100 protein-coding genes, 2 tRNA genes and 1 pseudogene (1 of these 103 only partly in view) are annotated in these 113,074 nt (G+C 64.4%); 62 read left to right on the top strand and 41 right to left on the bottom strand.

The annotated features are described in order from the left end of the window. The first annotated feature begins 14 nt into the window (after positions 1-14). The 3 genes from AC4NN3_RS13215 to AC4NN3_RS13205 all read left to right on the top strand — a co-directional run bounded on the left by AC4NN3_RS13215 (position 15) and on the right by AC4NN3_RS13205 (position 2,101). Positions 15-731, top strand: coding sequence for a cytochrome c biogenesis CcdA family protein (locus AC4NN3_RS13215; RefSeq protein WP_491927551.1), 717 nt, complete (start codon positions 15-17; stop codon positions 729-731). A 16-nt stretch (positions 732-747) separates the two neighbouring features. After that, positions 748-1,161: a thioredoxin family protein gene (locus AC4NN3_RS13210; RefSeq protein ID WP_491927550.1), complete on the top strand. Its 414-nt coding sequence runs from the start codon at positions 748-750 to the stop codon at positions 1,159-1,161. A gap of 64 nt (positions 1,162-1,225) precedes the next feature. Further along, the gene (locus AC4NN3_RS13205) at positions 1,226-2,101 is read left to right on the top strand and encodes a c-type cytochrome (RefSeq protein ID WP_491927549.1); all 876 of its coding nucleotides are present in this window, start codon (positions 1,226-1,228) and stop codon (positions 2,099-2,101) included. Here the strand turns inward: AC4NN3_RS13205 and AC4NN3_RS13200 are convergent, their stop codons facing one another. Next, positions 2,102-3,688, bottom strand: coding sequence for an L-aspartate oxidase (locus AC4NN3_RS13200; protein ID WP_491927548.1), 1,587 nt, complete (start codon positions 3,686-3,688; stop codon positions 2,102-2,104). Between the two features lie 72 nt (positions 3,689-3,760). Here AC4NN3_RS13200 and AC4NN3_RS13195 point away from each other — a divergent pair, with 72 nt between their 5' ends. Continuing rightward, entirely contained in the window at positions 3,761-4,216 is a 456-nt protein-coding gene (locus AC4NN3_RS13195; protein ID WP_491927547.1) for a hypothetical protein, read from the top strand. Here the strand turns inward: AC4NN3_RS13195 and nadA are convergent. Next, the gene (gene nadA / locus AC4NN3_RS13190) at positions 4,213-5,280 is read right to left on the bottom strand and encodes a quinolinate synthase NadA (protein ID WP_491927546.1); all 1,068 of its coding nucleotides are present in this window, start codon (positions 5,278-5,280) and stop codon (positions 4,213-4,215) included. The two genes, AC4NN3_RS13195 and nadA, sit on opposite strands and share 4 nt — an antisense overlap. A 124-nt stretch (positions 5,281-5,404) precedes the next feature. On the opposite strand from nadA, the gene eda reads away from it, so the two are divergent. Genes eda through modB form a run of 3 tightly spaced genes read left to right on the top strand, consistent with a single transcriptional unit; the run spans position 5,405 to position 7,513 of the window. Then, positions 5,405-6,040, top strand: a complete 636-nt coding sequence (eda, locus tag AC4NN3_RS13185) for a bifunctional 4-hydroxy-2-oxoglutarate aldolase/2-dehydro-3-deoxy-phosphogluconate aldolase (RefSeq protein WP_491927545.1) — start codon at positions 5,405-5,407, stop codon at positions 6,038-6,040. Positions 6,041-6,070: 30 nt separating this feature from the next. Beyond that, positions 6,071-6,820, top strand: coding sequence for a molybdate ABC transporter substrate-binding protein (gene modA, locus AC4NN3_RS13180; RefSeq protein ID WP_491927544.1), 750 nt, complete (start codon positions 6,071-6,073; stop codon positions 6,818-6,820). A 12-nt stretch (positions 6,821-6,832) separates the two neighbouring features. Then, entirely contained in the window at positions 6,833-7,513 is a 681-nt protein-coding gene (gene modB, locus AC4NN3_RS13175) for a molybdate ABC transporter permease subunit (RefSeq protein WP_491927543.1), read from the top strand. On the opposite strand, the gene ligD is transcribed toward modB, so the two are convergent. Next, positions 7,510-10,134, bottom strand: coding sequence for a DNA ligase D (gene ligD, locus AC4NN3_RS13170; RefSeq protein WP_491927542.1), 2,625 nt, complete (start codon positions 10,132-10,134; stop codon positions 7,510-7,512). The genes modB and ligD overlap by 4 nt on opposite strands. A gap of 3 nt (positions 10,135-10,137) precedes the next feature. Next, a complete protein-coding gene (ku, locus tag AC4NN3_RS13165; RefSeq protein ID WP_491927541.1) occupies positions 10,138-10,983 on the bottom strand; it encodes a non-homologous end joining protein Ku in 846 nt (281 codons plus the stop codon). Between the two features lie 163 nt (positions 10,984-11,146). On the opposite strand from ku, the gene AC4NN3_RS13160 reads away from it, so the two are divergent. The 3 genes from AC4NN3_RS13160 to AC4NN3_RS13150 all read left to right on the top strand — a co-directional run bounded on the left by AC4NN3_RS13160 (position 11,147) and on the right by AC4NN3_RS13150 (position 13,969). Further along, entirely contained in the window at positions 11,147-12,112 is a 966-nt protein-coding gene (locus AC4NN3_RS13160; RefSeq protein ID WP_491927540.1) for an SPFH domain-containing protein, read from the top strand. Between the two features lie 9 nt (positions 12,113-12,121). Continuing rightward, on the top strand, positions 12,122-12,574 hold the full coding sequence (locus AC4NN3_RS13155) for an NfeD family protein (RefSeq protein ID WP_491927539.1): 453 nt from the start codon (positions 12,122-12,124) through the stop codon (positions 12,572-12,574). A gap of 156 nt (positions 12,575-12,730) precedes the next feature. Next, complete coding sequence (locus AC4NN3_RS13150; RefSeq protein WP_491927538.1) at positions 12,731-13,969, top strand: outer membrane beta-barrel protein; 1,239 nt, start codon at positions 12,731-12,733, stop codon at positions 13,967-13,969. 3 nt (positions 13,970-13,972) lie between these two features. Here the strand turns inward: AC4NN3_RS13150 and galU are convergent, their stop codons facing one another. Beyond that, a complete protein-coding gene (gene galU, locus AC4NN3_RS13145; RefSeq protein WP_491927537.1) occupies positions 13,973-14,857 on the bottom strand; it encodes a UTP--glucose-1-phosphate uridylyltransferase GalU in 885 nt (294 codons plus the stop codon). A gap of 97 nt (positions 14,858-14,954) precedes the next feature. On the opposite strand from galU, the gene galE reads away from it, so the two are divergent. The 3 genes from galE to AC4NN3_RS13130 all read left to right on the top strand — a co-directional run bounded on the left by galE (position 14,955) and on the right by AC4NN3_RS13130 (position 18,421). Then, positions 14,955-15,941 carry a UDP-glucose 4-epimerase GalE gene (gene galE, locus AC4NN3_RS13140; protein ID WP_491927536.1) on the top strand — a complete coding sequence of 329 codons (987 nt, stop codon included), beginning with the start codon at positions 14,955-14,957 and terminating at the stop codon, positions 15,939-15,941. A 6-nt stretch (positions 15,942-15,947) separates the two neighbouring features. Next, positions 15,948-17,168: a lytic murein transglycosylase gene (locus AC4NN3_RS13135; RefSeq protein ID WP_491927597.1), complete on the top strand. Its 1,221-nt coding sequence runs from the start codon at positions 15,948-15,950 to the stop codon at positions 17,166-17,168. 71 nt (positions 17,169-17,239) lie between these two features. After that, entirely contained in the window at positions 17,240-18,421 is a 1,182-nt protein-coding gene (locus tag AC4NN3_RS13130; RefSeq protein ID WP_491927535.1) for an SGNH/GDSL hydrolase family protein, read from the top strand. 104 nt (positions 18,422-18,525) lie between these two features. On the opposite strand, the gene hpt is transcribed toward AC4NN3_RS13130, so the two are convergent. The 5 genes from hpt to AC4NN3_RS13105 form a co-directional block, all read right to left on the bottom strand. Beyond that, the gene (gene hpt, locus AC4NN3_RS13125; protein ID WP_491927534.1) at positions 18,526-19,065 is read right to left on the bottom strand and encodes a hypoxanthine phosphoribosyltransferase; all 540 of its coding nucleotides are present in this window, start codon (positions 19,063-19,065) and stop codon (positions 18,526-18,528) included. A 242-nt stretch (positions 19,066-19,307) separates the two neighbouring features. After that, the gene (locus tag AC4NN3_RS13120) at positions 19,308-20,735 is read right to left on the bottom strand and encodes a glutamate synthase subunit beta (protein ID WP_491927533.1); all 1,428 of its coding nucleotides are present in this window, start codon (positions 20,733-20,735) and stop codon (positions 19,308-19,310) included. Between the two features lie 54 nt (positions 20,736-20,789). Continuing rightward, positions 20,790-25,538, bottom strand: coding sequence for a glutamate synthase large subunit (gene gltB / locus AC4NN3_RS13115; RefSeq protein WP_491927532.1), 4,749 nt, complete (start codon positions 25,536-25,538; stop codon positions 20,790-20,792). Positions 25,539-26,189: 651 nt separating this feature from the next. Next, a complete protein-coding gene (gene dps / locus AC4NN3_RS13110) occupies positions 26,190-26,702 on the bottom strand; it encodes a DNA starvation/stationary phase protection protein Dps (RefSeq protein WP_491927531.1) in 513 nt (170 codons plus the stop codon). Between the two features lie 89 nt (positions 26,703-26,791). Beyond that, positions 26,792-27,250, bottom strand: a complete 459-nt coding sequence (locus AC4NN3_RS13105; protein WP_491927530.1) for an Hsp20 family protein — start codon at positions 27,248-27,250, stop codon at positions 26,792-26,794. 389 nt (positions 27,251-27,639) lie between these two features. On the opposite strand from AC4NN3_RS13105, the gene AC4NN3_RS13100 reads away from it, so the two are divergent. The 4 genes from AC4NN3_RS13100 (at position 27,640) to AC4NN3_RS13085 (ending at position 31,510) form a co-directional block, all read left to right on the top strand. After that, complete coding sequence (locus tag AC4NN3_RS13100; protein ID WP_491927529.1) at positions 27,640-28,608, top strand: alpha/beta hydrolase; 969 nt, start codon at positions 27,640-27,642, stop codon at positions 28,606-28,608. A 151-nt stretch (positions 28,609-28,759) separates the two neighbouring features. After that, on the top strand, positions 28,760-29,605 hold the full coding sequence (cysT, locus tag AC4NN3_RS13095; RefSeq protein WP_491927528.1) for a sulfate ABC transporter permease subunit CysT: 846 nt from the start codon (positions 28,760-28,762) through the stop codon (positions 29,603-29,605). Next, a complete protein-coding gene (gene cysW / locus AC4NN3_RS13090; RefSeq protein ID WP_491927527.1) occupies positions 29,589-30,464 on the top strand; it encodes a sulfate ABC transporter permease subunit CysW in 876 nt (291 codons plus the stop codon). Before cysT ends, cysW begins: the two co-directional genes overlap by 17 nt. 11 nt (positions 30,465-30,475) lie before the next feature. After that, positions 30,476-31,510 carry a sulfate/molybdate ABC transporter ATP-binding protein gene (locus AC4NN3_RS13085; protein WP_491927526.1) on the top strand — a complete coding sequence of 345 codons (1,035 nt, stop codon included), beginning with the start codon at positions 30,476-30,478 and terminating at the stop codon, positions 31,508-31,510. A 6-nt stretch (positions 31,511-31,516) separates the two neighbouring features. On the opposite strand, the gene AC4NN3_RS13080 is transcribed toward AC4NN3_RS13085, so the two are convergent. The 3 genes from AC4NN3_RS13080 to AC4NN3_RS13070 all read right to left on the bottom strand — a co-directional run bounded on the left by AC4NN3_RS13080 (position 31,517) and on the right by AC4NN3_RS13070 (position 35,652). Beyond that, complete coding sequence (locus tag AC4NN3_RS13080; RefSeq protein WP_491927525.1) at positions 31,517-33,694, bottom strand: putative bifunctional diguanylate cyclase/phosphodiesterase; 2,178 nt, start codon at positions 33,692-33,694, stop codon at positions 31,517-31,519. Positions 33,695-33,789: 95 nt separating this feature from the next. Beyond that, on the bottom strand, positions 33,790-34,578 hold the full coding sequence (hisN, locus tag AC4NN3_RS13075) for a histidinol-phosphatase (RefSeq protein WP_491927524.1): 789 nt from the start codon (positions 34,576-34,578) through the stop codon (positions 33,790-33,792). 177 nt (positions 34,579-34,755) lie between these two features. Beyond that, a complete protein-coding gene (locus AC4NN3_RS13070; RefSeq protein ID WP_491927523.1) occupies positions 34,756-35,652 on the bottom strand; it encodes an N-formylglutamate amidohydrolase in 897 nt (298 codons plus the stop codon). A gap of 319 nt (positions 35,653-35,971) precedes the next feature. Between AC4NN3_RS13070 and cpdR the strand changes: the two genes are divergently transcribed. The 3 genes from cpdR (at position 35,972) to AC4NN3_RS13055 (ending at position 36,705) form a co-directional block, all read left to right on the top strand. Further along, a complete protein-coding gene (gene cpdR / locus AC4NN3_RS13065; protein WP_046105558.1) occupies positions 35,972-36,331 on the top strand; it encodes a cell cycle two-component system response regulator CpdR in 360 nt (119 codons plus the stop codon). A 196-nt stretch (positions 36,332-36,527) separates the two neighbouring features. After that, positions 36,528-36,602, top strand: a tRNA-Val gene (locus AC4NN3_RS13060). A 28-nt stretch (positions 36,603-36,630) separates the two neighbouring features. Then, positions 36,631-36,705 (top strand) — tRNA-Val (locus AC4NN3_RS13055). 221 nt (positions 36,706-36,926) lie between these two features. Here the strand turns inward: AC4NN3_RS13055 and AC4NN3_RS13050 are convergent. Further along, a complete protein-coding gene (locus tag AC4NN3_RS13050; protein ID WP_491927522.1) occupies positions 36,927-37,322 on the bottom strand; it encodes a winged helix-turn-helix transcriptional regulator in 396 nt (131 codons plus the stop codon). A gap of 125 nt (positions 37,323-37,447) precedes the next feature. On the opposite strand from AC4NN3_RS13050, the gene AC4NN3_RS13045 reads away from it, so the two are divergent. After that, positions 37,448-38,044 carry an NADPH-dependent FMN reductase gene (locus AC4NN3_RS13045; protein ID WP_491927521.1) on the top strand — a complete coding sequence of 199 codons (597 nt, stop codon included), beginning with the start codon at positions 37,448-37,450 and terminating at the stop codon, positions 38,042-38,044. A 53-nt stretch (positions 38,045-38,097) separates the two neighbouring features. Here the strand turns inward: AC4NN3_RS13045 and AC4NN3_RS13040 are convergent, their stop codons facing one another. Together AC4NN3_RS13040 and AC4NN3_RS13035 are read right to left on the bottom strand one after the other, a co-directional pair. Next, a complete protein-coding gene (locus AC4NN3_RS13040) occupies positions 38,098-38,895 on the bottom strand; it encodes a phosphodiesterase (RefSeq protein ID WP_491927520.1) in 798 nt (265 codons plus the stop codon). A gap of 67 nt (positions 38,896-38,962) precedes the next feature. Continuing rightward, complete coding sequence (locus tag AC4NN3_RS13035) at positions 38,963-39,577, bottom strand: pyridoxamine 5'-phosphate oxidase family protein (protein WP_491927519.1); 615 nt, start codon at positions 39,575-39,577, stop codon at positions 38,963-38,965. Positions 39,578-39,718: 141 nt separating this feature from the next. Here AC4NN3_RS13035 and msrB point away from each other — a divergent pair, with 141 nt between their 5' ends. Further along, positions 39,719-40,123, top strand: coding sequence for a peptide-methionine (R)-S-oxide reductase MsrB (gene msrB / locus AC4NN3_RS13030; protein ID WP_491927518.1), 405 nt, complete (start codon positions 39,719-39,721; stop codon positions 40,121-40,123). Between the two features lie 217 nt (positions 40,124-40,340). Here msrB and hrpB read toward each other — a convergent pair whose 3' ends face one another. Continuing rightward, complete coding sequence (gene hrpB / locus AC4NN3_RS13025; protein WP_491927517.1) at positions 40,341-42,797, bottom strand: ATP-dependent helicase HrpB; 2,457 nt, start codon at positions 42,795-42,797, stop codon at positions 40,341-40,343. Between the two features lie 61 nt (positions 42,798-42,858). Between hrpB and AC4NN3_RS13020 the strand changes: the two genes are divergently transcribed. Next, positions 42,859-43,722 carry an aldose 1-epimerase family protein gene (locus tag AC4NN3_RS13020; protein WP_491927516.1) on the top strand — a complete coding sequence of 288 codons (864 nt, stop codon included), beginning with the start codon at positions 42,859-42,861 and terminating at the stop codon, positions 43,720-43,722. On the opposite strand, the gene AC4NN3_RS13015 is transcribed toward AC4NN3_RS13020, so the two are convergent. Next, positions 43,723-45,237 carry a helicase HerA domain-containing protein gene (locus tag AC4NN3_RS13015; RefSeq protein WP_491927515.1) on the bottom strand — a complete coding sequence of 505 codons (1,515 nt, stop codon included), beginning with the start codon at positions 45,235-45,237 and terminating at the stop codon, positions 43,723-43,725. A 218-nt stretch (positions 45,238-45,455) separates the two neighbouring features. Here AC4NN3_RS13015 and AC4NN3_RS13010 point away from each other — a divergent pair, with 218 nt between their 5' ends. The 5 genes from AC4NN3_RS13010 to AC4NN3_RS12990 all read left to right on the top strand — a co-directional run bounded on the left by AC4NN3_RS13010 (position 45,456) and on the right by AC4NN3_RS12990 (position 53,703). Next, positions 45,456-47,078 (top strand): ABC-F family ATP-binding cassette domain-containing protein, encoded by a 1,623-nt coding sequence (locus AC4NN3_RS13010; protein WP_491927514.1) that lies wholly within the window; start codon positions 45,456-45,458, stop codon positions 47,076-47,078. 235 nt (positions 47,079-47,313) lie between these two features. Next, positions 47,314-48,615: a Gfo/Idh/MocA family protein gene (locus AC4NN3_RS13005; RefSeq protein WP_491927513.1), complete on the top strand. Its 1,302-nt coding sequence runs from the start codon at positions 47,314-47,316 to the stop codon at positions 48,613-48,615. A 103-nt stretch (positions 48,616-48,718) separates the two neighbouring features. Beyond that, complete coding sequence (locus AC4NN3_RS13000) at positions 48,719-49,396, top strand: GntR family transcriptional regulator (protein WP_491927512.1); 678 nt, start codon at positions 48,719-48,721, stop codon at positions 49,394-49,396. Positions 49,397-49,533: 137 nt separating this feature from the next. Further along, positions 49,534-50,508 (top strand): aldo/keto reductase, encoded by a 975-nt coding sequence (locus AC4NN3_RS12995; RefSeq protein WP_491927511.1) that lies wholly within the window; start codon positions 49,534-49,536, stop codon positions 50,506-50,508. Positions 50,509-50,793: 285 nt separating this feature from the next. After that, positions 50,794-53,703 carry an insulinase family protein gene (locus AC4NN3_RS12990; RefSeq protein WP_491927510.1) on the top strand — a complete coding sequence of 970 codons (2,910 nt, stop codon included), beginning with the start codon at positions 50,794-50,796 and terminating at the stop codon, positions 53,701-53,703. 89 nt (positions 53,704-53,792) lie between these two features. On the opposite strand, the gene AC4NN3_RS12985 is transcribed toward AC4NN3_RS12990, so the two are convergent. After that, positions 53,793-54,158, bottom strand: coding sequence for an SH3 domain-containing protein (locus AC4NN3_RS12985; RefSeq protein ID WP_491927509.1), 366 nt, complete (start codon positions 54,156-54,158; stop codon positions 53,793-53,795). Between the two features lie 160 nt (positions 54,159-54,318). Between AC4NN3_RS12985 and AC4NN3_RS12980 the strand changes: the two genes are divergently transcribed. The 3 genes from AC4NN3_RS12980 to AC4NN3_RS12970 all read left to right on the top strand — a co-directional run bounded on the left by AC4NN3_RS12980 (position 54,319) and on the right by AC4NN3_RS12970 (position 57,379). Next, positions 54,319-55,323, top strand: coding sequence for a ligase-associated DNA damage response exonuclease (locus AC4NN3_RS12980; protein WP_491927508.1), 1,005 nt, complete (start codon positions 54,319-54,321; stop codon positions 55,321-55,323). Beyond that, positions 55,320-56,897, top strand: a complete 1,578-nt coding sequence (locus tag AC4NN3_RS12975; protein WP_491927507.1) for a cisplatin damage response ATP-dependent DNA ligase — start codon at positions 55,320-55,322, stop codon at positions 56,895-56,897. The genes AC4NN3_RS12980 and AC4NN3_RS12975 overlap by 4 nt, the downstream gene beginning before the upstream one ends. A gap of 188 nt (positions 56,898-57,085) precedes the next feature. Continuing rightward, a complete protein-coding gene (locus tag AC4NN3_RS12970) occupies positions 57,086-57,379 on the top strand; it encodes a UvrB/UvrC motif-containing protein (RefSeq protein WP_491927506.1) in 294 nt (97 codons plus the stop codon). Here AC4NN3_RS12970 and AC4NN3_RS12965 read toward each other — a convergent pair. Both AC4NN3_RS12965 and AC4NN3_RS12960 read right to left on the bottom strand, forming a co-directional pair. Continuing rightward, a complete protein-coding gene (locus AC4NN3_RS12965; RefSeq protein ID WP_491927505.1) occupies positions 57,376-57,768 on the bottom strand; it encodes a MerR family DNA-binding protein in 393 nt (130 codons plus the stop codon). The genes AC4NN3_RS12970 and AC4NN3_RS12965 overlap by 4 nt on opposite strands. Then, positions 57,765-59,498, bottom strand: a complete 1,734-nt coding sequence (locus tag AC4NN3_RS12960; RefSeq protein WP_491927504.1) for a long-chain-fatty-acid--CoA ligase — start codon at positions 59,496-59,498, stop codon at positions 57,765-57,767. Before AC4NN3_RS12960 ends, AC4NN3_RS12965 begins: the two co-directional genes overlap by 4 nt. Before the next feature lie 334 nt (positions 59,499-59,832). On the opposite strand from AC4NN3_RS12960, the gene AC4NN3_RS12955 reads away from it, so the two are divergent. From AC4NN3_RS12955 to AC4NN3_RS12915, 9 genes are all read left to right on the top strand, one after another. Beyond that, a complete protein-coding gene (locus AC4NN3_RS12955; RefSeq protein WP_491927503.1) occupies positions 59,833-62,298 on the top strand; it encodes an acyl-CoA dehydrogenase in 2,466 nt (821 codons plus the stop codon). A 178-nt stretch (positions 62,299-62,476) separates the two neighbouring features. After that, positions 62,477-64,438, top strand: coding sequence for a 3-hydroxyacyl-CoA dehydrogenase NAD-binding domain-containing protein (locus AC4NN3_RS12950; RefSeq protein WP_491927502.1), 1,962 nt, complete (start codon positions 62,477-62,479; stop codon positions 64,436-64,438). Between the two features lie 150 nt (positions 64,439-64,588). Next, positions 64,589-65,872: an acetyl-CoA C-acetyltransferase gene (locus AC4NN3_RS12945; protein ID WP_491927501.1), complete on the top strand. Its 1,284-nt coding sequence runs from the start codon at positions 64,589-64,591 to the stop codon at positions 65,870-65,872. Next, positions 65,869-66,033, top strand: coding sequence for a hypothetical protein (locus AC4NN3_RS12940; RefSeq protein ID WP_491927500.1), 165 nt, complete (start codon positions 65,869-65,871; stop codon positions 66,031-66,033). The genes AC4NN3_RS12945 and AC4NN3_RS12940 overlap by 4 nt, the downstream gene beginning before the upstream one ends. Before the next feature lie 249 nt (positions 66,034-66,282). Further along, the gene (locus AC4NN3_RS12935) at positions 66,283-67,899 is read left to right on the top strand and encodes a peptide ABC transporter substrate-binding protein (protein WP_491927499.1); all 1,617 of its coding nucleotides are present in this window, start codon (positions 66,283-66,285) and stop codon (positions 67,897-67,899) included. Positions 67,900-68,007: 108 nt separating this feature from the next. After that, positions 68,008-68,931, top strand: coding sequence for an ABC transporter permease (locus tag AC4NN3_RS12930; RefSeq protein ID WP_491927498.1), 924 nt, complete (start codon positions 68,008-68,010; stop codon positions 68,929-68,931). Further along, complete coding sequence (locus AC4NN3_RS12925) at positions 68,931-69,851, top strand: ABC transporter permease (protein ID WP_491927497.1); 921 nt, start codon at positions 68,931-68,933, stop codon at positions 69,849-69,851. Before AC4NN3_RS12930 ends, AC4NN3_RS12925 begins: the two co-directional genes overlap by 1 nt. A 1-nt stretch (position 69,852) precedes the next feature. After that, a complete protein-coding gene (locus tag AC4NN3_RS12920) occupies positions 69,853-70,836 on the top strand; it encodes an ABC transporter ATP-binding protein (RefSeq protein ID WP_491927496.1) in 984 nt (327 codons plus the stop codon). After that, complete coding sequence (locus AC4NN3_RS12915; protein WP_491927495.1) at positions 70,833-71,855, top strand: ABC transporter ATP-binding protein; 1,023 nt, start codon at positions 70,833-70,835, stop codon at positions 71,853-71,855. Before AC4NN3_RS12920 ends, AC4NN3_RS12915 begins: the two co-directional genes overlap by 4 nt. Before the next feature lie 59 nt (positions 71,856-71,914). On the opposite strand, the gene AC4NN3_RS12910 is transcribed toward AC4NN3_RS12915, so the two are convergent. Beyond that, positions 71,915-72,412 (bottom strand): HIT family protein, encoded by a 498-nt coding sequence (locus tag AC4NN3_RS12910; protein WP_491927494.1) that lies wholly within the window; start codon positions 72,410-72,412, stop codon positions 71,915-71,917. Next, entirely contained in the window at positions 72,409-72,918 is a 510-nt protein-coding gene (locus tag AC4NN3_RS12905) for a response regulator (RefSeq protein ID WP_491927493.1), read from the bottom strand. Before AC4NN3_RS12905 ends, AC4NN3_RS12910 begins: the two co-directional genes overlap by 4 nt. A 211-nt stretch (positions 72,919-73,129) precedes the next feature. On the opposite strand from AC4NN3_RS12905, the gene ykgO reads away from it, so the two are divergent. From ykgO to AC4NN3_RS12890, 3 genes are all read left to right on the top strand, one after another. After that, positions 73,130-73,255 (top strand): type B 50S ribosomal protein L36, encoded by a 126-nt coding sequence (gene ykgO / locus AC4NN3_RS12900; RefSeq protein ID WP_046105532.1) that lies wholly within the window; start codon positions 73,130-73,132, stop codon positions 73,253-73,255. A gap of 269 nt (positions 73,256-73,524) precedes the next feature. Continuing rightward, positions 73,525-73,923 carry a hypothetical protein gene (locus AC4NN3_RS12895; protein WP_491927492.1) on the top strand — a complete coding sequence of 133 codons (399 nt, stop codon included), beginning with the start codon at positions 73,525-73,527 and terminating at the stop codon, positions 73,921-73,923. A 96-nt stretch (positions 73,924-74,019) separates the two neighbouring features. Beyond that, positions 74,020-74,328, top strand: a complete 309-nt coding sequence (locus tag AC4NN3_RS12890; RefSeq protein WP_491927491.1) for a TM2 domain-containing protein — start codon at positions 74,020-74,022, stop codon at positions 74,326-74,328. 68 nt (positions 74,329-74,396) lie between these two features. On the opposite strand, the gene AC4NN3_RS12885 is transcribed toward AC4NN3_RS12890, so the two are convergent. From AC4NN3_RS12885 to AC4NN3_RS12870, 4 genes are read right to left on the bottom strand one after another with little or no spacing between them, the layout of a single operon-like run. Continuing rightward, positions 74,397-75,533: an iron-containing alcohol dehydrogenase gene (locus tag AC4NN3_RS12885; protein ID WP_491927490.1), complete on the bottom strand. Its 1,137-nt coding sequence runs from the start codon at positions 75,531-75,533 to the stop codon at positions 74,397-74,399. Next, entirely contained in the window at positions 75,526-76,455 is a 930-nt protein-coding gene (locus AC4NN3_RS12880; RefSeq protein WP_491927489.1) for a dihydrodipicolinate synthase family protein, read from the bottom strand. The genes AC4NN3_RS12885 and AC4NN3_RS12880 overlap by 8 nt, the downstream gene beginning before the upstream one ends. Then, positions 76,452-77,402, bottom strand: a complete 951-nt coding sequence (gene pdxA / locus AC4NN3_RS12875) for a 4-hydroxythreonine-4-phosphate dehydrogenase PdxA (protein ID WP_491927488.1) — start codon at positions 77,400-77,402, stop codon at positions 76,452-76,454. Before pdxA ends, AC4NN3_RS12880 begins: the two co-directional genes overlap by 4 nt. Further along, positions 77,399-78,571 (bottom strand): sialidase family protein, encoded by a 1,173-nt coding sequence (locus tag AC4NN3_RS12870; RefSeq protein WP_491927487.1) that lies wholly within the window; start codon positions 78,569-78,571, stop codon positions 77,399-77,401. The genes pdxA and AC4NN3_RS12870 overlap by 4 nt, the downstream gene beginning before the upstream one ends. Positions 78,572-78,855: 284 nt before the next feature. On the opposite strand from AC4NN3_RS12870, the gene AC4NN3_RS12865 reads away from it, so the two are divergent. From AC4NN3_RS12865 to AC4NN3_RS12840, 6 genes are all read left to right on the top strand, one after another. Next, positions 78,856-80,385 carry an ABC transporter substrate-binding protein gene (locus AC4NN3_RS12865; RefSeq protein WP_491927486.1) on the top strand — a complete coding sequence of 510 codons (1,530 nt, stop codon included), beginning with the start codon at positions 78,856-78,858 and terminating at the stop codon, positions 80,383-80,385. Between the two features lie 75 nt (positions 80,386-80,460). Then, positions 80,461-81,375, top strand: a complete 915-nt coding sequence (locus AC4NN3_RS12860) for an ABC transporter permease (RefSeq protein ID WP_491927485.1) — start codon at positions 80,461-80,463, stop codon at positions 81,373-81,375. A gap of 81 nt (positions 81,376-81,456) precedes the next feature. Further along, the gene (locus tag AC4NN3_RS12855) at positions 81,457-82,314 is read left to right on the top strand and encodes an ABC transporter permease (protein ID WP_491927596.1); all 858 of its coding nucleotides are present in this window, start codon (positions 81,457-81,459) and stop codon (positions 82,312-82,314) included. Beyond that, positions 82,307-83,920: an ABC transporter ATP-binding protein gene (locus AC4NN3_RS12850; protein WP_491927484.1), complete on the top strand. Its 1,614-nt coding sequence runs from the start codon at positions 82,307-82,309 to the stop codon at positions 83,918-83,920. The genes AC4NN3_RS12855 and AC4NN3_RS12850 overlap by 8 nt, the downstream gene beginning before the upstream one ends. Beyond that, a complete protein-coding gene (locus tag AC4NN3_RS12845) occupies positions 83,917-84,957 on the top strand; it encodes a four-carbon acid sugar kinase family protein (RefSeq protein ID WP_491927483.1) in 1,041 nt (346 codons plus the stop codon). Before AC4NN3_RS12850 ends, AC4NN3_RS12845 begins: the two co-directional genes overlap by 4 nt. A gap of 2 nt (positions 84,958-84,959) precedes the next feature. Further along, a complete protein-coding gene (locus tag AC4NN3_RS12840; RefSeq protein WP_491927482.1) occupies positions 84,960-85,658 on the top strand; it encodes a FadR/GntR family transcriptional regulator in 699 nt (232 codons plus the stop codon). An 85-nt stretch (positions 85,659-85,743) separates the two neighbouring features. Here the strand turns inward: AC4NN3_RS12840 and pyk are convergent, their stop codons facing one another. Together pyk and AC4NN3_RS12830 are read right to left on the bottom strand one after the other, a co-directional pair. Beyond that, complete coding sequence (pyk, locus tag AC4NN3_RS12835) at positions 85,744-87,183, bottom strand: pyruvate kinase (RefSeq protein WP_491927481.1); 1,440 nt, start codon at positions 87,181-87,183, stop codon at positions 85,744-85,746. Continuing rightward, entirely contained in the window at positions 87,180-87,725 is a 546-nt protein-coding gene (locus AC4NN3_RS12830; protein ID WP_491927480.1) for a DUF1036 domain-containing protein, read from the bottom strand. Before AC4NN3_RS12830 ends, pyk begins: the two co-directional genes overlap by 4 nt. A 192-nt stretch (positions 87,726-87,917) precedes the next feature. On the opposite strand from AC4NN3_RS12830, the gene AC4NN3_RS12825 reads away from it, so the two are divergent. After that, positions 87,918-88,175 (top strand): DUF2312 domain-containing protein, encoded by a 258-nt coding sequence (locus AC4NN3_RS12825; RefSeq protein WP_193334634.1) that lies wholly within the window; start codon positions 87,918-87,920, stop codon positions 88,173-88,175. A gap of 79 nt (positions 88,176-88,254) precedes the next feature. On the opposite strand, the gene AC4NN3_RS12820 is transcribed toward AC4NN3_RS12825, so the two are convergent. From AC4NN3_RS12820 to AC4NN3_RS12805, 4 genes are all read right to left on the bottom strand, one after another. Continuing rightward, positions 88,255-88,482, bottom strand: coding sequence for a flagellar basal body rod C-terminal domain-containing protein (locus AC4NN3_RS12820; protein WP_491927479.1), 228 nt, complete (start codon positions 88,480-88,482; stop codon positions 88,255-88,257). Positions 88,483-88,605: 123 nt separating this feature from the next. After that, a complete protein-coding gene (gene dxs / locus AC4NN3_RS12815; RefSeq protein WP_491927478.1) occupies positions 88,606-90,537 on the bottom strand; it encodes a 1-deoxy-D-xylulose-5-phosphate synthase in 1,932 nt (643 codons plus the stop codon). Positions 90,538-90,674: 137 nt separating this feature from the next. After that, the gene (gene mepK, locus AC4NN3_RS12810; RefSeq protein WP_491927477.1) at positions 90,675-92,372 is read right to left on the bottom strand and encodes a peptidoglycan L,D-endopeptidase MepK; all 1,698 of its coding nucleotides are present in this window, start codon (positions 92,370-92,372) and stop codon (positions 90,675-90,677) included. Between the two features lie 220 nt (positions 92,373-92,592). Further along, complete coding sequence (locus AC4NN3_RS12805; RefSeq protein WP_491927476.1) at positions 92,593-94,287, bottom strand: L,D-transpeptidase family protein; 1,695 nt, start codon at positions 94,285-94,287, stop codon at positions 92,593-92,595. Between the two features lie 236 nt (positions 94,288-94,523). Here AC4NN3_RS12805 and AC4NN3_RS12800 point away from each other — a divergent pair, with 236 nt between their 5' ends. Continuing rightward, positions 94,524-96,062 (top strand): tryptophan halogenase family protein, encoded by a 1,539-nt coding sequence (locus AC4NN3_RS12800; RefSeq protein WP_491927475.1) that lies wholly within the window; start codon positions 94,524-94,526, stop codon positions 96,060-96,062. 299 nt (positions 96,063-96,361) lie between these two features. Here AC4NN3_RS12800 and AC4NN3_RS12795 read toward each other — a convergent pair whose 3' ends face one another. Then, positions 96,362-97,846 carry a sigma-54-dependent transcriptional regulator gene (locus AC4NN3_RS12795; RefSeq protein ID WP_491927474.1) on the bottom strand — a complete coding sequence of 495 codons (1,485 nt, stop codon included), beginning with the start codon at positions 97,844-97,846 and terminating at the stop codon, positions 96,362-96,364. Positions 97,847-98,101: 255 nt separating this feature from the next. On the opposite strand from AC4NN3_RS12795, the gene AC4NN3_RS12790 reads away from it, so the two are divergent. The 6 genes and pseudogenes from AC4NN3_RS12790 to AC4NN3_RS12765 all read left to right on the top strand — a co-directional run bounded on the left by AC4NN3_RS12790 (position 98,102) and on the right by AC4NN3_RS12765 (position 105,487). Continuing rightward, a complete protein-coding gene (locus AC4NN3_RS12790; protein ID WP_491927473.1) occupies positions 98,102-99,922 on the top strand; it encodes a M3 family oligoendopeptidase in 1,821 nt (606 codons plus the stop codon). 79 nt (positions 99,923-100,001) lie between these two features. Next, positions 100,002-100,169: an aa3-type cytochrome c oxidase subunit IV gene (locus AC4NN3_RS12785; RefSeq protein WP_491927472.1), complete on the top strand. Its 168-nt coding sequence runs from the start codon at positions 100,002-100,004 to the stop codon at positions 100,167-100,169. A 65-nt stretch (positions 100,170-100,234) separates the two neighbouring features. Beyond that, a pseudogene (locus AC4NN3_RS12780) lies at positions 100,235-101,557 on the top strand (Re/Si-specific NAD(P)(+) transhydrogenase subunit alpha); the annotation flags it as partial. 324 nt (positions 101,558-101,881) lie between these two features. Next, positions 101,882-102,184, top strand: a complete 303-nt coding sequence (locus AC4NN3_RS12775; RefSeq protein WP_491927471.1) for a proton-translocating transhydrogenase family protein — start codon at positions 101,882-101,884, stop codon at positions 102,182-102,184. Between the two features lie 4 nt (positions 102,185-102,188). Next, positions 102,189-103,619, top strand: coding sequence for an NAD(P)(+) transhydrogenase (Re/Si-specific) subunit beta (locus AC4NN3_RS12770; RefSeq protein WP_491927470.1), 1,431 nt, complete (start codon positions 102,189-102,191; stop codon positions 103,617-103,619). Between the two features lie 98 nt (positions 103,620-103,717). Beyond that, positions 103,718-105,487: a hypothetical protein gene (locus AC4NN3_RS12765; RefSeq protein WP_491927469.1), complete on the top strand. Its 1,770-nt coding sequence runs from the start codon at positions 103,718-103,720 to the stop codon at positions 105,485-105,487. 5 nt (positions 105,488-105,492) lie between these two features. Here the strand turns inward: AC4NN3_RS12765 and AC4NN3_RS12760 are convergent, their stop codons facing one another. Then, a complete protein-coding gene (locus AC4NN3_RS12760) occupies positions 105,493-105,699 on the bottom strand; it encodes a SlyX family protein (RefSeq protein ID WP_491927468.1) in 207 nt (68 codons plus the stop codon). 395 nt (positions 105,700-106,094) lie between these two features. Here AC4NN3_RS12760 and AC4NN3_RS12755 point away from each other — a divergent pair, with 395 nt between their 5' ends. The 3 genes from AC4NN3_RS12755 to AC4NN3_RS12745 all read left to right on the top strand — a co-directional run bounded on the left by AC4NN3_RS12755 (position 106,095) and on the right by AC4NN3_RS12745 (position 108,245). After that, positions 106,095-106,643, top strand: a complete 549-nt coding sequence (locus AC4NN3_RS12755; RefSeq protein WP_491927467.1) for a hypothetical protein — start codon at positions 106,095-106,097, stop codon at positions 106,641-106,643. Between the two features lie 85 nt (positions 106,644-106,728). Continuing rightward, a complete protein-coding gene (locus tag AC4NN3_RS12750) occupies positions 106,729-107,367 on the top strand; it encodes a DsbA family oxidoreductase (protein ID WP_491927466.1) in 639 nt (212 codons plus the stop codon). Between the two features lie 65 nt (positions 107,368-107,432). Beyond that, a complete protein-coding gene (locus tag AC4NN3_RS12745; RefSeq protein WP_491927465.1) occupies positions 107,433-108,245 on the top strand; it encodes an alpha/beta hydrolase in 813 nt (270 codons plus the stop codon). 68 nt (positions 108,246-108,313) lie between these two features. Here the strand turns inward: AC4NN3_RS12745 and rpsU are convergent, their stop codons facing one another. After that, a complete protein-coding gene (gene rpsU, locus AC4NN3_RS12740) occupies positions 108,314-108,583 on the bottom strand; it encodes a 30S ribosomal protein S21 (RefSeq protein ID WP_193334653.1) in 270 nt (89 codons plus the stop codon). A 231-nt stretch (positions 108,584-108,814) separates the two neighbouring features. On the opposite strand from rpsU, the gene AC4NN3_RS12735 reads away from it, so the two are divergent. After that, entirely contained in the window at positions 108,815-109,507 is a 693-nt protein-coding gene (locus AC4NN3_RS12735; protein ID WP_491927464.1) for an alpha/beta fold hydrolase, read from the top strand. A gap of 6 nt (positions 109,508-109,513) precedes the next feature. Here AC4NN3_RS12735 and AC4NN3_RS12730 read toward each other — a convergent pair whose 3' ends face one another. The 3 genes from AC4NN3_RS12730 to AC4NN3_RS12720 form a co-directional block, all read right to left on the bottom strand. Further along, complete coding sequence (locus AC4NN3_RS12730; protein ID WP_491927463.1) at positions 109,514-110,602, bottom strand: 5-(carboxyamino)imidazole ribonucleotide synthase; 1,089 nt, start codon at positions 110,600-110,602, stop codon at positions 109,514-109,516. A 3-nt stretch (positions 110,603-110,605) separates the two neighbouring features. After that, positions 110,606-111,070 carry a 5-(carboxyamino)imidazole ribonucleotide mutase gene (purE, locus tag AC4NN3_RS12725; protein WP_491927595.1) on the bottom strand — a complete coding sequence of 155 codons (465 nt, stop codon included), beginning with the start codon at positions 111,068-111,070 and terminating at the stop codon, positions 110,606-110,608. A gap of 106 nt (positions 111,071-111,176) precedes the next feature. Then, the gene (locus tag AC4NN3_RS12720; protein WP_193334655.1) at positions 111,177-111,392 is read right to left on the bottom strand and encodes a YdcH family protein; all 216 of its coding nucleotides are present in this window, start codon (positions 111,390-111,392) and stop codon (positions 111,177-111,179) included. A gap of 155 nt (positions 111,393-111,547) precedes the next feature. Between AC4NN3_RS12720 and AC4NN3_RS12715 the strand changes: the two genes are divergently transcribed. After that, positions 111,548-111,718 carry a YdcH family protein gene (locus tag AC4NN3_RS12715; RefSeq protein ID WP_491927462.1) on the top strand — a complete coding sequence of 57 codons (171 nt, stop codon included), beginning with the start codon at positions 111,548-111,550 and terminating at the stop codon, positions 111,716-111,718. A 71-nt stretch (positions 111,719-111,789) separates the two neighbouring features. On the opposite strand, the gene AC4NN3_RS12710 is transcribed toward AC4NN3_RS12715, so the two are convergent. Further along, the gene (locus AC4NN3_RS12710) at positions 111,790-112,557 is read right to left on the bottom strand and encodes a sulfite exporter TauE/SafE family protein (protein WP_491927461.1); all 768 of its coding nucleotides are present in this window, start codon (positions 112,555-112,557) and stop codon (positions 111,790-111,792) included. Positions 112,558-112,579: 22 nt separating this feature from the next. Further along, positions 112,580-113,074, bottom strand: the final stretch of a protein-coding gene (locus AC4NN3_RS12705) for a monovalent cation:proton antiporter-2 (CPA2) family protein (RefSeq protein ID WP_491927460.1). 1,356 nt of this gene lie beyond the right edge of the window; the window shows 495 of its 1,851 coding nt (coding positions 1,357-1,851); its start codon lies off the right edge, out of view — the gene reads right to left on this strand; its stop codon occupies positions 112,580-112,582.

Raw genomic sequence — 113,074 nt, 5'->3', positions numbered from 1 at the left:
TCCGGGGCCATGCTGTGCTTGATCTGATCTTTGCCTATGCGGCAGGCCTGCTGACGCTGCTAAACCCCTGCGTGCTGCCGCTCTTGCCGCTGATTGCGGCCGGCTCGGTGGCCCGTCATCCCCTGGGTCCGCTGGCCATGGCCGCGGGGCTGGCGGTGAGTTTCACCCTTGCCGGCATTTCGATATTTGCCCTCACCAGGGCCACTGGCCTGGCCCAGGAGGACATCGCCGTCGCTGCCGGCTGGATCATGGTCGCGTTCGGCGTGGTGCAGCTGGTGCCGCAGGCGCAGATGGGCTTTTCGCGTCTGGCCGGCGCGACTGCCAGCGGCGGCACCCGATTGATGGGGCAGGTCGAGGGGCGCGGGCTGGGCGGCGAGGTGCTGGCCGGCGCCCTGCTCGGGCTGGCCTGGTCGCCCTGTATCGGGCCAACCCTGGGGGGCGCCATCGGGTTGGCAGCGCAGGGCGAGAACCTGCTGTTTGCCTTCGCCATCATGGTGATGTTCTCGCTGGGCGCCGCTACGGTCATGCTGGCTTTGGCCTATGGTGCGCGTTCCCTGATTGCCAGCCGGCGGGCCGTGCTCAGCCGTGTCATGCCCCATGCCAAGACCATTCTGGGCATCGGCCTGATCGTGGTTGGCCTCGGCATCATCTTCCATGTCGACCGGATCCTGGAGGGTTGGGCTCTGGCCACCCTGCCAGGCTGGTTCACCGATATTTCCGTCCGTCTTTGAACTTCAGGAGCTTGTCATGATGAAAATCGATCGACGTGCAGCGCTGGCCCTGCTGGCTGGCCTGGCAGCCACAACGGTGAGCGGACCGGCCGCGGCGCTGGCCATTACGGACTATTCGGACGACAGCCTGCCCAAGCTCGAGGCCTGGGGCAAACCCTATCTGCTCGATTTCTACGCCAGCTGGTGCGTCACCTGTGCGGCCCAGCAGCGGGTACTCGACAGCCTGATCAAGGCTGATCCGCGCTATGCGTCGATCCTGATCGTTCGCGTTGACTGGGACAAGTACGGTCGGGGCGAGCTGGTGCAGCGGATGGCTATCCCGCGGCGTTCGACTCTGGTGATGATGCGCGGCGCTACAGAACTCGGACGTCTGGTCGCCGAGACGCGCGAGGACAAGATCGCGGCGCTGCTCGAGCTCGGGGTCTCCTGACCGCGTGCCGATTGCATCGCGCGGCCGGCTCTGTTTGTATCGTTCCGTCAGTTGAGGGATGAACATGCGGCGTTGGGTGTGGGGTGCAGCGGCTTTGGTCGTCATCGGCATTGGCGCCGCTGCCTATCTGCTCAAGCCCGTCAGCGGGCCAGTGCGCGATCTGACGCCGGTGGGGAATGTCGATCGGGGCAACTACCTGATCCGGCTGGGCGGCTGCGTGGCCTGCCATACCAATAACCAGGCTGGTACTGGCTTTCTCGCCGGCGGCTTCGGCCTTGAGACGCAGTTCGGCACCTTTGTGCCGCCCAATATTACCTCGGATCCGGATGCGGGGATCGGCCAGTGGACCCTCGCGCAATTCAGCGATGCCATGAGCAATGGCATGGGGCCGCAGGGGCATCTGTACCCGGTCTTTCCCTATGAGAACTACACGCTGATGAGCGACCAGGAGATCGCCGATCTCTATGCCGCGCTGATGGCGACCGAGCCGGTCAGTGTACCGGCAGCCGAGAGCCAGATCCCGTTTCCGTTCAATATTCGCCTGGCCATGGCGGGTTGGCAAAATCTGTTCTTCACCCCCGCCAGATTCGTGTCGGAAGAGGGACAATCGGAAAGCTACAACCGTGGCAAGTACCTGGCCTACGGGCCTGCCCATTGCGTCGCCTGTCACTCGCCGCGCAACGCGCTGGGCGCGCTGGACTGGGATCAGGCACTGACCGGTTCGCCGGGCGGCACCGGCGGGCGCGCACCGGCACTGACCCGACAGGCGCTGCTGGATGAGGGCTATGATGTGGAAACCCTGGCTCAGACTCTGGGCGATGGCTTCACGCCGGGCTTTGACGTGCTGGGCGGCGCCATGGGCGAAGTGATCAGTGACGGCACGTCGCAATGGACCGCCGAAGATCGCGCTGCGGTGGCGGAATATCTGCTGGCTGAGTGATCAAGCCTCGGCGCGGATGACGAGGGCTTCGTCAAGCGTCATGGTCGTGTGGTGTTCCCAGGTCGCGTCGTCGGTGGCCGGAAAGTCGGTGCGGAAATGGCCACCGCGGCTTTCGGTGCGCTTGAGGGCGGCTGCGGCCACCAGGGTGGCCGAGGTGGTCATATTGAGAAAGGCGCTGGTGACCTGTTCGGCAGTGGCTTCGAGGTCGGCGATCTGGCTCAGCGCCTGCTTGAGGCCGGTTGCATCGCGCTCCACGCCGACAAGGTCGGTCATCACCGCGCGCAACTGCTGAACGGCGGGCAGGTCGCGCAGGACCGCCTCGGCCTTGGCGCCTTCGGCTTCGTCCCATTCGATGCCCCTGAACGGGGCGAGACTGCGCACCGGCTCCAGCCCGCCAATATCGTCGGCAATGCGGGCGCCATAGACGGTGGCTTCGAGCAGGGAATTGGAGGCCAGGCGGTTGGCGCCGTGCAGGCCGGTGCAACTGGCCTCGCCGCAGACCCACAGGCCTGGCAGCGATGAGCGGCCGCGTTCGTCAACCTTGACCCCGCCCATGTGGAAATGGGCTGCCGGGGTCACCGGAATCATGTCGTTGACCGGATCAATGCCGGCGTCGAGGCAATATTGGGCCACAGTGGGAAAGCGCGTCAGGATGGCGGCGCCCAGGACCTGCCTGGTGTCGAGGTAGACCTTGCGGCCCGACTGGATCTGGCGAAAATTGGCACGGGCAACGATGTCGCGCGGGGCCAGTTCGGCGTCGGGGTGAATGGCGGGCATGAAGCGCTCGCCCAGATCGTTGACCAGAATAGCGCCTTCGCCGCGCAGGGCCTCGGTCGCCAGCGGGGCGGGATCGGCGCCGGTAGCGATGGCGGTGGGGTGGAATTGCACGAACTCGGCGTCGGCAATCAAGGCGCCGGCGCGGGCCGCCATGCCCATGGCGTGGCCGCGCACGCCGGGCGGATTGGTGGTGACGGCATAAAGCCCGCCCAGCCCGCCGGCGGCCAGTACGGTGGCGCGGGCGCGGATGAAGACCGGCTCGGAATAGCGGTCACCCAGCTTGCGACAGAAAACGCCGACAATGCGGCCATTGTCCCGGGCCAGGCTGAGCACGGTGATGCCCTCGACCACGCGGATGGAGGGGGTGCGGCGGACTTCGGCGATGATGGCCTGCATAATGGCCCAGCCGGCCCGGTCGCCCTCGACCTTGACGATGCGGTTGGCCGAGTGGGCGGCTTCCTTGCCCAGCGCATAATTGCCGAAGTCGTCGCGGTCAAACGGCGTGCCCCAGCGTGTCAGGTCCTCGATGCGCGCGGCGGCTTCGGCGGTGACGCTTTCGGCAATGCCGTGATCGACAATGCCGGCGCCGGCCATTTCAGTGTCAACGGCATGAGCATGGCTGCTGTCGCCCAGCCCGACCGCCGCCGCAACGCCGCCCTGGGCCCAGGCCGAGCTGGCGCCAAAGCCCAGCGGCTTGGGCGAGAGCACGGTCACCGGCCGTGGTGCCAGCTTGAGGGCAGTGAAAAGACCGGCCAGTCCTGCGCCGACGATCAGGGCGCCATCGGCATTGAGGGTGTTGTCGAGGGTCATGGACGGTTCCGCACTGTTCTCAAACTAGGTAATTGCCCGTAAGGTCTTTGCCGTAGCAAGACCGAGGCCGCAATGATGGCAGGTTCAGACGACGACAAGGGGCTGGGCGAAGAGCGCCAGACCGGGTTTTCCGCGGCACCGCCGCTCGAGGCCTATGAGGCGATCTATCGCCTGGTGCTGAGCGCCTATGGCTATCGCTGCGCTCTTACCGGCGAGCAGTTCTTGCCCGAAACGGGCCTGCTGCATCCACATCTGGTGGTGGAGGCGATCCGGCCACGCGCGGCGGGCGGGCCGCTGCAGATCAACAACTACATCGCGCTTGAAGAACATGCGGCTCAGGCCTTCCGCCGGGGGCAGGTATTGATCGAGGACGACTATAGCTTCGTCGTGCCCAATCCGGACGCGCTGGATCGCGCCGTGATGGTGCGGCTCAATAGCAGCGGGCGCCTGCTGGTGCCAGCAGAAGGGCTGTTCCAGCCCAGTCCGGCCCACCTGGCGTTTCATCGCCTCAGTATCCTGGGGTCCTAATCACCCTTGCGGCTCATCTCGATCATGCGCTCGACGGCGAGACGGGCCGCCGGGATAATCTCGGCCGGCACGGTGACCTCTTCGGTCATGGTGTGCAGGCTCCACAGCACGTTTTCCAGGTTGATGCGCTTCATGTGCGGGCAGATGTTGCAACCGCGCAGGAAGTCTACGCCGGTAGCCTCGCTGGCGACATTGTCGGACATCGAGCACTCAGTTACCATGACCACGCGGGCCGGGCGCGTGGTCTTGACCCAGTCGATCATGGCGGCGGTCGAGCCGGCAAAGTCCACTGCGTCGATCACCTCGGGCGGACACTCGGGATGGGCGATGATCTTGGCCGTGGGATAGGCATGGCGCAATTCGGCGATATCGTCCGCCGTGAAGGTCTCGTGCACCTCACAGGCACCGGCCCAGGTGATGATCTTCTTGGACGTCTTCTTGGCGGTGTTCTTGGCCAGATACTGGTCGGGGATCATGATGACGGTGTCGCCATCGACCCGGTTGACGATGTCGAGCGCATTGGAGGAGGTGCAGCACACATCGGTGACGGCCTTCACCGCCGCCGAGGTGTTGACATAGGTCACCACCGGCACGCCGGGATACATTTCGCGCATGGCCATGACGTCAGCCACGGTGATGGATTCGGCCAGCGAGCAGCCGGCGCGGCTGTCGGGAATGAGCACGGTCTTGTCGGGGTTGAGCAGCTTGGAGGTCTCGGCCATGAAGTGCACACCGCACTGCACGATCACCTGCTGACGCACCTTGGTGGCCTCGATGGCCAGCTGCAGGCTGTCGCCGACGATGTCGGCCACGCCGTGATAGATCTGCGGCGTCTGGTAATTATGCGCCAGGATGACGGCGTCCTTCTCCGCCTTGAGCCGGTTGATCTGGAAAATCAGCGGCGCATAGAAGGGCCATTCGATCTCGGGTATCTTGTTTCGCACCCGCTCGAACACCGGGGCTGTGGCGCGTTCGACAGCCCCGGAAAACTTGAGGTCGAAATGGCTGCCAAGAATGGCCCGGGCCTCATCGAGGGGCGTGATCGCGTTGATGGTCTGCACCATGGAAATTCCCTCTCGACATCGAGGGGGGAACCTAGGGATTATTCGCGAGCTTTTCAATGAACGGGGTTGCAGGAAATTGGCCAAGCTCCTAACCCTTTGACAATCCATCGCTGAAAGGCCCCCCATGCCGCAAGATACCGCCGCCCTTCGCTCCATCCTGTCGCTGGCGCCCGTCGTTCCGGTAATCATCCTCGATGACGTCAGTCAGGCGCGACCTCTGGCCGAGGCCCTGGTGGCAGGCGGACTGCCCATTCTCGAAGTGACGCTGCGCACGCCCAATGCGCTGAGGGTCATGGAAGAAATGGCCAAGGTGACCGGCGCCATTGTCGGGTCCGGCACGGTGCGTACCGCGCTGCACATGAAGCAGTCGGTCGATGCCGGCTGCCGCTTCATGGTGTCGCCGGGGATCTCCCCGCGCATCCTCGATGCTGCTGACGACATCGGCATTCCCCTGCTGCCCGGCATTGCCACGCCGAGCGAGGCGATGACAGCGTCGGAACGGGGCTATGGTTTCCTCAAGTTCTTCCCGGCCGAAGCCAATGGCGGCGTGCCGGTTCTCAAGGCCTTTGCCTCGCCGCTGTCCGACATCACCTTCTGCCCCACTGGCGGTATCGATGCGGCCAAGGCCAAGATCTATCTCGGCCTGCCCAATGTGATCTGTGTGGGCGGCAGCTGGATCATGCCGGCAGACGCGCTGGCATCGAACGACTGGGGTCGCATCGAAGCGTTGGCGCGCGAAGCCAGCCAGCTACGCGGCTGAGTTCTTGACGCCGCTGATGGCTGATCGGCGATGATCCGTGTCGGCGCCGCCCGTTGGCTGATCACCGCTGCAGCGGTGGTCGCTACTTGTGTCGGCTCCGTGCGGGCCGAAACGGTCAGCGTGGCCGTAGCGGCCAATTTCACCGCCGTGGCCGAGCAGCTGGCGCCGCTGTTCAAGGCCGAGACCGGCCATGAAGCCATCTACAGCTTTGGGGCCACCGGCCAGCTCTATACCCAGATCAGCCAAGGCGCGCCGTTCGAGGTGCTGCTGGCGGCCGATGATGAACGGCCGGCCCTTGCCGTGGCCGAGGGGCTGGCGGTCGAGGGGACGGTGTTCACCTATGCCATTGGGGCGCTGGCGCTCTACCGCCCGTCGTCGGATGTGGGGGGCGGCGAGGCCGTGCTCAAAGCCGGTGCGTTTGACAAGCTGGCAATCGCCGATCCCGAGACGGCGCCCTATGGTCGGGCCGCGTTGGAAACACTGGCGGCACTGGACCTGATAGAGGCAGTAACCCCCAAGCTGGTGACCGGCGAGAACATCTCCCAGACGCTGCAGTTCATCGAAAGCGGCAATGCGGAGCTCGGCTTTGTCGCGGCCAGCCAGGTGATCGGCAAGACCAGCGTGTGGCTAGTCCCGGCCGCGCTTTATGAACCGATCCGGCAGGATGCGGTGCTGCTGACAACGGGCGAGGCCAATCCGGCTGCGGCCGCCTTTCTGCAATTCCTGCGCAGCGATGCCGCGCTGGCCGTGATAGAATCGGCAGGTTATCGGGTCGAGTAGCGGGCAAGAGGGATGAACTTTGGTGATATCTGGACTCCCGTCAGCCTGACCTTGAGCCTGGCGGGCATCAATACGGTGATCCTGCTGCTGGCGGGGACACCCATCGCCTGGTGGCTGGCCCGCAGCCCCAGCCGCTATCGTGAACTCGTCGGCGCGCTGGTCGCCATGCCGCTGGTGCTGCCGCCCACCGTGCTGGGCTTTTATCTGCTGATCGCGCTGGGTCCGAATGGTCCGGGGGGCTGGATTGCCAGCCTATGGGGTGGACGGACGCTGGCCTTTTCGTTCACCGGGCTGGTGATCGGGTCGTTCTTCTACTCGCTGCCCTTCATGGTGCAGCCACTGCGCAATGGTTTCGGGGCGATCAGCGCCGATATGCTGGACGCTGCCTCCAGCCTGGGCGCCAGTCCCTGGCAGCGGTTTTGGCAGGTGGCGCTGCCGCTGGGGCGGCCGGCCTATATTACCGGCGCGGTGATGACATTTGCCCATACGGTGGGCGAGTTCGGCGTGGTGCTGATGATCGGCGGCAATATTCCGGGCCAGACCAAGGTCATCGCGATTGCGCTTTACGACTATGTCGAGCGACTGCAATGGGCCGAGGCCCATGTGCTGTCGCTGGGCATGGTGCTGTTCGCCTTCGTGGTCGTGGTGATAACGCTGATCATCGATCGCCGTGTCACCGTACCCATGCCCTAGACGTCGGTGACTCCAACAGCCTTGAGCATGGCTTTGGTGATGGTCTGATCGCGCTCGAAATAGTCGGTCCAGGGATCGGGTGCCTTGGCCCGCTCGGCGGCGATGGCCAGCGAGAACTGGTTGGCGGCGGTAACGCCTTCCAGTTCCTCCCAGGTCACCGGCACGGCTGCCGGGGCGCCCTCGCGCGACCGGGATGACCAGGGAGCGATGGCGGTGGAGCCCCGCTCATTGCGCAGGTAGTCGATGAACAGCTTACCCTTGCGCTTGGCCTTGCTCATGGTGGCGACGAAACGATCCGGCTGGGCCTCGGCCAGCCGTTGCGCCACCGCCTTGCAGAAGGCCTTGACCTCTGGCCACTCGGCCTTGGGCGTCAGCGGGGCGATCACGTGCACGCCCTTGCCGCCACTGACCAGGGGATAGCTCTTGAGGCCCAGGGCATCGAGGGTATCGCGGATATCGGTGGCTGCAGCCCGAACGTCGGCGAAGCCCAAGCCCTCGTCGGGGTCGATGTCGAAGATGATGCGCTCGGGCTTTTCCACGTCGTCGATACGGGCGCCCCAGAGGTGCCATTCGAGCACATTCATCTGCGTGCCGGCGATCAGGCCGGACAGGTCATCGAGATAGAAATAGTCTTCCTTGCTGCCGTCCTTTTCGGTGATCAGCAGTGATTTGAGACCCTCAGGGAAGCCGCCGGTGTCGTGCTTCTGGAAGAAGCAGTACTTCGTGCGCCCTTGCGGGCAGCGCAGCAGGCTGAGCGGCCGGTTGGCGAGGTAGGGCAACATGCGCTCGGCAACGGCGGCATAGTAAGCCACCAGTCCCGCCTTAGTGACGCCCTGGCCCGGATAAACCACGCGATCGGGACTGGTCAGTTTGATCCCGGCAGTCTCGGCAGCCGCAATGCCAGCCTTGTCGGAGAGAGCACTAGTGTTGGACTTGGCTCTGGCCTTGCGCTTAGCCCCTGCCCTGGCATCGCTGCTGTCGTCGGCTGGTTCTTCCAGCTCGACGTCTTCGGCCGGCTTGTCTTCGCGGAGGCCAAGAAAGGACGGGTGGCGCAAAATGCCGTCCGGGGTAAACTCGGCAAAACCGATCTCGGCGACCAGTTCGGGCTTAATCCAATGGGCAGTACGGGCGATCACCCTGGGCACGTCGACAAAGGGGGAGGTCTTGCGGGTGCGGGCGTCCAGCTGGCCCTGCAGGGCGTCGGCCTGGTCGACGGAGAAGCCGGTGCCGACACGGCCGCGATAGACCAGCCTGCCATCGTCCCAGGTGCCCAGCAGCAGCGAAGCAAAGGACTTCCTCCTGGCCGAGGGCGACCAGCCGGCGATGACGAATTCCTGCCGCTTGCTCGCCTTGATCTTGAGCCAGCTCCTGGTGCGCTCACCGCGATAGGGAGCATCGGCCTGTTTGGCGATGATGCCCTCATGACCCTCGCGGCTGATGGCGTCGAAGACCTTCTGGCCATTGCCGGTGACATGGGCGGAGAACTGCACCAGCGAGGAGCCGTCGATCCTGCCCAGCAGTTTTTCCAGCCTGGCCTTGCGCTCCGTCAGCTTGAGGCCGGCAAGGTCCTTGCCGTCGAGTTCGAGCAGGTCAAAGGCGAAAAAGGTCAGCTGCCCGCCATTGGAAAGGTGGTCCTTGAGGGTAGAAAAGTCCGTGCGGCCCTTGGCATCGAAAGCGCAGAGCTCGCCATCGATCAGCGCGCTACCCGTGGTGATGCGGCTCAGCGGGGGCACGATAGCAGCGAACTGCTCGGTCCAATCCTTGCCGGTGCGCGTGTAGAGGCGCACCTGGTCACCTGCAATGGCGGCCTGGCAGCGGTAGCCGTCATATTTCATCTCGAACACCCAGTCGTTGCCTTGCGGCACTTCGTTGACCAGGGTGGCCAGCTGGGGCGGTCTGAAATCGGGCAGCGCAGTTGCAGCCTTCTTGCCAGACCTGGCCTTGGGCGCGGAATTGTCGACAGCCTTGTCGGGGTCGGAATGCCAGACGGCATCCGCCTTGGTTGACGTGTTCTTCTTCGGCTTGAGCCCCTTGGCAATGCCGGCCATATCGCGGCCGGTCGAGACCGATTTGGTAAAGTGCGGGACGAGGGTTTCTGCGTCCTTGGCGTAATCATCCTTGTGCTTGATCAGCAGCCAGTTCTCACGCGCCGGACCGGATTTGCGCTGGGTGTCGCGGCCCTTCATGTGCACCAGCACCCATTCGCCCTGCATGCGCTGGCCATGCAGCCGCATCTTGAGATCGCCGCCCTCGAGACCTTCATGCGGATCGCCAATGGGTTCCCAGGTGCCCTGGTCCCACAGCATGACGGTGCCGCCGCCATATTCGTCCTTGGGAATGGTGCCCTCGAAGCTGCCATAGTCGAGGGGGTGGTCCTCGACGCGGACGGCCAACCGCTTGTCGGCGGGATTGTCCGACGGCCCCTTGGTCACCGCCCAGCTTTTGAGCACGCCGTCGAGCTCGATGCGGAAATCAAAGTGCAGGCGCGTCGCGTCGTGCTTCTGCACGACGAAGCGGTTGCCCGCCGCGGCGTGTGGCTGATGGCCCGAAGGCTCCTGCGTCTTGGTGAAGTCGCGCTTGGCGTGATAATCCTTGAGCAGGGTCTCGGCTTTGCTGGCCATGGCCTAGCTGGCCTTCTTGCGCGGGGCGGCCTTGGTCGCCGGTTTTTTGGCGGTGGCCTTCTTGGCCGGGGCGGCCTTGTTCCCACTGCTCCCCTCAAGGCTCGATTTGAGGGCAGCCATCAGGTCGACCACATTGGAGCCGCTGGGCCGGCTTTCGGCAGGGTCATCCTTGGTCGACACTTTCTTGCCCTTGGATTTAAGCTTGCGGGCGATCAGTTCGCGCAAGGCGGCCTGATAGTGATCCTTGAAGACGCTGGCGTCGAATTTGGCCGTCTTCTTTTCGATGAGTGCGGTGGCGACTTCCAGCAGGTCCGCATCGGCCTTCTTGGCCGAGATCTCGGCAAAGAACGGGTCCGACTTGCGGATTTCTTCCTCATAATGCAGCGTCTCCATCAGCAGGCCGGTCCCCGTCGGCTTGATGGCAACCAGATATTCCTTGCCGCGCAGCGCCAGTTGCCCCAGTCCGACCTTTTCGCTTTGGCGTAGCGCATCGCGGATGACCCGGAAGGCGTCTTCAGCCAGCTCATCGGCAGGAACGACGAAGTAAGGCTTGTCATAATAGATCGGATCGATCTCGCAGGCGCCGACAAACTGGGTCAGTTCCAGTGTCTTGCGGGTGTCGAGTTTGACGGCGTCGATCTCGTCTTCGGTGAGCAGGACGTAATCGCCCTTCTCGTACTCGAAGCCCTTCATGATCTCGTCCTTGTCGACCGGTCCGACACCGGCGACCACCTTTTCGTAGTTGATGGGCTTGCCCGTCGGTTCGTGGATCTGGCGGAAGCTGGGCTTGGCGCTGGATTTTGTCGCGGTGTAGAGTTCCACCGCGATGGAAACAAGGGAAAGACGCAACTGGCCTTTCCAGATGGGGCGTGACGCTGGCATGGCTGGTTCACCGGACTGGGGGACTTTTGCCGACAACGACTCCGCCAGTGCCTTTGTTCCGCCGCTGCTGGCGTTGCGCCCATCCCGATGCCCCCCTAAGGTCTGACAACCAAACAAGGGAGAGTCGTCGATGGATGGCTTCAGCATTACGCTGATCGGTTTGGGCATTCTCGCCCTGCTGGTACTGTTTGCGGGTGCCAAGACGGTGCCTCAAGGCTACAATTTTACCATTGAGCGGTTCGGCAAATATACACGGACTCTCAAGCCCGGCCTCAACCTGATCGTGCCGTTCATCGATGCCATCGGCAAGCGCATCAATGTGATGGAGCAGGTGCTCGACGTGCCGCACCAGGAGGTGATCACCCGCGACAATGCGTCCATCACCGCCAATGGCGTAACCTTCTACCAGATCCTCGATGCTGCGGCGGCCGCCTATGAAGTGTCCAACCTCGAGAATGCCATCCTCAACCTGACGATGACCAATATCCGCACGGTGATGGGTTCGATGGATCTGGACGAGCTGCTGTCCAACCGCGACGGCATCAACCAGCGGCTGCTGCATGTGGTGGATGCCGCCGTCGCGCCCTGGGGCGTCAAGATCACCCGCATCGAGATCAAGGATATCGATCCGCCCAAGGACCTGGTGGAGTCGATGGGCCGGCAGATGAAGGCCGAGCGCGAGAAACGCGCCGCCATCCTTGAGGCAGAAGGACGCCGGCAGAGTGCCATCCTGCAGGCAGAAGGCGCCAAGCAGGCGCAGGTGCTCGAGGCAGAGGGCCGCAAGGAGGCGGCATTCCGCGACGCCGAGGCGCGTGAGCGCTCGGCAGAGGCAGAGGCCATGGCGACGCAGGTAGTGAGTGCGGCGATCGCAGCCGGCAGCGTGCAGGCGATCAACTATTTTGTCGCCAACAACTACATCAAGGCGCTGGAATCGATCGCCAAATCGCCCAACCAGAAGCTGCTGATGATGCCCATGGAGGCCGCCAGCGTGATCGGTGCCATCGGCGGCATTGCCGAGATCGCGCGCGAGACCTTCGGGGGCGCCGCACCGGCAGCGCCGCGGCCAGGCAGGCCGCCGCCAGCCGGCAAACCGTAGGGGGACGCGATGCAAGTTGTCGATTTCATCGCTGCCAACGGCCCCTGGTCATGGATCGTTCTGGGGATGATCCTGCTGGCACTGGAACTCGTGGTCCCCGGCGGCTTCCTGCTGTGGATGGGGATTTCCGGGCTTGTCACCGGTGCGCTCACCATAGTTCAGCCGATGCCATGGCCGCTGCAGTGGCTGATCTTCGGCCTGCTGTCGCTACTGAGCATTTCAGCATGGGTGCAATGGAATCGGCGCCGACCCTCACAGTCGGATCGCCCTTTACTCAACCGCCGCGCCGACCATTTCATCGGTCACGAAACAGTGCTGGAGCAGGCGATAGAGCAGGGCTTTGGCCGCGTGGTACTGGGCGATACGGTCTGGCGGGTCTCCGGCCCCGATCTGCCGGCGGGTCAACGGGTGCGGATCGTGGGCAGTGATGGTGCCGTTCTCACCGTCGAGCCGATGTTCTAGGCCCATGGCAAGGCTTCATTAACGATAAGATGGAAGGATCGCCGGACCTGGGACCGGTGTGGTCGTGGGTCGGGATCGGTGTGCCGATTGTCTTGTTGGGCGGGCGGTCTGGAATTGTCCCTGCGGCTGCTTCATTGGGTTTGGCGGACGGGGGTCATGGGCAGCCTGTGCCTGGTCGCGCCTGCGCTGGGGCAATCGCTGGCGTGGAACGGCGACGGGGCGAAGGCCGACAATGACCGACTGGTGGCCGGGATGTATCCGGCAGATCCGGTATTGAGCAGTGGCGCGGGCCTGCCCGAGCCCTACGATTCGGCCTTTGACGTCGACTGGTCCGTGGCCCTGCGCGGCACCTATACAAAGTTCAGCGGCGGCGAGCGATTTGATACCCGGCTGGTTCCCTCGGTAAGCCTTGAGCATGCCGGCACGCGATCAGATCTCAAGGCAAACGGCAGCGCCGACATCGTCCGATCCAATCAGGGCGAGGTTGATGTCAGTGCCTTGCGGCTTTCCGGCAGCGTGGATTATGCGCTGGATCGTGACACCACCTTGACCGGTGGCGGCCGCTTCGCGCTGTCGCGCGAGGTTGCCGGCACACCGGGTGTAGCCAGCACAATTGCCATTGCACCCCAGACCATCAGCGGCGGCGGCGACGTGGGCGTAGTCCGGCAGTTCGGGAAATTCAACGTCGGTATCAGCGGCTCGGCGGATCGCTATGTCTATGGGGCGACAACGCTCACCAGCGGGGCCGTGGTCGACAATGCCGACCAGGACGTGTGGGCCCTTGATGCGGGGCTGCGCGTCGGCTTCCAGATCACGCCGATCTTTGAGGTGTTTGGCGCGGCCGATGTCGGGCGCGATGTGTTTGACCGTCCCTCGACATCGCTGGGTCTGAGACCGGATGCGACGACCACATCCCTTGAGGCCGGGGTCACCGGACGCTGGAGCGAGGTCCTCGAGGCTACGGCCTCGACGGGTATCACCATGCGGCGCTTTGATGCGGCCAGCCTGGGCGAGGTCACCGCCCAGACCTATGACGCACAGGTTATTTTCAGGCCGGACCCCACAATGCGCATGACCCTGGGCCTGGCCACGACGGTGGCGCCGCCCGGTCCCGATGGCGCGGGAACGACGCGCATTGGCTACGGCGCCAATGCCGAGATTGCCTATACGGTCAATTCCTGGCTGGCCCTGCGGGCGCTGGCCGACTGGAACCGCGCCAGCTTTGTCGGCAGCAGCACTACCGAGAGTGGCTATGGCTTGGGTGCGGGCGGCGACTACAAGCTCAATGCCCATACTGCGCTGACAGGCGACTACACTTACGATCAGTTCGAGAGCAGCGCCAATGGTGTGCAGGATGCACACCAGGTGACGTTTGGCGTGACGCTGTCGCGCTAGGTCCTAGAATGGCTCGCCGAGGTCGAGCAGGCGCAGCTGCTTGATAAAACCTTCGCGAATATCGTCGCGATCCAGGGCGTAGACCACATTGGCGGTCAGGAAACCGATCTTGCTGCCGCAGTCAAAGCTCTGGCCTTGATATTTGACACCGGTGAAGGACTGACTGTGCATCAGGGTCTGCATGGCATCGGTGATCTGGATTTCGCCGCCCGCGCCGCGCGGCTGGTCGGCCAAAAGGCTGAAAATCTCGGGCTGCAAGATGTAGCGTCCGGAAATGATCAAATTGGATGGTGCGTCTTCGGGCTTGGGCTTTTCGACCATCTGGGTAATGGCAAAGCCGTTATCGGGCCCCTCGCCCCGGTCGATGACGCCGTAGGACGATACCTCCTTATGCGGCACTTCCTCGACGGCAATGATATTGCCACCGGTTTCTTCATAGGCATCCATCATCTGCTTGAGCACGCCGGGCTCGCTCTTGAACAGCATGTCGGGCAGCAGCAGGGCGAACGGGCTGTCGCCGACGATATCGCGGGCGCACCATACAGCGTGTCCAAGTCCCAGTGGCTCCTGCTGGCGGGTGAAGCTGGTGCGGCCCGCCGAGGGCAGGTCCTTGCGCAGTTCTTCGAGCGCAGCCGTCTTGCCGCGCAGTTCAAGCGTGGTCTCAAGCTCAAACTGACGGTCGAAATGATCCTCGATCACGCCCTTGTTGCGCCCGGTGACGAAGACAAAGTGCTCGATCCCGGCCTCACGCGCCTCGTCCACCGCATATTGAATGAGCGGGCGGTCCACAACGGTCAGCATTTCCTTGGGGAGGGCCTTGGTCGCAGGCAGGAACCGCGTTCCAAGACCGGCTACGGGGAATACGGCTGTTCTGACGCGCTTGGACAAAGATTTAACTCCATGCTGATTTTGGCCGTAAGGCTATCGCAACCCTTGTATAATATCACGACAGAAAATTGCGTTGCAGTTGCAAAGGGCTATACGAATGGTGGTGATGGTTACTGGCGGCGCTGGCTATATTGGCAGCCACATGGTTCTCAGCCTGACCGATGCCGGCGAGACGGTCGTCGTGCTGGACAATCTGGTTACCGGCTTTGACTGGGCCATCGATGGCCGGGCAGTGTTTGAGGAAGGTGATGCAGGTGACGTGGACTTCGTCCTGGGTCTCATCAAAAAACACGCCATCACCGAGATTGTGCACTTCGCCGGCTCCATCGTTGTGCCGGAGTCGGTTACCAACCCGCTCAAATATTACGGCAATAACACAGCCACCTCGCGCAGCCTGATCGAGGCGGCCGTCAAGGGCGGCGTCAAGCATTTCATCTTTTCGTCCACCGCGGCCGTCTACGGCATGACCGGCCTGGCGCCGGTGGTGGAAACGACGCCGCTCAATCCCATGTCGCCCTATGGCCGGTCCAAGCTGATGACCGAGATGATGCTGGCCGACGTGGCCGAGGCCCATCCCATGACCTATGGGGTGCTGCGCTATTTCAATGTGGCCGGTGCCGATCCGCAGGGCCGCAGCGGGCAGTCCTCGCCCTGGGCGACCCATCTGATCAAGGTGGCCTGCCAGACGGCGCTGGGGCAGCGCGAGAAGATGGACATCTTCGGGACCGATTTCGAAACGCCCGATGGTACGGGTGTGCGCGACTATATTCACGTCACCGATCTCATTGCGGCGCATGCCCTGTTGCTCAGGCACCTGCGTGGCGGCGGGCAGAACACGACGCTCAACTGCGCCTATGGCAAGGGCTATTCCGTGCGCGACGTGGTTGAGACCGTGCGCCAGGTATCGGGCGTCAATCTGCGGGCCGACGAGGGACCGCGCCGGGCGGGCGATCCTGCCTCGATCACGGCAACCGGCGAGAAGGTGCGCAGCCTGCTCGGCTGGGTGCCCCAGCATGACGATCTTAGGGAAATCGTGACCTCTGCCTATGCCTGGGAAAAGCACCTGATGGTGCGGAACCGCTAGGTGACGATGCTCACGCCCACGGGGATTATTGCTGGATTTCTGCTGGCATGGATGGCGACGGCCGCGGCGCTGGCGCAACCGGTGGAGAGCTTTGACAGCTTCCTGGCCGGCTTTCGCGGCAAGGCTGTGGCGGCAGGCATTGACGGTCAGCTATACGACAGGGTGACGGCGGGCATGACGCCCGATCCGCGCGTGCCGCAACTGGTGACGACGCAGCCCGAATTTGCCACGCCGATCTGGGACTATATTGATGGCCGCGTCACGGCGGGCCGGGTGAGCCGTGGCAAGGCGGCGATTGCCGGCCGGCAGGCGCTGTTCGCTTCGGTCGGCGCTGCCTATGGCGTCGACCCCTATCTGCTGGGCGCCATCTGGGGCATGGAAACCGATTATGGTGCGGTGCTGGGCAATAACCAGCTTATCGGTCCCATCATCCGCCCGCTGGCCACGCTGGTGCATCAGCGGCGCAGCCGGCTGGTGGAGGATGAAGGCGACCTGATCGCCGCGTTCAAGCTGCTGCAGCAGGGAGGGCTAGAGCCGCAGGCGCTGGTGGGTTCGTGGGCGGGTGCTATCGGCCACCTGCAGGTCAATCCGGCCAATGTGGTGGCGCATGGCACCGATGGGGACGGCGACGGCCGGGTGGATCTGCACAGGTCCCTGGCCGATGCGCTGGCCACCAGTGCCCGCTATCTGCAGGGCATCGGCTATCAGCCGGGTCTCGACTGGGGCATGGAGGTGGTCGTGCCGCCCGGCTTCGACTATCTGCTGGCCAGTCGGACGCAGTTGCAGCCGGTATCGTTCTTTGCCGAGCGCGGGGTGACGCGGGTGGTCGGGCGGGCCTTCGGCGACGCCAATCTTGGGGTCTTTCTCTATGTTCCGGCGGGACAGGACGGACCCAAGTTCCTGATGACGCAGAACTATCTGGTGCTCAAGGGCTACAATTTTTCCGACAGCTACGCGCTGAGCGTGGCCCATATGACGGATCGGCTGAAGGGTGGCGGCGGCTTTGTCGATGACTGGCCGCGCGGTACGGCGTTTCCCAATCTGGCGGAGCGGGAAGCGATCCAGCGCGCCCTGCTTAGCCTAGGCCTTTACGAAGGCAGCGTGGATGGGCGATTGGGACCCATTACCCAGGAAGCCTATGCGCGCTTTCAAGCGAGCCGGGGAGAGGTTGCCGACGGGTTCATCACCAAGGCGGCGTATGCGGCGCTGGCTGCCGCCACGCGGTAACTTCGCGGTGCGGCCATGGCGTCGCCAATTCGGGTTTGGTAGGAGGATAAATTCTGGCAGGCAGGTTGAGCATGGTCCGTATTGTCCTGGCATTGCTGATGGGGTTGTTCGTCCTGGTTGACGTGGCGCCCGTGCTTGCCCAAAGCGATAGTACCATCCAGGTGGCGCAGGTGGAAAAGCGGCGCACGCTGTTCGACCTGCTGTTCGGCGAGGAACCCAGCCAGCCCGCGCCGGTGCAGCAGCCGCAGCGGGCGCCGCGCCCGCAGGCGCCGGCCGCGAGCGCGGCCCCGGCAGCGGCGGCGGTGGCGGTGGCGCCGAAGGTGGAGAAGGCGGCGGATGCGACGCGCCTGGCCGTGTTTGGGGATTCGCTGGCGATCGATCTCAGCCGGGCCCTGGAGCGACGCTATGCCGAGGACGCCAATCTGGTGGTGATCAACAAGGGGATCAGTTCGTCCGGCTTCGTGCGGTCGGACTTTTTCGACTGGAATGCGGCGTTGCGCCAGGAGATCGCCGCCGACAATTTTGACCTGGCGGTGATGATTGTCGGCATCAATGACCGGCAGGAGATGCGGGTCGACGGCACGGCGCTGCCGCCACTGAGCCCGGCCTGGACGGCGGCGTATCAGGCGCGGCTGGTGGAGGCGCTGGAGGTGCTGCGCGCCGCCCGCAAGCCGGTCATCTGGGTAGGCCTGCCGCCCATGGAAAAAGCCGAGTATTCTGCGGCGATCAGCCAGATCGCCAATATCCAGCGGCTGGCCAGCTTTGCCGGCGGGGCGGAATATCTTGATATCTATGAGAAATTCCTGGGCGAGGATGGCAAATATTCGGCCAACGGCCCCGACGTCAACGGGCAGACTGCCCGCATGCGCAAGGATGACGGCATTCACTTTGCCCCCGCTGGCTCGGACAAGCTGGCCTTCTATCTGAGTCAGACCATCCGCACGCTCTATCGTGGTGGAGCGGTGGTCAGCGCGGTGGCCGATCCGCTGCTGGGCACCGAGGCGGCGGCGATGCTGCGGCCGCCCTATCAGGGCGTGGGGCAGATGCGGCTGCTGGAAATGGCCGGCACGGTGATCCCGATCAGCCGGGCGCCGGCGCGGGCCAATGACCTGCTCGAGGCCGGCAGCACTGGGACAGGCGGTGGCGCGTTCAAGCTGGAGACGCTGTTTGATGCGCCGGTCGGCCGGGTCGACGCCTTTGGCGTCGGCGTCGATCCGGCGGCGAAAGTGCTTGAAAACGCGGGTGAACGCTAGAGCATTTCACCGTTTCCTTGAAACGGCTCAATAACTTCAGATCTTTGGTTTGTCGCGCTATCGAACCGCAAAGTGGAGCCACTTTAGCTGAAACCGCTCCAGGATCAGTCGGTGAAGCGGACCGCGCCGATATGGGGCAGGTTGCGGTTGCGCTGGGCATAGTCGATGCCATAGCCGACGACGAATTCGTCTGGAATATCAAAGCCGATCCAGCGTGCCTGGACATCGGTTTCGCGCCGGCTGGGCTTGTTGAGCAGGGCGCAGACTTCCATGCGGCGGGGATGGCGGGTGCCCAGGATTTCCAGCACGTGCTTGAGCGTATAGCCGGTATCGACAATGTCCTCGACCACCAGCACGTCGCGGCCGGCGATCTCGCCGCGCAGATCCTTGAGAATGCGCACTTCCCGGCTGGATTCGGTGGAATTTCCGTAGGACGAGGCCTCCATGAAATCGACCTCCACCGGCAGGTCCAGCTCGCGCACCAGGTCGGCGATGAAGATGAAGGAGCCGCGCAGCAGGCCGACGACGACGAGCTTGTCGGTGTCGGCATAAAACGAGGATATCTCCTTTGCCAGAGCTTCGACGCGGGCGGCAATGGCCTTGGCCGAGATCAGTTCATCGACGGTATAGGGCTTCTGGGTCATGGGAAATTTCCGTCACAGGACATTCGATGTGTAACAACCGATTGGCCGAATGCGTTAGCAGACTGCTAACCCTGAGGGTAGCCGATCAGGCGCTGGCGTGAAATGGGCGCGAGAGGTATCGATCGAAGAGGTTTTGGGGAAGGGGAGGCATCCTGACCCGGTGAACCATACCCCCACCCGACCCCTTCGGGGCCACCCTCCCCCTTTTCAGGGGGAGGGACAGGGGTGTCGTTGCGGCGCCGTCAGCGCGGCAGGCTGGTCTTGCCCATGAGGTCGAAATCGATCGAGCGGGCGGCCTGGCGGCCTTCGCGGATGGCCCAGACGACGAGGGACTGGCCGCGGCGCATGTCGCCGGCGGCATAGACCTTGGGCACAGTGGTCTTGTAGCTCAGCGTATCGGCATAGAGATTGCCGCGCTTGTCGAACTGGGCGCCCAGCTCGGTCAGCATGCCCTCGTGGATGGGCGAGGCAAAGCCGATGGCCATCAGCACCAGATCGGCCTTGATGACGAATTCGGTGCCGGGGATGGGCTGGCGGCTGCGATCGACACGGGCGCATTCGACGCCGGTGACGCGACCCTTGGCGTCGCCGATGATCTTCATGGTACCGGCGGCAAATTCACGGATGGCGCCTTCGGCCTGGGAAGACGAGGTGCGCATCTTGACCGCCCAGTTGGGCCAGTTGGTCAGCTTGTTCTCGAGCTCGGGCGGCATGGGGCGGACGTCGAGCTGGGTCACGGCGATGGCGCCCTGGCGGAAGCTGGTGCCGACGCAGTCGGATGCGGTATCGCCACCCCCAACCACGACCACATGCTTGCCGGCGGCGGTGAGCTGGACCTGGCCGGAGACGTCCTCGCCACCGAGGCGACGGTTCTGCTGCACGAGGAAAGGCATGGCATAGTGCACGCCGGCAAAATGAGTGCCCTCGGCCTCGACATCACGCGGCTTTTCCGAGCCGCCGCACATCAGGATGGCATCGTGCCTGGCCTGGAGGTCGGACAGCGGGGTGGTGACGCCGACATTGATGCCATAGTGGAAGGTGACGCCTTCGGCTGTCATCTGCTCGACGCGGAAGTCGATATGGTCCTTTTCCATCTTGAAGTCGGGAATGCCATAGCGCATCAGGCCGCCGGCCTTGGGCTCGCGTTCATAAAGATGCACATCATGGCCGGCGCGGGCGAGCTGCTGGGCAGCGGCCAGACCGGCTGGGCCCGAGCCGATGACGCCGACCGACTTGCCGGTCTTGTTCGCGTTGATCTGCGGCTTGATCCAGCCGGAACGGATGGCGCGGTCGGCAATGGCCTGTTCCACGGTCTTGATGGCGACGGGCACGTCTTCGAGATTGAGCGTGCAGGCTTCCTCGCAGGGGGCCGGGCAGATGCGGCCGGTGAATTCGGGGAAGTTGTTGGTGGAGTGCAGGTTGCGCGCCGCCTCTTCCCAGTCGCCATTATAGACCAGGTCATTCCAGTCGGGGATCTGGTTGTTGACCGGGCAGCCGGTGTCGCCATGGCAGAACGGAATGCCGCAATCCATGCAGCGCGCCGCCTGGTCGACGATGCGGCTCTCACTCATGGGAATGGTGAATTCACCGAAATGGCGGATCCGGTCGGAGGCCGGCTCATAGCGGGGCTCTTCGCGCTCGATCTCGAGAAAGCCTGTTACTTTACCCATGGCTCTGCTCCCTGGAATTGACGTCGTTGGTGCGGTGCATGATCGTGCTCATCATCATTCCGCCGCTGCTCCCATGCCCATGCCGGCGCGCTTCTTTTCCATCTCGCGGATGGCGCGGCGGTATTCGACGGGCATTACCTTGACGAATTTGGGCCGCATCTCGACCCAGTTGTCCAGGATCGCCTTGGCCTTGGTCGAGCCGGTATAGTGCAGGTGGTTACTGATGAGCTGGTGCAGGCGCTCATCGTCATGCCGGGTCATGTCGCCGGAAATGTCGACGCGGCCATGCCATTCGAGATCGCCGCCGTGATGGTGCAGATCGCGCATGAGGTTTTCTTCCTCGGGCACGGGCTCGAGGTCGACCATGGCCAGGTTGCAGCGCTCGCGGAAGGTTTCGTCCTCATCGAGCACATAGGCGACGCCGCCGCTCATGCCGGCGGCGAAGTTACGGCCGGTCTGGCCAATGACGACGACAATGCCGCCGGTCATGTATTCGCAGCCATGATCGCCGGTGCCTTCGACCACGGCGATTGCACCGGAATTGCGTACGGCAAAGCGTTCGCCGGCCACGCCGCGGAAATAGCACTCGCCGGCAATGGCGCCGTAGAGCACGGTATTGCCGACGATGATGGAGTTTTCCGGCACGAAGCTGGCCTTGTCGGAGGGGCGCACGACGATGCGGCCGCCACTCAGACCCTTGCCGACATAGTCATTGGCGTCGCCCACCATGTCGATGGAAATGCCGCGGGCGAGGAAGGCGCCAAAGGCCTGGCCGGCCGTGCCGCTGAGACGGATGGAGATGGTGTCGTCGAGCAGACCCTCGTGACCATATTTGCGGGCAACGGCGCCCGACAGCATGGCGCCGACGGAGCGGTCGCGGCTGCGGATGGGCAGGTCGATATGCACGGCGGTGCCGTTTTCCAGCGCCGGGCCGGCCAGGTCGACCAGCTGACGATCGAGCACGGCTTCCAGATGATGGTTCTGGGTTTCGGAGTGATAGATGGTGTCGTCACCCAGCGGCTCGGGCTTGTGGAACAGCTTGGTGAAATCGACGCCATCGCTCTTCCAGTGATCGACCAGCTTGCGCTGGTCGAGCAGGTCGGAGCGGCCGATGAGCTCGTTAAGGGTGCGGGCACCCATGGCGGCGAGCAGGCCGCGCAGCTCTTCGGCAATGAAGAAGAAGTAGTTGATGACGTGCTCGGGCGTGCCCTTGAAGCGCTTGCGCAGCACCGGATCCTGGGTGGCGACGCCAACCGGGCAGGTGTTGAGATGGCACTTGCGCATCATGATGCAGCCGGCCGCGATCAGCGGCGCGGTGGAGAAGCCGAACTCGTCGGCGCCGAGCAGGGCGCCGATCAGCACGTCGCGGCCGGTCTTGAGACCGCCATCGACCTGCAGGCGAACGCGGGCCCGCAGGCGGTTGAGCACCAGTGTCTGGTGGGTTTCGGCCAGGCCGATTTCCCAGGGGCCACCGGCATGCTTGAGCGAGGTCAGAGGCGAAGCGCCGGTGCCGCCATCATAGCCGGAAATGGTGATGTGATCGGCGCGCGCCTTGGCAACGCCGGCGGCGACGGTGCCGACGCCGACCTCGGACACCAGCTTGACCGAGATATCGGCCTGCTCATTGACGTTCTTGAGATCGTAGATGAGCTGGGCGAGATCTTCGATGGAATAGATGTCGTGATGCGGCGGCGGGCTGATGAGGCCCACGCCGGGCGTGGAATGGCGCGTCTTGGCGACGACCCAATCGACCTTGTGGCCGGGCAGCTGGCCGCCTTCGCCGGGCTTGGCGCCTTGGGCGACCTTGATCTGCAGCTGATCGGCATTGACCAGATATTCGGTGGTGACGCCAAAGCGGCCCGAGGCGATCTGCTTGATGGCGCTTCGCATGGGATTGGCCGAGCCATCGGGCAGGGGCTTGTAGCGATCTGGCTCCTCGCCGCCTTCGCCGGTATTGGACTTGCCGCCGATCTGGTTCATCGCCTTGGCCAAAGTGGTATGGGCCTCGCGCGAAATCGAGCCAAAGCTCATCGCGCCGGTGACGAAACGCTTGACGATGTCGACGGCCGGCTCGACCTGATCGAGGGCTACAGCCTCGCCAATCGGGCGGATCTCGAAGAGGTTGCGAATGGCCAGGTAGCCGTTTTCGCCCGAGTTCACGCGGGCGGCAAAGCTGTCATAGCGCGCCTGGGCGGTTTCAGGGCTTTCGTCATGCGTGCGGACGGCGTGCTGCAGATCGGCAACGACGTCCGGGCTCCAGGCATGCTTTTCGCCGCGGATGCGGTACATGTATTCGCCGCCCACATCGAGCGCCTTGCGCAGCACCGCCTTGTCGCCAAAGGCGTCTTCATGCCGGCGCGCGGTTTCTTCGGCGACTTCGGCCAGGCCGACACCCTCGATGGAGGTGGCGGTGCCGAAAAAGAAGCGCTGCACGAAGTCGGTGCTCAGGCCCACCGCGTCAAAAATCTGGGCGCCGCAATAGGACTGGTAGGTGGAAATGCCCATTTTGGACATGACCTTGAGCAGGCCCTTGCCGACCGACTTGATGTAGCGGTTGACCACTTCATTGGCATCGACCTCGGCGGGGAACTCGCCTTCGGCATGCAGGGCCGCCAGGGTCTCGAAAGCCAGATAGGGGTTTATGGCCTCTGCGCCGTAGCCCGCCAGCATGGCAAAGTGGTGCATTTCGCGGGCTTCGCCGGTCTCGATGACCAGGCCCGAGGAGGTGCGCAGACCCTTGCGGATCAGGTGATGATGCACGGCGGCTGTGGCCAGCAGCGCCGGAATGGCAATGCGGTCGGCCGCGACCAGGCGGTCGGAGAGCACGATGATGTTGTATTCGCCGGCAATGGCCGCCTCGGCCTGCTCGGAGATCGACTGGATAGCCGCTTCCATGCCCGGCGCGCCGGTGGCGGCAGGGTAGGTGATGTCGATCGTCCTGGTCTTGAACTGGTTGTCGGCCATGTCGCCAATGGCGCGAATCTTGGCCAGATCCTCATTGGTCAGAATGGGCTGACGCACCTCGAGCCGCTTTTCACGCGAACTGCCTTCGAGATCGAGAATATTGGGGCGCGGGCCGATGAAGCTGACCAAGCTCATCACCGATTCCTCGCGGATCGGATCGATGGGCGGGTTGGTGACCTGGGCGAAGTTCTGCTTGAAATAGGTATAGAGCAGCTTGGACTTCTGGCTGAGCGCCGAGATGGGCGTATCGGTGCCCATCGAGCCGACGGCCTCCTGGCCGGTGGTGGCCATGGGCGTCATCAGGATCTTGATGTCTTCCTGAGTATAGCCGAAGGCCTGCATGCGATCGAGCAGGCTCTCGGAGGTTACCGGCGCGGTCAGCGCGGTATTGGGCAGGTCTTCGAGCACGATCTGGCTGCGGGCCAGCCATTCGGCATAGGGGTGGCGGGTGGCCAGGGTCCGCTTGATCTCCTCGTCGGAGATGATGCGGCCTTCCTCGAGATCGATCAGCAGCATGCGGCCGGGCTGCAGGCGCCAGCGCTCGACAATGTCCTCGTCGGGAATGGTCAGCACACCCGATTCGGAGGCGAGCACGACGTGGCCCTCCTTGGTCACGAGGTAACGGGCGGGGCGCAGGCCATTGCGGTCGAGCGTGGCCACGACATAGCGGCCATCGCTCAGCGACATGGCGGCGGGGCCGTCCCAGGGCTCCATCAGGGCGGCGTGGTACTCGTAAAAGCTGCGGCGCGTTTCATCCATCAGCGGGTTGCCGGCCCAGGCTTCGGGGATCAGCATCATGGCCGCATGGGGCAGGGAATAGCCGCCGCGCACGAGGAATTCGAGCGCGTTGTCGAAGCAGGCGGTGTCGGACTGGCCCTCATAGGAGATCGGCCAGATCTTGGTGATGTCCTCGCCGAACTTGGGCGAGGAGACCGAGGCCTGGCGGGCGGCCATCCAGTTGACGTTGCCGCGAATGGTGTTGATCTCACCATTGTGGGTGGTCATGCGATAGGGATGGGCCAGCTTCCAGGAGGGGAAAGTGTTGGTGGAAAAGCGCTGATGCACCAGGGCGATGGCGCTTTCGAAGCTCTCGTCATGCAGGTCGAGATAAAAGGCGCCGAGCTGGAAGGCCAGGAACATGCCCTTGTAGACAATGGTGCGGGCCGACATGGAGACGACGTAAAAGCCGTTGTCGCCGGCCGATTCCGGGATCTGTGCATAGACGGTGTTGGAGATCACCTTGCGGGTGATCAGCAGCTTGCGCTCGAACTCGTCCAGCGTCATGCCGGCGGGACGACCGATGACCATCTGCTCAATGATGGGCTGGGTGGCGATGACGCCGGCCGAGAGATCCTTGTTGTCGACGGGTACGGTGCGCTCGCCGAGCAGGGCCAGGCCCTCGCGGACGAGGCAGTCCTGCACCACGGCGGCGACGCGGTCGCGCAGGCCGGGCGTGTTGGGATAAAACAGCATGGCGACGGCGTAGAAGTGCTTTTCGGGCAGCGCGAAGGGCATGACCTTCCTGAAGAATTCATGCGGCGTCTGCACCAGGATGCCGGCGCCATCGCCCATCAGCGGATCGGCGCCTACGGCGCCGCGATGCTCGAGGTTCTCGAGGATTTCGAGCCCCTTGAGCACCACTTCGTGGCTGGGCTTGTTCTTGATGTTGGCGATCATGCCGATGCCGCAGGCATCATGCTCATTGGCCGGATCATAAAGACCCTGCGCCGCCGGACGGCCCATGGCGAGGGGGGCGACAACGCGCTCACCATCGCGGATCAAGGTTTTGGCAGTTTTCGGGGTGACCGGAGAAATGGATCGGTTCCGCGCGTTTGCCATGGCTTTATCCTCGCTGGTTGGTCGCGCCCGTTGCCGGGCCTGTCGCTATGTCGTGTGCATCCTGGTAGTGCCGGTCGCCCGGCGGGCTGGATGCGGTCTCGTCCTCAGGTGGGCAGACTGCGCAAGCGGGTCGTACACAGTACGGCTCGAACGAGCAAATCTGTCCATGCGTGGGGAGTGGCGCTGCATCCAAATGGCCACTCAAATTCGAGCTTCGGTAGTTGTCCTTCAGTTGATGCCGGCCTGCAAGCCACGGATTTCTGCGTTTCCGGTGCTCACGTACCCTATGTACGCTCCGCTCCGGTTCTCGAAAACCGTTACTTTCGGCTCGGCCTGAACTGAAGTTCGGCCTACCTCGTTAGCTCCGCCTACCCGTTTCCGCTATCGTCTAGCGGGCCAGCCGGGCCAGCGTGCGTGCTGGCCGCGGAGAGCGGGGCGACGCGTCATATAGGACAGTTGTGCTGCCCTATCACGTCCACATTTGCATAATTCCAAACTGTGGGCAAGCGCCTTTGCCATGGAAGCGTCACAAAAAATAGGAAATCACCAACTCTTCTGTAGGAAAGAATAGGCATTTGGCGTAGCGCAGCCGCAAAAAGGGCGTCTCCCCATCGGAAAACGCCCCATCAAGCCGGAAAACCCAGCGATTGCCTATTCGAGATGGGACTTGATGAACCAGAGATCCTTGTCGAGCTCGCGCGAGAAGGCGGTGAGAATATCGGCTGCATTGGCGTCGCCGGCCTCATCGGTGGCGTCGATATCCTCGCGCACCTGATTGGCCAGGGCGGCAAAGCGGTCGGCCAGGGCCTTGAGGTGATCGGGCACCTTGCGGATGTCGGTGGGGTAGGCTTCGAGCTTGGTCGACTTGGCGACGACCTGACTGGTGCCTAGGGCAATACCGTCGAGCTGGGCGATGCGCTCGGCGATGACATCGACGTGGATATCGATGGCAGTGCGCATGGGATCGAGCATTTCGTGCACGGCGATAAACTGGATTCCCTTGAGATTCCAATGGGCTTGCTTGACGATCAGGGCCAGGTCGATGGCGTCGGCGAGGCGGGCATTGAGGATGTCGATGACGGCGGACTTGGCATTGCCTTCAAGGGCGATGGCGGGGGTTTTCATGGGGGAGTCCTTTGACGCGGAAGTATTCCACGGGGTCAACCGCCGGGGACAGACAGTGGTTCCGCGTGCAACAAAATAGGCGCAGCCCTGGTGGACTGCGCCTCCTGTCGCTCGCTCAGAAAGCCGGCTTAGTTCACCGACTTGTCCTCGAGGCTGGTCTGCTCGCCAGACTTGATCTGGATGGAGCGGGGCTTCTTGCTCTCGGGCAGCTCGCGCTTGAGCTCGAGGTGGAGCAGGCCGTTCTCGAGCGTGGCGCCGTGCACCTCGACATAGTCGGCCAGCTGGAAGCGCAGCTCAAAGGCTCGCTCGGCAATGCCGCGATGGAGGAATTCACGCGCCGTATCAGCGGTTTCGGCCGACTTGGCGCCCTTGACCACCAGGTTGTTTTCCTTGGTCTCGATGGCGATATCGCCATTGGAGAACCCGGCCACGGCAATCGAGATGCGATAGGCGTCGTCGCCGGTGCGCTCGATATTGTAGGGCGGGTAGGTCTTGGCTTCCTGGCCGACCAGATTGTCGAGCCGGTTGAAGACGCGGTCAAAGCCGACGGTGGAGCGATAGAAGGGGGAAAAATCGATGGTCTGCATAGTCACATTCTCCGTAAAGCAACGTGGATTCCCGGGGGTCTCGTGGTGTTTTCCTCTTGGCTCCCAACATTAGGCAAGCCGAGGATATCGAGGTCGGGGTTCCCGGCAGAGCCGGCGAACGATTGAGATATAGGGGGCAAAATTTGCGGTTCAAGGCCGCCAAAGGGTCACGAGTATGAACGGGTAATGAACGGGTCGGTCCGGTCGGGTTCAGACGGGCGGCGCTATCAACAGGAAGGTGCCGAGGGTGACTTCAGCACTGCAGACGCGGCCCGTCACCCGCCCCCCGCACGGGTCGCCGAACAGGAACCAGCATCCCCCGGGATGCTGGTTTTCTTTTTGCCCAGCGTTTGCTCTAAGTCAGGGTGTCACCCGGTTTGGAAGCGTTCATGAACAAAGTCGATCCCAATGGTCCCAGCCTGGTCAATATTCCCAGCAATCCGTTGCCCGAGGGGGCGCAGGTGGGATTTTTCAAGACCGTCGACAAGGTGCAGCTGCGCTATGCCACATGGCCAAAGGCGGTGGGCAAGCAGCGCGGCACGATCTGCCTGGTGCAGGGGCGCGGCGAATTCATCGAGAAATATTTCGAGACCATCGAGAACTTCCGCCAGCGCGGCTTTGCCGTGGCGACCTTCGACTGGCGCGGCCAGGGCGGTTCGGAGCGGCTGATCGGCAATAAAAGCCTGGGCCATGTCGACCGCTTCGAGGATTACGGCACCGACCTCAGAAGTTTTCATGGTCAGATCCTGCTGCCCGAATGCCCGCCGCCCTTCTACCTGGTCGGCCATTCGATGGGCGGGCTGGTCTCGCTGTTCGCGGCGGCGCAGGACCGGATGCTGTTCGACCGGATCTTTCTCTCCGCGCCGATGCTGGCGCTGGACCGGCAGCCGCTGAGCATGGCCGGGATGGCCCGGGTGGCCACGGCGCTGTGCTTTATCGGCCTCGGCCGGCTGCCGATCCGCCGCAAGGCCGACAAGCCGGTCTCGGAAGCCAGCTTTGCCAATAACCCGCTGACCGGAGACATGCTGCGCTATCTGCGCATGGTGGATGTGGTCAAGGCGCGGCCGGCACTGGAGATCGGCGCCCCAACGATCGGCTGGGTGGCGGCGGCCATGGGGGCAATGGCGGCAGCGGGCAGCGACAGCTTCCCCGCCCGGCTGGGCATACCCCTGCTGATGCTGGCGGCGGCGCGCGACGAAGTGGTCTCGACCAATGCCATCGAACAGCTGGGCCTGCGGCTGCGTACCGGACGGCACCAGGTGATCCCCGGGGCGCGGCACGAGCTGTTCATGGAAAGCGATGCCATTCGCGGCCAGGTGCTGGCGGCGTTCGACGCCTTCATTACCGAGCAGAGCTAGGTAGAATATTTTTCTATTATCCGGCGAAATCTTGCCGCGGCCGTCGCTTGAGAAACTCGACCATCCAGCTAGGGTTAGTTCAGCAAGCCGGTCGGCATTGGAAACTCGACCCTGTCCCGGTCAGTGCGCCGACCAGGCAGTGGAGGCGAGCATGGCAGGATTTGGGCGATTTCGTCAGCCCAGCGTCATTCCCGGTTTCGGGCTGACCCTTGGCATCACGCTCGCCTATTTCTCGCTGATCATCCTGGTTCCGCTGATCGCCCTGGTGATCCGCTCGACGGGCCTGGGCTGGAGCGGGTTCTGGGCGGCGGCGCTCGATCCGCGCGTGCTGGCGGCCCTGCGCACCAGCTTTGTCACCGCCCTGATCGCCGCCGGCATCAATGTGGTCTTCGGAACGCTGATTGCTTGGGTCCTGGTGCGCTACCGCTTTCCCGGCCGCCGCATTTTCGATGCCATGGTCGACCTGCCCTTTGCATTGCCGACTGCCGTGGCCGGCATTGCCCTGACCGCCATCTATGCGCCAAACGGCTTTATCGGCCAGCTGGTGGCGCCGCTGGGCTGGCGCATCGCCTATACGCCGGTCGGCATCACCATCGCCATGATCTTTATCGGCCTGCCCTTTGTCGTGCGTACCATCCAGCCCATCCTTGAAGAGACCAGCAAGGAAGTGGAAGAAGCCTCGGCGACGCTGGGCGCCAACCGGTTCCAGACCATTTCTCGCGTGCTGCTGCCCAGCCTGACGCCGGCTATCCTCACCGGCTTCGCCCTGGCCTTTGCCCGGGCGGTGGGGGAATATGGCTCGGTCATCTTCATTGCCGGCAATATCCCTTTCGTCTCGGAAATTGCGCCGCTGCTGATCGTCATCCGCCTCGAAGAGTTCAACTATGCCGGGGCGGCGGTCATCGCCACGGTGATGCTGTCGATCTCCTTCGTCATGCTGTTCATCATCAATCTGATCCAGGCGTGGAGCCGCAGGCGGTATGGTTATGGCAGCTAGTATGCCCGTTCGCCGGCTGGTTTCGCCCACCAATGAACCGGTCTGGGTGCGTTGGACCCTGATCTTGAGCGGCCTTGCCTTCATGGCGCTGTTCCTGGTGCTGCCGCTGGTCGCGGTCTTTTCGGAAGCCTTGCGCCGGGGCGTCGGCGTCTATTTCCAGTCGCTGCAGAGCCCTGATGCGCAATCGGCCATAAGGCTGACCCTGCTGGTCGCCGCCATTGCCGTGCCGCTCAACGTGGTCTTCGGCATCTGCGCCTCCTGGGCCATCGCCAAGTTCGAGTTCAAGGGCAAGGCTTTCCTCATTACACTGATCGACCTGCCCTTTTCAGTGTCGCCGGTGATCTCTGGCCTGGTCTATGTGCTGCTGTTCGGCTCGGGCAGCGTGCTGGGGCCGTGGCTGAAGTCCTATGGCGTCGAGGTGCTGTTCGCCGTGCCCGGCATCGTGCTGGCAACGATCTTTGTCACCTTCCCCTTCGTCGCCCGCGAACTGATCCCGCTGATGCAGGATCAGGGGACCGGCGATGAAGAGGCGGCTTTGTCGCTGGGCGCCTCGGGCTGGCAGACCTTCTGGCGCGTGACGCTGCCCAATATCAAATGGGGCCTGCTCTATGGCGTGCTGCTGTGCAATGCGCGCGCCATGGGTGAGTTCGGCGCGGTGGCCGTCGTCTCGGGCAAAATCCGCGGCCAGACCACCACCATGCCGCTGCAGGTGGAAATGTTCTACAACGAGTATCAAGGCACTGCCGCCTTCGCGCTGGCATCGCTGCTGGCCCTGCTGGCCCTGGTTACTCTGGTTCTCAAAACCACGCTGGAATGGCGGTTCGGCGACGAACTGGCCGCCAGCGGCCGCGGTCACTGACAGGGATCTCAATGCAAGTTCGCGTAGAAAATGTCCGCAAGGAGTTCGACCGGTTCCCGGCCTTGCACGATGTGTCGCTCGATATCCGCTCGGGTGAGCTGATCGCGCTGCTGGGTCCGTCGGGCTCGGGCAAGACCACCTTGCTGCGGCTGATCGCGGGGCTGGAGCGGCCAACGGCGGGCCGGATTTTCTTTGGCGACGAGGACGCCTCCGAAAAGAGCGTGCAGGAGCGCCGGATCGGTTTCGTGTTCCAGCACTATGCGCTGTTCCGGCACATGACGATTCTGGAAAATGTGGCTTTCGGCCTCAAGGTCCGGCCCCGGTCGTCGCGGCCGCCAGCTGGCGAAATCCGCCGCCGCGCGCTCGAACTGCTGGACCTGGTGCAGCTGGCGGGCCTCGAAAAGCGCTATCCCAACCAGCTCTCGGGCGGGCAAAGGCAGCGCGTGGCACTGGCGCGCGCCTTGGCCATCGAGCCCAGCGTGCTGCTACTCGACGAACCCTTTGGTGCGCTTGATGCGCAGGTGCGGCGCGAGCTGCGCAAATGGCTGCGCGAAATCCACGACCGCACCGGTCATACGACGGTGTTCGTCACCCATGATCAGGAAGAAGCGCTCGAGCTGGCCGACCGGCTCTGCGTGATGAGCCAGGGCAAGATCGAACAAGTGGGCACGCCGGACGGCGTCTATGACACGCCGTCCTCGCCCTTCGTCTTCGGCTTTATCGGGGAATCCAGCGAGCTGCCGGTCCATGTGGAAAATGGCGACGTCTGGCTGGGTGACCGGCCGGTGGGCATCGCCAGTGCCGACGGCGCGGGACCGGCGCGCATGTTCTTCCGGCCGCACGATATCGAGCTGGTGGAGGGCGATGCAGCGCTGGCCGGCGTGGTGGTGTCCAGTCGCCGGGTTGGCGGGACACGCCGGGTGGAACTCGATCTGGGCAGCGCGGCCCATCGCGTGGAAATCGATCTGCCCTTCGACCATCCGGCCGGCGAACGGACGCAGATCGCCTTCCGGCCAAGGCGCTGGACGCTGTTTCCGGCTCGTTGAAGGGCGTCAGGCGGCCGCGCGCTGCAGCTGCAGGAGTTCGGTCAGCTTTTCCGCGGTGACGGGGCGGGAGAGCAGGAAGCCCTGGAGCTGGGCGCAGCCCAGCCTGGCCAGCATCTGGCGCTGGCTTTCGTCTTCCACGCCTTCGGCGGTCACATCAATGCCCAGGGCATCGGCCATCTGGATGACCGACTGCACGATGGTGCGCGTCACCTCATCGCGGCCCATCAGGCGGGTGAAGGACTGGTCGATCTTGAGCTTGTCGATATTGTAGGTGCGCAGATAGCTGATGGAGGAGTAGCCGGTGCCGAAATCGTCGAGCGCGATGCGGATACCCATTTGCTGCAGCCGCGCCAGGGTGGTTTCGATCTGGGGGGAATGCTGCAGCAGCACGCCTTCGGTAATCTCGAGCTCAAGCCGCTGCGCCGGCAGCCCGGTCCGGTTCAGCACGTCGTTGACGCGGCTGCCAAACACCTGGTGACGCATCTGCACGGGAGAGATGTTGACGGCAATCCAGGGCAGGTCGGCATCGACCGCGGTGCGGCAGGCCTGTTCCAGCACCCATTCGCCGAGCTGGTTGATGATGCCGGTTTCCTCGGCCAGGGCGATGAAGATGTCGGGTGCCAGCAGGCCACGCTGGGGATGCTGCCAGCGGACGAGCGCCTCGGCGCCGACAATGGCGCCGGTCCTGGCGCTGAAGATGGGCTGATAGAGCACGAACAGGCCGATCCCGGTGACCAAGGCATTGCGCAGATCGACTTCCAGCATGCGCTTCTCGCGACGGGAGGCATCCATCTGCAGCTCGTAGAACTTGAGCCGGTTGCGTCCCTCGGCCTTGGCAGCGTAAAGCGCCACGTCGGCGCGCCGGAACATCTCCGCCGCCGTCACCTCCAGGCCGTCTTCCAGCGAGATACCGAAACTGGCCGTGACCTCGACGGATTCCCCGCCCAGCACGAAGGGATCATGCAAGGCCCGGATCAGGCCCTCGCAAATCCAGCGCGCCTGGCCTTCGCTGATCATGCCGGGCTGTACCAGGGCAAATTCGTCGCCGCCGACGCGGGCGATGGTCGCCTCTTCGGGCAGAGCAAAGGCGAGGCGCCTGGCCACCTGGCGGATCAGATCATCCCCCGCGGCGTGGCCGAGGGTGTCGTTGACCTCCTTGAAGCCATCGAGGTCAATGGACACCAGCGCCACCTTGGTCGGCGCCAGGTATTGATAGGTCATGGCCTCGTTGAGGCGCGATTCAAACAGCGCCCGATTGGCAATGCCGGTCAGCGGATCGTGCAGCGACAGATAGGTCGTCTGATCCTGGGCAATCTCGAGCCGCAGGGTCATGCGGTGCAGCCAGGCGATCAAAGCGAGCAGGCTGGTCAGACCAAGGCCGAAGACGCCCAGGGTGGCGGGCGCCGTTTCCACCAGCAGGTCCATTACCGGATGCTGTGGCTCCCATCCCAGCACGGCAACCACCCGGCCGGCATTGTTGAGGACCGGCAGCGTCGCAGGCGCCCCGTTGCGGGCCACCACGCGCAGATCATCCAGCCCGAAACGCCTGCCGATCTCGTCCAGCAGGTCGCCCGAGACCAGCCTGACCGAGACATGCAGGAAGGCGTCGCCCCCGACCGGCTGGTCCGCACCCGATGTCGGCACGACCGGGCGCAAGCTGAGATAGGCCAGATTGCCGTCGCCCAGGATCACGGTGTCGAGCAGGCCACGATCGGCGGGCGAGAAGCTGGAGTCGGCCGGTCCGGTTGCTGCCGGCGTGGTACGCGCCCGGAATTCGGCCAGCAGGCCGGCAAGGGCTGCCTGGTCTGCTGGGTTGACCGATTGACCGGCATATTGCCCCTGGTCTGCGGCGCGAACCACGTGGCCGTCCGGGGCAATGACATAGACGCGGTCATGGCCGTAATACTGGCTCATCCAATCGACGAGATTGTCGCCAATCCAGGGCTGGTCATTGGCCGCGAGACGCGCCACAGCCTCGTCCCAGACGACGGTGCTATCCTGCTCGATGCCGAGCCGGGACTTTTCCTGATCGAGGCCAGCGCTGACCGACTGGCGCTCCCGGGCATCCGCCCAGGCGTCGATCCGCCCGGCGGCCCACCAGGTTCCGAGCGCGACCGCCAGCAGCATGGCTATGCCAAAGACAAGCAGCAGCCAGACCAGGGGGCTCGAGACAGAGCGCGACAATTGAGGGCGAGCGGACATCATGGCCGCAGATTAACAGCCAGATATGATGCAATCGTTCACCGCAGCGGAGGAAATCGCCTGGCGTGCCGATTGCCTCAGCTGGCATTGACCAGGTCGAGTGCCTGATCGAGCAGTTGCGGCGTGGCCGCGGCGATTACATTGCCGCCGCCGGTGGGTTCACTGCCGTCCCAGCAGGCCACGGCGCCGCCGGCCTGGCGGATGATGGGGACCAGAGCGGCGATGTCATAGGTGTTGAGGAAGGGCTCGATAACGAGGTCGGCATGGCCGGCCGCGAGCAGGGCATAGCCATAGCAATCAAGGCCGAAGCGCTGCAGGCGGGTGGCGGCCACGATGGCGTGCCACTTGGCCATGAGTTCGGGGGTGCTGAACAGGGACGGGGTGGTGGTGAAGACGCGGGCGGCGGCCAGGGTGGTCAGGCCGGAGGTGCGCAGCGGCTGGCTGATGCCGTGGCGGGTATAGGTGGCGCCAGCCGGGGTGGCCAGGAAGGTCTCGCCGATAAAGGGCTGGCTCATCAGGCCGGCAATGGCGACGCCGTGATGGGCAAAGCCGATCAACGTGCCCCAGACCGGGGCGCCGGTGATGAAGGCGCGGGTGCCGTCGACCGGGTCGATGATCCAGGTATGGTCACCCTGGCCGGAATTGCCCCATTCCTCGCCGATGATGGCGTGCTCGGGAAAGGCATTGCCGATGACGGCGCGGATGGCGGTTTCGGCGCCGCGATCGGCCTCGGTGACCGGATCAAAGCCGGCACTGAGCTTGTTGTCGACGCCCAGATCGGTGCGGAACAGGGGCAGGGTGATGGCGGCGGCGGCGTCGGCGGCGGCCAGCAAAGTGGCCTGGATCCTGGCGATATCAAGGGTCATGGGGTGAGCTCCGTTGCTCTGTACATAGCCAACCGATCCCGGCGGGGGAAGCTGGTGACGCGCATCTGGCCTGCCCGCCGCCTGATCGACCCTGCGGTCGCGGTTCGATCTCAAGATGGGCCCCGGCTCACGGCCGGGGTGACACCGCGGGTGCGGCAAGTGCGAAGACCATCAACCTTACTCCGCCGCGGCTTTTTCCGGCAGGGCCTGGTTGCCGACCAGCGAGACCAGGTCGAGCCCGACCAGGGCAAAGATCAGCCGCTCCATGACCTGGCGGATGGCGTCGAAGTTCTCGGTCTTGGTGAGGGTGACCTCGTTCATGTAGAGGTGGCGGCTGATCTCGATCTGCAGGGCGTGCACGCCATGCTGGGGCCGGCCATAGGTGCGGGTGGCAAAGCCGCCGGCATAGGGGCGGTTGCGCGCGACCCGCAGCCCGGCGCTGGCAAAGATGGTTTCCACCAGATCGACGAGGGCGGGGGCGCAGGTGGTGCCATAGCGATCGCCCAGCACGATATCGGGGGCGGCGCGATCATTGGTGCGGGCGATGCGCGGCATGGAATGGCAATCGATCAAAAGACCCACGCCAAAGGCATTGACGGCCTCGCTGAGCAGCCGCTGCAGGGCGGCGTGATAGGGGTGGTAGATCCCCTCGATGCGCATGCGCGCATCCTCCAGCGTCAGCCGGTCACGATAGATGGGCTTGTTCTCGGCAACGACGCGGGCCAGCGTGCCCAGCCCGGCGGCGACGCGCGGCGAGGTGGTGTTGAAGCGATCGCTCAGCGGCTCGACGAACATGGCGGGATCGAGTTCCCAGGGCTCGCGATTGACGTCGAGATAGGCACGGGGGAAATGGGCGCGCAGCAGGGGGGCGCCGACATGGGGTGCGCGGGCGAAGAGTTCGTCGACCCAGGCATCCTCGGACTGGCGGATGGAGAGGTGATCGAGCCGCGTCATGGCCAGGAAGCGCTCGGGATAGACCCGGCCGGAATGGGGCGAATTGAATACCACGGGCGACAGGAGGCGGCGTGGCCTGATGGTCTCGAATGCCGGCTGATCCCAATAGTCAGACCGCACGCTGTTTCCCCGAACTGGCGCCGGCTGGCGGCGCACTGTGACTGTATGTCTACAGTGTCGCCGTTTGTGACGGCGTTGTCCACAATGTCGGAGGGTGGGCGCTCTTGATCGTGACGTTCTTTGGGGGCAGCGGCGCGGGCTGGCCGGGTTGCTGTCCCTGCAGTTGCCGTGCGAGCGTAGCGCTCATGGCCTTCTCGCCTGCAATGGCTCCACTCGAGCGATTTTCTCTGCGGGACGGCTCGAAGTTTGCAGAAGTGCAAACTTGCCTTAAACATCGCGTGTCAGGGTGCGATTCACGCCCGATGGCCGGAGAGAGATGATGAAGCGAATTCTGCTCGCAGAAGACGATAACGACATGCGCCAGTTCCTGACGCGCGCCCTCAAGAATGCCGGCTATGAGGTGGTGTCGTTTGACAATGGCCTGTCGGCCTATGAGCGGCTGCGCGAAGAGCCGTTTTCGCTGCTGCTGAGCGATATCGTGATGCCGGAAATGGACGGCATCGAGCTGGCGCGGCGCGCCACCGAGCTCGACCCCGACCTCAAGGTGATGTTCATCACCGGCTTTGCCGCCGTGGCACTCAACCCCGACAGCGACGCGCCCAAGGATGCCTCGGTGCTGAGCAAGCCGTTCCATCTCAAGGATCTGGTGAACGAAGTCGAGCGGCTCTTAGCGGCGTAAGGGTCTGCGGATTTGAACAGCTTTCCACCAGGCATTCAGCCATTCGAGCGCAGCTCTCATGGCCTTCTCCGCCCAAATTGCTCCGCCGGAGCAATTTGTCCCTGCGGGCCGCGTCGAAGCCCCTTGACCCCCTATTAGGTTTATGGTCTATCCGCGCCACTGGCAGGGCTTAACGGCGCTGCCTTCCCGGAGAGATGGGCGTATAGCTCAGCGGGAGAGCACCTCGTTGACATCGAGGGGGTCACAAGTTCGATCCTTGTTACGCCCACCATCTCTCTGAATACTTCGCCTCTGGCGACGGGAGTATAGCTCAGCGGGAGAGCATTCGCTTCACACGCGAAGGGTCACAAGTTCAATCCTTGTTACTCCCACCATTCGCCTTCGCTCGCGGTGAAGGCGGTCTGCAAATACCACATTGCTGCGCTTCCGGTGCTCACGTGCCGAACGCACGCTGCGCGCCGGGTCCCGCAATGCGGCATTTTCGCCTCGCCTTGACCGGTTCGAAGGCAAATGGTGCCCGCCACGAGCTCATGCCAATGGCTATAGCCGTTTTCGACACCCCCCAGACGTTAAACTGTCGCCGTGCATGCGCCTGTCAGGACTCCTTGGTCTGAGCGTGGGCGTTGCGCGAGCGGGTAATGGCGGGGCTGTGCCGGGTGGCCCAGTCGGCGATGCCGGCCAAAGGCATGCGGAGTTCCATGCCCATTGCGGTCAGTTCATAATCGACGCGGGGGGGAATGATCGGGGTGACGGTGCGGGTCACCAGGCCATCGGCTTCAAGGTCGCGCAGGGTCTGGGTCAGCATTTTCTGGGAAATGCCCGCAACATGCCGCTTGAGCTGGGAAAAACGCATCGGCCCCTGGGTCAGGGCGATGATGACATGGATGGTCCAGCGCGTGCCGATGCGGCCCAGAATGTCGGCGAGGGGATGGGCGAGGCGACTGCACTCGGCTGTGCTATGCGGTGTCGTCGGGGTAACCAGGCTTTCCAAAAGGTGCCTCCAGTGAGGAATTAGTGCCGTCTTGTCCGGGTGTTTGACAGGCACCAATATAGTGTCAGTTACCGTTGGTGACCAGCTTCCTATTCGTACCTATCCAGAAAAAATCGAGATTTCCCATGACCAAGCCCAGGATCGGCATCATCATTTCCACCACCCGCGAAGGCCGTTTTGGCGAAAGGGCGGCGCGCTGGGTGGCTGAACAGGCCGCCAGCCGCACCGATATCGAGACCGAGATTGTCGACCTGCGCGACTATCCGCTGCCCTACTTCGACTATATCGCCTCGCCGCGCTTCGTGCCGATCGACACGCCCGATGCCAAGAAGTGGTCCGGCAAGCTGGCCGAGCTGGACGGCTATGTTTTCGTTACCGCCGAGTACAATCACTCGATCTCCGGCGTGCTCAAGAACGCGCTCGACTTCGTGTTCGCCGAATCGGCGCGCAAGCCAGCGGCCTTTGTGGGCTATGGCGCGGTGGGCGGGGCAAGGGCGGTCGAACATCTGCGGCAAATCGTGGTGGAGCTGAGCATGGTCCCGCTCAACCGGGCCGTGCATGTCAATATGGAGCCCTTCATGGGCCTGATCCGCGACGGCAAGGATTTTGCCGATTACCCCTATCTGGCGCCCACCGTGGTGACGATGCTGGATGAGCTGGCCTGGTATGCCCAGACCCTCAAGGCCGGTCGCGACAGCACGGCCCTGGCATCGGCGGCCTAGCGGCCGCAGCTGAGGGCAAAGCCCTGGCCGGAGACCCCGGGCCAGGGCTACTTTCAGGCCTGGGGCCAGGCGATATCGGCATTGCCGTCGATGAAGTCGTCGAACAGGACGGTGGTGCGATCGGGCGTGCCGACGACGACGGCCATCTGACCAGGGCCGGTGATGCGGCGCATCGGTGCGTCGGGCTGGTCGACGGAGAAATCCACCGAATAGTGGCCGCCGGCCAGGGTGGTGAAGGGCAGGCCGCGCCAGGTGGCCGTCGACGTCAGATGCACATGGCCGGCAATGACCTGGCGGATGTCGGGATGGGTCTTGAGGGCGTCGATGAAGGCATCGGGCTCGAGCATGCGGATGGTGTCGGAGTGAATGTGCAGCGCATTGGCATTGTGGTGCAGTACGACGATGACCGGGCGGTCCATGGCTTCGGCGAGGCGGGCGCGCAGCCAGTTGATCTGCGCGACTTCCAGCACGCCGTCGACGCGGCCGGGCTCGGAAGAATCGAGCAGGATGATGCGGTAGCCCTCGACATCGATGACCTTGTCGACATGGCCGGTCTCGGCGGCATGGTCGGCGCCGAAGACGTCAAGGAAAGTCGGGCGGTCGTCATGATTGCCCAGGGTAATATGCACCGGGATGGGCAGGCGGGCAATGATGGTCTTGAGCCGCTCATAGGCAGCCGCCTCGCCGCGATCGGTCAGGTCGCCGGCCAGGATGCAGAAGTCGGCGTCGGCATGGCGGGCAAGGACTGCGTCCACCGCCTGTTCCAGGCGGGTGCTGGTATCGAGGGTGATCGAGGTTTCCCCCTCGGGGACCAGGTGCAAATCGCTCATGATGATGAATTTCAGCGTCATTTCAGCCTCTCAAAGGTGTGCGAGGCGTCCTAGGCGATGCAGATGACCGCCGGGTGACGATTGTGTGTCACCACATTGTCTGTCGCGCGCGCTCGGGCCAGGCCTCGTCGTAGCTTTGGCCGCCGACCTGGTCGTGGGTCATGGCGGCCAGGATCTCGCCGGGGCTGGGCAGGGTGGCCGGGTCGATGTGGCGGGCCGGATTCCACAGCTCGGACCGCACGATGGCGCGGGCGCATTGGAAATAGAGTTCGTCGACTTCCATCACGATCACCGAACGCGGCGCCTTGCCGTCGACAGCAAAGCTGTCGAGCAGCGCCGGGTCGACGCTGATGCGGGCGCGGCCATTGGCGCGGAAGGTGGTGCCCGAGCCGGGCAGCAGGAAGAGGAAGGCGCAGCGCGGATCGCGCAGGATATTGCGCAGCGAATCGATGCGGTTATTGCCGCGGCGATCAGGCATCATCAGCGTGGTGTCATCATGCACGCGGACAAAGCCGGGCTGGTCGCCGCGCGGGGAGCAGTCAATGCCCTCCGGGCCGATGGTAGCGAGGGTGGCAAAGGGGCTGGCCTCGACCAGGCGGCGATAATGCGGCGTCATGGTGTGCGCCACCTTGACCATCGAAGCGGGGCCCGGCGCCGGCAGGTAGAGCGCTTCAAGCTGGGCGAGTGAGGTCAGATAAGTCATGGCAGTGAACTCTTGTCGTGGGCGCCGCCCCGCTGCCCCGCGGCATCGGTTCCGCCCGAAGTGATGCAGCTTGCACTAGGTGGCTGATGTAACTGACCCTATATTGCGAACGAATGACACGGCGACAAAAGGAGTAAGGCCATGGATGCCCATGCTTTCAAGGTAACCCGCAGCGATGCGGAATGGCGGGCCAAACTGACGCCGGAACAGTATCAGGTGATGCGCCAGCACGGCACGGAACGGCCAGGCAGTTGCGCGCTGCTGCATGAGACGCGGCAGGGCACGTTTACCTGCGCCGGCTGCGACAGCCCGCTGTTCGAGGCGACCCTCAAATTCGAGAGCGGCACCGGCTGGCCGAGCTTCAACGACCCGGTGCCGGGCTCGGTGGAAAATACCGAAGACCGCAGCCTGGGCATGGTGCGCACCGAATGCCACTGCGCCACCTGCGGCAGCCATCTGGGGCATGTCTTCCCCGATGGTCCGCCGCCCACCGGGCTGCGCTATTGCATCAATGGCGTGGCGCTGCATTTTTTGCCCTCTGAATAAGCGAAGGCCGCGGAGCGATCCGGGGCTTTTTTTGTTGCGGGCCCCCCCCTTTTTTTGGCGACCTTGCAAACATTGGCAAATGAATTTGGCAGCATCCCGAGCCAATAGGGGAGGTGATGAACAGCGGCGTCAGCGCTGGCGGCGCCCCTCACCCGTCTCGCGCTGGGCGCGAGCCACCCTCTCCCGCAGGCGGGAGAGGGAAGAAAGGGCGCTCCACTCAGGTGCCGCGGGGCTTGGCTCGGGCGGTGGGACGGGCTTTGGCGGGGTCGTCGGGCCAGGGGTGGCGGGGATAGCGGCCCTTGAGGTCCTTGGCGACATCGGCCCAGGAGCCGGCCCAGAAGCCGGGGAGGTCGCGCGTGGTCTGGATCGGGCGATGGGCGGGCGAGAGCAGGATCAGCACGAGGCGGATGCGGCCCTGGGCAATGGTGGGGTGGCGGGTGAGGCCGAAGAGTTCCTGAACGCGGATCTCGATGGAAGGACCGCCCTCGGCGGCATAATCGATGGGCACGCCATTGCCGGTGGGGGCGGTGAAATGGCTGGGCAGGACGGCGTCGATTTCCTGGCGGCGGGCAAAGGGCAGCAACAGATCCAGCGCGGTCCGCAACTGCTCGCCGGTGATTTCGGACAGTCTGGTGAGGCCGTATAGGGCCGGGGCGAGCCAGTCGGCTACCGTGGGGGCCAGGGCCTCGGCCGAGAGGTCGGGCCAGTCGTCCCCCAAGGTGGCATGCAGGAAGCTGGCGCGGGCGCGCCAGGCAGCCTGGTCGCGGCTCCAGGGCAGCAGATCAATACCGCGGCGGGCGGCGGCCTCGGCCAGCAGCAGGGCGGCTGCCTGGGCATCATCGACGGGCACGGGCTCATCGGCCAGCTTGAGCGCGTCGAGCTGGCGGGTACGGCGGGCGCGGACGCTGCCGGAAGCGGTGTCGAAGCCCAGAGTGGTGGCACTGGTGATGCGGTGGGCGAAGAGGGATTCCAGATCGGCGCGATCCAGCGCGACGGCGGCGCGGATGCGGCCGCTGGCGGCGGCGCCGGTAATGTCGGTGACGACGAGGAAAGCTTGGTTGGCGAGGGCGTCGGTGATTTCGAGGCTGGCCTGGCGGCCATTGGCGAGGCGGAACTTGCCGCGCGGGCCCGCGGCCTGGGCGACGCGGTCGGGGAAGGCGCGGGCGAGGTGATGGCCGGCAGGCAGATTGCCGCCACGGGTGCCGCCGGCCAGTTTGGCCCAGCGCTGAGCGAGCTGTCGCGCATCGCTGGCGCGCTTGCCGGTGTCGCGGCGGAAACGGTCGAGGCGGTGGCTCAAATCAGTGCCATCACCGCCGAGGCCGCGTTCGCCGATCAGCACGGCCAGTTCGGCGGCGGTGAGGGCATCGTCTTCGGTGGCAGCGGCCACGACCATATGGGCGAGGCGCGGATGCAGCGGCAGGCGGGCCAGGGCCTTGCCGTCCGGAGTCAGATGGCCAGTGGCGTCCACGGCGTCGAGGCGCTGCAGCAGGGCGATGGCCTCGGCCCAGGCGGGGGCGGGCGGGGGATCGAGGAAGGGCAGGGCAGCAGGATCGCTGACGCCCCAGGAGGCGAGATCGAGGACCAGATTGGCGAGGTCAGCGGCGAGGATTTCGGGCGTGTCGAAGGGGGGCAGCGCCGCCGTCTGGCCCTGGTTCCAGAGGCGAATGCAGACGCCCGGCGCGGTGCGGCCGGCGCGACCGCGGCGCTGGTCGGCGCCGGCGCGCGAGACGCGGGCAGTGTCGAGCGTGGTGAGGCCGGTGCCCGGATCATAGACCGGGATGCGGCGGAAGCCGCTGTCGACGACGATGCGGACGCCATCGATGGTCAGCGAGGTTTCGGCAATCGAGGTGGCCAGCACGATCTTGCGGCGGCCGGGTTCGGCGGGGCGGATGGCGCGATCCTGCTCGGCAGGGGTGAGCTGGCCGTATAGGGGCGCGATATCGGTATCGGCGGCGACGCGGCCGGCGAGGCGCTCGGCGACGCGGGTGATCTCGCCCTGGCCGGGCAGGAAGACCAAAGCCGAGCCCTCATGCTCGCATAGGGCGGCGAGAACGGCAGCGGTGACCTGATCGTCGAGGCGCTGCAGTGGATCGGGCTCGCGATGCAGGGTCTCGACCGGGAAGGCGCGGCCGAGGCTTTCGATGACGGGGGCGTCGGCGAGCAGGCGGGCAACGCGGGCGCCGTCGATGGTGGCCGACATGACCAGCACGCGCAGATCGGGGCGGAGAGCGGCGGCGTCGAGCGTCAAGGCGAGGCCCAGATCGCCATCAAGGCTGCGCTCGTGGAATTCGTCGAACAGCACGGCGGCAATGCCGGTCAGTTCGGGGTCGTCGAGCAGCAGGCGGGTATAGACGCCCTCGGTGACGATCTCGATGCGGGTGCGGGCGGAAACGCGCGTGTCCATGCGGACGCGATAGCCCACGGTCTGGCCGACCTCCTCGCCCAGCAGGCGCGCCATCTGCCCGGCAGCGGCGCGGGCGGCGAGGCGCCGCGGTTCGAGCATGATGATGCGGCCGTCGCCCCGCCAGGGCGCGTCGAGCAAAGCCAGCGGTACGCGCGTGGTCTTGCCGGCGCCGGGCGGGGCCACCAGCACCGCATAGGGGCCGGCGACGAGCGCGGCGTGCAGGGCCGGCAGGGCGTCATCAATTGGTAGCGGGGGCAGGGTTGCGGGCATTGCCGGTTCATGGCGGATCAGCGAGTGTAGGGCAAGAGAGACGTGGTTCGGGGCGCGCTGCATGCAGTTAATCGAGATCGGCAATGAGCACCTGAGCGTGACGGTATCCCCCTTGGGGTCCGAGATGCAGTCCATTGTCACCAGCGACGGCCAGAGCTGGCTGTGGGATGGCGATGCGGCCTTCTGGGCGGGGCGCTCGCCGGTGCTGTTTCCCATGGTGGGCAAGGCGCCGGACGATCATATCAGCATCGAGGGCCAGCGTTTTCCGATGGGCCAGCATGGCTTTGCCCGGCGCAGCACGTTCGAGCTGGTCGAACAGGAGGCGGATTTCTGCCGGTTTGAGCTGAAGTCGAGCCTGTCCACGCGGACGGTCTATCCGTTCGATTTTGAGCTCAGCCTTGAGCATCGCCTAGTGGGGCGGGCCGTGCAGGTGACGGCGGAGGTGCGAAACAGCGGCCATCAGCTGATGCCGTTCGGCATCGGCTTTCACCCGGCCTTCGTGTGGCCGCTGCCGGAATGTGACGGGTTTGATCACGCGGTGATTCTGGACAATCGCGGCGAGCCGGACTTGGTGCGATTGTCGGGCGGGCTGGTGGCACCGGAGGCGTTGCCGTCGCCGTTCCATGGCGGGGTACTGCCACTTGCCGATGATTTGTTCGACGCTGATGCGATGCTCTTCCCTGAGGGTGCAGGGGCGGGCTGCGTCTATAAGGCAGGCGGCAAGGCGATCCATTTTACCTGGGAGAACCTGCCGAACTTCGCGCTGTGGTCTAAGCCGGGGGCGGAGTTTGTGTGTCTTGAGCCCTGGCATGGCACGGCGGCCGAAGTGGGCGGCAGCGACGACCTGGCCGAGCGGCCTTATGGCGAGGTGCTGGGGCCGGGCTCGTCGGGAATGTATCGGTTCAAGGCGGAACTGATCGGCTAGCTACTCCGCCGCGCCACGTTCGGCGATGATCGGGTCGGGGCCGTTGGGGTCGCCGGGGGCGGTTTCGGCATTGAGGTCCGGAAAGGCGACGACGCGGTTGTTGCGGAAGTCGAGCCGGACTACCAAGAGGCCACGCTCCTCGAACCAGGTGAGCAGGCGGCGGGCGCGGCTGGCCGAGTGGGTGCCATAGAGCCGGGCCAGGGTGGCGTCGGAGGGGCAGGGGGCGCCGCTCAGCGCCGCCTGGGCCAGCACGAGGAAGACGCCCTGGACATCGTCGGACAGGGTCTGCGACAGGGTCAGGGCCTGCTGCCAGCCTTCGGATTGTACGGTCTCGCTGTCGGGGGCGACGCGGGCCACGGCCAGGAGACGCTTGAAGGCGGGCAGCGCCGGCGGTTCGCCGGGCACGCGGCGGATGCGGCAGCGCACCAGAAAATCCTGATAGAGCACGGCCACGGTGCGGAAGCTGGCATCGGGATCGCCGAGCAGTTCGGCCATGATGGCCTCGATCTGGCTATCGTGCTCGGCCTGGTCGATTTCGGGGAACAGCGATTGCGGCGGCGCCTCCACTTCGGGCGGGCGGGCGCGCGACAGCTGGGCCAGCAATTCATTGGTGGAGGGTGGGGCTGGCGGCGGCGGGCGGCGCACAACCGGGCGGGCGATTTCGTCGGCCGAGGCGGTAAAGATTAGGTCGGCGGCGTCGAGCGGGGCCTCGGGCAGCGGGGTCAGCTTGGGACTGGACGAGCGGGCCTGGGTTTCGACATCGCCAATGGTGACGGGGAGCGGGCGGCGCGAAATGGCCGGCCCCAAGGCAATGAAATGGCCGCGGGCGAGGTCGCGGAACTGCTCGGCGGTGCGCTTTTCCATGCCCAGGAGATCGGCGGCGCGGGCCATGTCGATATCGAGAAAGGTGCGGCCCATGAGGAAATTGCTGGCCTCGGCGGCGACGTTCTTGGCCAGCTTGGCGAGGCGCTGGGTGGCGATGACACCGGCCAGGCCGCGCTTGCGGCCGCGGCACATGAGGTTGGTCATGGCGCCGAGCGAAAGCTTGCGCGCCTCGTCGCTGACTTCGCCGGCCACGGCAGGGGCAAAGAGCTGGGCTTCGTCGACGACGACGAGCACGGGATACCAGTAGTCGCGATCGGCATCGAACATGCCACCGAGAAAGGCCGCGGCGGCGCGCATCTGCTGCTCGACATCGAGGCCTTCAAGGTTGAGCACGACGGAGACGCGGTGCTGGCGGACGCGGGCGGCGATGCGGGTGAGCTCGGCTTCGGTGCGGGTGGCGTCGATGACCAGATGGCCGAATTTTTCCGACAGGGTAGTGAAATCACCCTCGGGATCGATGATGCATTGCTGCACCCAGGGGGCGGACTGTTCGAGCAGGCGGCGCAGCAGGTGCGACTTGCCGGAGCCGGAATTGCCCTGGACCAGGAGACGGGTAGCCAGCAATTCCTCGAGGTCGAGCGTGGCGGGCGCGGTGCCGCCGCTCTTGCCCATGTCGATTGCTACCTTCATCTAGTCTCCAGAGGGATGGCTGGCTCGTCGGAGCGCCATCGCGGTCAATTGCGCCTGCTGGTTAGCACATCGCGCCGCCGATTCGGGCAGGGGCGTGCCGATCAAACCACAGCTTTGCAGGCTTGCAGCGCTTGCGCCGACGCGCCGTGAATGCTTAACCCAGCGCCAACGGGGCGCGCGCAGCGGCGTGCGGCCAGCAGCGCAGGTCCGGTACAAGCATGATTCGTCTCGAAAGCATTGGCAAGCAGAACGGCAAGCAGATCGTCTTCATCGAGGCGTCGGCGGCGCTGCAGAAGGGCGAAAAGATCGGCCTGGTCGGTCCCAATGGCGCCGGCAAGACGACGCTGTTCCGCATGATCACGGGCCAAGAACAGCCCGATGAAGGCCAGGTCTCGGTCGATAAGGGCATCCAGATCGGCTATTTCAGCCAAGATGTCGGCGACATGGCCGGCCGCAGCGTGGTGGCCGAGACGATGAACGGGGCCGGACCGGTCAGCGAGCTGATGGCCGAGATGGGCGAGCTCGAAACCGCCATGGGCGATCCGGACCGGGCCGACGAGATGGACGCCATCATCGAGCGCTATGGCGAGGTGCAGGGACGCTTCGAGGAGCTGGACGGCTATTCGCTGGACGGGCGGGCGCGCGAAGTGCTCGACGGGCTGGGCTTTTCCCAGGAAATGATGGATGGCGATGTCGGCGCGCTGTCGGGCGGCTGGAAGATGCGGGTGGCGCTGGCGCGGATCCTGCTGGCACGACCCGATGCGCTGCTGCTCGACGAGCCGAGCAACCATCTGGACCTCGAAAGCCTGATCTGGCTTGAAGCCTTCCTCAAGAATTACAGCGGCGCGCTGTTGATGACGAGCCATGACCGCGAGTTCATGAACCGCATCGTCAACAAGATCGTCGAGATCGATGGCGGCACGCTGACCACCTATACCGGCGATTACGAATTCTACCAGCAGCAGCGGGCGATCGGCGAAAAGAACCAGCAGGCGCAGTTCGACCGACAGCAGGCCATGCTGGCCAAGGAACTGGCCTTCATCGCGCGCTTCAAGGCGCGGGCGAGCCATGCCGCCCAGGTGCAGAGCCGGGTGAAAAAGCTCGACAAGATCGACAAGGTCGAACCGCCCAAGCGCCGCCAGACCGTGGCTTTCGAGTTCCGCCAAGCGCCGCGTTCGGGCGACGACGTGGTGGTGATCAAGAATGTCGGCAAGGCCTATGGCAGCCGCACCATCTATGACGGGCTCGACTTCCATGTGCGGCGGCGCGAGCGCTGGTGCATCATGGGGGTCAATGGCGCCGGCAAATCGACGCTGCTCAAGCTGGTGGCCGGGGAGTCCAAGCCCGACAATGGCACGGTGGCTGTCGGGGCCAGCGTCAAGATGGGCTATTTCGCCCAGCACGCCATGGATGTGCTCGATGGCGACCGCACCGTGTTCCAGATGCTGGAAGACAGTTTCCCGCAGGCCGGGCAGGGGCCGCTGCGGGCGCTGGCCGGGGCCTTTGGCTTCTCGGGCGACGAGATGGAAAAGAAGTGCCGGGTGCTGTCAGGCGGGGAAAAGGCGCGGCTGGTCATGGCGCTGATGCTGTTTGATCCACCGAACTTTCTGGTGCTCGACGAGCCGACCAACCATCTCGACATCGCCACCAAGGAAATGCTGATCCAGGCGCTGAGCACGTTCGAGGGCACGATGCTGTTTGTCAGCCATGACCGGCATTTCCTCGCGGCACTGAGCAACCGGGTGCTGGAGCTGACGCCGGAGGGTGTGCACACCTATGGCGGCGGCTATACCGAATATGTGCAGAGCACGGGCCAGGAAGCCCCGGGGCTGCGCAGCTAGGGGCTCGTCTCGGCGTTTCTGCCGATAGACTGAACCCCACACCCTAGCCCTCTCCCCTCAGGGGAGAGGGGCGCAGGAGCCGTGGGCAGCGGGGCGGGCTCGGCCCCGCATGGTCTTCCTGCTCAAATTGCTTCACTGGGGCGATTTGCCCCTACCGGGTCGAACGGAAATCTTGTATGGAAGATGTAACCGGCCGGTTCGGCCTTTTTTCCAGCAGCAAGATTACAAGCAGCAGATGACCAAGAAATTCGCCATTGTCGGCACGGGCGGCCGGCACCAGATGTTCCGCGACGCCGTTGCCATTACCCATGCCGAAAGTGCCGAACTGGTCGCCCTGTGCGACGTCAACCAGAGCCGGCTGGCGCTGTCGGCCGACAAGGTGCCGGACAAGACCGGCAATGGCATTGCCACCTATCTGGCCGAAGATTTCGACAAGATGCTGAGCGAGCAGGACCCCGACACGGTGATCGTGACGGTGCCGGATTATCTGCATGACGAATATATCGTGCGGGCGCTCGAGGCCGGTCGCAATGTGATGACCGAAAAGCCGATGACCATCGATGTGGCCCGGCTCAAGCGCATTCTCGATGCGCAAAAGGCGAGCGGCAAGAAGGTCACCGTGACCTTCAACTATCGCTATTCGCCGGCACGCACCCAGCTCAAGGACATTTTGCTCAGCGGGGTGATCGGCGAGATCACGGCGGTCGACTTCCGCTGGTATCTCGACCGTGTGCATGGCGCCGACTATTTCCGCCGCTGGCACCGCTACAAGGACAAGTCGGGTGGGCTGCTGGTGCACAAGTCCACCCACCATTTCGACCTGCTGAACTGGTGGGTCGCCTCTACCCCCAAGAGTGTGACGGCGATCGGCAAGCGCGATTTCTACACGCCGGAAATGGCGGTCAAGCTGGGCCTGGAAGAGCATGGCCCGCGCTGCCATACCTGCCCGGTGGCCGACAGGTGCGAATTCCGGATGGACCTGGAAGCCGACGAGGCGCTCAAGGCGCTCTATCTCGATGCCGAGGAGGATGACGGCTACTGGCGCGATAAATGCGTGTTTGCCGATGACATCACCATCGAGGATACCATGCAGGTGCAGGCGCAATATGCCTCGGGCGCCTCGCTGAACTATACGCTGGTGGCCTATTCCCCCTGGGAGGGTCTCGAGGTGAAATTCCACGGCACCAAGGGCGAGCTGACGCACAAGCATATCGAGGTGCATGGCGTGTTTGCCGGCGGCCATCGCGAGCGCGATGAAACCGAGGCCATGTTCACCGAACTGCATGTAGCGGGCGGCTTGCCGCAGAAGCTCGACGTGTGGACCGGGGCGGGCAGCCATGGCGGCGCCGATCCGATCATGCTGGGCTATCTGTTCGATCCGGACAACATGGAAGCGGATAAATATGGCCGGGCGTCCGACCAGGTAGCCGGCGCCTGGTCGATCCTGACCGGGATCGCGGCCAACCAGTCGATCGCCCGCAATGGTGAGCGCATCTTCGTCGACGAAATGCTGGCAGAAGCCGGCATCGTGCTGTAACCGCCGCTCTGGGGGCAAAAGCCCCCAGAAAGCTGTGGAAGGCACCATATCCGGGGGAGCATTCCCCGGATATTCCGGCACATGGTCGGGAGGGGTAACAATTATGGTGTCTGCCAAGGTGCTTGACGTGACCGAGGAGACCATGGCGATGCGCGTGGTCGGCGCTTTGCGGGACGATATCGTCACCATGGCGCTCAAGCCGGGCGATGTGATCTCGGAAAGCGACATTGCCGGCCGCTATGGCGTGTCGCGCCAGCCGGTGCGCGAGGCCTTCATCCGCCTGGCGCAGCAGGGGCTGCTGCTGATCCGGCCCAAGCGCGCCACCGTGGTCAAGAAGATCTCGCCCGAAGGGGTGCGGCAGAGCCGGTTCATCCGCGAATCCATCGAGGTGGAAATCATCCGGCGGCTGGCGGCCCATCCGGGCGACGCCGCCGACGTGCTCAAGACGCTGATCGAGGACCAGGATATGGCCTCAGCGGCCAATGACAGCCGGCGCTTTCATACGCTGGACGAGCTGTTTCACCGCACGCTGGCCCGGCTGGCGGGGGTCGAATATGCCTGGCAGCTGATCGATGACCACAAGATGCAGCTCGACCGGGTGCGCTACCTGACGCTGGGGACATCCTCCTCGCGCGTGGCCATCGACGAGCATGTGGTGATCGCCCGGGCCGTGGCCGAGGGCGATGTCGCCGGGGCCGAGGCGGCGATGCGGGCGCATCTGGCGCGGGCGGAAATCCTGCTCGGCCAGACCATCAGCGAGCATCCCGATTATTTCGAATAGCGCCGGGCCGGCAGGCTGATTAAAGCGCCCCGGTGGATCGCTTGACGCTCCCGACCATTATTCAACAGACGGCGGGACGAACCCGCCCAGTGCGCCGGCCCCTGGGGTCGGGTGCGCCAACCAGCAAGGACAGCAGGATGAAAACACGGCGATTGGGCAAGACGGGTTACGATGTCTCCGAAATCGGGCTGGGCTGCTGGCAGCTGGGCGGGGATTTCGGCCCGGTGGGCGACGAAACGGCCACGGCCATTCTCGACGCGGCCAATGCGGCCGGCATCAGCTTCTGGGACACGGCGGACGTCTATGGCGGGGGCCTCAGCGAAAGCCGGATCGGCAGCCATGCAAAGGGATCTGGCGTGCATGTGGCAACCAAGCTGGGGCGCGGCGGCGGGCTCTATCCGGACAATTATTCCAAGGACGGTGTGCGCAAAAGCCTTGAGGGTTCAGCCGAACGGCTGGGCGTAACATCGCTGGATCTGGCGCAGCTGCATTGCGTGCCCCCGGCGGTGCTGCAGGCGGGCGCTATCTTCGCGTGGATGGATGAATTTCAGGCCGAGGGTCTGGTCAAGCACTGGGGCGCCAGCGTCGAGACCATCGAGGAGGGCATGCTCTGCCTCGAGCAGCCGGGCCTGGCCACGCTGCAGATCATCTTCAACCTGTTCCGCCAGGACGCAGCCCAGGAATTGCTGCCCAAGGCGGCGGAAAAGGATGTTGGCATCATCGTGCGGCTGCCGCTGGCCAGCGGCTTGCTGAGCGGCAAGTATGACAAGGACACGGTGTTCGACGTCACTGATCACCGCAGTTACAATGCCGATGGCAAGGCGTTTTCGGTGGGCGAGACCTTTGCCGGCATCGAATTTTCCCGTGGCGTGGAACTGGTGACCGAGCTCAAGGGCCTGGCGCCCAGCGGCATGGCCATGAGCCAGTTCGCGCTGCGCTGGATTTTGGACCATCCGCAGGTGAGCACCATCATTGCCGGGGTCAGCAAGCCCGAACAGATCGCCGACAATGTCGCGGCGAGTGAACAGAAGAGCCTGTTCCCGGCGCTGATGGGACAGCTGGGCGTCTGGTATGAAGAGAATGTGAAGCCGGAAATCCGCGGCGGCGTTTAGGTACTACCTCGCTCGCCCTTCGGGCGCCGACGGCGACAGCTAGGTGTGTATTGCTCCCCTCTCCACCACGCTGCGCGTGGTCCCCCTCTCCCGCAGGCGGGAGAGGAATCCTGACTGTTGGGCTGTGGAGCTGGCCCTGAGCGAGGTGTCCATCACATCCGGCGCCCATATACATTGGCGTGTGCGCGCGCTCAATGTCTAACCCACATTGCGGTGATTGATGCCTAGCGGATCGGCTTGCGGGTGCCTACGTTGGGACAACAAGAAGAACCCGCCGAGTATCCCATGAGCTATCACGAAGCCTTCGACCTGATCCGCGACGAGCATATTGCGGAGGCCAATTCGCAGGCGCAGCTGTTCCGCCACAAAAAGACCGGAGCCGAGGTGCTCAGCCTGGTCAATGATGACGAGAACAAGGTGTTTGGCATCACCTTCAAGACGCCGCCGACCGACTCGACGGGCATTGCCCATATTCTCGAGCATTCGGTGCTGTGCGGCAGCCGCAAATACCCGGTCAAGAAGCCCTTCGTGGAGCTGATCAAGGGGAGTCTGAACACCTTCCTCAATGCCATGACCTTTCCGGACAAGACGGCCTATCCGGTGGCCAGCCAGAACCTGAAAGACTTCTACAACCTCGTCGACGTCTATCTCGACGCGGTGTTCTTTCCGCTGCTGACCGAGGAGACCTTCCTGCAGGAGGGCTGGCATTACGAGCTTGAGGATGCCGACGCGCCGCTGGTCTACAAGGGCGTGGTATTCAACGAGATGAAAGGCGTGTTTTCCTCGCCCGACGCGGTGATGCGCGATATCGCGCAGCGCTCGCTTTATCCCGACGTCACCTATGGCAAGAGTTCGGGTGGCGATCCCAAGGCGATCCCCGAGCTGACCTATCAGCAGTTCCGCGACTTTCACGCCAAGTTCTATCACCCGTCCAATACGCGGGCCTTCTTTTCGGGCGATGACGATGCCGGCGAACGGCTGGCTATCCTCGACGCCTATTTTTCCCAGTTCGAGCGGGCACCGGTCGATGCCGAGGTCAAGCTGCAGCCGCGCTTCAACGCGCCGCGCCAGATCGAGGCGACCTATGCCGGCCCCATCGAGCCGGGCAAGGCGCGTCATGGCATGGTCTCGCTCAACTGGATGATCGATCCGCCGGCCGACCGTACCGAGGCGCTGAGCCACGGCATGCTGAGCTATCTGCTCGCCGGCAATCCGGCGGCGCCGCTGCGCAAGGCGCTGACGGAATCAGGGCTTGGCGAGGGCATGACCGGGGGTGGTATCGGCAGCGGGCTGCGCCAGCCGATGGCGAGCTTTGGCATGAAGGGCATCGACCCGGCGGATGCGCCCAAGGTCGAGGCGCTGATCCTGTCGACACTGGACGAGACTGCAAAAACCGGCTTTGCCCCCGAGCAGCTGGCGGCGGCGGCGAACACGTTCGAGTTCTCGCTGCGCGAAAACAATACCGGCTCCTATCCGCGCGGCATGGTCTATATGTTCAACGCGCTGGGCAGCTGGCTGCATGAGGGCGACCCGCTGGCGCCGCTGGCCTTCGAGACGGCGCTGACCAGCCTCAAGGAGAAGGCAGGGCAGGGCCATTTTGCCCAGGAAATCCGCCGGCTGTTCCTCGACAATATGCACCGCACCACGGTGACGCTGCGGGCCGACCCGGAACAGGGGGCGCGCGAAGCGGCCAAGGAAGCCGAGATCCTGGCCGATGTGCGCCAGGGCTTCGATACCGCGGCGCTGAGCGCGACGGTGGCCGAGACTGATCGGCTCAAGGCACTGCAGGAAGAGGTCGACGATCCGGCGCTGCTGGCAAAAATCCCGACGCTGACGCTGGCCGACCTGCCGCGCGAGAGCCGCACCATACCGATCGAGATTGGCACGCTGGCCGAGACCAGGTTGTTCTACCATGACCTGCCGACGCTGGGGATTGTCTATCTCGACCTGGGCTTTGACCTGCATGTGCTCGACAGGGAACTGCTGCCCTATCTGCCGCTATTCGGCCGGGCGCTGCTGCAGACCGGCACCAGCAAGGAAGATTTTGTCAGCCTGACCCAGCGCATCGGCAGCGCCACGGGTGGGGTGAACCAGCATCGGGGCCTGTCGTCGCGCCAAGGCGATGCCGGAACGGCGGCGTGGTTCTTCCTCTCGGGCAAGGCCGTGCCGGACAATATGGGCGAGATGCTCGCCATCATGGGCGACGTATTGCTAGATGCGCGGCTGGATAACCGCGAGCGGTTCAAGCAGATGGCGCTCGAAGAAAAGGCGGGCTTTGAGGCGCGGATGATCCCGGCGGGCAATTCCATTGTCGATACGCGGCTCAAATCGGGGCTGACCGAGGCGAGCTGGATTGCCGAACAGCTGGGCGGGGTCAGCTATCTGCTGTTCCTGCGCGATCTGGTCAAGCAGATCGACAGCGACTGGGGTAGTGTGGAGGCCGCGCTCAAGCGCATTCGCGACACCCTGTTCAATCGCGGCCGCATGGTGGTCAATGTGACAGCGGACGGGGCGCTGTGGGACCGGGCCAAGGGCGAGATCGAGGGTTTTCTGCAGGGCCTGCCCGATGCGCGCCCGTCGCTGGCTGACTGGAGCGTCCAGTTTGCACCGAAGTCGGAGGGGCTGATCATCCCCGCGCAGGTCAATTATGTGGGCAAGGGCGCCAATCTCAAGACGCTGGGCTTTGCCCTGACCGGCGCCTCCAGCGTGGTGCTGAAATTCCTCAACACTACCTATCTGTGGGACAAGATCCGCGTGCAGGGCGGGGCCTATGGCGGCTCGAGCCGGTTCGACCTCACCTCGGGGAATTTCTCGTTTCTCTCCTATCGCGATCCCAACCTGCTCAAGACGCTCGACGCCTATGACGGGGCAGCCAAGGCGCTCAACGTCGCCATCGGGGACAATGACCTGACGCGCTCGATCATCGGGGTGATCGGCGATGTCGATGGCTATGAATTCCCCGACGCCAAGGGCTATTCATCGATGTGGCGGCAGCTGACCGGCACCACGGACGCCATCCGCCAGCAGCGGCGCGACGAGATCCTCTCGACCACGCCGGCCGACTTCAAGACCATGGCCGCGGCGGTGGATGCGGTGGCGCGGCAGGGGCATGTGGTGGTGCTGGGCGGCGAGGCGGCCATCGGCAAGGCCAATGAACAGCGCCCCGGACTGCTCGATGTCACGAAGGTGATGTGAGGGTGCCTAACGGGGCGCCGCGCTCAGACAGGCGTTGAGACCTGGAGCGCGGCGCCCCGACGCCCTTGGGGGCGTCGCGTTGGCAGCGGCTAGCGGCGCGGGGGTGTCTGGCGCTGCGGCTGCGAAGGGGATGGGGCCATGGGCTGACTGTTGTCCACCGGCATGGTGGCGCGCTGGGGCTGCTCGGGGCCGGTTGGCGCCGTCTGCAGGAGCGACTGGGCCATAAAGCCGCGCTGGCCGCGGATCGTGAGGTCACACCAACCGGCGCGGCACGTGCCGATGTCGAGCCTTGTGCCCGCGGGGACGGTGGCGATGACCCTGAACTGGGTGCCGGCACCGGCGCGGATATTGACATTGGCCGTAGTGGCCGCGGTGGCGGCCTGAGCTGCAACGCCGCCGCCCAGCAGGAACAGGGCGAGGGCGGCAGCACGGCAGGAGTAGAGCAGGGTGGACATATGACAGGCCTTCTGAAGTCATTGTTGCGCGCACCGGGGACGGCGGGCTTCACAGTCTAAACGTTCGCCAAAGGCCCGGCAGGCGCAGAGAATTGTTACGACGTGTAAGCCGGTGTTGCGGGCAGTGAACCAGCACCGGTTGGTGGACGTTAGGAGTGTCATGGCCAGTCCTATCCTCGACCGACACCTGCATATCAAGGCGATCGACGCCTATATCGATCCCAGCGTGCCGCGCGAGCGAGCGATCGTTACCCATGGCCATGCCGATCATGCCCGATCGGGGCATGGCAGCGTGCTGGCGACGCCCGACACCATTGCCATCATGCAGACGCGCTATGGCGCGGACTGCGCGCGGCGCTTCGAGGCGCTCGACTTCGGCGTGCCCAAGCAGATCGATGATGTCACGATCACGTTTTATCCGGCCGGCCACGTGCTGGGTTCGGCGCAGGTGCTGATCGAAAAAGACGGACAGCGGGTGGTGGTGACGGGCGATTACAAGCGCCTGCCAGACCGGACATCGCAGCCCTATGAGCTGGTCAAATGCGACCTGCTGGTCACCGAGGCGACCTTCGGGCTGCCAGTCTTCCAGCATCCCCATCCGAGCGTGGAAATCGGCCGGCTACTGAAGTCCGTGGCGGACCAACCTGAGCGCTGCCATCTGGTGGGGAGCTATGCCCTGGGCAAGGCGCAACGGGTGATCGGGCTATTGCGTGATGCCGGCTGGGACCGGCCAATTTACCTGCATGGCGCGATGATCCGGCTGTGCGAACTCTATCAGGAACTGGGCGTCGAGCTGGGCGAGCTGATCCCGGCGATGGGCATGGCCAAGGGTGCCATGGCCGGGCAGATCGTCATCGCGCCGCCCTCGGCGATCCGCGACCGCTGGAGTCGCCGCTTTCCCGATCCGGTGGTGTGCCAGGCCTCGGGCTGGATGAGCGTCAAGCAGCGCGCCCGGCAGGCGCTGGTGGAACTGCCGCTGGTGATTTCGGACCATTGCGACTGGAGCGAGCTGCTGCAGACCGTGCGCGAGACCGAGGCCAAGACCGTGTGGGTGACGCATGGGCGCGAGGATGCGCTGGTCTATTGGTGCCGCAGCCAGGGGATCGAGGCCGAGCCGCTGCATCTGCAGGGCTTCGAGGATGATGGCGGGGAGGACGCGGCGTGAAGCGCTTTGCCCAATTGCTCGAACTGCTGGCGCTGACCACGTCGCGCACGCGCAAGCTGGCGGCGCTGACGCAATACTTTGCCGAGACCCCGGACCCCGATCGCGGCTATGCCTTGGCGGTGCTGACCGGGGCGCTGAGTTTTGCCAATGTGAAGCCGGCTCTGCTCAAGCAGACGGTGCTGGCCGAGGTCGACGAGACGCTGTTTGCCATGAGCTATGACTATGTGGGGGATCTGGGCGAGACCATCGCGCTGATCTGGCCGCATCATGGCGGGACGGGCGAACTGCCTTCGCTGACCGAGTTGATCGGGCTGTTCAACACTGCTTCGAAGAGCGCGCTGCCCAAGCTGATCGGCGGGCTGCTGACGCAGGCGGAAATCAACGAGCGCTGGGCGCTGGTCAAGCTGGCCACCGGGGGCTTGCGCATCGGCGTCTCGGCGCGGCTGGCCAAGACGGCGCTGGCGGGAATGAGCGGGGTCGAGTTGCAGGCCATCGAGGAAGTCTGGCATGGGCTGACGCTGCCCTATACCGAGCTGTTTGCCTGGCTCGAGGGTCGAGCTGGACGGCCCGATATCGACCAGTCGGCGCGGTTTCATCCGCTAATGCTGAGCAATCCGATCGACGAGGCCAAGGATTTTCCGAACTTTTTGCCGGCGGACTATGTCGCCGAGTGGAAGTGGGACGGCATCAGGGTGCAGCTGGTGATGGGCGGGGGCAGCGTGTCGCTGTTCTCGCGCACCGGCGACGACATTGCGCCGGCCTTTCCCGATATCGTGGAGAATGTGACGGGGCGGGCGGTGCTGGACGGGGAATTGCTGGTGGGCCTGGATTTCGATCCAGGCTCGTTCAACGACCTGCAGCAGCGGCTCAACAAGAAGGTCGCCAGCGCCAAACATCTCAAGGAGAGCCCGGCCTTTATCCGGGTCTATGACATCCTGTTCGATGGCGACGATGACGTCCGCACGCTGCCCTGGCTGGAGCGGCGGGCGCGACTCGAGGGCTGGTTTGCCGCCAATCCGCAGAGCCGGCTCGACCTTTCGGGTGTGCTGCCCTTCACCGACTGGGCCGATCTTGGCCGGCAGCGGCGGGAGGGCGCCGATGCACATGGGCATGAAGGGGTGATGATCAAGCTCAAGAGCGCACCCTATGTGCCGGGGCGCCCCAAGGGCTACTGGTACAAGTGGAAGCGTGACCCCAATCTGGTCGATGCGGTGCTGATGTATGCCCAGCGTGGGCACGGCAAGCGGAGCAGCTTTTACTCGGACTACACATTCGGGGTGTGGAAGGGCAATGAGATCGTGCCGATCGGCAAGGCCTATTTCGGCTTTACCGACGAGGAGCTCAAGCTGCTCGACAAGTGGATCCGCACGCATACGCTGGGCACGTTCGGGCCGGTGCGCGAGGTGAAAAAGGAACTGGTCTTCGAGGTGGCGTTCGATAGCGCCCAGGAGAGCACGCGGCACAAATCGGGGGTGGCGCTGCGCTTTCCGCGCATCAACCGGATCCGCTGGGACAAGCCGGCGGTGGAGGCGGCGACGCTCGAGGATATGGCCGTGTTTATCGGGGCGACTTAGGTTTTGATGGTGCAGTCGTTTCCCTCCCCCTTGTGGGAAGGGATCAAGGGTGGGGGTGTCACACGCATCCCGACTGCGGGTCCAGACCCCCACCCCGCTCGATCACGGACTTAGCTGACGCCAAGTCCTATCTCGCTTCCCTCCCCACAAGGGGGAGGGAAAACTCAGCGCAGGGGAAGGCATAGTAGATGTCATCGCGAAGCATTCACGAGCGCCTGGTGGCGCTGACGCGGCAGATGGAAGAGGCCGCCGAGGCCATGGATTTCGAGACGGCGACGGCGCTGCGCAACGAGATTGCCCGGATCAAGGGCGAGGCGCCGCTGCAGGAAGGCGACCCGGACACCGTCACCGTGGGTCAGCCGCCGCCGGGGGCGATGGGGCTCGGTACACAAGTGCCGGTACGGCAGCCGCCCAAGGGCTGGGTGAAGCCGAAAAAGCCCGATTTCATGACGAAGAATGTCAAGCCGCGCGGCGGGCGCTAGCCCGCCTTTTCCAGACGCTCGTCGGCCAGTTTCTTGATTTCGCGCAATTCCGAGATCGTGGTCTGCAGGTCCACGAGTTGGGCTTCAAGCGAGGCCAGGCGTTCATCGACCTTGGCGGTGAGCAGGTTGACCTGCTGGCTGCGGTCGGCGTCGTAGAGGCTGAGATAGTCCGAGATATCGCGCAGCGAAAAGCCCAGGCGCTTGCCGCGCAGGATCAGGATCAGGCGGGCGCGATCGCGACGGCGGAAGATGCGGGTGGCGCCGACCCGCTCGGGGGCGAGCAGGCCCTTGGCCTCGTAGAAGCGGATGGCGCGGGTGGAAATGCCGAACTCCTTGGCGAGGTCGGCAATGGCAAAGAGGTCGCGGTTCTCGGTTTCGGGTCGGTTCATGGCGCGGTTTCCGGCGGCGTGCCTGGAGCGGCGTGTGCCGCGGTGTATTCGGCGCGCAGTTCCTTCTTGCTCAGCTTGCCGATCAGGGTTTTGGGCAGGGCGTCCTTGAAGATGATCTCGCGCGGCATTTCGATCTTGCTCAGACGCTCGGTGAGGAAGGCCTTGAGTTCGGCCTGGGTGGCGGTATGGCCGGCGCGCAGCTTGACGAAGGCGACCGGCGCCTCGCCGCGATAATCATCGGGCACGCCGATGACATTGGTCTCCTCGACGGCGCCATGGGTCATCAGCGCCTCCTCGATGGTGCGCGGATAGACGTTGAAGCCCGAGCAGATGATCAGGTCCTTGATGCGGTCAACGAGGAAGACATAGCCATCCTCGTCCATATGGCCGACATCGCCGGTGCGCAGCCAGCCGTCCATGAAAGCATCGCGGGTGGCGTCGGGGTCGTTGTAATAGCCGGCCATGACCTGGGCGCCCTTGACCTGCAGCTCGCCATCCTGGCCGATGTTGACCGGCTCGCCGGTCTCGAGATTGACGAAACGAATGTCGGTGCCTGGCAAAGGCAGGCCGATGGACATGGGCTTGCCGGGCTTGCGCAGGGCAGCGCAGCAGACCACCGGAGAGGCCTCGGTGAGACCATAGCCTTCGGCCAGGACAGCAGCTGATTTTTCCGCGACCGCCTTGCGCACTTCGTTGGGCAGAGCGGCGCCGCCGGAAATGGCGACCTCGAGGGTGGCCAGCTGCTCGCGCGTGGCGCTGTCGGCGCGGGCGATGGCGCTGAGCAGAGTGGGCACGGCGGGCAGCACATTGGCCCGGGTACGGGTGAACAGGTTGAGCAGGGCCTTGAGCTCGAAGCGCGGCAGCATGATCACCGGGGTGCCGTTGCACAGCGGCACGTTCATGCAGACCGTCATGGCAAAGATGTGGAAGAAGGGCAGCACGGCTACCACCTTGGAGGGCGGATAGAACAGGCCGTCGCCCCATTTGTCGATCTGGCTCATATTGGCGGCGATATTGGCGTGGGTGAGCAGGGCGCCCTTGGGAATGCCGGTGGTGCCGCCGGTATATTGCTGCACGGCAATGTCGGCCTTGGCGTCGATGACGACGGGGGTGGGCGGCTCGCCGCGGCGCACCATGTCCTCGAAGTGGCTGATGCGATCGACAATGGGGGAGGATTTGAGGCGGGCCAGATCCTTGCGCTTGACCACCGTGAACAGCAGCTTCTTGACCAGCGGCAGGGCGTCGGGGAAGTGGCAGACCACCAGCGACTGGACGTGGCCGGCTTCGACCAGCTTTTCGGCCTTTTCGAAGATCTGCTGCAGGTCGAGCGTGACCATCACGTCAGCGCCGGCATTGGCCGTGATGTGGCTGAGCTCGTGCACGGTATAGAGCGGGTTGCAGTTGACCACGGTGCCACCGGCGCGCAGCACGGCGTAATAGGCGATGGGATAGAAGGGCGTATTGGGCAGCATCAGGGCGACGCGGCTGCCCTTGGTGACGCCGAACTGGCGCTGCAGAGCGCCGGCAAAGGCGATGATCTTGCTGGCCAGCTCACCAAAACTGGTGGTGTGCCCAAGAAAATCGAGCGCCATGGCGGCAGGGTTCCTGGCGCAGGCAGCCAGCACCTGTTCGTGCACCGGGCGGATGTCGAGCTCGACATCCCAGGCGATGCCGTCGGGATAGCTGGCGATCCAGGGGCGCGGATGAGCGTCGGACTTCTTGGCTGCCATGGTTCCTCCGGTGCCGATGTTCGGCATGGGCTTGCTGCCCTTGATGGGACGAATATTCCATGGGTTTACGTTAGCGTCAAATGGGTGCCGGAGTTTTTCATGTTGGCGGGGGTCATCGGGGCAGCAGCCGGACCATCGGACGAAGGACGTATGGGGCTACTAGTTGACGTATACGTCAAGCTTGCTAAACTGACCTCAACAAGAAGGCCCGGGCGCGCTATGATCCCGACGCGGCAGGCCCAATGACCAAGCCGAACGATTCGGCGGCCGGTCTGACGTTTCGGGAGTGAGTTGCTCGGCGACCCCGCACGAGCAGCGCCTTGGAGGGCGTGCCGTGATCTTTGTGCTTATCGTGATCAGCCTTGTGGTTTTTGCCGTGCTGGCGCTGCGGGAGAGCCCGCTGTGGCAGTGGGGCGCGGCGGCGCTGGCCATCGGCCTGCTCTCGGGCATCGACCTGGGCGAGGCTGGACTGCGCTACGACTTGGGCGCGGGCAGCTGGGTGCTGCTGGCCTTGGGCGTGATCATGCTGGCGCTCAGTCTGGCGGCGATCCGCAAGCCATTGCTGATCACCCCGATCTATGGCGCGGTCAAATCCATCCTGCCGCGGGTCAGCCGCACCGAACAGGAAGCGCTGGACGCCGGGACCGTCGGCTGGGATGCGGAGCTGTTTTCCGGGCGGCCCGACTGGAGCAAGCTGACCGCCATCAGGCCGCTGACGCTGAGCGCCGAGGAACAAGCCTTTCTCGATGGCCCGACCAACCAGGTCTGCGCCATGATCGATGACTGGGACACGCGCAACAACCGCGCCGATCTCAGCCCGGAAGTCTGGCAGTTCCTCAAGGATCACGGCTTTCTGGGCATGCTGATCGGCAAGGAGCATGGCGGGCTCGGTTTTGGCGCGCAGGCGCAGTCCATGGTGGTATCGAAGATCTCGAGCCGCTCGGTGGCGGCCGGCATTACCGTGATGGTGCCCAATTCGCTTGGACCGGGCGAACTGCTCGAAAAATACGGCACGCCTGAACAGAAGGAAAAGTATCTCGGCCGGCTGGCCAAGGGCCTGGAAGTACCCTGCTTTGCCCTGACCGGGGTGCATTCGGGTTCCGACGCCGGCGGCATGCGCGATATCGGCGTCGTCACCCGCGGCAGCTACCAGGGCAAGGACGTGCTGGGCGTCAAGCTGAGCTGGGACAAGCGCTATATCACGCTGGCGCCGATCGCCACGCTGGTGGGCCTGGCCTTCATCCTCAAGGACCCGGAAAATCTCCTGGGCAAGGGCAGCGATATCGGCATCACGCTGGCTCTGGTGCCGCATGACCATCCGGGGGTGGAAATCGGCCGCCGGCATTTCCCGGCACGACAGGCCTTCATGAACGGGCCGACGCGCGGCACCGATGTGTTCATTCCGATGGAATTTCTGATCGGGGGCACCGACTATGTCGGGCAGGGCTGGCGCATGCTGATGGAGTGCCTGTCGACCGGGCGCGCCATTTCGCTGCCGGCCATCGGCACGACCTCGATCAAGCAGGCGCTGCGGGTGACCTCGGCCTATGCCCGGGTGCGCCGGCAGTTCGGCATTCCGGTGGGGCTGATGGAGGGCGTGGCCGAGCCGCTCGGCGAGATGGTCAAGCGCGCCTATACATTTGAGGCCTCGCGTCGCCTGACTGCCTCGATGGTGGATGAGGGGCAGCGCCCGGCGGTGATTTCCGCCCTGCTGAAATACCGCACCACCGAAGCCATGCGTGACAGCGTCGATGACAGCTTCGACATCCATGGCGGCCGCGCCATCCAGGATGGGCCGACCAATTACCTGTTCGGCGGCTATATGGCGACGCCGGTGGCCATCACGGTGGAAGGCGCCAATATCCTGACGCGCACGCTGATGACCTTTGCCCAGGGCGTGCTGCGGGCGCATCCTTTCCTCTACAAGGAAATCGCCGCGGCGCAGAACAAGGACAGAAGAGCGGGCATCGACCAGTTCGACCTCGCCTTTGCCGGCCATACCAAGTTCATGCTGCGCAATATCGTCGCCAGTTTCCTGCACGGGGTCAGCAATGGCGCCTTTGCCAGTACGCCGGTGGAAAACGAGATGGCGGGCTGGTACCGCAAGCTGCATCGCTATGCGCAGGCCTTCGCATTGACCGCGGACTGGACCACGGTGCTGCTGGGAGGACAACTCAAGCGCAAGCAGAAGTTGAGCGGCCGCATGGCCGATATCCTGGGCGATCTCTACCTGATGTCGGCGACGCTGCGGCGCTTCGAGGACGAGGGGCGGATTGCCGAGGACCGGCCGCTGGTCGAGGCGATCATGGCCGACCGGATCGCGGCGATGGAGCAGAGCTTTGGCGCGGTCTTCGCCAATTTCCCCAATGGCCTGGCCGCCAATGCCATGCGGGTGCTGTGCTTCCCGCTGGGGCGGCATGCGCGGCCGGCCAGCGACCGTGTGAACTATCGCCTGGTGCGCGATGTGCTGCAGCCGGGCGCCTTCCGCGACCGGCTGACCACGGGGCTTTATGTGTCGATGGACCCCAGTGACGTGACCGGGGTGCTCGAGGATGCCTTGATCAAGGTGACCGAGGCCGAGGAGATCGAGGGCCGGTTCATCAAGGCCTCGCGCAAGGGCGTGATCGAACGGCGGCTGGACCGCGACGCCATCGATGACGCGGTGGCGGCCGGCGTGCTGACCGGCAATGAGGCGGGCATCATGCGGGCGGCCGACGAGGCCACCGACCGGGTGGTCAAGGTCGACGATTTTGCGGCCGACGAGCTGGCGCCGGAAAAGCACAAGGCGGCGGCGGAATAATCTGACTGCGTTGGCAGTCGTCTCCCTCCCCACAAGGGGGAGGGATCAAGGGTGGGGGGCCATCCGCGAGAGCGAGCGCGCAATACCCCTACCCTCATTCCCTCCCCGCAAGGGGGAGGGAGGCTTGTCTGGTGGGCGGGCAAATATGGTACCAAGCCAAAGGCTTCGAGGAGACACAATGATCCAGCCGCAGATGCCGCAGACGACAAACTGGCAGTTCAGCATTGATGTGGAAAAGCTGGGTTGGCTGACCATCGACACGCCCGCTTCGCCGGTCAATACGCTGAGCCGACTGGCCATCGAGGAACTCGAGGCGCTGGTGGGGCGGTTCGAGGAACTGGCCAAGAGCGGCGAACTGGTGGGGGTGATCCTGCTCAGCGGCAAGGATAGCGGCTTCATCGCGGGCGCCGATATCAGCGAATTCGACGCGATGAGCGATTTCACTGTGCTGCCGGGCGCGCTGCAGCGCACGCATGCGCTGCTGAGCCGGATCGAAGCCCTGCCGATCCCCATGGTGGCCGGCATTCACGGCTTCTGCCTGGGCGGCGGGCTCGAACTGGCTCTGGCCTGCCACTATCGGGTGGCGGTCAACAGTGACAAGACGCGGATCGGCTTTCCCGAGGTCAATCTGGGGATCTTTCCCGGCTTTGGCGGCACCGGGCGCTCGATCCGCCAGGCCGGGCCGGTCGATGCCATGGGGATCATGCTGACCGGCCGCATGCTCAAGGCCGGCGCGGCGCGGGGTCTCAACCTCGTCGACAAGCTGGTGCGGCATCGCGACAATCTGCGCTGGGAAGCGCGCAAGGCCGTGTTGCAGAACCGCAAGTCTGCCGAGGCAGGCCTGGTCAAGAAGGTGATGGCGATGGGGCCGCTGCGCGGCTACGTCGCGGGCAAGATGCGGACCGAGGCCACCAAGAAGGCGCGCAAGGAACATTATCCGGCGCCCTATGCGCTGATCGACCTGTTCGAGGCGCATGGCAATAACTGGCAGGCCATGAGCCATGGCGAGATCGAGCGCTTCGTGCCGCTGATGGGCAGCGATACGGCGAAAAACCTGCGCCGGGTGTTCTTTGCCTCGGAGGCGCTCAAAAAGCAGGGCGCCAAGGGCGTCAAGTTTGCCCGGGTGCATGTTATCGGCGCCGGGGTGATGGGCGGCGACATTGCCGCCTGGTGCGCGCTGCGCGGCATGAGCGTAACGCTGCAGGATCTCGACATGGCGCGCATCCAGCCGGCGCTGGATCGCGGCAAGAAGCTGTTCCGCAAGCGGCTGAAGAAAAAATACGAGGTCGATGCGGCCGTGCTGCGGCTCGAGGCCGATCCGACCGGCAAGGGCGTATCGCGCGCCGATGTGATCATCGAGGCGGTGGTAGAAAAGCTCGAGGTCAAGCAGGCCATTTTCGGCGGACTGGAAGACCGGCTCAAGCCCGGCGCGATCCTGGCCACCAATACCTCGTCGATCGAGCTTGAACGCATTGCCGAAAAGCTCAAGGATCCGGCGCGGCTGATCGGGCTGCATTTCTTCAACCCGGTGGCGCAGCTGCCGCTGGTGGAGGTGATCCGGTCGAGCTTCAATACCGATGCCGAAATCGGCAAGGGTGCGGCCTTTGCGCTGGCCATCGGCAAGAGCCCGGTCGTGGTGAAGTCGGCGCCGGGGTTCCTCGTGAACCGGGTGCTGATGCCCTATATGCTGGGCGCCGTGGAGCGGGTGGAGCGTGGAGAAAGCAAGGAATTGCTCGACGCGGCAGCGGTGGCCTTCGGCATGCCGATGGGGCCGATCGAGCTGATGGATACGGTCGGGCTCGATGTCGGCAAGTCGGTGGCGACCGAACTGGGCCATAGCGTCCCCGAGGGCAGCAATTTCGACACGCTGGTCAAGGCCGGCAGGCTGGGCCGCAAGAGCGGCGAGGGCTTTTACAAGTGGGTCGATGGCAAGGCGGTCAAGGGCGAGGTCCCGGCGCATGCCGATCTGGCCGGGCTGGGCCGCGAACTGGTCAAGCCCTTGGTCGACATGACCGAGGTGGTACTGGCCGAAGGCGTGGTCGCCAATGCGGGACTGGCGGATATCGGGGTGATCATGGGCACCGGCTTTGCGCCGTTCCTGGGTGGTCCGTTGCAGGCAAGAAAAGATGGCAAGGCATGAAATCGGTCCCGCAATGCGTGATGCCGGCCTGCGACAGGCGTTCGCCTGCGCTCCGGTGCTCACGTAGTAATCTACGCTCCGCTCCGGTGCTCGGCGCACACCTGCCTCGGCTCGGCCTGACGCATTCCAGAACCAATTTCCGGAGAGAACATGACTGAACTTCGCAGAGTGGCCATTGTCGGGTCGGCGCGTCTGCCGTTTGCGCGGGGCAATACCGCCTATGCCGAGGAGACCAACCTGTCGCTGCTGGGCACGGTGCTGGCCGGGCTAGTGGACAAGTTCGGCCTCAAGGGGGTCAAGATCGACGAGGTGGTGGCGGGGTCGGTAATCGCCCATAGCCGCGACTTCAACATTGCCCGCGAGGCGAGCCTCGATGCCGGCCTGTCGCCGCGCACGCCGGGGACGACGCTGCAGATTGCCTGCGGCACGAGCCTGCAGGCGGCCCTGATGCTGGGCGCCAAGATTGCCAGTGGCGAGATCGACAGCGGCATTGCGGCGGGCTCCGATACGGTTAGCGACAGCCCGATCGTCTTTGGCGACAAGTTCCAGCACCGGCTGCTCAATGTGAACAAGGCACGCTCGACGGGCGAGAAATTCAAGGCGTTCAAGGGCTTTTCCTTTGGCGAGCTGACGCCGGTGGCGCCCTCGGTCAACGAGCCGCGCACGGGGCTGTCGATGGGCCAGCATTGCGAATTGATGGCGCGGGAATGGGGCATTACCCGGCAGGCCCAAGACGCGCTGGCCGTGGCCAGCCATGTCAACGCCGCCAAAGCCTATGACGAGGGTTTTCACGACGACCTGTTGGTGCCCTGTGCGGGCCTGGTGCGGGACAACAATGTGCGCGCCGATGCCAATGTCGAGAAGATGGCAACGCTCAAGCCGGCCTTTGACAAGGCCAGCGGCCTGGGCACGCTGACGGCGGGCAATTCGACGCCGCTGACCGATGGCGCCTCGGCGGTGCTGCTGGCCAGTGAAGAATGGGCGCGCGAGCGCGGGCTGCCAATCCTGGCCTATCTCACCATGGGCCGGGTGGCGGGCAATGACTTCGCCCATGGCGAGGGCCTGCTGATGGCGCCGACCATTGCGGTGAGCGAACTGCTGGCACGGGCCGGGCTGGGCTTTGCCGATATCGACTATTTCGAGCTGCATGAGGCGTTTGCGGCGCAGGTATTGTGCACGCTCAAGGCCTGGGAAGACGCCGATTACTGCCGGACCGTGCTGGGTCGGGAGGTGCCGCTGGGGCCGATCGATCCGACCAGGATCAACGTCAAGGGATCAAGCCTGGCCTATGGCCATCCCTTCGCCGCGACGGGCGCCCGTATCCTGGGGCTGACGGCCAAGCTATTGTCGGCTGAACCGGGCAAGAGAGCGCTGATCTCGGTGTGCACCGCGGGCGGGCAGGGGGTAACGGCGCTGGTGGAGAGCGCAGCATGAGCGACAATGTCGTCAGATTCCGGCAGCCGGAAAAGAAAAAGCCCGAGCCGCCGGTGAAGAAGCCGCGCGGGCCGATGCCCGGCTGGGTGCCCTTTGCCGGATTGATCGCGCTGGCGCTGGTCATCTATGCGGCGCAGAATGCCGGTTTGCTGGGCGGCTAGCCTAATTTTCTCCCATTGTTAAATTCCGCGCAAAGATTTTGCGTGCTGGCACAGCTTTGCGCCATGAAGAAAGTGCAAAGGGCATGCCGTTTACGTCAATCTTTTGCTTGTCAGTGGACGGATTTGCGTAATAGCGTCCATCAATCTTGGCGGGGGGGACGGTGTTCCCGGCCACAGAGTACGGTAATCCGCGGCATTTCGATCGCGGGAATAAGACTTTTCAGGATTCCACAAGGAGATGGGACGAGCATGAAAATCACTCAAACCCTCACAGCGGTAGCGACCGCCAGCGTCATGGCGCTGATGATGAGCACGGCTGCTTCGGCCGTGACGCTCAATATGATGAACGGCTCCGAGCCCGGCTCGATCGACCCGCACCAGGCGTCGGGCGATTGGGAAAACCGCATCATCGGCGACTATATTGAAGGCCTGATGACGGAAGATGCCAATGCCGAGGCCATTCCCGGCCAGGCCGAGAGCTTCACCGTCTCCGAAGACGGCCTCGTCTACACATTCAAGCTGCGTGACGGCATCCAGTGGAGCGATGGTGAGCCAGTGACGGCGGAAGATTTCGTCTTCGCCTTCCAGCGCCTGTTCAATCCGGCGACCGCCTCGGACTATGCCTATCTGCAGTTCCCGATCAAGAACGGTTCGGAAATCGCCGAAGGCACCGTGACCGATTTCAACGAGCTCGGCGTCAAGGCGCTTGACGACAAGACCGTCGAAATCACCCTTGAAGGCCCGACGCCGTTCTTCCTGCAGGCCCTGACCCACTATACCGCCTATCCCGTGCCAAAGCATGTGATCGACGAAGTGGGCAATGACTGGACCAAGGTCGAGAACATCGTTTCGAACGGCCCCTATACTCCCACCGAATGGGTGCCGGGCAGCTATATCAAGTCGGTCAAATCAGAGACCTACTGGGACGCCGCCAATGTCCAGATCGACGAAGTAAACTACTTCGTGCAGGACGACCTCTCCGCCGCGCTGTCGCGCTACCGCGCCGGCGAATATGACATCCTGACCGACATTCCGTCCGACCAGGCCGAGTGGATCAAGACCAACCTGCCCGGCCAGGACTATTTCGCCCCGTTCCTGGGCATCTACTACTACGTGATCAACCAGGAAAAGGCGCCGTTCGACAATCCGGACGTGCGCAAGGCGCTGTCGATGACGATCAATCGCGACGTGATCGGTCCGGACGTGCTGGGCACTGGCGAACTGCCGGCCTATGGCTGGGTGCCTGAAGGCACGGCCAATTATGAAGGCGTCGAGCCCTACCAGCCCGAATGGATCGGGCTTGATTATGGTGCACGCGTGACGGAAGCCAAGGCGATCATGGAAGGCCTGGGCTATACGGCGGAATCGCCACTGTCCTTGCAGCTCAAGTACAATACCAATGACAACCACCAGCGCATCGCCGTGGCGATCAGCTCGATGTGGGAGCAGATCGGCGTCAAGACCGAACTGTTCAACTCGGAAACCGCCGTGCACTATGACAGCCTGCGCGCCGGCGACTTCCAGGTTGGCCGTGCCGGCTGGCTGCTCGACTATTCCGATCCGTCCAACACGCTCGACCTGCTGCGCAACGGCATCATGCAGGACGGCGCGATGAACTGGGGCAACAACTATGGCCGCTACGCGAACGACGCGTTCGACGCCCTGATGGACCAGGCCACGACCGAGCAGGATCTGGTGGCGCGTGCTGCGCTGCTGGGCCAGGCCGAAAAGATCGCCATGGATGAAACCGGCGCGATCCCGATCTACTGGTACATTGCCCAGAACGTGGTTGCCCCGTCGGTGACCGGGTTTGTCAGCAATGCCTCGGACATCCACCGCACGCGCTGGCTGACCAAGGCCGAGTAAGCTTGTAGAATCCGGCGGCGCCGCTTCCTTGCGGAGCGACGCCGCCATTTTATCCACCCGATGACGCCTGACGATCACGGCGCGGTGGATGTGAAAGGTCCCTAATCCATGTTTGGATATGTAACGCGGCGCGTGCTGTCGGCCATTCCGGTAGCACTGATTGCCGTTACAGCCTGTTTCTTCATTCTGCGGCTGGCTCCGGGCGGCCCGTTTGACGGGGAACGCGCGCTGCCGCCCTCGACGCTGGCCAATCTGCGCGCGCACTACAATCTCGACCTGCCGCTGATCCAGCAATATTTCATCTATGTCGGCCGGCTGCTGCAGGGCGATTTCGGCCCCTCCATGGTCTATAACGACTTCACCGTCGCCCAGATGCTGTGGATCGGCCTGCCCTTCACCCTGATGCTGGGCTTTTCGGCCTTTATTATCGGCACGGCGGTGGGCATGGTCGCGGGCGCGCTCAGCGCCGTCAACCAGAACAAGTGGCCCGATTACATGCTGGTCATGATGGTGATGATCGGGCTGGTGATACCCAATTTCCTGATGGCGGCGGTGCTGCAGCTGGTGTTTGGCGTCTATCTCGGCTGGTTCCCTGCCGGCGGCTGGCAGAACGGGTCGATCGCCCATCTGGTGCTGCCGATCACCGTGCTGGTGCTGCCCCATGCCGGGCGCACGGCGCGGCTGATGCGCGGCTCGATGATCGAGGTTCTCGGCACCAATTATGTGCGCACGGCGCGCTCCAAGGGACTGGGCCAGCGGCTGATCCTGGCGCGGCACGCGATCAAGCCGGCGCTGCTGCCGGTGGTCTCCTATCTGGGGCCGGGCCTGAGCTATCTGCTGACCGGATCCCTGGTGGTGGAGCAGGTGTTCGCGCTGCCCGGGATCGGCAAGTACTTCATCAGCGCCGCGCTCAATCGTGACTACGGCCTCGTGCTGGGAACGACCATTTTGTACATGTTGATCATCCTGGCAGTGAACCTGGTGGTCGACGTCCTTTATGCCTGGCTCGACCCCAAGGTGAGGTACAACTGATGGCCGGCATTACTGGCAAGGACGCGCTGCTCACCGAATATGCGCAGCGGCTCGAAACCCTCGACGCCCCCAAGGGGCGCTCGCTGACGCAGGACGCCGTGCGGCGCCTGGTGCGCAATACCGCAGCGGTCATTTCGGTCTTCGTCGTCATCGCGATCGTGCTGTTCGCCTTTGTGGGGCCTTATCTGCTGCCCTGGACCTATGGCGAAATCGACTGGAGCAATATCCGCAAGCCGCCCAATTTCGAGGCCGGCCACTATGCGGGCACTGACCAGAACGGGCGCGACATGCTGGCCCGCATCATGCAGGGCACACAGATGAGCTTGATCGTGGCCGGCGTCGCGACGCTGGTCTCGGTGATCATCGGGGTGGTCTATGGCGCCGTGGCGGGCTATTTCGGCGGCAAGGTCGATGCGGTGATGATGCGCTTTGTCGATATCATGTATGCGCTGCCCTATATCCTGTTCGTGATCCTGCTGGTGGTGATCTTCGGACGCAATCCGGTGCTGCTGTTTGTCGGCATCGGGTGCCTGGAATGGCTGACCATGGCCCGCATCGTGCGCGGGCAGACGCTCAGTATCAAGGAACGCGAATTCGTCGAGGCGGCCAAGGCGGGCGGGGCCAAACCCTGGACCATCATCATCCGGCACATTGTTCCCAATCTTACGGGACCGGTGGTGATCTATGCCACGCTGACGGTGCCCGAAATCATCCTGACCGAAAGTTTCCTGAGCTATCTGGGGCTGGGCGTGCAGGAGCCGCAGACCTCGCTGGGCACGCTGATCAGCTTTGGTTCGCCAGTGGCCGAGACGCTGCCCTGGATGCTGATCGGGCCGGCCGTCGTGTTGGTGAGCCTTTTGCTCTGCCTCACCTATATCGGGGACGGCTTGCGCGATGCGCTCGACCCCAAGGATCGCTAAGATGACAGAAGTCCTTAAAGTCGAAGACATGTCGGTCACGTTCGAGCTGCACCAGAGCGAGGTGCAGGCCGTACGCGAGATGAATTTCAGCCTGTCGGCGGGAGAGACTCTGGCCGTGGTGGGCGAATCGGGCTCGGGCAAGAGCCAGGCGTTCCTGGCGATCATGGGCCTGCTGGCGCGCAATGGCCGGGCCGGCGGGCGCGCCATGATGGGCGATATCAACCTGATCGGCATGGCGCCGAAACAGCTCGATGCCTATCGTGGCAAGGACATCGCCATGATCTTCCAGGATCCGATGACCTCGCTGAACCCGACGCTGCGGGTCAAGACGCAGCTGGCCGAGGTGCTGGTCAAGCATCGCGGCTTCAACCAGTCCGATGCGGTCAAGACCTCGATCGAGATGCTGGAGCGGGTCGGGATTCCCGAACCGGTCAAGCGGGCCCATGCCTATCCGCACGAATTATCGGGCGGCATGCGGCAGCGGGTGATGATCGCCATGGCGCTGCTGTGCCAGCCCAAGATTCTGATCGCCGACGAGCCGACCACGGCGCTCGACGTGACGGTACAGGCGCAGATGCTGGACCTGTTCAAGTCGCTGACCGAGGATTTCGGCACCGCGCTGGTGCTGATCACCCACGATCTGGGCGTGGTGGCGGGCGTCGCTGACCGGATGATGGTGATGTATGGCGGGCGCGCCGTGGAAAAGGGCGGCGTCGACGACCTGTTCTACGATCCGCGACATCCCTATACGCTGGGCCTGCTGCATTCGACGCCGCATATCGCCAAGCGCGCCGCGCGGCTCGACCCGATCCAGGGGCTGCCGCCGAGTCTGGAGCACCTGCCCAAGGGCTGTTCGTTCAACCCGCGCTGCGCCTTTGCCTTTGACCGGTGCCTCGTCGAGCGGCCGCCGCTGACCGAAACCGGCGAGGGTCGGCAGAAGGCGTGTTTTTATGAAGGCCCGATGGCCTATGGCGAGGTCGCATGATGAACCAGACTCCCGTCGACCTGCTGGAAATCCGTGACCTGAAGAAGACGTTCTCCATTTCGGGCGGGCTGTTCTCCAGGCGGCTGACGCTGACGGCCCTGGAGGACATCAACTTTTCCATCCGCCAGGGCGAGACGCTGGGCATTGTTGGGGAAAGCGGCTGTGGCAAGTCCACGCTTGGCCGCTGCATCCTGCAGCTGCTGGCGCCCGACGAGGGCAAGGTGCTGTGGCTGGGGCAGGATCTGACGCGGCTGCCGGCCGAGGAAATGCGCATGCGGCGGGCGGACCTGCAGATCATCTTCCAGGATCCGCTGGCCTCGCTCAACCCGCGCATGACGGTGGGCGAGATCATCGCCGATCCGCTGCGCACCCTGCGGCCGGAGCTCAACAAGACCGAGCGGCGGGCACGCGTGCTCAAGACCATGGAATCGGTCGGCCTGCTGCCCGAGATGATCAACCGCTATCCGCATGAATTTTCCGGCGGGCAGGCGCAGCGCATCGGCATTGCCCGGGCGCTGATCACCGAACCCAAGCTCATCGTCTGCGACGAGCCGGTCTCGGCGCTGGACGTCTCGATCCAGGCGCAGATCCTCAATCTCCTGGCCGATCTCAAGGACGAGTTCGGGCTGACGCTGATCTTCATCAGCCACAATCTGAGCGTCGTCCGGCACGTGTCGGACCGCATTCTCGTGCTCTATCTCGGGCGCATCGTGGAGCTGGCCGAGGGCGACGAGATCTACCACGATCCCAAGCACCCCTATACAAGGGCGCTGCTGACGGCGGTGCCGATCCCCGATCCGAAGCTGGCGCGGCAGCGCAATATCGATGCCCTCAAGGGAGAAATCCCCTCGCCGATCAATCCGCCCTCTGGCTGCACCTTCCGGACGCGTTGCCGCTTCGCCATGCCCTATTGCGCCGAAAGGCGCCCCCCGCTGGAGCGAATCGAGGGTGACCGGCTGGTGGCCTGCCATCGCTGGCGCGAGATCGAGGTGCCCAAAGAGGCGGTGATCGCCGGCTAGAGCATTTGGCTTGTCGCGTTTTCGAACCGCAAAAGTGGAGCCGCTTTGCTGAAAAGGCTTCAGGCGCCCAGCGCCTCATAGGCCGCCGCGATCGTCGCGGCGGTCGTTGCCATTTCCGCGTCGGAAAAGTCGAGCACACCGTGCTCGGCCATCAGGGCGTGGTATTGCTGGCGCTCATAGGGCACGCCGCGGGGCAGGGGCACGACATGCCAGTGCAGATGGCTGTTGCCCTGCTGGCTGCCCAGCGAAAGCACATAGATGCGCTCGGCCTCAAAGACCTGCTTGAGCGCCCGCGCCAGGCGGTGGACCACGGCCTGCAGCGCCAGGTATTGCGCCGGGGAGATATCCTCGGCCAGATCCTCGCAATGGGCGATCGGGCAGACCAGGGCATAGCCAGGCTGGGTGGGGAACCTGCTCAGAAAGGCGATGCTGTCACCGTCCCTGGCGATGACGTGATGGGCATAGTCCGGATTGCCGGCAATCAGCTCGCAGATGAAGCAGGGGCCATTGCGGCTGCGCTCGACATGGCCAGCAAGGTCAAACGCCTGACGGCTCACGTGGCGGGCTGGTCCGGGCCGGCATCGCTGCGACGGTCATTGGCACCGACATCGATGGTTTTGCGGCGGCGGTCGGGGCCCTTGAACTGCGGCGCCTCGATGAAGCTGCGCGGATTGGCCTCGATGCTGTCGAGGCGGGTCTGCAGGTGATTGGCGGCAAAGGGCTTGCGCAGAAATTCGGTGACCCCTGCGTCGCGGGCGGCGGCGATGCGCTCGGCATCGGGGGCGGCGCTGATCATGATGATGGGCACCAGCCGGTTCGGGCATTCGGCATGGGCGCGCAGTTTTCTGGTGAAGGCCACGCCATCCATGCCCCCGAGCACGTCATTGATGATGACCACGTCAAAGCTGCGGCGCATCAGTTCGGTCATGGCCTTGCCGGCATCATTGGCCTCGCGGATGTCCTTGCGACCCAGGCCACGCAGCATGGTGGTGACCAGGCCGGCCATATAGGCGGAGGGGTCGGCGACGAGCACGCCTCGCTTGGTGATTTCCTCATTGGCCATGTCGGCGTCCTGTCTGAAAGAGCGGGAGCAGCTTAGCGCGGCTTTGCCTATGAGGCGTTAATAGGCTAAGCGGATGCATACCGACGGCTTGACGACATTTGCATGAAAACACCGGCCAGACCGCGTTGACAGGGGGGGGCATTTTCCCTATGTATGCCGGCAAGTTTCCGGGCGCCAAGGCGCCCCTTTTGTTTGACCAAGGAATCATCTGATGAAGATCCGCAACTCGCTGAAGGCGCTGATGACTCGCCACCGCGCGAACAAGCTCGTCCGCCGTCGCGGCCGGGTTTATATCATCAACAAGGTAGACAAGCGCTTCAAGGCCCGCCAGGGCTGAGCGATCGCTTGATCATGAATTGACTGACAGGGCCCGCGCAAGCGGGCCTTGTTGCGTCTGGGGGATGGCGGTCCGCTAGCAGAGCGTTAGGGATGACATGCAGCCGTGCTTCACCTCGCCACGGCTGTGGTGCTAAGGGCTTTTTTGCCTGCCGTCCATCCGGACGCATTTCTGCAAAAATATATATTACTATCAATAGTTTGAATTGTTTTCGGCCGCCGCTGGCCATTTTAGGTGCTGTCTTGCAGCGCTTTTTGCGAGGTTGGACCATGCTGAAGACCCGGACGCTGACTGTCCTGATCAATCGGTCCGTCGACGATGTCTATGGCTTCCTGAGCAATCCGGCCAATCTGGCGCGCTGGACCTTGCTGGGTGAGGGGCGGGCCGAACCGGCAGAAGGCCCGCTCGTCTGGTCCTATGTTGGCGCGGATGGGCATGTGCTGGTGCGGTTCAGTGAACCCAATCCCTATCACGTGCTGGACTATTCGCTGCAGTCGGGGGTGCATGTGTGGCAATCGTCAAGCGTGCGGCTGATCCGCAACGGCAATGGCTGCGTGCTGGTGCATACCTCGGTGCAGCAGCCGCTGGTGTCGGACGCAGCGTTCGAGTCCGAGGCAGAATGGATGCAGGCCGACCTGCTGGTGCTCAAGACACTGATGGAGCGTTGAGAAGGGCAAAGGCGGAGCAGCAGGACCGGGCAGCGCCCCCGCGGTCTTGAAATGGTGGCGAACCATCCCATCTTGGCTGGGAATGGAGACCCTGCAATGACCGTAGATCGCGTTTCGGCCCAATATGACATCGAAAAGAAGTCGCTCGTCGTTGCCTATGTGCTGTGGTTCTTCCTGGGCTATGTGGGGGCGCACCGCTTCTATCTGGGCCGGCCGCTGAGCGGCGTGATCATGCTGGCGCTGTCGGCGGTGACGCTGCTGCTGACGCTCGTCTCGTTCGGCGTGCTGGGCTTTTTGTGGTTCGTCGTCGGCCTCTGGTGGCTGATCGACGTACTGCTGATCCCCGGCATGGCCGCAGGCCGCAACAGCCGCATTGCCGACCGGCTGTTTGGCCGCCGGTACTGAGCGCCGGAATCGGAGAGCTGACTGCAGCATGATGCCGGGACTGCTGGCCCGGCATCGGGGTTAGCTGGTCAGAAGGCGGCCTGGTAGATCGCAAGAATATCGGCAATGCCCAGCGGGCGGGGATTGTTGTCGATCAGGCGCTTGATGGCAAAGGCCTCTTCGGCCCAGGCGGGCAAGTCTTCCTGCCGGGCCCCATGGCTGGACAGGCGCATATCGATGCCCAGATCCTGGCAATAGGCGAAGCTGCCGGCCAGGATGCCTGCGATATCGGCGCTGCCGGTAAGGCCAAGGGCGCTGGCGACGGCGCCGGTCTTTTCCGGACGGACTTCGGCGTTGAAGGCCAGGACATGGGGAAAGATGATGGCATTGGCCAGGCCATGGGGCAGCTTGAGGCGGGTGCCGAGCGGATAGGCCAGGGCGTGGCCACCGGCGGTATTGACCGGGCCCAGGCAGATGCCGCCGTAATAGGAGGCCAGCATCATGCCGGAACGGGCTTCGGTATCGGTGCCGTCGGCCACGGCGCGGGCGAGATAGCGCCCCACCAAGGCAATGCCCTGGCTGGCATAGAAATCGATCAGCGGATGCGCCTTGATATTGGTGAAGGCCTCGACGCAATGGGCCAGGGCATCGACGCCGGTAGCGGCGGTGACCGCGGCCGGCACCGAATAGGTCAGCTCGGGATCGAGAACGGCGATGTCGGCCAACATGAACGGGCTTTCGACCGCCAGCTTGGCCAGCGTATCGGGATTGGTCACCAGCGCACGGATGCCGGCTTCAGAACCGGTGCCGGAGGTGGTGGGCACCTGGGCCAGGGCGGTGCGGCGGCCCTTGACCTTGCCGGAGCCGACGAGGTCGAGCACGGCCTCGTCGCTGTCCCACAGCACGGCGACGAGCTTGGCCACGTCCATGACCGAGCCGCCGCCCAGACCGATCACCAGATCGGGGCGGAAGGCGCGGGCCGCGGCCAGAACGGCAGAAACGGCCGGCAGGTCGGGCTCGGGCGGCAGGTCGATAAAGGTCTCGACCGTGCCGGAAAGGCCGATGCGCTCGACATAGCCCATAGTGGGCGCCATGGCGACGACGAAGACGCGGCTATAAGGGACAGCCCAGTCGCCAAGCCGGGCGACGGCGCCAGCGCCGATTTCGAGCCGCGCCGGCTGCAGCAGGGTGATGGGGCGGGCCATGGACAGCGTTGGCTCAGACATTTTCCTGCGCCTCAAGTACGGCCATCTGGGCCCAGACATTGTCGATCTCGGCCTGGCTCAGCTCGACCAGTGGCGGGCGGACGCGGGTCCAGCCGGGATGGTTGCGGCGGCGGGCCAGCATGGCCTTGATGGTGGGCAGCTGGACATAGGCGTTGGAAAGGTCGCGCCAGGCATTGATGCGCGCCTGGGCGGCGTCCACCTTGGCGTCCTGCGCGGGATCAAAGAAGTTGTCGAAGACGACGCGCAGATGCTTGCCGATGAGGTTGGAACTCGAGGTGATGCAGCCGGCGCCGCCCGAGCGCAGCAGCGGCAGCATGAAGGGATCGGCCCCGGCCAGCACCGAGAAGTTGGCGAAACTGCTGGCAAAGGTCTGCATGCTGTCGAGCTTGCCCGAGCTGTCCTTGATGCCAACGACCACGCCGGGAAAGGCCTCGAGCAGGCGACCGACCAGTTCCACCGACAGCCCGACCTGGGCGATGGGGGGAATGTGGTAGAGCACGACGCGCAGATCATTGCTGCCGACGGCCTCGATCACCTCGGCATAGAAGCGGAACAGACCCTCGTCGCTGACGCCCTTATAGTAAAAGGGCGGCAGCACGACGGCCGCCTTGACGCCGGCGTCGACGGCATGGCGCACCAGGGTCACGGTATCGGGGACATTGGTCTGGGAGGTCCCGGGCAGCAGGCGCTGTGGATCGATGCCGGCAGCGATGACCTGGTCGAGCAAAGCCTGGCGCTGGGCGATGGAAAAGGAATTGGCCTCGCCGGTTGTGCCGAGCATGGCGATGCCGTCACAGCCTTCCTGCAGCAGGGCCTGGCAATGGGTGGCGAAGGCGGCGTGGTCGGGGGTGCCATCAGCCAGGATGGGGGTGGCAGCGGCGCAGAAGACGCCGTGAATGGGCAGGCTGGCAGCGGGGTTCATGGCTTTTTTCCTGCAACCAGGCGCCTTGCATAGGCGATGGCTTCATTCATGTTGGTGTGGTTCGCCTTGCCGGTGCCGGCAATGTCGAAGGCGGTGCCGTGATCGACCGAGGTGCGGTCGATGGGCAGGCCGAGCGAGACGTTGACGGCGGTGTCGAAGGCGACGAGCTTGATGGGGATATGGCCCTGGTCGTGATACTGGGCGATGACCAGGTCGAAGGCGCCGTTATAGGCGCGATAGTAGAGCGTATCGGCCGAGATCGGGCCCTGCACGTCGATACCCTCGGCCCGGGCCATGGCCACGGCCGGCACGACCTGAACATCGTCCTCGGTGCCGAAGAGGCCATTCTCGCCGCAATGGGGATTGATGCCGGCCACGGCGATGCGCGGCTTGGCATAGCCGATGCGCTTGAGGTGATCATTGCCGGCGCGGATGGTGGCGAGGATCCTTTCGGGCGTGGCCCGGTCGATGGCCGTCTTGAGCGAGACATGGGTCGAGACGTGGATGACCTTGAGGCGCTCGGAGGCGAGCAGCATGAAGGCCGATTTCTGGCCGGTCAGCGCGGTCAGCATGCCGGTGTGGCCATCATAGTGATGGCCGGCCAGGTTGAGCGCTTCCTTGTTGATGGGGGCGGTGACGATGCAGCCGATGCGGCCGGCTTCGGCATCGCGGACGGCCTTTTCGATGAAGCGGAAGGCGGCGTCGCCGGCCCGCGGGTCAAGCTTGCCCCAGGGCAGCGGCCCGCCTTCGATCGGCAGGTCCTCGACATAGTCGTCAAGCGCGATGTCAGCGCTGGTGGCGGCCTTTGCCAGCTCCAGCGTGGCGCGGTTGCCGTAGATACGCGTTCGCGCGCGGTCGGCGGGGCTCATCTCCGCCAGGGCGCGAACCGCGATCTCGGGGCCTACGCCGGCCGGGTCGCCCATGGTGATGCCGATAAGGTCGCTCAACTGTGTTCTCCGTCGATCCATCCACGTGGGAGGCGGACATATTTGATGGCCCGCCGGAAATAGGTGTAGGCGACATGCAGCGCGCCGTCCGGCCCTTCCAGCAGATAGGGATAGGACAGTTCCTGGTTGCGGCCGTCGACCGAATTGTTCGACAGGCACGTGCCGGAACTGTCGTCGATGACGCGGCGCAGCGGAAAGCTCAGCCCGCCATCGGTAGAAATGCACAGCGACAGCGGCGCGCGGGGCACGCCCCAGACCGGGGCGCAGCCGCCGGATGCGTCGGGGCGGTCATCGCCCTCCTCGATCTCGTCATAGAGCGAAACGCGGCGGTCGGCAGAGGTTGCGGCGGAGGCCGGGTTGCAGACCATGGCGAGGCGCCCGTCGGCCAGGCGGATGACATTGATGGAGGAATTGTTGTTGGGCACGTCGGTGGGCTGGGGCGCCGACCAGGTGACGCCACCATCAAGGCTCTCCGAGCGATGCACGAAATCGGACTGACGGCGGCGATAGAAGGCCACCATGTGCGCGCCATCTAGCGGCACGATGGTCATGTGTACTGAACCGATGGAGCCGGGCACTTCGCTCAGGGTCCAGGTGGCGCCGTCGTCATGGCTGACGGCGACGCCGGCGGTATCGTGGCTGCCGTTCCAGCGCTGGCCGGGGCGGGAGATGCAGCGGAAGACCGGCATCATCCAGGCGCCATCGGTGCGGCGCACAAAACGGCCGCGCACGAAGGTGCCGAGCGGCAGATCGACAATGCGGGGTTCGGCGCCGGTCAGCGTCGCGCCATCGACGCTGATGTGGCGGGCACGCAACAGGCATTCGTCCTGATTGCCGGAGGGTTGGGCGGTGTGAAACAGCTGCCAGTCGCCATGACCGTTTTTCGTCAGGACCGGATTTTGCTCGGACCGATCGGGGTCGTTGCTGAGCTGGATGGCGGGGCTCCAGCAATCGGCGCCGGGCACCAGGGTGGACGCATAGATAGAAATATCGGACTTGCCCTCAAGGGTGCCGCCGAACCAGAGGCAGGCCAGCGTGCCGTCGTCCAGCAGTTCGATGAAGGCGGCATGATTCTGCACCATGGGGGAGGGCAGATAGCCCTCGACGCGCCCGGCTGGTCCGGTCGTCAACTGCCCGGTCATGCGCGCTTCGATCTCTTGCGGAGTCATGCTTCCCCCCCTCGCTTGTTGGTTGCGCCCAAACTTTACAGTGCTACCAATGTTGTCAAGTTATTATTTTGGCATTTTGGGTTCTTGATGCGCTCTTTGATGGTGTAATAACATTTATTATCAGATGGTTAGACATCTTCCTGACGAGACTCTACGTGATCGAGTTGAATTCTGTTTGACAACTATGGGTTGTAACATGATATTGCAGGCCATGGCCGGGCCCGTTCGAGGCCTGCCTGGAGGAATTGTGCGAGCGCCCCTGCAGCGTCGTTCGCGCCACCCGAATGAGCTGCAAAGGGAGGAAGAACTTGACCATCAAACACATTCTGATCGGCGCACTCCTGGCGTCGACGTCCATCGGCCCGGTAATGGCCCAGGACAATACCGCCATCACCGTGGTGCTGAGCGAAGAGCTCGACCTAGTGGAGCCCTGCATGGCGACCCGCTCCAATATCGGGCGCGTCATTCTGCAGAATATCAGCGAGACGCTGACCGAGCTCGACGTGCGCGGCGACAAGGGCCTGATGCCCCGCCTGGCCGATAGCTGGGAAGACAAGGGCGACGGCACCTGGCAGTTCAAGCTGCATCCGGGCGTTACCTTCTCGGACGGCACCACGCTCGACGCCGCTGACGTCAAGCACTCGTTCGACCGCGTGTTCAGCGACCAGCTGACCTGCGAAAGCGCCCGCTATTTCGCCGATACCGAACTCAGCTTCACTATCGTCGATGACACCACCATCGACATCACGGCCGTGCCGGCGCAGCCGATCCTGCCGCTGCTGATGAGTCTCGTCACCATCGTGCCGTCGGAAACGCCGATGGAATTCGTGCGTGATCCGATCGGCACCGGCCCCTATGTGATGAGCGAATGGACCGCCGGCCAGCAGATCGTGCTCGACCGTCGCGAAGACTATTGGGGCGCCCAGCCCGAGGTCAGCAAGGCCACCTATCTGTTCCGGTCCGAGCCGGCCGTGCGTGCCGGCATGGTGGCCGCGGGCGAAGCCGATATCGCGCCGCAGATCACGGCCGAAGTCGCCGACAATACCGCAACCGATTTCAGCTATCTCAACTCGGAAACGGTCTATCTGCGTGTCGACGGCCAGGATGCCCCGACCAGCGATATCCGCATCCGCCAGGCGCTGAATACCGCCATCGACCGCGAGGCCTTTATCGGCACCGTGCTGCCCACCGGCACCGAACTGGCTGTGGCCATGGTGCCGCCGACCACGCTGGGCTGGAATCCGGACGTGACGGTGCCGGCCTATGATCCCGAGCTGGCCAAAAAGCTGCTCGCCGAAGCCCAGGCCGATGGCGTCGATACCAGCCTGCCGATCGAGGTCGTCGCCCGCACCGAGAACTTCCCCAATGTCACCGAGGTCGCCGAGGCCCTGGTGCAGATGTTCAACGAGGTCGGTTTCACGGCAACGCTGCGCATGGTCGAAGTGGCCGAGCACGAGCAGTATTATTCCAAGCCCTATCCGGAGAGCGAAGGCACCCGTCTCGTGCTGGCGCAGCATGACAATAGCCGCGGCGATCCGGCCTTCTCGATGTTCTTCAAGTATGACAGCAAGGGCACCCAGTCGGGCGTCAACGATCCCAAGGTCGACGATCTGATCGCCCGTGCTTCGGCGGCTACTGGCGACGAGCGCGCTGCGCTCTGGTCCGAGCTGTTTGCCTATGTGCATGACGAGATCGTTGCCGATGTCCTGCTGTTCCACATGGTTGGTCTCAGCCGGGTCAGCGAACGCCTCGACTTTACGCCGACCATTGCCACCAACCAGCAGTTGCAGCTGTCGGAAATCGGCTTCAAGTAGGCGCTTACACGATCCACTTTCGACGGTGCCGGGCTTTGTGCCCGGCACCGCTTCCTGACAAACGGGTGAAGAGCAATGATCAAACTGATCGGTCAGCGAGCCATCGCCAGTGTGCTCTCCCTGCTGGGCCTGATGGTCCTGGTATTCTTTTTGTCGCGCCTCACCGGCGATCCGGCGGTACTGTTCCTGCCCATCGATGCCAGCGAGGCGATGAAGGCGCAGTTCCGCGCGCTGCACGGGCTGGACGCGCCGCTGCTCGAGCAGTTCGGCCGCTATGTGCTGGATCTGCTGCAGTTTGATTTTGGCGACTCGCTGCGCAAGGCGCGACCGGCGATCGACGTGGTCATGGAGGCCTATGCCTGGACCCTGCCGCTGGCGCTGATCACCCTGTGCCTGGTGGTGGTTGCCGCCGTGGTGCTCGGCTCGCTGGCTGCCTTCAATGTTGGGGGCTTTTTCGACCGGACCGTGTCGATCGTGTCGCTGATCGGCGCCTCGGCGCCCGATTTCTGGATCGCCATTGTTGCCATCGTGCTGTTCTCGATCAATCTGGGCTGGCTGCCGACTTCGGGCGTGGGTACGCCGCTGCACTGGGTGCTGCCGATCGCGGTGCTGTTCATCCGGCCGTTCGGGCTGATCGTCCAGGTGGTGCGCGGCTCGATGCTGTCGGCGCTGTCGGCCCCCTATGTGAAGACGGCCCGGGCCAAGGGCGTCAAGAACCTGCCGATCATCTTCGTGCACACGCTACGCAATGCCATGCTGCCGGTCATCACCGTGATCGGCGACCAGGCGGCGGCCATGCTCAATGGCGCGGTGATCGTCGAAACCATTTTCGGCTTTCCCGGCATCGGCAAGCTGATGATCGATTCCATCCTGCAGCGCGACTTCAACGTTGTGCTCGCCGCCATCATGGTCACGGCCGTGGCCATCTTCATCATGAACATGCTGATCGACGTCGCCTATGGGCTGCTCGATCCGCGAATCCGGCACTAGGGAGCGCTGCAGATGACCGACTTGTCGCTCACCAAGCCAGACCACAATGCGCCACGCAGCGGCCTGTCCGTGCTGCTGTCCATGCTGTGGCGGGACAAGCTGGCCTTTGTCTCGGCGCTGGTGCTGATCCTGATCGTGCTCTGTGCGCTGCTGGGGCCAACCCTGCTGGGTGACCTGGCGACCAGCCAGAACCTGCGCGGCCGCAACAGCCCGCCCTTTGACCTGTCGCGCGGCTGGGCCTTCATCCTGGGCGGCGACTCGCTGGGCCGGCCGATGCTGGCGCGGCTGATCGTGGCGGCGCGCAGCACCATGATGGTGGCGGCCGGTGCGGTCGCGGTGGCGCTGCTGGTGGGCGCGACGCTGGGGCTGATTGCCGGCTATCTAGGCAAGAATGTCAGCCAGGCGATCATGCGCCTGGCCGATGTGATCATGTCGTTTCCTTCGCTGCTGCTGGCGGTGGTGGTCCTCTATGTGCTGGGGCCCTCGATCCCCAACATGATCCTGGTGCTGGCCATCACGCGCATCCCGATCTACCTGCGCACCACGCGGGCCGAAGTGCTCGAAGTGCGCGAGCGCATGTTCGTGCAGGCTGCCGTGGTGATGGGGGCCTCGCATGGGCGCATCATCCTGCGGCATGTGCTGCCGGTGGTGGCGCCGACGCTGGTGACCATTGCCACGCTCGACTTCGCCTTCGTCATGCTGGCCGAAAGCTCGCTGTCGTTTCTCGGTATCGGCATCCAGCCGCCCGACATTACCTGGGGCCTTATGGTCAGCCAGGGCCGGCCCTATCTGACCACCGCCTGGTGGCTGGCGCTGTGGCCCGGGGTCTGCATCGTCATCACCACGCTGGCGCTCAACCTGCTGAGCAACTGGATGCGCATTGCACTCGACCCCGCCCAGCGCTGGCGGCTGGAAGCCCGGAGCACGACCGATGAATGAAGCCCTGCTCGACGTGCGCAACCTGTCGGTGGATTTCCATACCGCGCGCGGCACCGTGCATGCGGTCAAGAATGTCTCGTGGAGCATCAACCGCGGCGAGACGCTGGCCATTCTGGGCGAGAGTGGCTCGGGCAAGTCGGTCTCGGCAGCGGCGGTGATGAACATTCTCGACATACCGCCGGCGCAGATCGTGGGTGGGGAAATCCTGTTCGACGGCCAGGACCTGCTCAAGGTCAGCTACGAGGCCCATCGCGCGCTCAACGGCAAGAAGATCGCCATGATCTTCCAGGATCCGCTGAGCCATCTCAACCCGGTCTACACGGTGGGCTGGCAGATCATCGAGATGATGACAGCACATGGGCGGCCGGCCGACATGGCCCGGGCCAGGGCGCTTGAGCTGATCGGGCGGGTTGGCATTGCCGATGCCGAAGCGGCGCTGCACAAATATCCGCACCAGTTTTCCGGCGGCCAGCGGCAGCGGCTGATGATCGCCATGGCACTGATGCTCAAACCCGACATCCTGATCGCCGACGAGCCGACCACGGCGCTGGACGTGACCATCCAGGCCGATGTGCTGGCGCTGCTCAAGGAGCTGCAGGCGGAAACCGGCATGGGCCTGGTGCTGATCACCCATGATCTGGGCGTGGTCGCCGAGATCGCCGACCGCGTCGTGGTGATGAGCCGCGGCGAGATCGTCGAGCAGGGCACGCCGCGCGAGGTCTATCATAACGCCCAGCACCCCTATACGCGCCAGCTGATCGGCGCGGCGCCCGGCAAGGGGGAGATCCGGCTGCACGACGAGGCGTCGCCCGTGCTGCTGGAGACGCGCAAGCTGTGCAAGACCTATGGCGAATTCACGGCGCTCAAGGATGTGTCGCTGGTGCTGCATCGCGGGCAGACCCTGGCCGTGGTCGGCGAAAGCGGCTCGGGCAAGTCGACGCTGGCGCGGGCCATCCTGCGGCTCGAACAGGCCGATAGCGGCGAAGCGCTGTGGAAAGGGCAGGACCTGCTGGGCCTCAATGCGCGCGACCTGCTCGGCGTACGCCGGCAGATCCAGATGGTCTTCCAGGACCCCACGCAATCGCTCAATCCGCGCATGTCGGTCTATCAGCTGATCTCGGAGGGCTGGGACATTCATCGCCTGATGCCCGACCGGGCGGCGCGGCAGCAGCGGGTGGCCGAACTGCTCGACCAGGTCGGGCTGGCGCCGGAAATGGCGCAGCGCTATCCGCACCAGTTTTCTGGCGGCCAGCGGCAGCGCATCGCCATTGCGCGGGCGCTGGCGCTGGAGCCCGAACTGATCATCTGCGACGAGGCGGTGTCGGCGCTCGACGTCTCCATCCAGGCGCAGGTGATCGCCCTGCTGGACGGGCTGCGGGCGCGGCTGGGGATTTCCTTCCTGTTCATCGCCCATGACCTGGGCGTGGTACGCGACTTTGCCGATACGGTGATCGTCATGCAGGCCGGCCAGATCGTCGAGCGCGGGCCGACGGCGCAGATCTTCGAGGCGCCGCAGCACGATTATACCCGACGCCTGCTGGCCGCCAATCTCGACCCCGATCCCGACATCCAGGCGCAGCGCCGGCTGGCTGGCGCGCATCCATGACACGCCTGGGCGTGGTCGCCGATGACCTCACCGGCGCGCTCGACGCCGCCGCGCCCTTTGCGGCGCGGGGTATAGCCACGGTGGTGGCCCTGGGGCCGGAAGGCCTGGCCGCCGCCCTGGCCAGCGGCGCCGATGTGGTCGGCGTCTCGAGCAATAGCCGGGAGGCGTCGCCCGACGACGCCGGACAGAATGTGGCGCGCTGCCTTGCCGGCCTGCCGTCGGGCCTGCCGATCTTCAAGAAGGTGGATTCCCGGCTCAAGGGGAATATTGCGGCTGAGCTCGACGCCATTGCCTTCACACGGGCGCTGGTGGTGCCTGCCATTCCGGCCTTTGGCCGCTGGATGCGGGCGGGCCGGCTGGGTGGATTCGGGGTCGATGAACCGATCGACATAGCCGCCCGGCTCGGCTGCCATGCCGGCAAGGCCAGCATTCCCGACATTGTCACGCAGGGCGATATCGAGCAGGCGCTGGAGGCCGGTGGGCATGACCTGCTGGTCGGCGCGCGTGGCCTGGCCGAGGCGCTGGCGACGCAGTGGGCGCCTGAGGCGGCACACCTGGTCCCGCCGCCGCTGATGGCGCCGGTGTTTTGCGTCATCGGCTCGACTGATGGCATTACCGGCCAGCAGATTGCGCGGCTGCGCGCTGCCTGCCCGGGGCTTGTGCACATTGGCGCGCCCAATGGCCAGATGCCTGCGGGTGCGTCGCCCGGGGCGAACCTGACGGTACTGCAGGCCATAGCGGGCGAGACCCAGGCCGATGGCGCCACCGTGGCGCAGCGCCTCGGGGAGGGGTTGCGACGCCTGCAGCCGCCGCGGGGTGCGGTGCTGCTGATCTCGGGCGGGGCGACCGCGCAGGTGGTGCTGGAGGCGCTGGGTATCTCGGTGTTGCAGCTAGACGGCGAAGCGCTGCCCGGCCTGCCCCTTGCCCATGCCGGCGGCTTCACGATAATCACCAAGTCGGGCGGCTTCGGCGATCCCGATACATTGCTGGCCCTGCTCGGCCATCTTGGTGGTGCGAACCCGGAGAGTGACGGATAGACATGTCGGAAGTTCTCAACGTTAGGCGCAGCCTCTCTGACGCGGTGTTCGATCGCATCCAACGGGCCATCAAGTCCGGCGCCTATGGCGTGGATGAACGCCTGCCCACCGAACATGCCATGGCGGCCGAATTCCAGGTATCCCGTCCGGTGGTGCGCGATGCGCTGCAGCGGCTGCGCGACCAGGGGCTGATCTATTCGCGGCGCGGCGCCGGCAGCTTCGTGCGCGAGCAGGGGCTGCGCGAGCCGCTCGGCTTCGGGCAGATGGAAAATCTGTCGGACCTGCAGCATTGCTACGATTTCCGTCTCACCATCGAGCCGGAGGCGGCCGCGATGGCGGCGACGCGCCGCACGCCGGAGGCGCTGAGCAAGATCAAGTCGGCGCTGAGCCTGCTGCGCGACGCCACCAACCGGCAGGCACACCGGGCCGATGCCGATTTCATGTTCCATCTGAGCATCGCCCAGGCATCGGCCAATCCCTATTTCGCCACGGCCATGCAGGCTCTGGAAGACCACATTGCCGTCGGCATGCGCTTTCATGGCCTGTCGCTGCGCAGCACCAGCGACGGCTTGCAGCATGTGTTCGTCGAGCATACCGCCGTGTTCGAGGCCATTGCCGCCGGCGATGCCGAGGCGGCGCGCCAGCGCATGAGAGCCCATCTCTCCGGCTCGCGCGACCGCCTGTTCGAACCCAAGCGCTGAGACGCTGTTCAGCCAGCCATAGCTAAAATGAAAAGGGCCCGCTTGCGCGGGCCCTTGTCGTTCGTGCGGAACGTCAGCGTCGGCGTCAGCTGGAGCCGGCGCCGTCCTGGCGGACGAAGGCGATGCGCAGCATATTGGTGGCGCCGGGCGTGCCCAGGGGAATGCCGGCGGTGATGGCGATGCGGTCGCCGGGGCGGGCAAAGCCCTCCTGATAGGCGATGACACAGGCGCGATCGACCATGTCTTCCAGGCTCACCGCGTCTTCGGTCTGCACGCAATGAACGCCCCAGACCACCGACATGCGGCGGATGGTGCGCATATTGGGCGAGAGCACGATGATGGGCTTGGATGGACGCTCGCGGGCGGCGCGGATGCCGGTCGAGCCCGAGGCGGTATAGGTGACGATGGCGGCCAGATCGAGGGTTTCGGCGACCTGGCGGGTAGCGGCGGAGATGGCGTCGGCAGCGGTGGCTTCCGGCTCCGTCTGGGCGGCGCGGATGATGCCGCGATAGTTGGCATCGCCCTCGACGGCCACGGCCACCTTGTTCATGGTGGCGACGGCTTCGACGGGATAGGCGCCGGAAGCGGATTCGGCCGAGAGCATGATGGCGTCGGCGCCCTCAAACACGGCGATCGACACGTCCGAGACTTCGGCGCGGGTCGGCACGGGGGCGGTGATCATGGATTCGAGCATCTGGGTGGCCACGACGACCGGCTTGCCATAGCGGCGGGCCATGCGGATCATGCGCTTCTGCAGGCCGGGGACCTGCTCGAGCGGCAGTTCGACACCCAGATCGCCACGCGCGACCATGATGGCGTCGCTGAGCTTGATGATCTCTTCGAGGCGCTCGATGGCCTGGGGCTTTTCGATCTTGGCCATGACGCCGGCGCGGCCCTGGACGATCTTGCGTACGTCGATGATGTCTTCGGGGCGCTGCACGAAGCTCAAGGCGATCCAGTCGGCGTCGGCGGCAAGGCCGGCCAGCAGATCGGCATGATCCTTTTCCGTCAGGGCGCCGGTGGGCAGCAGCGTATCGGGCAGGGAGACGCCCTTCTTGTCGCTGAGCTTGCCGCCATAGACCACTTCGGTCTCGATGGCGCCATTGCCGACCTTGGTGGCCTTGAGCGACAGCTTGCCGTCGTCGAGCAGCAGGCGGTCGCCGACCGAGACGCTCTCGATGATTTCGGGATGCGGCAGGTAGACGCGCTCGGCATTGCCCTGGTCGTCATTGTGGCTGTCGAGGGTGAACTTCTGCCCGGCCACCAGCTCCACCGAGCCGCCGATGAACTTCCACACGCGCAGCTTGGGGCCCTGCAGATCGACCAGGATGCCGAGCGGGTGGTTGAGGCGCTTTTCGACATTGCGAATGCGCTCGACCGTGGTGCGCAGCACGTCGTGGCTGGCATGGCTCATATTGATGCGGAACACGTCCGCGCCGGCCTTGGCCAGTTCCTCGATCATCTTTTCCTCGTGGCTGGCAGGCCCGAGGGTGGCGACGATCTTTGCGCGTCTCATGCGTCTCATTGCGTGTCCGTTTCTTGCGTCGTTATGTCGTCCTGCGGTGCATCCACATCGGCAGGATCGACAAGGAAAGTGGGGTCTTCGAGGTCTTCGCTTCCGTCCGGACCGACGATCGCCGGGCCGGCGCCATTCTCGCTGAGCTGCAGCGTCCAGTCGGAACGGTTCTGGGTATCGATTTCAAAGAAACCGGTGCGCTCATAGCCGCGGGCCAGGCAATCCTCAACCCCGAATATGGTGAAGGTTTCGTCACGCGTACACATGAACACCGCGCCATCCCAGGCGCCGCCTGCCACATCATCGGCTGCAAAGATGTAATAAAAACGACGCTGCAGATCGCCCTGGTAGAGCACGCGACAATCACCGGGAGGCGCCTGCCACCAGCCTTCGCTCATCCAGCCGCGCTCGGCGCGATAGCCCAGCGCCACCGAGACGAGATTGGCCGTTTCGTTGCAGATGCGCAGATCGGCCCTGGCTGGCGTGGCAAAGAACGCCAGGCTGGCAAGAGCTGCGCCGATCAGGGTCGTGCCGAGACGGATGGTTTGCAAAAGCGAGCCGGAAATCATCGGGAAAACGTGCCTTCTTTGAGCCCATGGTAAGGGATTGGTCAATGGCTAATGCCTTGATTTGGCCGAATTGGGGGCATGCGTGGCAGCGGTGATGTGGATTGGATCACAAAGGGGTTGAACCGGGGGCGAGTCTGGGGTTCAAGCAGCGCTTGATACAACGAGGTAAGACCCATGGCTGAAGAGAGCGTTGCCCAGGACCAATTGCGGGCATTCATCGAGCGCATCGAGCGCATGGAAGAAGAAAAGGCCGCGATCGCCAACGACATCAAGGAAATCTATGCCGAGGCCAAGGGCAATGGCTTCGATACCAAGATTCTGCGCAAGATCGTGGCCATCCGCAAGCAGGACGCCAATGAGCGCATGGAGCAGGAAGCCCTGCTCGAGCTCTATATGAGCGCGCTGGGCATGGTGGCGTCCTCGGACGACTGACCGATCCTCAATAGCTATTGATGCGTGCCGCCCGGTTGCCTCAGCTGCCGGGCGGATCTGTATCTGCGCGCCGGTGGGGTCAGGCGAGGATGTCGATGGTGGACTTGAGCATGCGGTCGGCGGCACGTACGATGGTTGCCGAGGACTTGAAATCATGTTGGGCCAGCATGGTTTCGACCATTTCCGTGCCCAGATCGACATCGGCCAGGCCGGTGCCGAAGCGGGCGACACGGCCGGCGCTGGTCTCCAGACGGTCGGCGGCGCGCTGCATGCCGAGTGTTCCTGAAGCGATGGCGGATAGGGTCATGGTGGTGGCCTGGCTGGTGGGCGTGATGCCGCCAGCTAGCGCCCAAAGCGTTGACAATTGCCTTATCGGGAAGCCGGCAATGCAGTTCAAAAGCCAGACAGCCTTGCCCGCCAGAATGGCCGGCTAGACGGACCGGCCCAAGGCCGCCACCATGGCGGCCTCGTCATAGCCGAGGGTGGCCAGGGCGGTGGCGACAATGCCGGCGCGGTCGAGGCCGGCATCGGCATACATGTCGGCCTGACTGGCATGTTCGACGAAACGATCAGGAATCATCAGCGGCCGGAAGCGCAGCTTGCCGTCGAGCAGGCCATTGCTGGTCAGGAAGGTGGCGACGTGGCTGCCAAAACCGCCCAGGCCACCCTCTTCGACACTCAGCAAGACGTCGTGACTGCCGGCGAGACGGGCAATCAGTTCCTCATCGAGCGGCTTCATGAAGCGGGCATCGGCAATGGTGGGATTGAGGCCCAAGGCGGCCAGCTTGTCGGCGGCAGCGAGCACTTCGGACAGGCGCGCGCCATAGCTCAGGATGGCGATGGTGCCGCCCTGGCGGACAATGCGGCCCTTGCCGATGGGCAGAATCTGGCCACGCGCGGGCAGGTCGACGCCCATGCCGTCGCCGCGCGGATAGCGGAAGGCGATGGGGCCGCTGTCGTAATGGGTGGCGGTGGTCACCATATGGCGCAGTTCGGCCTCGTCGGCGGCGGCCATCTGCACGATGCCGGGAATGGCGCCCAGAAAAGCCGCATCGTAGTTGCCGGCATGGGTAGGGCCGTCGGCGCCGACATAGCCGGCCCGGTCGATGGCAAAGCGCACCGGCAGCTGCTGGATGGCCACGTCGTGGATGACCTGATCATAGGCGCGCTGCAGGAAGGTCGAATAGATGGCGCAGAAGGGGCGCATGCCCTCGCTGGCGAGGCCCGCGGCAAAGGTCACCGCATGCTGCTCGGCAATGCCGACATCGAAGATGCGGCTGGGATGGATTTCGGCGAACCTGTCGAGCCCGGTGCCCGAGGGCATGGCTGCGGTCACCGCGACAATGCGCGGATCGTCACTGGCCTCGGCGATCAGGGTATCGGCAAAGACCGACGTGTAGGAGGGCGCGTTGGAAGGCGTCTTGGTCTGGGCGCCGGTGATGACGTTGAACTTGGAGACGCCGTGATACTTGTCGTCGGAATCTTCGGCCGGGCCATAGCCCTTGCCCTTCTTGGTCACAACATGGACGAGAATCGGGCCCTGGGCGGCGTCGCGCACATTGTCGAGCACGGGCAGCAGGTGATCGAGATTGTGCCCGTCGATGGGGCCGACATAGTAGAAGCCCAGCTCTTCAAACAGCGTGCCGCCGGTAAAGAAGGAGCGGGCAAATTCCTCGGTACGGCGGGCCGGCTCATGCAGGAATTGCGGCAGCTTGCTGACCACCGACTTGGCGGCTTCGCGGGCGCCGCGATAGACCGGACCCGAGACCAGGCGCGCCAGATAGGCGCTCATGGCGCCGGTGGGCGGGGCGATGGACATGTCATTGTCGTTGAGCACGACAATGAGCCGGGCGTCCATGGCGCCGGCATTGTTCATGGCCTCATAGGCCATGCCGGCCGACATGGCGCCATCGCCGATGACGGCGATGACATTGCGCGGCTGGTCGAGCAGTTCGCTGGCCACGGCCATGCCAAGGCCGGCGGAAATCGAGGTCGAGGAATGGCCGGCGCCAAACGGGTCGTATTCGCTTTCGGCGCGGCGGGTGAAGCCGGACAGGCCGTGCTTCTGGCGCAGCGTGCGCATGCGGTCGCGGCGGCCGGTGAGGATCTTGTGGGGATAGGCCTGGTGGCCGACGTCCCAGATGATGCGGTCATGGGGGGTATCGAACACGGCATGCAGGGCCACGGTCAGTTCCACCACGCCCAGGCCGGCGCCCAGGTGGCCGCCGGTCACCGAGACGGCGTCGATCATCTCGGCGCGCAATTCGTCGGCGAGCTGCCGCAACTCCTCGCGCGGCAGGGTGCGCAGGTCAGCAGGAGAGTTGACGGTGTCGAGCAGCGGGGTAGCGGGCTTGTCGGCCAATCGGGCAGTCCTTCGCCTAAAGGGGCACTATGGCAGTTGTTTAGGCGCGCGAGCGGCGCTTTGCAACAATAGCGGGCCACCTGCGCACACTGCGCCGGCACCGGAATGGACTGCAATCAAGCCTGAATTGGGGCCGCTCAGTTGCTCACAGGAGCAGCCGGCCTTGTGCCGACAAAGCGGGTAGAGGACAGGCCCTCGGGGAAATCGCCCACGCGCAGAATGGTGACATAGGGTCCCATTTCAGTGGTGGGGCTGAAATCGGCCTCGTCGTGATCCCAGATTTCGGCAAAGTGGTCCGAGCTCAACGCGGTAGGGGTGGTGAAGACGTCGGCGACGTGCTCGAGGTCGGGTGCCACCAACTCGGGGCGGCGCATGGCGCCGGCATCGGGGCGCTTGGCCAGGTGTTCAGCCAAGGCCTGGGCAACAGGTTCATCCTGACGCGGGGCGGCAAAGGTGCCGCGAAACAGGTCGGAAATGGCGCCGGTGACCACGTTGTCACTGCCCAGCGACGCGGTGCGCAGGGCGGTCACGCCGGGTAGGGAGGGCAGGCGGGACACGGGCATTACCGGCGTTGCGGCGGGCGCGGTTTCGCGGGCGATGATCGCCTCGAGGGCGCTCTGCGCGACCGGGTCCTGCGGCATGGGCGAGAGATAGGCGGTCATCATGTCCGGCTGCGGGTCGGAGGTGAGCAGGCGCGGCTGCGGCACGGGGGCGGTCAGCGCGGCGATGGCGGTCACCGCGTCGCCCGATGGCAGGGTGGAGGCGGTTGCCAGCTGCAGGGCTTCGGACTTGCGCAGCGGCATGGGTGCGCTGGCCAAAGTGGTGATTTCGGCGGCATCGAGCGGCGCGCTGCCGGCGGTGGAGAAGGGCAAAGCCGGCGCCGTACTGGCAAAGGCCACGCCGCCCAGATTGACCGGCCGCGGGGCGGGAATGGGCGCATTGGCTGTGGCCTGCGACGCCAGGGAAGCGAGCTGCACCTCGGCTGGTGGAGGGGCGGGAATGGGGGCGGGTGCCGGGGCAGGCGCAGCGGCACGCGCGGAAGCCGGGGCGGCGGCAGAGGCGCTCGGCTGGCTCGATGAACCGCCGAACAGCAGATCAACCAAAGTGCGGCCGCTTCCGGCGCTGGCGACCTGGGTGCCCGAGCTGCTGCCATTGCAGGGCACGGCATGGCAGGTTTTCCACTCGGCCATGGCCACCTGATAGCCCTGCTGGGACAGCGGCTTGCCATCGGTGGGCAGGTGCATGGTCTTGCCGTCGGGGAAGATCTCCTGCAACTGGGCACGGGTCATGCGCGGCCAGGCGCGCACCGAACCGGTGTCGAGATGGACAAAGGGGCTGCCAGATGTGGGATAATAGCCGACGCCGCCGACCTGCTTTTTCATGGCAGCGGCGCGCAGCCGCGGCAAGGAGACGCCGGGGATGAAGAAATCCATGGCGTGACCCTTGGTGTGCTGGCTGTTCTCGGCAACGCCCGAGGAGGTCTCGCGCAGCATGGCATTGGTCTTGGGCGAACGGTAGGCTGAGACCACGTTGATCGGCTGGGTGGCACCGACTTCCTGGTAGACTTCCCAGACCAGATCGAACAGCCGCGGGTCCATCTTGGTGGGCTCGTTGCGGCGCCAGTCGCGCAGGAAATAATTGAGATCGTTGAGACCGGACTGGACGTATTGTCCATTGCGCTTGAAGACGATGCGCGCGGTCTCCTTGGTGTGGGTGTAATAGAGATAGATGGCGCGTTCGGATGCCGCCATGGCCGGCACGACGGAGGTCGGCAGGATGAGCGCAAAGCTGATCAAGGCGGCGAGCAGAAATTGCCCAAAACGATGCCGTTGCAAATTGGAATTCCCCGTCACGCGATACTCTGCCCGGTTAGTCTCTCGGCAAACATTAGCGTCAAATACGATGGATTTGATTAACGCCTGCCTGCTGCGTGCCCTCCCTCAAGCGGGCTCACGTATATGTTATTACGATCAGAAACTGGCGCAACAAAGGCCGAATTGTCAATGAAAGCTTAAGGCCGGCCGCATGCGGCCGGCAAAGCCGGGGTGGCGGGCCTCAAGGCGAGATGGTGCCGTCACCGGCTTCGGCGACGATATCGACCGGCTTGGGCGGGGTCGCCAGGCCCATGGCGGCGATCAGATTGGCGTTGTGGCCATAGATGTCGTCGAAGGACTGCAGGCTGCCATCGGTGGTCACGCGCACGGTAAAATAGGCGATGTGCACGGGGATCTGCTGCTCCGGGTTTACCCAGCGTTCGGCCGCGCCAAACATGCCTTCAAGCGAGGCCCGGCTGATATTGGGCTCGTTGGCCAGCAGCGCATCGGCGAACTCCATGGGGTTCTGCACGCGGACGCAGCCATGGCTATAGGCGCGGAAATCGCGCTCGAACAGCGATTTGGACGGGGTGTCGTGCAGGTAGACATCGTGCTTGTTGGGGAACAGGAACTTGATCTGCCCCAGGGCGTTGCTGGTGCCGGGGCGCTGGCGGATGCGGAAGGGGAAATTGGTGGCGCTGACCTGGTTCCAGTCCACCTGCCAGGGGCTGACCGGATTGCCCTGATAGAGCAGGTCGTAATTGTGGCTGTCGATATAGCCGGGATTGGCCATGACGGCGGGGGCGATCTCGGCCTTGACGATCGAGCTGGGCACATTCCAGTACGGATTGACCACGATGTGGCGGATGGATTCCGAGAAGACCGGGGTCTGGTGCTTGGTGGTGCCGACCACGACGCGGGTGGTGTATTCTTCGCGGTTGTCGCGGTTAACCGACAGCCGGAATTCGGGAATGTTGACCAGCACGTTGAACGCGCCAAGGTCGCGCGGCATCCAGCGCCAGCGCTCCATATTGGCCAGGATGTCGGCCTTGGTCAGCGGGGCGCCGCCATTGAGGGCGGCCAGCGTGGCCGGGCCCATGACGCCATCGACATAGAGATTGCGGGTCTGCTGGAAGGCCTTGACCGCTTCCACCACGCTGTCGTCATAGACCGTGTCGACGGCAGCGGGCAGCTCGAAGCGCTGGCGCAGCACGGGGACGCGGGCATCGCTCATGCCGGGCTTGAGGGTGGCGCCGGTCTCGATCTGCACCGGACGGTCGGTCTGGTTCTGCTCGAAATTGGCAAGCGCTGCCTTGAGGGCGAGGAATTCGGGATGGGTCGGCTCCAGCGCCGCGAGCACCTTGACCGGATCGGCACTGGTGGCCAACTGCACCAGCAGCCCGGCTTCGTCGAGCTTCTTGGGGGCCACGTCGAGGTTTTCACTGACCGAGCCGGGCACGATGCGGCCAGTATATATGTGGGTGGCATAGCGCATGGTGGCGCGCGAGAACGCGGTTTCCAGGCTGGCCATCTTGATCGGGTCGCTGCCGACGGCGGTCACGTCCAAAGCGGGGGTGAGGTAGTCGGACGGACGCAGGCCTTCGGTTTCGGCTGCGGCAAAGAGCTTGAGAATTTTCTGGGCGGGCGGCGAGAAGGCGACAGCGCCGTCGGCGGTCTCATCGAGCCAGATCGGCGCAAAATGGCGCGCGCCATAGAAGAAGTACAGTTTCTGCGCCTCGGCATAGGCAGCGCTGTCCTTGGCGGCGCCATAATAGGCGGCAGACAGGCCGGCCTTGATGGTCTGGGCCAGCGGCGTCTGCGGCGGCGCGATATAGACCGGGCCGATGGTGGCACTGGCCACAGCCTGCGCCGATGCCGGCACAATGGGTGCGACGCCCGCAAGGGCGGCAATCAGGCAGACCAGAAACTTGTTCATGCGGACTCCAGCAGGCTTTATCGAGTTGCGGCGTCACCGGCGATCCGGTGGATTCAACAGCCGCGCCGGACAAAATCATTAGCCAAAAATCCTTAACAGGAACAATTGCTCGCAGTTTTGTGAGGGCAATTTAGCGATGGCGACCTCTTACGGAAAGGGAGCGTAAAGCTACGGTTTCCTAAGACTGGCTTGCGTGACGCCGGGCGGGACCATAGCGTCGTGACCGGAGGATCAGCATGGACCGGCAAAGCCATTTCGTGGTCGTGGGCGGCGGCACTGCCGGCTGGATCGCGGCGTTCATCATTCAGGACGCGGCGCGCCGCAAGGGGCTGAACGCGCGCATCAGCGTCATCGAGCCGTCGAGCATCCCGACAGTGGGGGTGGGCGAGGCGACCACGGCGGCGTTTCGCGTGCTGCTCAAACATTTCGGCATCGATGAGTTCGAGTTCTTCCGCAAGACCGAGGCGACGTTCAAGCTGGGCATCCGGCATGAGGACTGGCGTCGCAAGGGCTTTACCTATTATGGGCCGATCGATGATCCGCACCAGGTGATCCAGGCGCCGGCAGGGGCGCCGAGCGACTATCTCAATGTCTATGCGATTGCCGCCGGAAGGCCGATCACCGACATGCACCTGTTCGGGCCGCTGCTGGAGCAGAAGAAGGCGCCCTATGTGCAAAAGGCGGACGGTTCACTGATCCCGCTGGGGCCCTTCCACCATGCCTATCATTTCGACCAGGCCAAGGTCGGGCGGTTCTTTGCCAGCAAATCCAAAGGCGTCGAGATTATTGATGCCGTGGTGTCGGGCATTGAGCGGAACGCCGAGACCGGCGACGTCACGGCGCTGACGCTCGACAATGGGCAGGTGCTGGAAGCCGATTTCTTCATTGATGCGACGGGCTTTCGCAAGCAGCTGATCGTCAAGGAAATGGCGGCCGACTGGATCTCCTACGCCCATGAACTGCCGGTCAACCGGGCGCTGCCGTTCTGGCTCGATATCAAGCCGGGCGAGGAGATCGCCAATTACACCCGCGCCTGGGCGCAGGATGCCGGCTGGATGTGGCAGATCCCGACCCAGACCCGCTATGGCTGCGGCTATGTCTATTCGGACGAATTTTGTTCGCCCGAGCAGGCCAAGGCGGAAGTCGAGCGCGTGCTCGGGCGCGAGATCGAGGTGCGCAGCGATATCCGCTTTTCCATCGGCCGGCTGGAAAATGCCTGGGTGGGCAATGTGGTGGCGGTGGGGCTGAGCTCGAGCTTTCTAGAGCCGCTGGAATCCACCTCGATCCACGGCACTATCGTGCAGATGATGCTGTTTGCCGACCGCTTCCTCAAGCATCCGGGCGAGATGACGCCGGCGGATCGCAAGGACTACAATGCTCGGGTCGGGCGGCAGGTGGATGACTTCCGCACCTTCGTGAACACGCATTACATGGTGGAACGCGACGACACGCCGTTCTGGCGCGAGGTGCGGGCCAACCGCATCCATCCCGAGACCCAGGCGCAGCTGGCGCGCTGGCAGCGCGAGATGCCGCGGCACGAGCAGTTTGCCGACAATCTCTTCGGCCTGCCGCATATCCAGACCCAGCTCTATTATCCGGTGCTGGCGGGGCTGGGATTGTTAAGCCAGGACCTGGCGCGGCGGGAAATGGACCAGGACCCCAAGCTAAGACAGTTCGCGCGGGAGGCCTATGAGGGGCTGGTGAAAGAATATCGCGCCGCAGCTGGCCAGGCGCTGGGCCATGCGGAATTTCTGGAGATTGTGCGGGGCATGTGAAGGGCAGTGTCGCGGTTCGGAACCGATATCAGTTCGGACCACAGTCGCCGATAGGTCAGCACCTGTTTACGCTCGTAGCGCGAGGGCCAACCCCATCAGCCAGGCAAATGGCAAAATGGTGGGAAAAATCATGTTCAGCAGGATGAGTGTACTCACCGCCAGAAGGCCATAAAGCAGCCAAACCATGGCCTCCCCGCGCATCTCAATCTATGGTCACCAAGCACATCTGACCGCCAAGTCATGCTTCTACCAATAGCCGCCCAGTACGATACCCCGCCCCGTTCCGGCCATTGCCTACTCTAGGCCGCGTCGCTGAGCAGCTCTTCGGCGAGGCCGTATTCGTGCAGTTTGCGGTAGAGCGTGGAGCGGCCGATCTTGAGGGCGCGGGCGACGCGGGACATGCGGCCGCCATGATGCTCGATGGCAAAGACGATGGCGGCGCGCTCGATCTCGGCCAGGGCGGCAACTTCACCAGCCGGGTCAAGGAAGCGATCGGGCAAAGCGGGCATGCTGACATGGAGACGCTGGCGAGCAGTGGCCGTGTCGATATGGGTCGGCGCTGAGGCGATCGGGGCCGCCTCGATTTCCCTTATGGCGCGCTCGCGGCCATTGGCCTGGGCGATGATCTGGGGGAAGTCCACGGTCTCGAGGAAGGCGCCGTCGCTGAGGATGACGGCGCGATAGACGGCATTTTCCAGCTGGCGGACATTGCCGGGCCAGTCATAGCCGGCCAGCAGGTCGAGCGCGGCGGGGGAAATGCCCAGGATACGCTTGCCGGCTTCGGCGGCGAAGCGGGCGATGAACATGGCGACCATGGCCGGGAGGTCTTCCATGCGCTCGCGCAGGGGCGGGGTATAGATGGGAAAGACATTGAGCCGGTAATAGAGATCCTCGCGGAACTCGCCGGACTTGGCCAGGTTGAGCAGGCGCCGGTTGGTGGCCGAAATGATGCGCACATTGACGCGCTCGGTGCGGGAGGAGCCAACGGGCTCGATCTCGCCTTCCTGGAGGGCGCGCAGCAGCTTGACCTGGATGTCGAGCGGCAGCTCCCCGACCTCGTCGAGAAAGAGGGTGCCGTTATGGGCTTCGGCGAACTTGCCGTTCTGGTCGGCGATGGCGCCGGTAAAGGCGCCCTTCTTGTGCCCGAACAGCACCGATTCAACCAGATTGGGCGGGATGGCGCCGCAGTTGACGGTGATGAAGGGCTTGCCGGCGCGATCGCCGGAACCCTGGATGATGCGGGCGATCAGTTCCTTGCCGACGCCGGTCTCGCCCTCGATGAGGACGGGAATGGTCGACTTGGCGGCCTTGGCGCACAGGCTGATGACGCGGGCCATGGCGGGGGCCCGGGCAATCATGTCGGCGGCGGTGAAGGTGCCGGATTTGCGGGCGCGTTCGGCGCGGATGGTGGCTTCAAGCGCGTCGAGCTTCATGGCATTGCGCAGCGAGATGATGAGCCGCTCGGGGGCGACGGGCTTGACGAAATAGTCAGCGGCGCCGTTGCGCATGGCCGAGATCACGGTTTCGAGCGAGGCATTGGCGGTCTGAATGATGACGGGGGTGGTCAGGCCCTCGCGGCGCATGGCCTCCATCACGCCCATGCCGTCGAGATCGGGCATGACCAGATCGAGGATCATGGCGCCGATATTGCGGTCGTCGCGCAGGATGGCCAGGGCCTGTTCGCCCCCGGTGGCGGTCAGCGGCTTGAAGCCGGCCCGGTTGGCGACCTCGGCGGTCAGACGCAACTGAACCGGATCATCATCAACTACCAGAATGCGCGTCATTCAAACTCCGGTCTTTTGCGGCGGCATCGATTCGTGTGCCGTTTTGGGAACAAGATGGCCGGATGGGGTTAAGGGGCGATTAATCATGGACAATTTCGGCGGGGCGGCAGCGCCATCTTGCTCGCGGCCCCCCCCCTCCACCACGCTATGCGTGGTCCCCCTCCCCCGCGGGCGGGGGAGGATTGCCGACTGCGCGCTTCGGTCGCGCACCCTTTCCAACCCATTCCTCGCTGGGTAAGGTCCGCGCCAAATCAGATGCGCCGGAGACTGACCATGAACGCCCCCGCCCAGAAGAGCCACAATCAGTTCGGCAAGCTGCCGGTCTGGGACCTCAGCGACCTCTATCCGGGTGGCGACAGCGCCGCATTCAAGGCGGACCTGGACAAGGCCAAGGCCGATGCCGCGCGCTTCGAGGCGGACTACAAGGGCAAGCTGGTCGATCTCACCAAGTCGGGGCAATTGATCAAGGCGATCAAGGACAGCGAAAAGCTGGGTGACCTGACCGGCCGCATCGGCTCGTTCGCCTTCCTGCAATATGCGCAGAAATCGACCGATCCGGACCGGGCCAAATTCATGGGCGATACCAATGAGGCGCTGACCAACCTCTCGACCCGCGTGCTGTTTTTCGAACTCGAGCTCAACCGCATCGAGGACGCCGATCTTGAGGCCGCCTTTGCCAATGATGCCGAGCTGGCGCGCTACCGCACCTGGTTTGCCGAGTTGCGCAAGGCAAAGCCCTATCAGCTCGATGACAAGCTTGAGGAACTATTCCACGACAAGTCGACCACCTCGTTTTCGGCCTGGAACCGGCTGTTCGACGAGACGCTGAGCAGCCTTGAATTCGAGGTCAATGGCGAGACACTGACCCTTGAAGCAACACTGCACCTGCTGAGCGAAAAGGACGAGACCAAGCGCGAGGGCGCGTTCAAGGCTTTGGGCAAGACCCTCAAGGCCAATGGACGGTTGTTCACCCACATCACCAATGTGCTGGCCAAGGACAAGGAAATCTCCGATCGCTGGCGCGGCTACCAGGACATCGCCGACAGCCGGCACATGGCCAATTCGGTGGAGCGCGAGGTGGTCGATGCGCTGCAGCAGGCGGTGGAGGCGGCCTATCCGCGGCTCAGCCATCGCTATTACAAAATGAAGGCCAAGTGGTTCGGCAAGGACAAGCTCAATGCCTGGGATCGCAATGCGCCGCTACCCACCAGCGACGAGCGGGTGTGGGACTGGGACAGTGCGGTCTCGACGGTGATGGAGGCCTATGGCCAGTTCTCGCCCGAACTGGCCGAATGCGCGGCGCCGTTCTTCAATTCGGGCTGGATCGATGCGCCCAGCGGGGACGGCAAGCTGTCGGGCGCCTTTGCCCATCCGACGGTGCCGAGCGCGCATCCTTTTTTGATGCTCAACTATATGGGCCGCTCGCGCGATATCATGACCCTGGCCCATGAACTGGGCCATGGTGTGCATCAGCGGCTGGCCGCGGCGCAGGGGCCGATCCTGGCCAATACGCCGTTGACCCTGGCCGAGACGGCGTCGGTGTTTGGCGAGATGCTGACCTTTCGGTCGCTGCTGAATAAAACAACCGACCCGACGCAGCGCTTCGCGTTGCTGTCGAGCAAGGTGGAGGACATGCTCAATACCGTGGTGCGGCAGATCGCCTTTTACACCTTCGAGCGGCGGGTGCATACGGCGCGGCGGCAGGGCGAGCTCAAGACCGAGCAGATCAACCAGATCTGGCTCGATGTGCAGGCGGAATCACTGGGCGAGGCGATCATCGCCAATGACGGCTATGAGAGCTTCTGGGCCTATATTCCGCACTTCATCCATTCGCCCTTCTATGTCTACGCCTATGCCTTTGGTGACTGTCTTGTGAACTCGCTCTACGCACAGTATGAGAAGTCGAGCGAAGGCTTTGCCGAGCGCTATTTCGAGCTGCTCAAGGCCGGGGGAAGCAAGCACCATACCGAACTGCTCGCGCCGTTCGGGCTGGATGCCAAGGATCCCCAATTCTGGTCGCTGGGCCTGTCGATGATCGAGGGGCTGATCGACGAGCTGGAGGCAACGGCGCCCTGATGCAAGGTCAAGCGTGGCCAAGCCGGTCACCGACTTTGGACGCATAGACTTTACCAAACCCTGGACTTACGAGGACGACATGGCCACCAAACACCGCCCCGAACACCATTCCGAGCTGCAGGTTGAATCGCCGATGGATTATGCCCAGCACGAAGCGACCTATGAGGGCTTCCTCACGGCCGTCAAATGGTCCGTCATCGGCTTGGCGGCGACAGCCGTGATCCTCTACTTCCTGATACAGCCCTGATTTTCAGCGCAGGTACGGGCATTTCATTCTAGCCTGTCCACCGGGCAGGCGGGCAGGAGAATTTCATGAAGATTGCCATCGTTCGCGAGCGTCTCGACGGGGAGAACCGCGTTGCGGCCACCCCCGAGACGGTCGGCAAGCTCATTGCGCTGGGTGCCAGCGTCGCGGTCGAAAAAGGTGCCGGGCTCGGCTCGCGCCTTCTCGACGCGGATTACGAAGCAGCCGGCGCCGTGATCGGCGCGACCCCTGCGGTAACGCTCAAGGGCGCCGATGTGGTGCTGACCGTGCGGCGGCCCGAGGCGGCCGCGCTGGCGGGCGTCACCAAGGGCGCGCTGCTGATCGGCGCACTCGACCCCTATGGCAATGACAAGGACGTGGCGGCACTGGCCAAGGCCGGCGTGACGGCCATGGTCATGGAGTTCATGCCGCGCATTACCCGCGCACAGGTGATGGACATCCTCTCCAGCCAGGCCAATCTGGCCGGCTACCAGGGCGTGATCGAAGCGGCTGCCGCCTTCGACCGGGCCTTCCCCATGATGATGACCGCCGCCGGTACGGTGCGGCCGGCCAAGGTCTTCGTGATGGGCGCCGGCGTGGCGGGCCTGCAGGCCATTGCCACGGCCAAGCGCCTCGGCGCCGTGGTCTCCGCGACCGACGTGCGTCCAGCGGCCAAGGAACAGGTGGAAAGCCTGGGCGGCAAGTTCGTCGCCGTCGAGGATGACGAATTCAAGCAGGCCGAGACGGCCGGCGGCTATGCCAAGCAGATGAGCGCGGAATACCAGGCCAAGCAGGCCGAGCTGACCGCCCAGCACATTGCCAAGCAGGATATCGTCATCACCACCGCGCTGATCCCGGGGCGCCCGGCGCCGCGGCTGATCAGCAAGGCCATGGTGGAATCCATGGCGCCCGGTTCGGTAATCGTCGATCTGGCGGCAGAGCGCGGCGGCAATGTCGAGCTGACGGTGCCCGGCAAGGTGATCGAGCACAAGGGTGTGACGATCATTGGCTATACCAATATGCAGGGTCGTATTCCAACCACGGCCAGCCAGCTCTATGCCCGTAACCTGCTGGCTTTCCTGACCACGCTGATCGATGCCAAGGGCAAGACCCTGGCGATCAACTGGGACGACGAACTGGTCAAGGCGACGGTACTGACGCGCGATGGCGCGGTGGTGCATCCCAATTTTGTCGGCGCCGCGATTGCCGGCGAGACCAAGCCGGTCGCCGCCCCTGGCGGTGCCAATGCCATGCCGCTTGCCGTCGCCAAGGCGGTGCCGAAAAGCGCGCCAAAGCCGGCGACGAAGGGCGTGGTCGCCAAGGCGGCTCCGATCAAGACCAGTGCGCCTGCGGTCGCCCCAGCCAAGCCGGTGGCAGAAAAGAAGCCTGTCGCGGCCAAGCCGGTGATTGCTGCCATGGCCGATACGCCCAAGAAGGCGGCGCCAGGGGTAGAGCAGTCGATTCCGGCTGCCGCCGAGGCGCCGGCAACGCCGGCCAAGCGCGCCGCGACCAAGAAGGCGGCTGCGGTGATGGACAGTGCCGCCAAGGCGGCGACCGTACCGACGGCCAAGGCGCCGACACTTCCCAAGAAGCCTGCCGCGACGCCGGCAAAGGCCAAGGCTGCGGCGAGCAAGCCTGCCGCCAAGACCAAGGCGCCTGCCGCCGCCAAGCCCGCCGCACCCAAGAAGCCCGCAGCCCCAAAGGGAGCCCAGTAAATGGAAGCGATCGACCCCTTCACCTTCCGCCTGGCCATCTTCGTGCTGGCGATCTTTGTCGGCTATTTCGTCGTCTGGTCGGTGACCCCGGCGCTGCACACGCCGCTGATGAGCGTGACCAATGCGATTTCCTCGGTGATCGTGGTGGGCGCGCTGCTCGCCGTCGGCGTGCATCTGGCGACCGATGCCAGCTGGCTCTCCAAGGCCTTCGGCTTCATCGCCCTGGTCTTTGCCAGCGTGAATATCTTTGGCGGGTTCCTCGTCACCCAGCGCATGCTGGCCATGTACAAGAAGAAGGGCTGAGCCGATGATCTCTGCAGATATTGCAGCCCTTCTCTATCTCGTCTCGGGCGTGCTGTTCATCATGGCGCTGCGCGGTCTTTCCAGCCCACGCACGGCCCGGCAGGGCAATACATACGGCATGGTGGGCATGGGCATTGCCATCGTCACCACGCTGGCCGTGGCGGCGCCGAGCGACGTCATCAGCTGGGCGCTGATCATCGGCGGCATCGGCCTGGGCGGCGGCATCGGCGCCTATATGGCCCGCACCGTCAAGATGACCGACATGCCGCAGCTGGTCGCCGCCTTCCACTCGCTGGTGGGCCTGGCGGCGGTGTTCGTGGCCGCGGCGGCGCTCTACGCGCCCGAAGCCTTCCACATTGTCGAGATCGACCCGGTGACCGGCCTGGCCGTGGGGCTGATCCATGCCCAGGCACTGGTGGAAATGAGCATTGGCGTGGCGATCGGCGCCTTTACCTTTACCGGCTCGGTGATCGCCTTTGCCAAGCTCAACGGCAATATGAGCGGCAAGCCGATCCTGCTGCCGATGCGCCATGTGCTGCATATCGCCATGGCTTTGGTGCTGCTGGGCCTGGTCTGGGCCTTCACGACCTCGGCTGACCCGATGCTGTTCTGGATGATCACCCTGGTCGCGCTGGTGCTGGGCGGGCTGATGATCATCCCGATTGGCGGTGCGGACATGCCGGTGGTGGTGTCCATGCTCAACTCCTATTCGGGCTGGGCCGCGGCGGGCATCGGCTTCACGCTGGGCAATACGGCGCTGATCATCACCGGCGCCCTGGTGGGCAGCTCCGGCGCGATCCTGAGCTACATCATGTGCAAGGCGATGAACCGCAGCTTCATCTCGGTGATCCTGGGCGGCTTTGGCGGCGATAGCGGCGCCGTTGCCGGCGGCGCCGAAGAGGAGCGTCCGGTCAAGCAGGGGGCGGCGGACGACGCGGCCTTCCTGATGAAGAATGCCAGCAAGGTCATCATCGTGCCCGGCTATGGCATGGCGGTGGCGCAGGCCCAGCACGCTTTGCGCGAAATGGCCGACCTGCTCAAGAAGGAAGGCGTCACGGTCAAATATGCCATCCATCCGGTGGCCGGCCGCATGCCCGGGCACATGAACGTGCTGCTGGCGGAAGCCAATGTACCCTATGACGAGGTGTTCGAGCTCGAGGATATCAATTCCGAGTTCGCCCAGTCCGACGTGGCCTTCGTCATCGGCGCCAATGACGTGACCAATCCGGCGGCCAAGACCGACAAGACATCGCCGATCTACGGCATGCCGGTGCTCAATGTCGAAGATGCCGGCACGGTGCTGTTCATCAAGCGCGGCATGGCGGCAGGCTATGCCGGGGTGCAGAACGAATTGTTCTTCCGCGACAATACCATGATGCTGTTCGGCGACGCCAAGAAGATGACCGAGGATATCGTCAAGGCATTAGGACATTGACGGATTTGCTGACTATCATCGCATAATATAGGGTCGCCTTCGGGCGGCCCTTTTACTATGACGATCTGATTATTCTTCCGGGGCCAGGGGAGGATGAGATGGTGCGTAACAGTCGGGCGGTAACCGAGCCGAAGGCGGGAGCGGCGCAGCCGACGCCAACGGCGCCGGGCAAGACGGCGGTCGTGGTCATTCACGGCATTGGTGAGCAGACCCCGCTCGAGACGCTGCGCGGCTTTGTCGAGACCGTCTATCGACGCGACCGGGCATTGGCGAGCCTGCCGGTGGGCGAGACCGGCATGCTCGACATTGCCGTGGTCCCCGATGACGTGACCGGCTCGGCCGAACTGCGCCGCATCACCACGCTCAATGACGGTCCGCAGAAGCGGACGGACTTTTTCGAATTCTACTGGGCCGACATCATGGATGGCACGCCCGCCGATATGGTGACGGGGTGGATCCGCACGCTGGTGCTGCGCTCCCCCTGGCGCCTGCCCAATGCCACGAAGGTGCGCTGGGCATGGGCGATCCTGGCCGTCCTCTTTGCCATCTTCACCGCTGCCGGCCTGCTGTCGGCCGGCGCCGGCATCGAGCAGTTGACCGATGGCGACGTGGCCGACCCGGCGCTGACAAGCGAACTGGACTGCGCGCGCGCCTGGGTGGTCGGCGTGGTCGTGGTGGCTGGCGTCTTGTGGTTCGTCATCAATTGCCTGCGGACAGGTTTCAAGATGGATCGGGTAGCGCTCACCTGGCCGGTGCGGATCGTTGTCGCCGGCTTGGCACTCTGGGCCGTGCCGGCAACGCTGCTGGGCTCAGTGCCCTTCTGGGCGGCAGCCGTGGCGGGGCTCTCGGGTTGGGCATTGCATAGCGTGGTGACGCCCTTTGCCGGCGATGTCGTGCGCTATGTCCGCGCCACGCCCAGTACCGTCGAGCGGCGGCGGCTGGTGCGTGAACGCGGCATGGCCTTGCTCGAAGCGCTGCACCAGCGGCGTCTCGATGGCTCCCAGCTCAAGGAATTCACCCAGGCAGACCCCCAGGACAACCCGCCGCTCTACGACCGGATCGTGCTGGTGGGCCACAGCCTGGGCACCATTATCGCCTATGACATCCTGCAACTGTTCTGGGAAAAATATGGTCCGACCCATCATCAGCAGTGGGACTTCGAGGATAGCGATATCCAGGCCGCCCTGCGCGAATGCGACGGCTTCGTGCAGACAGCGTGGGGCGCCTCGCCAGGCGCAATTGATGCTGCAAAGCTGGAAGCGACGCAGGGCAAGCTGTTTGAGAAATTCAGTCAGGGTCGGCCTGGCTGGCGCATCAGCGACCTGATCACGCTGGGCAGTCCATTGACCCATGCCGAGTTCCTGCTGGCCGACAGCCAGGCGGAGGTGGAGGATGCTTGTCGCGAGCGCCGTTTTGCCACCTCTCCCCCGCATCCAGAGGTTACACGGGACGCGCGGGACACGATGCTGCATCTGGCGCCGGGCGCCGATGCCCGGACCGCCAAGGGTCTTCCGGCCATGGTGCCGCATTTCGCGGCCCAGTTCTCGACGGTGCGCTGGAGCAATATCTACGATGAAGAAGACAACCCCCTGATCGGCGATCTCATTTCCGGGAGGCTTTCCGGAATCTTCGGGCCCGGCATTGCCGAGCATCCCGTCGCCATCCACCGGCGCGGCCGGCCGCGGTTTCTGCAACGTCTGTTCACCCATACGCAGTACTGGGCCTGGCACGACAGCTATGAGCCCAGCCGTGCCAATATCGATGCAGACGAGGTGACTGCGCCTCTCGATACCCGCCGCCAACTGCTCTGGCATAATGTGCCCGAACATATCCGGCTGCTGCGGCTGGCGCTGCGACTGGGCAGTTGAGCGGCTCAGTAGTGCGGCGGGGGCGGTTCGTTGGCGGGGTCGGCGATATGGACGCCGGAGCGGACCTGCTGCTCGATGGTCTCGAGCTTGCGGGTGAGCATATCAATCTGCTGCCACTGGGCGGTGATGGTGGCGTTGAGCTCGTCGATGGTCTGATCCTGGAAGGCGATGCGGGTCTCGAGCGCTTCGAGGCGGTCGGCAATATCGATCATGACGTCTCTCCGAGCAGGATACGTGTCCGCTGCCGTGGCGGCCGAGCCGATCGCTGCCATTGCGCATGGGGCACCGGCCAGTGGTCAGGCACAAGCAGCCGATACAGAGGGTGAGGCCATCACGCAAGCGCTGCAGCGCGGCGATGCGGGCATCAAGCGCGGCTGCCCACTGCGCCGAGGGGCGCGCCCAGTCGTCGGGGCAGGGTGCGGCGTCGGGCGGCGCTGAAGAATATCCGTCCTGTCACTTTCGGATTGCTGACCCGTATCGTGCTGCTGGCCCCCATTTTCTGCTCGGTCATGGCGTTCAACTGAACAGGAGCAGTTGACGCAAAGGGAACCCTTTTGCCGCCCCGGTCATTGCTTTGTCAGATCTTTGGCAAAGGCGGGAGCCCAGCATGGCCACCAGCAGAGCGATTTCTCTTCCGATCCAGTCCGGCCTTGATGCCAATCGCCATGACGCGCTTGGCCTGGTGCTGAGCGGGGCGCTGCCGCTGTCGGTCTTTGTCATCGTGCATGGCATGGCCGAACTGGCCGGAGTGATGCCGCTGTTTTTCTCGCCCTTCGGCCTGCCGGGCTGGCTGGGGGCGGCGCTGCATATCGGCAGCCTGCCGTTGTTCGGCGTGTCCCGGTGGATGGTGGCGCAGCATGGCCTTAAGGGGCGCAGTGCCGGCTGGTGGCTGGTGGGGCTGATGGGCGGGGTGATTGCACTGCCCTTTATGGTCCAGCCGCTCGATTCGCTAATGCTGAGCCTGGCCACCGTGTTGCTGCTGCTCACCGGCATGGCCGCCGGCCTGCGGGTGGCCGCCGTCTCGCCTCGGGCGGCGCTGCTCATGTTGCCGGGGCTGGCCTGGATGGGGCTGAGCGCGTTTATTGGCCTGAGCCTGGCTGCCGGCTGGTCGCCGCCGTTCAGTCTGACCAATGCGCAGGGCCAGGCCGCGCAGTAGAGCAGGTTACATCCGGGTGCGTTCTTGCAGTCATGCGCCATCCGCGCCATGTGGGGAGCAACAAGGATTTGCCGAGGACCTGCTCATGACCAAGACGCTCAAGATCGACGTGTTCACCGATGTGGTCTGCCCCTGGTGCATTGTCGGTTCGGCACGACTGGACAAGGCCATTGCGGCGCTACCCGACGATATCGACGTCGTCGTCGAGAACCATCCCTATTATCTCGATCCCGATACGCCGGCCGAGGGCGTGGTGGTGGCCGACATGCTGCGCGAGAAATATGGCAAGGAGCCCAGCGAGATGTGGGAGCGGGTCGAGAGCGAGGCGCGCAAGGCCGGGGTTGAACTCGATCTCAGCCAGCAGCCGCGCATGTTCCCCACCAAGAAGGCGCATACCATCACGCGCCTCGCCAAGCCGATGGGCAACCAGCACGAACTGGCCAATGCCATTGCCAATGCCTATTTCCTCGAGCATCGCCAGATCAATGATGACAATGTACTGGCCGATATCGCGGTCGAATACGGCTTTGACCGTGGCGATGCGCTGGACGCGATGAATGACGAGAACGAGCTGGCGATCACCGAGCAGCTGGCCATGGATGCAGCCGCGCAGGGGATTCGCGGCGTGCCGTTCTTCGTCTTCGGCGAGAAATATGCGCTGTCTGGGGCGCAGCCGGACGAGGTGTTCGAGCGGGCCCTGGCGCAGACCATCGACGAGCTTTGAACCTGGCTGGCGGTCTGGTGTCAGTGGTGTAGATTCACCGGCATTGATTTGCCGAGGTCCTCGCCGTGAAGCTTGTCGTTCGTATCGTGCTCGGTGCCGCGCTGGTGGTGTTGCTCGCCTATGCCGGGGTGTTTGGCTATATCTATGTCAACCAGCGGGCGCTGCAGTACAGTCCAGCGGGCCCGGTGGTGGCGCTGGCCGACACCGCCCTGTCCGGCGCCCATGAAGTGGCGATTGCCTCGGGTGATGGCACGATCAATGGCTGGTACCAGCCGCCGCAGGCCGGTCGCCCCGTGATCCTCTATTTCAAGGGCAATGCCGGCAGCTTCAGCGAGGAGCATGCCCGGTTCGAGCAGTTCGTGGCCGATGGCTATGGCTTTCTCGCCTTCGACTATCGCGGCTTTCCCCTGTCGCCGGGCACGATCAGCCAGGACAATATCCTGCAGGACGGCACCAGTGCCTTTGACTGGCTGCAGGCAAAGGGCTTTCCCATCGCGATCTGGGGGCGCTCGCTCGGCTCGGGGCCGTCGACCTATGTCGCCAGCGTTCGCGACGCTCGGGCCTTGCTGCTGGAGGCAGGATTTCATTCGGCGGTGACCGTGGCCAATGAACGCTATCCCTACCTGCCGGTGGGGCTGGCGATGCAGGACCAGTTTCCAGTCAACCTGTGGATCGCCAATGTCAGCGAGCCGGTGATGGTGGCGCATGGCACGGCCGATACCACGATCGGCGTCAGCAATGGCGAGCGGCTGTTTGCGCTGGCGCCCAGGCCGGACACGATCTGGATCGAGCCTGGCGCCGGGCATGACAGCCTCTGGGCGCGCGGCATCTGGGCCCGTGCGGAGGCGTTTTTCAGCCGGGCGCTGGCCGGACTGTAAGCGCGGTCCAAACACAACAAAACGCCGTCCCGAAGGACGGCGTTTGAATTTTTAGGGTCAAGGCGCGCTTAGTTGCGCGGCGTTGCCGATGCGCTTGGGCGAACGGGCTGACCTGGACGCGGAGCTGGCGCAGGCAGGCCACCTTCACGCTGCAGGCGCTTGCGTGCCAGCTTGCGGGCGCGACGAATAGCCTCGGCCTTCTGGCGAGCCTTCTTCTCAGATGGCTTTTCGTAGTAGTTACGAAGCTTCATCTCCCGGAAGACGCCTTCGCGCTGCAGCTTCTTCTTCAGTGCGCGGAGCGCCTGGTCTACGTTATTATCGCGAACGACTACTTGCAAAGGTCAACCGCCCTTTCGAAGCTTGGACATGTGGGTATGGATCGTGGCGCCGCGGCAAAAACCCCGTCGCCGACCAGCAGGGCTGATCACCGTGGGCCGCTCTATAGCCCAGCTATCCGGGCTTGTCCACCGACTCGTGGAGAAAAACCGTCAAAGTGCCGGTGCCGGTCTTGCCCGATCTGGGCGGGCGCGAAACAGTCCGGAGGATGATTTGTCCCAAGGAGACCAAGGATGGCCAGCACACTGATCCTGCTGCCGGGATTGAACTGCGATGCCCGACTGTGGCGCGACGTGATGACGGGTCTGGGCGCGCAGGTGCGACCGCTCGTGGCCGATCTGGGGGCAGAGGATTCCATTGCCGGCATGGCCCGCGCGGCGCTGGCGCTGGCCCCGGGGCGATTCTGCGTCGCCGGGCTCTCCATGGGCGGTTATGTGGCGCTCGAGGTCATGCGGCAGGCGCCGGAGCGGGTGGAGCGGCTGGCGCTGCTCGACACCTCGGCCCGGCCCGATGACGACGCCCGGCGCGAAACCCGGCGGGCGGGGATGGCCGCGGCGGCAGAGGGCAAGTTCGGCCTGGTGGTGCGGGCCATGCAGGCCGGCCTGCTGGCGCCGGAGCACCTCAACACGCCGCTGGCTGCAGAGGTCGTGGCCATGGCCGAACGGGCGGGGCCGCAGGCCTATCGGCGGCACCAGCAGGCGATCATGGACCGAATCGACTCGCGGCCCTTGCTGGGCGCCATTGCCGTGCCGACACTGGTCGGGGTGGGCGCGCTCGACACGCTGACGCCACCGGCGCTGGCCGAGGAAATGGCGGCAGCCATCCCCGGGGCGGACCTGGCGCTGTTCGCCGGCGCCGGACATATGTCGGCGATGGAAGCGCCAGAGGCGGTGGTGGACGCCATGCGGGCCTGGCTGGCGCGCTGAGTCGGGTCAGCGGCGGCGGGTGATGGTGTTGATATGGGCCATCTTGCGACCGGGCCGGGTTTCGACCTTGCCGTAAAGGTGCGGCTGGCTATTGCCGTCGAGTTCGGCTGGCACCCTGGCGACGTCATCGCCGATGAGATTTTCCATCACCACATCGGCCATGCGGGCGGGATCGCCGAGCGGCCAGCCGAGCACGGCGCGGATATGCTGCTCGAACTGGTCGGTGAGGCAAACGGCCTCGGTCCAGTGGCCGGAATTGTGCACGCGGGGGGCGATTTCGTTGACGACGAGTGTTGGCCGATCGCCGGGCAGCACGAAGAATTCGACGCCCAGCACGCCGACATAGTCGAGCGCCACGACGATGACCTTGGCCAGCATGGCGGCATGTTTCTCCACGCCAGGGGAAATGTCGGCGGGCACGGTGCTGGTATGCAGGATATGGTTGGTGTGGACGTTTTCGGCAGCGTCGAAGCTGCGCACCTCGCCAGCGGCATTGCGGGCGACGACGACGGAGATTTCTCTGTCGAAGGGCACGAAGGCTTCCAGCACCAGCGGCTTGGGCGCCAGCGCGGCGAAGGCGGCAGTTGCCTCGGCGCGGTCGCGCAGCACACGCTGCCCCTTGCCATCATAGCCCAGCCTCGTGGTTTTGAGCACGGCGGGCAGGCCGAGGGCGTCGATAGCGGACTCAAGCTCGGCCAGGCTCGTCACGGCGTGGTAGGCGGCGACCGGGATGTTCTTGCCGGCGAGGAAGGCCTTTTCGGCGAGGCGGTCCTGGGAAATGGAAAGCGCATTGGCGCCGGGCCGCAGCGGTCTGCGGGCGGCAAGGAATTCGGCGGTCGCGGCGGGGACATTTTCGAATTCATAGGTGATGACGTCGACGGCGTCGGCAAAGGCGGCCAGGGCCACCAGGTCGTCATAGGCGGCGACCGTCTTGTGCGGGGTGACCTCGAAGGCGGGGCTATGGGGATCGGGGCAGAAGATGTGGGTGCGCATGCCCAGGCGGCTGGCGGCGAGCGAGAGCATGCGGCCGAGCTGGCCACCGCCGAGAATGCCAATCATGCTGCCAGGCGGCAGCGGCGTCGTATCATGGGCCACAGGTTACTCGGTATCGGCGGGAAACAGCGGGACTGCGGCGGTCTGGCGGGCGCGGAAGGCATCAAGGCGATCGGCCAGGTCGTCATCGGACAAAGCCAGCACGGCCGCGGCAATGAGGGCGGCATTGATGGCGCCGGGTTCGCCGATGGCGAGGGTCCCGACGGGAATGCCGCCGGGCATCTGCACGATGGAGAGCAGGCTGTCCTGGCCATTGAGGGCCTTGGAGCGCACCGGCACGCCAAAGACGGGCAGCGGGGTCATGGCGGCGATCATGCCGGGGAGATGGGCGGCGCCACCGGCGCCGGCAATGATGACCTTGAAACCCTCGGCGCGGGCCGAGCTGGCAAATTCGACCAGGCGCTCGGGCGTGCGGTGGGCGGAGACGATCAGCGCCTCATATTCCACCTCTAGGGCCTCGAGCGTTTCGGCGGCGAGACGCATGGTGGGCCAGTCCGACTGACTGCCCATGACGATGGCGATGGGTGGTTTGGTGAGCACGGCCGATTCCCCTATCGGTCTTTGCAAAGCGCGGAACTAGCCCAATTGTCGCCACACATCAAGCCTTGGAACCCCCTCAGGCGATGATGTCGGGCAGCAGAATGTTCTCCAGCTCGACGATGCGATCCTTGAGCGCCAGCTTGCGCTTTTTCAGCCGCTGAATCAGCATGCGATCGGCGACATGGGACTCGGTCAGCGTATCGATGGCCGCGTTGAGATCGCTGTGTTCCTGGCGTTTTGTGGCCAGTTCCAGCCCGTAGCGGGCCTCTTCTTCCTTGGTGAGCGACAACATCAATTCGAGCGCACCCCAACGCCGTGAAACACACCCTTGGTTAACCGATCAGAGGTGGATTTGCACACGATTTCCCATCGGGGCACGAAGACAGTCGACATTGCGTGAATTTTTTGTGACGATCAGGTGTCCACAGAGGCTTTCAAGGAGTTGTCATGACGACTGAAGGGCATATCGCGGCGCTCGAACGGCGCCACCAGGAGTTGGACCGCCAGATCCAGGCAGAGCTGCAGAACAGCAAGGCCGACGAGCTTACGGTCAGCGCGCTCAAGCGCAAGAAACTCGAAGTGAAGGACGAACTCCACAAATTCAGCATGACAGGCTGACCAGCGGCGCAGTTTTACCCCCCATAGGGTGGAAAGGGTCACGGCATTTGCCGCGGCCCTTTTTTGTTGCCTCAGGCGCCAGCGAGCAGGCCGGTTGCACCCTTCCAGACGAGGTATAGCGCCAGCAGAAATACCAGCCAGTAGGCGATGCGATAGAACCACACGATCGAGATGCGGCGGACCAGCCAGACGCCGCCAAGCACGCCGACAATACCCACCGGAATGAGCGAGGCCGACAGGGTCAGGTTGTGGAGGCTGAGCTGCCCCAGGAAGAAATAGGGGATGAGCTTGGCTGTGTTGACGATGGCAAAGAACACTGACGTGGTGCCGGCATAGACCTGCGGGCTCAGCCGCTGCGGCAGCACATAGATCTGGAAGGGCGGCCCGCCGGTATGGCTGATGAAGCTGGTAAAGCCGGCAAAGCCGCCCCAGAACGTGCCCCATGGCCTTGAGGGTGGCAGGCCCTCCAGCTTTTTGCGGAGCGGCAGGATGGCATCGAGAATGAACAGCAGCGTCACCACGCCGACGAAGAGCAAGACGCCGTCGTCCGACACGATCGACCACAGCGCCCAGCCCAGCAGCGTACCCGCTGCGGCGCCTGGCAGCATGATGCGGATGATGTTCCAGTCGATATCCTTGCGATAGGTCCAGACCGCGATCACGTCCATGGCCAGCAGCACCGGCAGCATCATGCCCGCCGCGTCGCGGGCCGGCATGACCAGGCTCAGCAGCGGCACGCCGACCATGCCCAGGCTGCCGAGCAGGCCGGCCTTGGACAGGCCGACAACGAGCACCGCAATCACGGCAATGGTGATGAAATAGGGATCGATGATGGGCATGGGATAGTCCGGAAGGGTCGTACTACTCGGTACGCTTTGCCGTGGCTTTGTCAACCGGGGCCGGCGGCGGATCGGCGGTCATGGCGGCGGTCAGCAGGCCCATGGAACTGCGGACCATGCCGACATAGGCGGATTCATCCTCGCGGACGGCAAAGCTGTCGGCCAGCAGCTGGTTGTCATGCGCCTCGAAGGCGCGCGCAAGGCGCTCGGCTTCCTCGGGCGCGTGCCCGAGCCTGACCAGCACCTTGGCTCCCAGATTGATTGCGGAGAGAAAGGTCTCGCGCTCGAATATTTCCACGCCCAGGGCCATCAGGTCGTGGGCATGGCCGCGATCAACTGCACGGGCGGCGATGGTGACGTGCGGATAGTGCCGGCGCATGTTGCGGGCCACCGCCAGGATGCGGTCGCGGCCGCCGACGGCGATCACCACCAGTTCGGCATGCTGCACGCCGGCGGCCTGCAGCAGGTCGAGCCGGGCGGCATCGCCATAGAACACCTTGACGCCAAAGCGGCGGAC

The organism is Devosia sp. MDV22-iso42 (assembly GCF_058629155.1).
The sequence above is the reverse complement of the archived record's forward strand: the minus strand, read 5'-3'. Positions and strand labels throughout refer to the sequence as shown.

Excerpts from the sequence above, each read along its gene's own strand:
- hpt (WP_491927534.1), bottom strand. The coding sequence starts at position 19,065 with ATGACCCAGAAGCCCTATACCGTCGATGAACTGATCTCGGCCAAGGCC.
- AC4NN3_RS13045 (WP_491927521.1), top strand. The coding sequence starts at position 37,448 with ATGACCAAGCCCAGGATCGGCATCATCATTTCCACCACCCGCGAAGGC.
- AC4NN3_RS12985 (WP_491927509.1), bottom strand. The coding sequence starts at position 54,158 with ATGTCCACCCTGCTCTACTCCTGCCGTGCTGCCGCCCTCGCCCTGTTC.
- AC4NN3_RS12795 (WP_491927474.1), bottom strand. The coding sequence starts at position 97,846 with ATGACGCGCATTCTGGTAGTTGATGATGATCCGGTTCAGTTGCGTCTG.
- AC4NN3_RS12770 (WP_491927470.1), top strand. The coding sequence starts at position 102,189 with ATGATCTCTGCAGATATTGCAGCCCTTCTCTATCTCGTCTCGGGCGTG.
- AC4NN3_RS12800 (WP_491927475.1), top strand. The coding sequence starts at position 94,524 with ATGGACCGGCAAAGCCATTTCGTGGTCGTGGGCGGCGGCACTGCCGGC.
- AC4NN3_RS12720 (WP_193334655.1), bottom strand. The coding sequence starts at position 111,392 with ATGTTGTCGCTCACCAAGGAAGAAGAGGCCCGCTACGGGCTGGAACTG.
- AC4NN3_RS13130 (WP_491927535.1), top strand. The coding sequence starts at position 17,240 with ATGGTCCGTATTGTCCTGGCATTGCTGATGGGGTTGTTCGTCCTGGTT.
- AC4NN3_RS13035 (WP_491927519.1), bottom strand. The coding sequence starts at position 39,577 with ATGACTTATCTGACCTCACTCGCCCAGCTTGAAGCGCTCTACCTGCCG.
- AC4NN3_RS12855 (WP_491927596.1), top strand. The coding sequence starts at position 81,457 with ATGCTGTGGCGGGACAAGCTGGCCTTTGTCTCGGCGCTGGTGCTGATC.
- AC4NN3_RS12755 (WP_491927467.1), top strand. The coding sequence starts at position 106,095 with ATGGCCACCAGCAGAGCGATTTCTCTTCCGATCCAGTCCGGCCTTGAT.
- AC4NN3_RS13135 (WP_491927597.1), top strand. The coding sequence starts at position 15,948 with ATGCTCACGCCCACGGGGATTATTGCTGGATTTCTGCTGGCATGGATG.
- AC4NN3_RS12790 (WP_491927473.1), top strand. The coding sequence starts at position 98,102 with ATGCGCCGGAGACTGACCATGAACGCCCCCGCCCAGAAGAGCCACAAT.
- purE (WP_491927595.1), bottom strand. The coding sequence starts at position 111,070 with ATGGGCAGTCAGTCGGACTGGCCCACCATGCGTCTCGCCGCCGAAACG.
- AC4NN3_RS12980 (WP_491927508.1), top strand. The coding sequence starts at position 54,319 with ATGGCCAGTCCTATCCTCGACCGACACCTGCATATCAAGGCGATCGAC.
- cysT (WP_491927528.1), top strand. The coding sequence starts at position 28,760 with ATGGCAGGATTTGGGCGATTTCGTCAGCCCAGCGTCATTCCCGGTTTC.
- nadA (WP_491927546.1), bottom strand. The coding sequence starts at position 5,280 with ATGGTGCAGACCATCAACGCGATCACGCCCCTCGATGAGGCCCGGGCC.
- AC4NN3_RS12765 (WP_491927469.1), top strand. The coding sequence starts at position 103,718 with ATGGTGCGTAACAGTCGGGCGGTAACCGAGCCGAAGGCGGGAGCGGCG.
- galE (WP_491927536.1), top strand. The coding sequence starts at position 14,955 with ATGGTGGTGATGGTTACTGGCGGCGCTGGCTATATTGGCAGCCACATG.
- AC4NN3_RS12850 (WP_491927484.1), top strand. The coding sequence starts at position 82,307 with ATGAATGAAGCCCTGCTCGACGTGCGCAACCTGTCGGTGGATTTCCAT.
- AC4NN3_RS12965 (WP_491927505.1), bottom strand. The coding sequence starts at position 57,768 with ATGAACCGACCCGAAACCGAGAACCGCGACCTCTTTGCCATTGCCGAC.
- AC4NN3_RS12915 (WP_491927495.1), top strand. The coding sequence starts at position 70,833 with ATGATGAACCAGACTCCCGTCGACCTGCTGGAAATCCGTGACCTGAAG.
- AC4NN3_RS13205 (WP_491927549.1), top strand. The coding sequence starts at position 1,226 with ATGCGGCGTTGGGTGTGGGGTGCAGCGGCTTTGGTCGTCATCGGCATT.
- hrpB (WP_491927517.1), bottom strand. The coding sequence starts at position 42,797 with ATGCCCGCAACCCTGCCCCCGCTACCAATTGATGACGCCCTGCCGGCC.
- AC4NN3_RS12890 (WP_491927491.1), top strand. The coding sequence starts at position 74,020 with ATGACCGTAGATCGCGTTTCGGCCCAATATGACATCGAAAAGAAGTCG.
- AC4NN3_RS13015 (WP_491927515.1), bottom strand. The coding sequence starts at position 45,237 with ATGAAGGTAGCAATCGACATGGGCAAGAGCGGCGGCACCGCGCCCGCC.
- AC4NN3_RS12925 (WP_491927497.1), top strand. The coding sequence starts at position 68,931 with ATGGCCGGCATTACTGGCAAGGACGCGCTGCTCACCGAATATGCGCAG.
- AC4NN3_RS12920 (WP_491927496.1), top strand. The coding sequence starts at position 69,853 with ATGACAGAAGTCCTTAAAGTCGAAGACATGTCGGTCACGTTCGAGCTG.
- AC4NN3_RS13160 (WP_491927540.1), top strand. The coding sequence starts at position 11,147 with ATGGATGGCTTCAGCATTACGCTGATCGGTTTGGGCATTCTCGCCCTG.
- AC4NN3_RS12775 (WP_491927471.1), top strand. The coding sequence starts at position 101,882 with ATGGAAGCGATCGACCCCTTCACCTTCCGCCTGGCCATCTTCGTGCTG.
- AC4NN3_RS13100 (WP_491927529.1), top strand. The coding sequence starts at position 27,640 with ATGAACAAAGTCGATCCCAATGGTCCCAGCCTGGTCAATATTCCCAGC.
- AC4NN3_RS12895 (WP_491927492.1), top strand. The coding sequence starts at position 73,525 with ATGCTGAAGACCCGGACGCTGACTGTCCTGATCAATCGGTCCGTCGAC.
- AC4NN3_RS12970 (WP_491927506.1), top strand. The coding sequence starts at position 57,086 with ATGTCATCGCGAAGCATTCACGAGCGCCTGGTGGCGCTGACGCGGCAG.
- AC4NN3_RS12995 (WP_491927511.1), top strand. The coding sequence starts at position 49,534 with ATGAAAACACGGCGATTGGGCAAGACGGGTTACGATGTCTCCGAAATC.
- ykgO (WP_046105532.1), top strand. The coding sequence starts at position 73,130 with ATGAAGATCCGCAACTCGCTGAAGGCGCTGATGACTCGCCACCGCGCG.
- AC4NN3_RS12880 (WP_491927489.1), bottom strand. The coding sequence starts at position 76,455 with ATGAACCCCGCTGCCAGCCTGCCCATTCACGGCGTCTTCTGCGCCGCT.
- AC4NN3_RS13105 (WP_491927530.1), bottom strand. The coding sequence starts at position 27,250 with ATGCAGACCATCGATTTTTCCCCCTTCTATCGCTCCACCGTCGGCTTT.
- AC4NN3_RS13040 (WP_491927520.1), bottom strand. The coding sequence starts at position 38,895 with ATGACGCTGAAATTCATCATCATGAGCGATTTGCACCTGGTCCCCGAG.
- AC4NN3_RS12930 (WP_491927498.1), top strand. The coding sequence starts at position 68,008 with ATGTTTGGATATGTAACGCGGCGCGTGCTGTCGGCCATTCCGGTAGCA.
- AC4NN3_RS12905 (WP_491927493.1), bottom strand. The coding sequence starts at position 72,918 with ATGGCCAATGAGGAAATCACCAAGCGAGGCGTGCTCGTCGCCGACCCC.
- AC4NN3_RS12840 (WP_491927482.1), top strand. The coding sequence starts at position 84,960 with ATGTCGGAAGTTCTCAACGTTAGGCGCAGCCTCTCTGACGCGGTGTTC.
- ligD (WP_491927542.1), bottom strand. The coding sequence starts at position 10,134 with ATGGCCAGCAAAGCCGAGACCCTGCTCAAGGATTATCACGCCAAGCGC.
- gltB (WP_491927532.1), bottom strand. The coding sequence starts at position 25,538 with ATGGCAAACGCGCGGAACCGATCCATTTCTCCGGTCACCCCGAAAACT.
- AC4NN3_RS12735 (WP_491927464.1), top strand. The coding sequence starts at position 108,815 with ATGGCCAGCACACTGATCCTGCTGCCGGGATTGAACTGCGATGCCCGA.
- AC4NN3_RS12715 (WP_491927462.1), top strand. The coding sequence starts at position 111,548 with ATGACGACTGAAGGGCATATCGCGGCGCTCGAACGGCGCCACCAGGAG.
- AC4NN3_RS12945 (WP_491927501.1), top strand. The coding sequence starts at position 64,589 with ATGACTGAACTTCGCAGAGTGGCCATTGTCGGGTCGGCGCGTCTGCCG.
- cpdR (WP_046105558.1), top strand. The coding sequence starts at position 35,972 with ATGAAGCGAATTCTGCTCGCAGAAGACGATAACGACATGCGCCAGTTC.
- AC4NN3_RS13155 (WP_491927539.1), top strand. The coding sequence starts at position 12,122 with ATGCAAGTTGTCGATTTCATCGCTGCCAACGGCCCCTGGTCATGGATC.
- AC4NN3_RS12820 (WP_491927479.1), bottom strand. The coding sequence starts at position 88,482 with ATGACCCTATCCGCCATCGCTTCAGGAACACTCGGCATGCAGCGCGCC.
- AC4NN3_RS12885 (WP_491927490.1), bottom strand. The coding sequence starts at position 75,533 with ATGTCTGAGCCAACGCTGTCCATGGCCCGCCCCATCACCCTGCTGCAG.
- modA (WP_491927544.1), top strand. The coding sequence starts at position 6,071 with ATGATCCGTGTCGGCGCCGCCCGTTGGCTGATCACCGCTGCAGCGGTG.
- AC4NN3_RS13085 (WP_491927526.1), top strand. The coding sequence starts at position 30,476 with ATGCAAGTTCGCGTAGAAAATGTCCGCAAGGAGTTCGACCGGTTCCCG.
- AC4NN3_RS13150 (WP_491927538.1), top strand. The coding sequence starts at position 12,731 with ATGGGCAGCCTGTGCCTGGTCGCGCCTGCGCTGGGGCAATCGCTGGCG.
- AC4NN3_RS12935 (WP_491927499.1), top strand. The coding sequence starts at position 66,283 with ATGAAAATCACTCAAACCCTCACAGCGGTAGCGACCGCCAGCGTCATG.
- AC4NN3_RS12760 (WP_491927468.1), bottom strand. The coding sequence starts at position 105,699 with ATGATCGATATTGCCGACCGCCTCGAAGCGCTCGAGACCCGCATCGCC.
- AC4NN3_RS12750 (WP_491927466.1), top strand. The coding sequence starts at position 106,729 with ATGACCAAGACGCTCAAGATCGACGTGTTCACCGATGTGGTCTGCCCC.
- pyk (WP_491927481.1), bottom strand. The coding sequence starts at position 87,183 with ATGAGACGCATGAGACGCGCAAAGATCGTCGCCACCCTCGGGCCTGCC.
- msrB (WP_491927518.1), top strand. The coding sequence starts at position 39,719 with ATGGATGCCCATGCTTTCAAGGTAACCCGCAGCGATGCGGAATGGCGG.
- AC4NN3_RS12950 (WP_491927502.1), top strand. The coding sequence starts at position 62,477 with ATGATCCAGCCGCAGATGCCGCAGACGACAAACTGGCAGTTCAGCATT.
- AC4NN3_RS12960 (WP_491927504.1), bottom strand. The coding sequence starts at position 59,498 with ATGGCAGCCAAGAAGTCCGACGCTCATCCGCGCCCCTGGATCGCCAGC.
- eda (WP_491927545.1), top strand. The coding sequence starts at position 5,405 with ATGCCGCAAGATACCGCCGCCCTTCGCTCCATCCTGTCGCTGGCGCCC.
- cysW (WP_491927527.1), top strand. The coding sequence starts at position 29,589 with ATGGTTATGGCAGCTAGTATGCCCGTTCGCCGGCTGGTTTCGCCCACC.
- AC4NN3_RS12710 (WP_491927461.1), bottom strand. The coding sequence starts at position 112,557 with ATGCCCATCATCGATCCCTATTTCATCACCATTGCCGTGATTGCGGTG.
- AC4NN3_RS12825 (WP_193334634.1), top strand. The coding sequence starts at position 87,918 with ATGGCTGAAGAGAGCGTTGCCCAGGACCAATTGCGGGCATTCATCGAG.
- AC4NN3_RS13210 (WP_491927550.1), top strand. The coding sequence starts at position 748 with ATGATGAAAATCGATCGACGTGCAGCGCTGGCCCTGCTGGCTGGCCTG.
- hisN (WP_491927524.1), bottom strand. The coding sequence starts at position 34,578 with ATGACCCTTGATATCGCCAGGATCCAGGCCACTTTGCTGGCCGCCGCC.
- modB (WP_491927543.1), top strand. The coding sequence starts at position 6,833 with ATGAACTTTGGTGATATCTGGACTCCCGTCAGCCTGACCTTGAGCCTG.
- AC4NN3_RS13120 (WP_491927533.1), bottom strand. The coding sequence starts at position 20,735 with ATGGGTAAAGTAACAGGCTTTCTCGAGATCGAGCGCGAAGAGCCCCGC.
- AC4NN3_RS12805 (WP_491927476.1), bottom strand. The coding sequence starts at position 94,287 with ATGAACAAGTTTCTGGTCTGCCTGATTGCCGCCCTTGCGGGCGTCGCA.
- AC4NN3_RS12990 (WP_491927510.1), top strand. The coding sequence starts at position 50,794 with ATGAGCTATCACGAAGCCTTCGACCTGATCCGCGACGAGCATATTGCG.
- AC4NN3_RS12860 (WP_491927485.1), top strand. The coding sequence starts at position 80,461 with ATGATCAAACTGATCGGTCAGCGAGCCATCGCCAGTGTGCTCTCCCTG.
- AC4NN3_RS12845 (WP_491927483.1), top strand. The coding sequence starts at position 83,917 with ATGACACGCCTGGGCGTGGTCGCCGATGACCTCACCGGCGCGCTCGAC.
- AC4NN3_RS12940 (WP_491927500.1), top strand. The coding sequence starts at position 65,869 with ATGAGCGACAATGTCGTCAGATTCCGGCAGCCGGAAAAGAAAAAGCCC.
- AC4NN3_RS13000 (WP_491927512.1), top strand. The coding sequence starts at position 48,719 with ATGGTGTCTGCCAAGGTGCTTGACGTGACCGAGGAGACCATGGCGATG.
- AC4NN3_RS12785 (WP_491927472.1), top strand. The coding sequence starts at position 100,002 with ATGGCCACCAAACACCGCCCCGAACACCATTCCGAGCTGCAGGTTGAA.
- AC4NN3_RS13020 (WP_491927516.1), top strand. The coding sequence starts at position 42,859 with ATGCAGTTAATCGAGATCGGCAATGAGCACCTGAGCGTGACGGTATCC.
- AC4NN3_RS13005 (WP_491927513.1), top strand. The coding sequence starts at position 47,314 with ATGACCAAGAAATTCGCCATTGTCGGCACGGGCGGCCGGCACCAGATG.
- AC4NN3_RS12870 (WP_491927487.1), bottom strand. The coding sequence starts at position 78,571 with ATGACTCCGCAAGAGATCGAAGCGCGCATGACCGGGCAGTTGACGACC.
- AC4NN3_RS13195 (WP_491927547.1), top strand. The coding sequence starts at position 3,761 with ATGATGGCAGGTTCAGACGACGACAAGGGGCTGGGCGAAGAGCGCCAG.
- AC4NN3_RS13010 (WP_491927514.1), top strand. The coding sequence starts at position 45,456 with ATGATTCGTCTCGAAAGCATTGGCAAGCAGAACGGCAAGCAGATCGTC.
- AC4NN3_RS13200 (WP_491927548.1), bottom strand. The coding sequence starts at position 3,688 with ATGACCCTCGACAACACCCTCAATGCCGATGGCGCCCTGATCGTCGGC.
- AC4NN3_RS12865 (WP_491927486.1), top strand. The coding sequence starts at position 78,856 with ATGAGCTGCAAAGGGAGGAAGAACTTGACCATCAAACACATTCTGATC.